Raw genomic sequence first — 113,363 nt, 5'->3', positions numbered from 1 at the left:
GGCCTCCCGAGAAGTTGCGGCCCTCCTGCGCGACGCGAGCGTCGAGCCCCTCGGGCCGCGCCTCGACGAAGTCACGGGCCGCGGCCACCTCGAGCGCTTTCCACAGTTGTTCGTCCGTGGCGTCGGGACGACCGATCCGCAGGTTGTCGGCGATCGTGCCGGTCACCAGCGTTGCACCCTGCCCGACGAACGCGGTCCGCGCACGTACCCACGCCGGCGCCAGGCCGGTCACGTCCGTGCCATCCCACCGGACGACGCCCGAGTCGGGGTCGGCGAAGCGCAACGGCAACGACAGCAATGTCGACTTCCCGCTGCCGGTACCGCCGAGGAGTCCGGTGACCGTGCCGGCGGCGCATGTCAGCGAGATCGCGTCGACCGCGGGCGCGTCGGCGCCGGGAAAGCCGACGGAGACGGCGTCGAAGACCACCGCGGGTGCGGACGACGTCACCCCGGCCTCGGCGTCGCCGGAATCGAGCACCTCGGTGACGAGGACCTCGGCGATGCGGTCCGCGCTGGTGACCGCGCGCGGGATGACGCCGGCGATGACGGTCAGCAATGACACGGCGAGCAGGATCTGGCCGAGGTATCCGACCGCCGCCGCGATCTGGCCGATCTGCATCTGGCCGCGGTCCACGAAGATCGCGCCCAGGGCGGCCACCGCGACCCCGGCGAGATTGGACACCACGGTCACGGTCGGGAGGAGCAGTACCTGAGTCCGTCCCAGCCGCAAGGCGACGTCGGTGAGTTCGTCGTTCTCCACCGCGAACCGCGCGCGCTCGCGGGCCTCCTGCCGGAACGTCCTGATCACGGGTATGCCGCGCAACTGTTCGCGCAGCACGCGATTGATGGTGTCGAGCCGACGCTGCAGGCGCGCGGCCCACGGGACGATGCGCCGCACGAGCACCCCGACCAGCGCGACGAGGACCAGCCCGGCCACGAAGATCACCGGGGCCATCTGCCACGCCTGCGACAGGGAGAGCACCAGCGCACCGAACAGCATGAGCGGCGCGGTCACGACGACCGTGAGGAAGATGAACAGGAAGCCCTGGATCTGTCCCACGTCGCCGGTGGATCTGGTCAGCAGGCTGGACAGGCCCAGCCGGGCGACCTGCTGGTCGGTGAACATGCCGATCCGGCTGTTGACCCGGCCGCGCAGATCGCGGGCGGAGCTCGCCGACAGATGCGAGGCGAGGTAGGTGGCACCGAGCGAGACCGCGAGGTTGACCACGGCCACCGCGACCATCAGCAGCCCCACGACCTTGATGGTCCCCACGTCGCCGCGCAGGATTCCGTCGTCGATGATCGCGGCGTTCAGCGCCGGCTGGGCCAGCGACGTGAACACGCTGGCCAGTTGGAAGACGACGAATCCCGCGACCACCCACGGTGACGCCCTCAGCGCGGTGCCGACGAGGCCGACGAGCGCTCGCACCTGACCTCTGTTCAACGACGGTGGGACGGGCATCGGGCGAGACCACTCCGAACTACGACGGCGGAACAGGAAGAAATCGGCGTCGGATATCGTCGCCGATCCATTGCTGCCTCACATACCGGAAAGGTCGCCAGGCGGTTGTGAAGTCTACATATCGACGTCTCGCCCACCGCCCCAACGCGGCGGAGGAACACCTCACCGTTTCGCCGATGTGCTGATATGTAGCGGTGACGCAAGGCATCCAGGCAGCCCGAAACGGCTCTCGCCCGCTGACGGAGTCCGATCGGGAAAGTGCACTCGACCTGCTCGAGAACGGTCTGCGTGAAACCCCGATGTATCAGTGGCTACTCGGTGACGATGCACCTACCGAGGCCTATCGGTGGTACGGCGAAGTCCTCGTCGCCGAGAATTTCCACGGACTCCGAGGTGTATTCGACGGGACCGGCACCCTGATCGCGCTGATCGCACTCTCTTATCCGACCCGTCCGGCCGGAGGTGTCGACGACGAACTCATGGCACGAATTCGTCATTTCGTCGGAGCACTCGACGGATTCGCCGATCGATTCACCGAATTGCGTCGGACTCAGAAAGACGCCGTGACCGACGGTCGCGCGATCGAGATCCTCTTCGCGCTCGTGCATCCCGGACATCGACGCGGCGGCACGCTGGCCGGCCTCCTCGACGAGGTGATCGAGATGGGACGCCGGGATGATCTACCGGTGGTCGCCGGGACCGCCGACGCCACCATGTCGGAGGTCTACGTCCGCCGATGGGACGCGCCGGTCCGCGGCGAGTTCACGCTCACCGGCGGGCCGACGGTGTGGATTCACCGCATCGACCCGCCCGGAGAACGCCGATAGCCGAGCGACCATCGATCAGACCGAGCAACTCGATTGTTCGTTCCCGGTCATCTCGTTGGTCAGCTGGACGTCCGAGCCGCTGATCGCGAACTCGAGACCCGTGTCGGTGACCTTCAGCTGATCGACCCGGACCTCGTCGAAGAACGGCCCGAGCGCCGAGGTGGTGACCTGGTCGACGATCTGCTGTGCGAAGTCCGGCGGGATGCCGAACACCAGCGCGCTGGCCTTGACGACCTCGAAGTCGACCCGGCCGTCGGTGAGGACGGGCTTGATCGTCGCCGACACCGGAACCGCGAAGAACATCACCGGAAAGGCCGCCTGCACCTCGAAGGTGCCGTCGGCCGCATTGCCGGTGATCTCCTCGACCGAGCCGACCGGGCTCGCGCCGTTGCCGGTGCTCTGGCCGCCGGCACCGGCGGGAGCGCTTTCCTTGCTGAGTTCGACGATCCGCTCGTAGGGGATGAAGCCGTCGCCGTTGAGGGTGCGGATGTCGGTGCTGCTGCTGTTCCCGGAGATGCCGTCGGCCCGCATGTGCAGACGCACACCGTCGGCATCGGCACCGTCCTTGGTGTCGACCTGGACGTACGGAACGTCGCCACTGCCCTGCAGGATGATCGGCTTGCGGCTCAGCGACACCGAGGTGGGCACGCCGGTGAGACCGCTGAACGACTCCTCGAGGCAGTTCGTCACCTTGTTGCGCAGATAGAGCTCGCTGCCGACCGCGCCGATGACCACGAGCAGCAGCACGGCGATGGCGCTCAGCGCCACGATCTTCTTGGTGCTGCGGCTCTTTCGCGGCGAGGTCAGCACCGGACCGCTGCCCGGCGTCGCCAGGGGTGCGCTCGAGTCGTCGTGGTAGGGCGTCTCCCCGGGCGCGAACTGCGCGGTGCCCGGCCGGCCGGGCCCGCCGCTCAGGTCGGAGGTGTCGGCCTCCGAGGGCGGCACGTTCGAATACGCCTGCGCCCCGGGCGCGATCGGAGTCGTGGGGAACTGTTCGGTCTCCCCCGACTCGGGAACGTCTGTACCGGTGGAGGGCTCGACTGGCTCAGCGGACCTGGTGGGGTCGGCGTCCTCCACCGGACGCCAGTCGTCGCCGGTGGATTCGGTGTGATCGGTGGGTCCTGCGGATTCGGTGGGATCGTGCGACTCACCCTGGTCTCGGGGGCCACCACCGGGAATTTTGCTGTCGCTCATGGATTCCGTCCTCGGTCGTCGGACTCTCGAAGCCGTTCGCCGGTGGGTGCGACCTTGCTGGACACCGCACCGCCGGCAGGCAGCTCTCGCTCGTTGGCGAGGACCGCCAGTTGTTTACGAGCCTTCTCGACCAGTGCCAGGTCGAGGTCGTGGACATCGACACCGACCCTCTCCGGGTACGCGGCGACCACGGTACCGAAGGGGTCTGTGATTTGGCTGTGTCCGATCCCGGTCGGGGCCCCCGACCCGGCGACCGCCTCATCCGGGGGAAGTGCCTGCCCCACGGCGACGACGAACGTCGTCGAATCCAGTGCCCTGGCCGTCGCGAGCACCTTCCACTGATGGATCTTGCCAGGCCCGGCACCCCAGGACGTCGGCACGACGACGATCTGCGCGCCACGTCGGGCGAGGTTCGTGAACAGTGCGGGGAACCTGATGTCGTAACAGGTGGCCACCCCCACGGTGACCCCGTCGACCTCGAAGGTCAGCGGTTCCGAACCGGCCGCGACGGTCTTGGACTCCTGAAACCCGAAGGCGTCGTACAGGTGCAGTTTGTCGTATCCCTGACGCGACCCGTCGGGGTGTGCGACGAGCACCGTGTTGAACACGCGGCCGTCGTCCGACGGGGTGAACATCCCGGCCACCACGGTCACGCCGGCCGACGCCGCCACCTCCGACACCGCCCTCGCCCACGGCCCGTCGAGATCCTCCGCCACCGGCTTCAACGGAACGCCGAACCGGCACATGGTCGCCTCCGGGAACACGACCAGGCGCGCCCCGCGCGATGCGGCGTCCTGCGTCGCCGCGCGTAGGGTCACCAGGTTCTCGCTCGGATCGTCGGTCGAACTGATCTGAGCCATCGCCACACGCATAGCCGCCACAGTAGTGCCCGCGGTCTAGGGGGCGACGGCTTCCCACGGGACAGTCAGCACGTTGTCCGACATCCGACGGCGGGTGACGACACAGTCGACGCCGCGTTCGCGCAGCAGGTCCTGGGCGTGACGCCAGCGGACGCGTGGCCCGTACGGCGCCAGCGGGGCGGCGATGTCCCAGCACTGGTCGGCGAGGGTCAGCAGGTCGTGGATCTTCTCGCCCGGCACATTGCGATGGATGAGCGCCTTCGGCAGTCGTTCGGCGAGATCGGATGGGCGCTCGGAGTGTTCGGGAGCCCAGCAGAGCGTCAGGCTGACCGGCCCCGCGACGTCGAGCAGCACCCACGTACAGCGTCGGCCGATCTCGTCGCAGGTGCCCTCGACGATCACCCCGCCCGGCGACAGAGCCGCACGCAGCCGCGACCACGCGGCGTCGACCTCGGTCTCGTCGTACTGCCGCAGGACGTTGAAGGCGCGCACCACCCGGGGACGCAGGCCCGCCATCTCGAAGCCGCCGACCGCGAACCGCACACCGTCGCGCGGGTCGACGACGCGGGCCGGGTCGATCTCGAGTCCCACCATCTCCAGGTCGGGGGCTACGCGGCGGAGCCGGCCGGCCATCTCGACGGTGGTGTCGGGGCGTGCGCCGTAGCCGAGGTCGACGACCAGCGGACGGGCGACATCGAGGGCCGCGATCACGGCCGGTTCATGAGCCATCCACCGATCCACCCGACGGAGACGGTTGATGTTGGTCGTTCCGCGCGTCACCCGGCCGATCGGACTGTTCGACGGCCGTCGCCCGGACTGCTGTCCGGGGGTGCGACTCACAAGTTCTTGTCGATCCAGTCCTTGGCGTACTCGGCCTCGGCCCGGAACAGATCGACCAGGTTGATGAGGATCATCTGCTCGAGCTTGCCGTTGACGAACGGGACGAAGACCTTCGCCTCACTGGTCCGGCGGATCGTGCAGCCGTCGTCGGTGGGGAACAGTTCCTGCCAGCCGTTGAGGCTGCCCGGACCCGCGGGGATCGACGCGTTGTAGGTGCCCTTGGTGTGGTCCGGGTCGAACGGACCGAGGGTCTCCTCACGCGTGATGACCATGTCCTTCATCATCACCGTCTGCGCGAGCGGGGGCAGCTGGTCGCGACCGATCGTCTGCCTGAGGACGACCTTGACCCCGTTCTCGTCGGAGGTGAAGGAGGCGACCTCGCAGTGCGGCGAGATCATCTGGAATCCCGCCATCATGTCGTCCCAGTACTGCTTGATGCTGTGCGCTTGGTAGAGCTTCTCCGCAGGGTGGGTGTAGCGAGCGGAGTAGCTGAGCCGTCGTGCCATGACGACCAGGCTACGTCAGCGGATTTCCCGACTCCCAATCGACGGTGTGCCCACACTCGTGATCGAGCAGGCCGACCAGCTCGCTGACCACGGCCTTCTCGATCTTCCCACCGAACATCGGCAGGTTCACCGACACCTCGGCGGAGCAGTCACTGGTCGCCGGATCGCCGGCGGTGGTGATGGTCCCGTACACGTTCACCGGCACCGGGGCGCCCTCGACCGTGGCGTGGATCTCACCCTCGATCCGGTCTCCGACCAGCCGAAATGTGTTCTTCCGCGGAATCCGGAGGTCGCCGGGCATGATCTTGGTGACCGCCGACGGGAGCTTCTCCGAGGGGATGCCCTGACTCATCTCGACGGACACGGTGTCGCCCGCGATGTTCACCTTCTCGACGTGGCCGTGACCGGAGTTCATCCGCTCCACCAGATCGTGCCAGTACTGCTCAGTGGTGTAGAGCGCCCAGAGCCGTTCGGTGGAGAACGGGTAGGACACCGAGTGCTGCAGCTTGCTCGCCATGAGGAGAACGCTACCGTTCGCCGGTTACCGTTGAACGCGTGACCGACACGCAGACGCCGCTGAGCGCGCCCCTCGCCGAGCTGACCACCCTGCGTCTGGGCGGCCCGGCCCGCGAGATCGTGCGCTGCCCGGACACGCGCAGCATCGTCGAGACCATCCAGGAGCTCGACGAACGGTCCGAACCCGTGCTGGTGATCGGCGGCGGGTCCAACCTCGTCATCGGCGACGCCGGCTTCGACGGCACCGCCGTCGTGCTGGCGAGCAGCCGCATCGAGTTCGGCTCGGGCCGCGAGTCGGGTCGTCCGCATGTCGTCGCCGACGCCGGCGTGGGCTGGGACGACCTGGTCGCCGCGACCGTGGAGGCGGGTTTCGGAGGGTTGGAGTGCCTGTCGGGGATTCCGGGCGCGGCCGGTGCGACGCCGGTGCAGAACGTCGGGGCCTACGGAGTCGAGGTCGCCGACATCCTGCGGTCGGTCCAGGTCCTCGACCGCCGGTCGGGCACCCTGCGGTGGGTCTCCCCCGCCGAGCTCGGACTCGGCTACCGCACCAGCAATCTGAAGCACCGCAACGATTTCGTGGTGGTCGCGGTGTCCTTCTGGCTCAACGACGATCGCGCGAGCCAGCCGATCCGGTACCGCGAGCTGGCCACGACGGTCGGTGTCGAGCCCGGCGACCGCGTCGACGCCGTCACCGCCCGCGAGGCGGTGCTCGGACTGCGTCGCGGCAAGGGCATGGTCCTCGACCCCGACGACTTCGACACCTGGAGTGCCGGTTCGTTCTTCACCAACCCGATCGTCGACGGCGAGGACGCCCCCGCGGTCCTGGAACGCATCGCGGCGAGGGTCGGCGACGACGTGGCGATCCCGTCCTACCCGGCCGGCCCGCAGCCGAACACGGGCGACTCCCCGAACGCCGACGCCCCCACCGCGATCAAACTGTCGGCGGGGTGGCTCATCGAACGGGCCGGCTTCGGACGCGGCTACCCGTCCGCCGACGCCCCGGTCCGCTTGTCCACGAAACACACTCTGGCGCTGACCAATCGGGGTGCGGCTACCACCGAACAGCTGCTGACGCTCGCGCGCGAGGTCCGCGACGGCGTTCTCGACACCTTCGGCGTCACCCTGCGACCCGAGCCGGTCTTCGTCAACTGCGCGCTGTGACGCCGGGTCGGATGTCGCGACTCAGCTGACCCGCTGCTCGGCTCGCGAGACCTCGGCCACCAGGTCGTCGAGCATTTCGTTGAACCGCTCCGCGGCCTCGATGCTCGTCATGTGGCCGACGCCTTGGTAGACGACCAGATCACGCAGCGAACCATTGCGCCGCAACACCTCTGCCATCTGTTCGGCATGAGTGCGCGGGGTCAGCCGGTCCTCGGTGCCGACGACCACGGTCGTGGGCACCGACAGCGCGGCCAGCCCCGGCGTGACGTCGAGTTTGCCCATCGCCGAACCCCAGCCGGCCCGTGCGCGCGGGGGGCAGGCTCCGATCATCTCGTCGACGAAGTCGACGTGCGCCTTGCGCGCGTGGGGTCCCAGTGCGATGTAATGCGAGATGCGAACGCCGTAGGGAGTCTTGGGGATCGGCACCGGCATCGAGGTGAACGCCTTGGCCACCACGGGCGCGAACGGCCGCGCATACGCGGGCAGATCAACCGGGACGAGGGTGTGGTTCTCCAGGACGCCCTTCGCTGCGGTCGAGACGAGCACCACGGCCGAGACCCGCGAGCCGACCTTCTCCGGGTACTGCCCCGCCCACGACATGATGGTCATCCCGCCCATGCTGTGCCCCACCAGGATTGCGCGCCGGCCGGCGGGCACGGCTGCCTCGAGCACAGCGTCGAGATCCTGTCCGAGCATCGCGATGGTCGGACGCCGGAGGCCTCGCTCACTGAGTCCGTGACCACGCTGGTCGTAGACGACCACGCGTCGGCGACCGCCCTCGGAGGAGGCGAGGTGATTGATCTGCGGATACCAATACGCGGTGTTGCAGGTCCAACCGTGAACCATGACGATGACGTCACCGTCGTCGTCCGCTGCGTCGTCGGAGCCGTAGATCTCGACATTGAGGACGGTCCCGTCGGAACTGCGGACCGGCAGCCGGTGCGGCGCCGAGTCGGGCGCGGTGAGCAGGTCGTCGGGACCGTCGTCGACCGCGAGTTCGGCGCGCAGCGCACTTCGGGCGATACCGGCGAGCACGGTGCCCACGCCGACCCCGACCACGCCCGCACCGATCACGGTCGCGATTCCCCCGACGTTCACCAACGACCTCTTGTTCACCGGCACTCCTCCAGCCTCGGACGGGTCGTCCGCAAGGGAGACCCGAGGGGGGCGCCGCGTTCAGCGCCCCGTGTCGGTGTTCAATGTACCAATATCCGTTGTCTCATAGCCGGGGTCAGGCTGGTCACCGGACGAATTCGGCGTCGTGGAGTCAGGTTCGTCATCCCCGGTGGTGGCATCGAAGTAGGTCGCCGCCCGCCCGATCGCCTGGGAGATCTGCTCGTCGAGGGCCCGGCGGAACGTTGTCTCGACGATCTCGTGCGCCATCGGACGAACCGTCTGGATCAGGTCAGCCATCTCGCTCACGCCGGCCTCGCCCAGGTCGGGAAGGTTCTCGTCGAAATACTTGTCGGTGATGATCGACACGAAGCTCGACGCCACGTCCTCGAGATCGTCCTGGACACGAACCCACCGGTCGAGGAGGAACTCCAGGTCGACACCGGCCTTCACCAGGACCTCGGCACCCTCGAGGAGCTCGGGGTTGCGGATCGCATAGTGCGTGCCGTCCTTGGCCAGCAGACCCAGCTTCTGACTGAGCGCGATGGACCTGTCCGACGCGTTGAGCGTCTTCTTCAGCTCGGCGATGGTGATCGTCGCGGCGCGCTTGAAGTTGCGGAATCGACCGCCCTTCGGCGACCCGCGCAGGATCTGTTCGACGCGCATGCCGTGGTGGGCGGCGTGCAGCAACTCGCTGATCGTCGCGAACGTGTACCCGCGTTCGAGCATGCGGGAGATGAGGTTCAGGCGGACCAGGTGCTGGTCGGAATACCAGCCCGCACGGCCGCGGATGGTGGGTGGCGGAAGCAGTCCGCGGTCCTGGTAGACCCGGATGTTGCGAACGCTGACCCCCGACGCCTCGGCGAGGTCGTTGATCCGATACTCCGCCACGATGCCTCAGGCCTTTTTGCTGAACCAGGACTTGCCCTGGATGTCGTCCACACGTTTGCGCACGTCGACCAGGTACACGAGCATCGCGACCACGCCGATGATGCCCAGGAAGCTCACCGCGCCGAAGAACCAGATGAACAGCGACGCGGCGGCCAGGATCGCAACCCAGATCACCTTGCTCTGCCGGTCGACCGCCGGGAAGGCATCGGGCCGCTGAATGGCCGCGTGGATCAACGCGACGACCGCCGCGATCCCCGCGACCACAGTCAGGACCAACATGATCAGACTCTGCCCGTAGGCCAACACGCTGAAGACGTCCACGCCGAACACTCTAGTCCCGTGCGCCCCGATTGCCGCAGCAGCCCACGACGCCACGCGCGGGCGGAACGTGCGCCGAGGGATCAGTCGGCGCGGGGAGTGGCCTTCTTGGCAGCAGTTTTCTTGGCGGGAGCCTTCTTCGCGGCCGTCTTCTTCGCTGCGGTCGTCTTCTTCGCCGCGGTCGCCTTGTTCGCCGCTGCGGCCTTCTTCGCCGCGGGTGTCTTCTTCGCAGCCGCCTTGGTCGGTGTGGCCTTCGTCGCCTTGGCGGGGGTGGTCTTGCGGGCCGGGGCCTTCTTGGCCGCGGCGCGTTCGGCGGCGCCCTTCACCGCGGCGGCCTTCTTCGCCGGCGCCTTCTTCGCGGGAGCCTTCTTGGCCGGGGTCGTCTTGGCGGGGGCCTTCTTCGTTGCCGCCTTCTCGGCCGGTGCCTTCTTCGCGGGTGCCTTGTCCGCGGCAGCCTTCGCGGGAGGGGTCGCCTTGGCGGGGGCCTTCTTCGCCGGAGCCGGCGCCGCAGCGACCGCCCGCACCGGAGCGTCGGCGCTGGCGTCGCGGATCGTGCCGTCGGGTCCGCTGCCGTCGGCCAGCCCGGCCAGGCGCAGCGCCCGCTCACCAACCGCGCGAGTCTGCTCGGAGATCGTCCCCAGCGCCTCCTCGGTGAGACCGACCGCGTCGCTGTAGACCTTCTCGAGCTTCGGCAGGTTCTCCCCGACGACCGGCTGCGACAAGAGCTTCCCGACGGCCTCGTCACGCCGTTCCGACAGGGACGTCAGCAGCCCGGCCGCGACGGCGAGATAGGCCTCGGCGACCTTGCGGAGCTCCTCCGGGGAGAACCGGGCGCGCAATTCCTCGATCTCGCTGGGCAATTCGACCGGAAGCGTCGACAGCTTCGACTTCGCCTCCTCGAAGAGCGCCAACGCGGTCGCGAGCGCCTCGTCGATCCTCGCCTGCGCGTCATCCCGGGAACCCGTGATCTTCGCCTGCGTCGAGCCGACGGTCTCGACCAACTTCGACTGGGTGGTCTCGACAGTCTCGGCGAGCTTGGACTGGGCCTGTTCGCTCGCCGCCTCCCCGCGCTCCCGGACCTCGGCCAGCAAGGCGGCCACCTGTCCCACGGCTGTCGTCAACGGGTTCTCGCTCATTCAGCTCTCCTGCCTCAGTTCTCTCGGAACTCGTCTTTCTCGGAACCAGTCGAGGAGATCGCGTTCTCCTTGCGGAAGGACTCGTAGATCTCCAGCAACATCTGTTTCTGACGCTCGTTGATCGAGTCATCTGCGATAAGAGCATCACGGACCGGGCTCGCGGGGCGTTCTTCGAGAATTCCTGCGCGCACGTACAACACTTCCGCAGACACCCGTAGGCCCTTGGCGATCTGGGCGAGGACGCCCGCGGAGGGTTTCCGGAGGCCTCGCTCAATCTGACTGAGGTACGGATTGCTGACCCCGGCACGTTCGGAGAGCTGCCGGAGCGAGACCTTTGCGGCCACTCGCTGGGACCGGATGAAAGCACCGATGTCCTGCGCCGCGTTCGCCACCGCGTCCTGCGCGGCCGTCGCGACGGCCTCCACGGCCTCGACCGCCATCGCCGTCGTGCCGTCGCCGTCGTCGGACGCATGATCCGCGGAGTCGACGGACTCGGCCTCGCCGTTCACGACGGCGTCGACGGAAGCCTCGTCCTTGTCGCGCTTCATCACGCTCCGTTCCAGGGGTGGATCATCTCTACCGAGTATCGACGTCGCTGCTAGCACGTGCAAGCACACAGCTAATCCGGGCGTCGGATCGTGGGCGGATCACTGGGATTCGACGTCAGTGGAAGATCAGCACCGACGTCGTGTGGATGACCAGGCCGGCGAGCGCACCGACCACGGTGCCGTTGATCCGGATGAACTGCAGATCGCGTCCCACCTGCAGTTCGATCTTGCGGCTGGTGTCGTCGGCGTCCCAACCGCGCACGGTCTCGGTGATGACCGAGATGATCTCCTGCGAGTAGTTCGCGGCGATGTGGTGCGCGACCCGCGCGACCCAGCCGTTCATCTTCTCCTGCAGCGGACGGTCGTCGCGAATCCTGGTGGCGAGCTGGATGATCGAGTCCGACAGGGTGTTCCGCAGCGTGCTGTTGGGGTCGTCGAGCATCTGCTCGATGACGGCCTTGCCGGTCTTCCAGGCGGTCGACGCCGCGCCGGTGACCTCGTCGCGACCCACCAGTTCCATCTTGATCGCCTCGAACTTCTCGATCATCTCGGGATCGTTCTGCAGGTCGTCGGCGAACTTCTCCACGAATTCGTGCATGGCCCGGCGCAATTCGTGGTCGGGGTCGGAGCGCACCTTGTAGGTGAACTCGACGAGCTCCCGGTGGATCTTGTCGCCGACGAGTGTGTTGACGAACTTCGGCGTCCACTGCGGGCCGTCGCGGTCGACGAGGCGGTCGATGAGGTCCTGGCTGCCGATCGCCCATTCGTGCGCGCGATCGCACAGCATCTGGAAGACCGGTTCGAGGCGGTCCTCGGCGATGAGCTGTTCCAGGATGCGGCCCGTCGGGGGTGCCCACTGGGGTTCGGCGACCCACTTCAGTGCGGCCTGGATGAGCTGTTCGACGTCCTCGTCGCGGAGCATCTCCGACGCGAGCTGGATCGCGCGCGCCGCTTCGCCGGAGATCCGCGGCGCGTTGCGCGGATCGGCGACCCACGTCGACAACCGTCGCGGCAGATCGATCTGCTGTGCGCGGTAGACGACGACCTCGGGCGTCATGAAGTTCTCTTCGATGAAGCCGCCCAGCTGGTCGCCGATGTCGTCCTTCTTCTTGCGGATCAGGGCGGTGTGCGGGATCGGGATACCCAGCGGATGCCGGAAGAGAGCCGTCACCGCGAACCAGTCGGCCAGCGCGCCGACCATGCCGGCCTCGGATGCGGCCTGCACATAGCCGACCCACGCGGCGACGTCGGCGCCGTCGCGGTGCTCGAGGTAGCGGGTGAAGAGGTAGACCACCGCCGCGAAGACCAGGAAGCCGGTCGCGACCGCCTTCATCCTGCGGAGATCCCTGCGTCGGCCGGCATCCCCGGCGCTGTCCCCTCCGAATCCAGGGGCGGACGGCGCATCGGGCTTGCCCTCGGGCTGCCCGGCGACTCCTTCGATCACTCTCGATGCCATGGCACCAGTGTCACCCATCAACCGACTACGCTGGCGTCGTGATGGCCAACCGCCCCAATCCCGCAGCTGCTGCGCGTGCAGCGATGGCGGCTGCGGCCAACGTGACGCGCGGCCTCGAACAGGTTCTGACCACGGTCACCGAGACCGGCGCCAAACCGGACGGCCGCAAGCAGCGTTGGGAGAAGCACAAGCTCGCCCGACGCACCGAGCTGACCGACGGCGTCATCACCGCGGTCCGCGAGCTCGGCGCCGACGTCGGGATGGACGAGATCGCCGCCCACATCGGTGTCTCCAAGACCGTTCTCTACCGGTACTTCACCGACAAGAGCGACCTCGGGGTCGCGACCACCGTGCGCTTCTTCGAGAACACGATCTGGCCGCGACTGACGGAGGCGCTCTCCGACGACGTCGACGAGTACACGCTCACCCACACGATCATCGGTGTGTACGTCCACGCGGTCGACGACGAACCCAACCTGTACCGCTTCGCACTCGCCAGCTCGCCGACCTCGTCGCCGGCTCCCGCCGACTCGGTACGCCTGGTGTCGCAGCTGGTCATGAGCAGCATCGTGATGCGCATGACCGAGCGCGGCGCGGACACCACCGGCGCCGAGCTGTGGTCGCACGCTCTCGTCGGCGGTATCCAGCACGTCGTCGACTGGTGGATGACCAGCCGCACGCTCGACGCCGACCAGGTCGTCGACTACCTGACGATGATGGTGTGGAGCGCGGTCGTGGGCGTCGCCGCCGTCGACGGCTCGCGCGAGGCCTTCCTCGCCTCTCCCCCGCCGCTGACCGAACCCGCACGCGAGGCGCCGTCCGACGCGACAGGCGGCTCATGAGCCGGGTCGCGCTGGTGACCGGCGGTAGCCGGGGCGTCGGCCAGGGCGTCGCCCGTTCGCTCGTCGACGACGGCTGGACCACCTACGTCACCTCACGTCACGGCACCGGACCGGAGGGCGCCATCGCCCTTGCGTGCGACCACACCGACGACGCCGCGGTGGCCGCGGTGTTCGACGAGATCGCCTCTTCCAGTGGGCAACTCGACCTCCTCGTCAACAACGCGTGGGCGGCACCGAAGGGATTCGGCGGGTTCTCGGACCCGTTCTGGAAGCGCCCGGTCGACGACTGGGACACCCTGATCGGCGTGGGTCTGCGTGCCCACTACGTGGCCTCGGTGCATGCGGCGCAGCTGATGACCGAGGCCGGTCGGGGTCTGATCACGAACATCTCGTCGTTCGGTTCCCGCGGCCATCTGCATTCGGTGCTGTACGGGATGAGCAAGACGGCGCTGGACAAGATGGCCGCGGACATGGCCGTCGAGCTGAAGGGCACCGGGGTCAGCGCGATCTCGTTGTGGCTGGGCCTGATCCGCACCGAGCTACTGCTGTCGCTCGGCATCGACGAGTTCGCCGGTTTCTCGCTGCAACGAGCCGAGGACCCGGAGTTCGTGGGTCGCGTGATCTCCCGCCTCGCGCAGGACCCCGACCTCGCCGCGCACAGCGGCCACACCCTCGTCACCGCCGAACTGGGCGCCCGCTACGGGATCGTCAACAACGATGGCACACCACCGGATTCGCATCGCGGCGCATTCGGCGGCGGGCCGCTGTTCCCGCCGGCGATCGAGACCGATCAAGCAGTGGAGTCACGAAAGGACGAGTCATGAGGAACGGTTGGTCCATTCCCGCCGCCGGAGCCCTCCGCGCAGGTGCGGTCGGGCCGATCGCCTCCTTCGACCCCGGATCGACGCCCGGGTTCGACGGTGACAAGATCTCCGGCGCAGAGCTTCTCGTGAAACGCGGCGAGGAGCTGGCCGGCCTCCAGGAGTTGCTGTACGCCAACGGCCGTGCCGGCGACCACCGGTCGGTACTGCTGGTCCTGCAGGGCATGGACACCGCGGGCAAGGGCGGCATCGTCCGGCACGTGGGCGGTCTCCTCGACCCACAGGGGTTGTCCATCAAGGGATTCGGGAAGCCGACGCCGGAGGAGTTGCAGCACGACTTCCTGTGGCGCATCAACAAGGCGCTCCCGCCCGCCGGCCGGATCGGGATCTTCGACCGGTCGCACTACGAGGACGTCCTGCCCGTACGGGTACACAACCTCGTCCCGAAGTCGGAGTGGGAGAAGCGCTACGATCTCATCAACCAGTTCGAGTCCGAACTGGTCGCCAACGGCACCACGATCATCAAGTGCTGCCTGGTGGTGTCCAAGGACGAGCAGAAGGCACGTCTCGCCGAACGTCTCGACCGTCCGGACAAGTACTGGAAGTTCAACCCGGGTGACATCGACGAGCGCGCCCACTGGGACGCCTACCTCGAGGCCTACCAGGACGTTTTCGACCTGACCGACAAGGACTCGGCACCCTGGTTCGTGATCCCCGCGAACCGGAAGTGGTTCGCCCGCCTCGCTGTCTGCGAGCTGCTCACCACCGCACTCGCCGGCCTCGATCTCGACTGGCCGAAAGCGGATTTCGACGTCGAGGCCGAGAAGAAGCGGCTCGCCGCCAGCGACTGAACGTCGCGAAAAGAGCCACTCCCGCGTGAGCGCTTCGTCGCCGCGGGAGGAGTTCCTTTGCGCGGGCGCCAGCCGATAAGCGGGAGGGCAGGGGTACGGCGGGAGGGAAACGGACACGCGGCGGGAAGGCGATGAGATCGGTGGGAGCCGAAATGCGTTTCGGTGCGTCAAAGAAGGATGATGGCCTTCCCAATCGATCAGTACGGTCTCGTCAGGAGAGCCGCAGCGCTCGACGCCGCGATCTCCGACAACGAGCTCGCGGCCGCCGTCCGCCGCCGCGAACTCATACGTCTCGTGCCAGGCGTGTTCGTACCGGCATCGACACAGTTCGTCGGACATGAGGGCGCCCAACGGTTACACCGGTTCAAAGCGATCGCGGTTGCGACCAACTGCGACGCCGGTGCGCAGGCAATGCCGCTGAGTCATGCGTCGGCTGCCGCCGTCCACGGACTCCCACTCCTCAAACCGGACATCGAGTCCGTGCACGTCGTGAACGGGAAGAAGTCGGGTGGATTCATCCAGGGGCACCGCCACGTCCACGCAGCACCATTCGGTGACGACGACATCGTCGAGGTCGACGGCATGCTGGTCACGACCCTCGAACGCACCGCGGTCGATGTCGCAACGAGCGGCACTTTCGCCCAGTCGCTGGCCGCATTCGATCAGGCCCTGCGTACCGGCGCGAACGCCGAAAAGCTCGCACATACCCTGGCGGATCGTCGACGCCGAGGTGTCCGCACCGCCCGACGGGCGTTGCGACTCGCCGACCCCCTGTCCGAGAACGTGGCCGAATCCTGGAGTCGCGCGCAGATGATCGAGGCGGGGTTGCCGATACCGAGACTCGAGCACGAGTTCCGCGGCCGTCGCGGCACCTACTATTCGGACTTCGACTGGGACGAGCGGCTCATCGGCGAGTTCGACGGGATGGTCAAGTACGGCCGGCTGCGCAAACCCGGAACCACCGTCGAAGATGCCGTGATGCGGGAGAAGCGTCGTGAGGATGACCTGCGCGCTCTCGGTGCCATCGTCGTCCGATGGACGTGGACGGATCTCGAGAAGGGTGCGGTGGTGGGGATGCTTCGTCCGTGGCTGGAAAGTCTGAAGCTGCTGTCGTCGAGGACCATTCCCGCGTGACTGTTTCCTTGCCGCCGGCCCGATTCCCTCGCGCTTATCGGCTGGCGCCCGCGGGAGGTAGTCCTCCCCGCGGGAAGGAATCCAGCCCGCGCGGGGGAAACACCCGAGCGCACACACGACGACGCCCCCGCCGGACAGCGGGGGCGTCGTAGTGACTTGCGCGAGTGCTTACTTCGCGGTGGTCGCCTTCTTGGCCGGAGCCTTCTTGGCGGGCGACTTCTTGGCCGGGACCTTCTTCACCGGGGGAACCGACTCGTCCTTGGCCTCGGCGACCTTGTTGGCCGGCGATGCCTGGGCGGTGCGGGCCTTGGCCTCGACAGTGCCTGCGGCGCCGTCGATCTCCTTGGCCGCGTCGTCGGCCTGCTCCTTGATGTCGCCGCCGATCTCTTCGATGGCGACGGCGACGTCCTCGACCTCTTCGCTCACGCGACCGGCCAGCTTGGCGGCGCGCTCACCGACGAGGCGGGTCTGCGAGGACACGACGCCGAGGGCGTCTTCGGTGATGTCGACCGCGTCGTTGTAGACCTTCTCCACACGGGACAGGTTCTCCTGGACGACCGGCTTCTTGCGCAGGCGCTCGAGGGTGGCCTCGCCACGCTCGGCGAGCGTGTTGTAGAAGTCGGTGGCCTTCTCGACGTACGGGTCGGCCAGCTTCTTGAGCTCGTCGGCGGTCAGCTTGCCGCGGAGTTCGTCGATCTCGGTGGGAACTTCCTCGGAGAGCGACTCGATGCGGGTCTTGGCCTCATCGAAGCGGCTCTGAGCCGTCTCGGGCAGGTCGGTGATGAGGGCCTTGGTCTCGGTGTAGCGAGCCTCGAGACGCGTCTGGGCGGCCTCGGTGCGCTCACGGAGCTCGGTGAGCTTCTCGGTGACCTGCGTGAAGGCATAGTCACCGGCGCCGACTGCGGCGTAGAGGGGGGCGTAGTTACGGGTGGTGGTCACGAGTGACTCCTTCTGTTGGCACCAATCGCGCTGCAGCACATGCGGTCTCGCTGATCTCGGCATCATTGCCGGGCGCATGTCGGTTTGTCGTCGGTTCGACCCGATGTCCGGTGTCGCAAGCCGCCATGATCTTCCGGCTCGTCACCGCGCGAGATTAGGGAACCGCGGCGCCATCGGTATTGGTGTTTCCGAAGTCCAGTATCCACGCCGTGCTAGCAAATGCAAGCATTCTGCTAGCACCTGTGTCTCAGCTCACCTTTTGCCGGCGAGAACCCGCTCGTACTCATAGAAGCCGTGACCGGCCTTCTTGCCGAGACGGCCCGAGGTGACCATCTGCACCAGCAGCGGGGGCGGCGCGTAGAGCGGCTCGTCGAACTCCTCGTGCATCTTGTCGGCAATGGCCTTGACGGTGTCGAGACCCACCAGGTCGGCGAGCTTCAGCGGCCCCATCGGATGGGCGCAACCGAGCATCATGGCCCTGTCGATGTCCTCGACCGTCGAGAAGCCGCTCTCCACCATGCGGATCGCGGAGAGCAGATAGGGAACGAGCAGGGCGTTGACGACGAAGCCCGAGCGGTCGGCGGAACGGATCACCTGCTTGCCGAGGACGTCGTGCGCAAAGGTTTCGGCCCGCGCGGTCACCTCGGGAGCGGTCACCGGCGTGGTGACGAGCTCGACCAGAGGGAGCACGGGTACGGGATTGAAGAAGTGGAGGCCGATCACGCGGGCGGCGCTCTGAGTCGCCGTGGCCAGCTTCATGATCGCGATGGAGGATGTGTTCGACGCGAGGACCGCGTGCGGATCGTCGACGATCTTGTCGAGGTCGGTGAAGATCGCGGTCTTGACGGCCTCGTCCTCGACGACGGCCTCGCAGACCAGCTGACGGTCGGCGAAGTCGTTCAGATCCGAGGTGAAGGTGAGTCGGTCGGCCGCCTGGTCGCGTTCGCGTTCGGTCAGTTTGCCGCTCGACACTCCCCGATCGAGCGAACTCAGGATGCGGGCGCGCCCCGCGGAGAGGAGATCGCGGGTGGATTCGTAGACCAGTACGTCGGCTTGGGCCCGGGCACACACCTCGGCGATCCCGGCGCCCATCTGTCCGGCTCCGACGATGCCGACTCGGGTGATCTTCTGGCTTGTCATGTCAGATCCTCCGGGAAACGCCTATGTGACAACTGATCTCGTAAGAACACGGGTAACTCCCGGGGTACGACCAAAGCCCTTGATACGCCAGCAGGCGGCCCGCAGCGAAAGCCGCGGACCGCCTGAAGGGGTTCGCCAAAGTTCCGGGCAGGCGGAATAGCTCCTAGTGGAACTGGCCCTCTTCGGTCGAGCCCTTGAGAGCTGCGGTCGAGGTGTTCGGGTCGACGGTGGTGGCGATGCTGTCGAAGTACCCGGCGCCGACCTCACGCTGGTGCTTGACGGCGGTGAAGCCACGCTCGTCGGCTGCCTTGAACTCGCGGTTCTGCAGGTCGACGAAGGCGGTCATCTGCTCGCGGGCGTAACCGTAGGCAAGGTCGAACATGCCGTAGTTGAGCGAGTGGAAGCCGGCCAGGGTGATGAACTGGAAGGTGAAGCCCATGGCGCCCAGCTCGTTCTGGAACTTGGCGATGGTGCTGTCGTCGAGGTGCTTGCTCCAGTTGAACGACGGGCTGCAGTTGTAGGACAGCAGCTGGTCGGGGTACTCGGCCTTGACGGCCTCGGCGAACTTGCGAGCCAGCTCGAGATCCGGGGTACCGGTCTCCATCCAGATCATGTCGGCGTACGGAGCGTAGGACTTCGCACGCTCGATGCACGGCTCGATGCCGTTCTTCACGTGGTAGTAGCCCTCGGCGGTGCGCTCACCGGTGACGAACTGCTTGTCGCGGTCGTCCACATCGGAGGTGATGAGGGTCGCGGCCTCGGCGTCGGTACGCGCGATGACGACGGTGGGGACACCGGCGACGTCGGCGGCCAGGCGGGCCGAGTTCAGGGTGCGGATGTGCTGCTGGGTCGGGATGAGCACCTTGCCACCGAGGTGGCCGCACTTCTTCTCCGAGGCGAGCTGATCCTCCCAGTGGGTACCGGCGGCACCCGCGGCGATCATGGCCTTCTGGAGCTCGTAGACGTTGAGAGCGCCACCGAAGCCGGCCTCACCATCGGCGACGATCGGCACGACCCAGTTGTCGACCGAGTCGTCACCCTCGACGCGGGCGATCTCGTCGGCGCGGAGCAGCGCGTTGTTGATGCGACGAACAACGTTGGGAACCGAGTTCGCCGGGTACAGCGACTGGTCGGGGTAGGTGTGGCCGGACAGGTTGGCGTCACCGGCGACCTGCCAACCCGACAGGTACACGGCCTTCAGGCCGGCGCGGACCTGCTGCACGGCCTGGTTGCCGGTGAGGGCGCCGAGAGCGTTGATGTAGGAACCGTCACCCTTGGTCACGCCGTCCCACAGGATCTCGGCGCCACGGCGGGCGAGGGTGTGCTCCTCGACGACCGAACCCTGGAGCTGAGCGACCTGCTCGGCGGTGTAGTCGCGCTTGATGCCCTTCCAGCGGGGGTTGGTGTCCCAGTCCTGCTGGATCTCCGCGGCGGTGCGGGGCTTTCCGACGTTGCTCATTGGCTACTTCGCTTTCGTTGTCCTGCTCGTCCCGACCGGGTCGGATCGGGGCGACCGGCCCGGCGCGCCGCCGAGGCCTGGAGTGCTGACCGGCATCCGTCGTGAACCCCGAGAGCTTTACACTCGCGCGTCCGGCGGCGGTGTCGGCCGGATTTGCGAACTCTTGGGCTTCCGTCTGTGGTGCCTGCAGCAAGGGTGCCACAGGACAAACCCGCAGGTCCAACCCTCAGCGAGTGCAAATCCGGGTTATTTTTTGACGAGGGTTTGCAAATTCTGCAAATCTTGTCGTGTGAAAACCCCCGCGGTCCGTCGAAAAAAGTACGCGCGTACTGGGATTTCCTACTCAGGAGTACAGCACACTCCCCGGCCGCGATGCGAGGTATCGAGGAGACCGCGCTCGGCGCAGACCGGGCACGGAGTGACGACATTCACACCGCGCAGACGGCCGGATGAGCCCTTCGAGGGGCTCGATCAGGGGACGGTGACGCGGCCGATCGCGTCGCCGAAGAGCTCCGCCATGGCAGCGGAGTCGACCGGTTCGGTCGGGTCCGTGGGCGGATCGGCGGCCGGGGTCGCAGCGCCCGACACCGTCAGCTGGACGGTGACCGGACCCGACGCCGGTCGGTCCAGGGCGGCGTATCCGGCGAAGCCGACCTGGCGTCGGACCCCGCCGTCGGGAAGCGTGGTGGTGACCTCGGACCGCGTCAGCAGCATCTGCTCGCCTGCACCGAGCCCGCCGTCGATCTCGGGTGGCGCGATCTCGGTGTACTCGGTGACGACGCGACTGCCGGCGAGGTTACCGGTGGTGATCTCGGTGGTCGTGCGCGCACAGCGTCCGGTGGTGGCGAGCCGGTCCGCGTCGATGTCGCGCCGCGCCTTCGTGACCAGCTCGACGAGCACCCCGCTGCCACCTCGACCGGCGAGGACCGCCGAGTTGTCCGCGGTCAGCTCTCCGTTGAGGTCCGCGTCGGCGGTCGGGACGCAGTACTCAGGGGTGACGCGGGTGGTGCGCGCGGCGTCGATACCCGCCCGGTTCCCGGCGACCAGGTCGCTGACGGACAGCGCCTCGGCGGCGAATCCCGGCGGCAGGTCGGATGTCGGGAGCAGCAGGTCGGACGGCGTGCGCGGCGCAGGCGCCCCGGCCGACCCGGTCGAGCACCCGACGCTCGCGATCATCCCGGTCACCAGCACGAACGTCGCGGCCGTCACCCGCATCGGGGTGCGGAGTCGGCCGTGGGGTGAGCGCACGCGGCCACCGTACCCTGAAGGGGATCATCGATCTGGCATCCCCTGTTCCGGAGGTGACGAGTGAGCAGGACCTACGTCGGATCTCGGCTGCGCCAGTTGCGCTCCGAGCGCGGACTGTCGCAGGTGGCCCTCGCACAGACGCTGTCGATCTCCGCGTCGTATCTCAACCAGATCGAGCACGACGCCCGACCGCTCACGACCTCGGTGCTGCGCAAGATCACCGAGGCGTTCGGCGTGGACGCCGGGTTCTTCGACTCCCAGGACGACCTCCGACTCGTCGCCGAACTGCGTGAGGTGCTGCTCGACGACGACATCGAGGCCGCGCCGGGCGCGCATGACGCCTCGCAGATCAGCACGATGGTCGCGGCACATCCGGAGATCGCGCAGGCGATGGTCAACCTCCACCGGCGCTACCGGATCGCGACCGATCAGCTCGCCGCGGCCACCGACGAACGCGGCGACCGCAGCATGCGCGGCACGATCAGCGCGCCGCACGAAGAAGTGCGCGACTACTTCTACCAGCGCCGCAACTACATCCATGAGCTCGACATCGCCGCCGAGGAGATGACGAACCGGATGCGTATGCACTCGGCGGACATCCGCCGCGAGATCATGAACCGCATCGAGAACGTGCACGGCATCAGCATCGTGCGTCGCGTCGACCTCGGCGACTACACCCTCCACCGCCTGAACGCCGAGGAGCGCAGGCTCGAGTTCTCCGCCGCGCTCTCCGCCGGACAGCGGACCTTCAAGCTCGCCAGCGAGCTCTGCTACCTCGAGTACCACGATCTTCTCGACGAACTCGTCGACCAGGGCAACTTCACCAGCGAGGACGCCCGATCGCTGGCGCTGCTCGGACTGGCGAACTACTTCGCCGCGGCCGTCGTCCTCCCTTACAGCCAGTTCCACGGCGCCGCAGAGGATTTCCGCTACGACATCGAGCGACTGTCGGCGTTCTACGCGGTCTCCTACGAGACGATCTGCCACCGGCTCTCGACCCTGCAACGCCCCAACCTGCGCGGCATCCCCTGGTCGTTCGTGCGCGTCGACCGTGCCGGGAACATGTCGAAACGTCAGTCCGCCACCGGTTTCCACTTCTCCTCCAGTGGCGGCACCTGCCCGCTGTGGAACGTCTACGAGACATTCGCCTCGCCGGGCAAGATCCTCACCCAGATCGCCGAGATGCCCGACGGCCGCAACTACTTCTGGGTCGCACGGACCGTCGAACGACGGGCGGCGCGTTACGGACAACCCGGCAAGACCTTCGCCATCGGCATGGGATGCGAACTCCGCCATGCCGGCCGGGTGATCTACTCCGACGGCCTCGAGATCGGCCCACAGGCGCACGTGACCCCGATCGGTGCGGGTTGCCGGGTCTGCGAGCGCACCAACTGTGCGCAGCGTGCGTTCCCGGCGCTGGGTGCGACACTGCGCGTGAACGAGCACTCCTCCACGGTGTCGCCGTACATGGCGATCACCGAGAATCGTTGATGCTCAGCGGCACTCATTCGGGGCAGGGATTCCCTGAAGTCGACGGTCGAGCCAAGTGGCCACGTCACCGAACGAGGTGAACGCCGCGGTGATGTGCTCGATCGGGTACCCGCGGTAGATCGCGGTCGCACCGAGCTCGCACTGTTCGGAGAACAGGGCCCGCGCCTGGCTCGCGGGAATCCACCATTCGTAGGTGCCGTGATAGATGAACAGCGGCATCGTCGCCTTCAGCCCCGACATCGAGGTGATGTCGAAGATGCGCTCGGCGACCGGCGTATGGAACGGGTCGGGGTCGGCCGAGAGCAACTGTGTGGGCATGTGGGAGATGCCCAGTTTGCCCATGTCGCCGGTACACAGATCGCGCAAGGGGGACGTCGCGAGCCAGCGCGCGGCGTGGTTCGACATCTCCAGGATCTCGGGACGCTCCCGAGCCACGCCCAGCATCGCGGAGTGGTAGACCCCGGAGGCCAGGTTGGCGTTCATCGCGCCGGCCAGGGCCCGGTAGTCCGCAGGCACACCACCGATGGCCGCGCCGACGAACCGTCCCGCCTGATCGGGCGCGTAGGAGGAGGCGAGTCTCGACGCGGCATTGGTCGCGATCGCGCCACCGGAGTACCCGTTCATGACGATCGGACCCAGCCCGAACTCTTTCGGGTCCAGTTTCGCGGCCGCCCGGACGGAATCGAGGACGACATGGGCGCCCACATACGGTTCGGCGTAGGCCATCCGGGCGCCGGTGTGGTCGGGCACGATCACCGCGTATCCGCGGTCGAGTGCCAGCTGCGTCAACGGCGGGAACAGGTCGGTGCTGTTGGTGTCGTCGTTGTAACCGTGGGAGAACGTGTAGCCCGGCGTGCAGGTGGTTCCCAGTGCGACGATCGGTGTGTTGTTGATGACGACCGGCCGCGGTCCCGGGCCCGTCCACTGCTTGCGCGGGACGAACAGGGTCGCGGTGCCGAACAGCGGTCCGCCGGTGGCATCGGTGGTGCGGAACTTGACCTGCCGAGCCGAACGCAGGGGCACCGTGACGAGGAATCCGGCCACCGGCGTCACGTCCCGGGTCGCGATCAGGTCACCGGGCTTGCGTCCGGCGAGGTCGGCGGGCCAGTGATCGAAGAACCGGTCACCCACCGGCGACGGCATGACGGCCTCACGCAGTTCCTGGAGCTCGCGAGAACCACCCTCGATCCTCGACCTCTGCGGGATGCGCTCGAGCTTCTTGACCGGGGGCGGCGGCACGACCGCATCGATCTCGCCCGGGATGTTCGGCGGGATGGCGGTCAGGTTCGGGGGCTCGGCACTTGCCACGGGGTTCGACCCGATCCCCCCGAGACCGGAGACCAGCACGGCCGCGGCGACGCCGACGACCACCGTCGCGCGCAGCGTCAGGGGTCGCCACCTGCCCATCGAATGCATCGCCAACACTCCTGTCATGCGGGCGATTCCGGGTGAGCTCACCCCCAGTGGTCAGCCCGACTCGCTCCTCCGGTCCGGATTCCGTCATGCTAAACGGCCTCACGGGCATCGGCAGGACACACCCCGATCATCGCCGGAGAATCCATCGTCCGGCCCAATTCGGATCACGGTTCGATCTCGAAGAAACGACCATCGGGGCGCCGGACATCGACACCTGGTCGCTTGTCCTAGTGTCGACCGCAGTGAGGCGACGAGGCACTCACACGCTGCGGAGGCACCCGATGGCGACAACCGCGAACGGTCGACGACACCGGACCGGTCGCCGGACGCTGATCTCGGGGATCGCCACCGGACTCGTGGTTGTCTGGTGCGCGGTGGCGCCGGGGTCCGCTCCCGGTGAACCGCCGAACATGATGCCCGTCCCGCCGCCGGTCGCCGAGGCCGTCGACGCGGCCGTGCCACCGCCGCCGGTCCCGCGACTGCGAGACATCCCGCCGCGGGCACGGGCCGCCGGATTCGACCACCGCACACTGGAGTTGCGGGAGGCGCTACTGCCCTCGCCCACCGGTGATCCGTTGTTCGACCGCTGGCCTGCGGACCTGTCGACGATGCGACCGGGTCGGGTCATCGCGGTCCGCGACGTCAGGGCCACCGCGGGTCCGGTCGTCACCGTCCCCCTCCGGTCGGCCACCCTGATCAAGTTCGCCACCACCGATGCGACCGGCGCCCCGATCTTCGGCACCGCGACACTGCTGATCCCGAACCGTCCCGCCCGCGGACCCCGACCCCTGCTGGTCAACAATCTGCCCATCGATTCGCTCGGCGCCGCCTGCACCCCCGGATACACGCTGGCGCACGGCTTCTCGATCGCGACGAACCCCACCGACCTGATCCCGCCCACCACCCAGATCGCCCTGAACGACGGCCATGCAGTCCTCGTCCCCGACCATCAGGGGCCGCGGATGGCGTACGCCGAACCCGTGCTGGCCGGGCATGTCATCCTCGACGCCATCCGCGTCAGCCTGACCGTACGCCCGGAAACGTTGCGGCACAGTCGCATCGCCCTGGCGGGCTACTCGGGAGGTGCAATCGCGACGCACGGGGCGTCGAAGCTGGTCGGCGACTACGCCCCCGAACTGTCCGACCGGATCGTCGGCGCCGCACTCGGCGGGGTGCCCGCGGACTTCCGCATGCTCGTCGGCAGCATGAACGCGAACCTGGCCACCGGGCTGTTCCACGCGGCGACCTTCGGCATCGCCCGCGAACGCACCGAGATCCTCGCGCTCGCCAATCGCCCCGCGCGATGGCTGGCCACCTCACCGCTGAAGAACGTCTGCGTCATCCCCGAAGCACTGGGCGGCGGGACCTTCATGCCGATGCAGCTGATGTCGAATGACCCCGATCCGTTCCACTCGCCCGTCGCCGAACGCATCTACCGGCTCACCGCGATGGCCGACCGGAAATCGGTGGTGCCCTTGCTGATCTACCACGGCACCCACGAGTGGTGGAGTCCCGCGGCGGGCGCACGCGCGCTCTACCGGCAGCAGTGCGGCTACGGCGCCACCGCCGCCTACCGGGAGATCTTCGGCGAACACCTCACCGGCGCGATCCTGGGTTTCCCGGTCGCGCTGGAATGGCTGAACGAGCGGCTCGCCGGCCGCCCGGCCCCGAACGAATGCACGCGGCGCCCGGCCGGTTGAGGCCGAGCGTCGCGAGACGGTCAGGGGTGGATCAGTAGACGAGGACGCGCAGGTTCTCGGCGACGCATGCGGGCTTGGACTCGCCCTCGATCTCGACCGTGTTGGTCACGACCATGTTGACGCCCTTGGGGGTCTCCTCGATCGAGGTGATCACCGCGTTGGAGCGGATACGCGCACCCACCTTCACCGGGTTCGGGAAGCGCAGCTTGTTCATGCCGTAGTTGAGGAAGAGCTTGGGGCCCTCGATGGTGAAGATCTGGCCGGCGAGCATCGGTAGCAGCGACACGGTGAGGTAGCCATGCGCGATCGTGGTACCGAACGGACCCGACTTCGCGCGTTCGGGATCGGTGTGGATCCACTGGTGGTCACCGGTAGCGTCGGCGAATGCATCGATCCGCTCCTGCGTGATCTCCAGCCACTCGCCCGATCCGAGGTCTTCGCCGATCGCCGCCTTGAGCTCCTCGACACTGGTGAACGTCCGTGTGCTGTTCGTCATAGTGGCCGTAGTCTACCGTGGCCCCATGAGCGCACCGCGAGTCACACCGGGTGGTCTCCGAGATCTCGGACCCTTCAATTTCGCCTTCGCGCGTGGAGCCGCGCGCGTCATCGGCGTCGACGACGCACACATCTTCTCCACGCTCGGCCGGACGAAAGGACTGTTCCGCGGCTGGCTGCACTACAGCGGCCGGTTGATGCCCTTCGGGACATTGCCGCGCAAGGACTCCGAGATGATCATCATCCGGGTGGCCCATCTCCGCGGCTGCGACTACGAACTCGACCATCACCGCCGGTTGGGGCGCCGGGCCGGTATCGATGACGCCGAGTTCGAGCGCATCCTCTCCGGCCCCGACGCCGGGTGGGGCGACCGCGAGCGGGCCATCCTCCGCGCGGTCGACGAACTGGTCGACACCAAGGACGTCTCCGACATCGCCTGGGCCGCTTTGGCGCGGCATCTCGACAATCGCCGCCTGATCGAGTTCACCCTGCTCGTAGGCCAGTACGACAGCCTGGCCACGACGATCCACACGCTCCGCATCCAGCGCGATCATCACACCTGACGGTCACACCTGACGAGGGATGAGCGATGGAGTCGATCAGCCAGCGCCTGATGCGCAACGCCGCGTTCGCCGAGATCTACGAGAACCTCTGGCGGCCGACGTTCACGAGGTTGTTCAGTCTCGGTGGGCGTGCCACCGAGGACTACGACCGCGCACTCCGCGCCTACCTGTCCCGCCCCGGTGACCGACTCGTCCTCGACGTTGCTTGTGGCCCAGGCAATTACACGCGTCTCATCGCCGACGGACTGACCGGCGACGGACGCTGCATCGGGATCGACTTCTCCGCCCCGATGCTGGCCCGTGCGGCTCGCACCAACGTCGTCGAGCGCGCCGCCTTCCTCCGCGCCGACGCCCACGCGATCCCGTTCGACGACAACACCTTCGACGTCGTGACCTGCCTGGCAGCTCTGTACCTCATCCCCGATCCACTCCCCGTCGTCGACGAGCTGGTGCGGGTCACCAGGCCGGGCGGCGAGATCGTCATCTTCACCTCCGTCACGACCGAGGTGACATCACTGCCCGGCGTCCAGGGGGTCGTCGGACTGACCGGCTTTCGTATCTTCGACGAGCACGCCATCACCGACCGCCTGCGCGCCGCGGGCGCGGCCAACGTCGAGCAGACGATCACCGGTCACGGACAGTACGTCCTGGGCGTGAAACCGGGGCCGGTGAGCACTGCCGGGGATTTGCAGTAAAGTCCTCCTCGAAATAGGGAGGTTAGGTATGACTAACGAAACCACGTCCGGGGATCAGCTGCCGTTCGGCCAGCGCAAGACCGAGGACATGCCGGGCCACTGGCTCCTCGCCCGACTCGGCAAACGCGTCCTGCGTCCGGGCGGACTCGAGCTCACCGAGAGCCTGCTCGACGACGCCCGCATCAGCGGCTCCGATGTCCTCGAGATCGCACCGGGCCTGGGCAAGACGGCCACCGCGATCCTCGAGCGATCGCCGAAGAGCTACGTCGGCGTCGACGACGATCCGGACGCCGTCGTCCTCACCAAGGGCGTCATCGGTGAGCGCGGCCGGGTCGTCGCAGGTGACGCGTCGGCCACCGGACTCGATGACTCGAGTACCGACGTCGCCGTCGGCGAGGCGATGCTGACGATGCAGGCCGACCGCAACAAGGCCAAGATCGTCGAGGAGGCATTCCGTGTGCTGCGCCCCGGCGGCCGGTACGCGATCCATGAGCTCGCGATCAATCCCGACACCCTTCCGGACGAGGAGAAGACCGAGATCCGCAAGTCGCTGGCGCGATCGATCAAGGTCAACGCCCGTCCGCTGACCGAAGCCGAGTGGCGCAAGCTACTGACCGACGCCGGCTTCGAGGTCACCACGGTCAAGTTCGCCAAGATGGCACTGCTCGAGCCGCGTCGCGTGATCGCCGACGAGGGACTCGTCGGGGCATTGAAGTTCGTCGGCAACGTGATCCGCGACGGCGATGCACGCAAGCGCGTCCTCGCCATGCGGGCGACGTTCACCAAGTACAAGTCGCACATGGCCGCCATCGAGGTCATCGCCACCAAGCCGGAGACCGCGAAATGAGCGACTCGACCGTGATCACCGGCCTCGCCGACAACACCGGCAAGACAGGCGATCGTCCCGACATCTCCGTTCTCTCCCGCAACGACGGCGGCAACGTCATCCGCCTGTCGTTCCTGGCCGGTCAGACGATGCCCGACCATTGCGCCGGCCGCCCGATACTGGTCATCGGCCAGACCGGCGAGATCGACTTCACCGTCGGGGAATCCACCACCCGCCTCGAGACGGGCGTGGCGATCCACGTGAACGCCAACATCCCCCACGCGCTCGTGGCACGGACCGATGCGGTCGTCACACTGGTGGTGTTGGAGAATCCCACTGGGGAGCAACCCTCCGGGAGCTGAAGCACGCGGGGCGCGTCGAGATCGAGAGGACCAGCCATGGCGACCAAGCAGCGCGACAAGATCATGGCCCTGCTGTCCGAATCGGTCGAACCGATGGTCGCCGGGGAGATCTCGACGCGCCTCGACCTGCACGTGACCACGGCCCGTTTCCACCTCGCCAAGCTGGTCGAGGAGGGGCGGGTCGAGACCACGACCGTTCCGACGCCGGGCGTCGGCCGTCCCCGCGTCGGCTATCAGCTCGTCCGCCGGGCGCCCACCGGCGCACTGCTGGGCCATCTCCTGGGCCAGTTGGGCAGCACGCAGGCCGCTCGTGAACATGCCGGCGCCGAGGCCGGCCGCCTGTGGGCCGAGGAGCATGCGCGCCCGGCGCCGACCGCCGATCTGCCCGACCCGGTGACCGTCGCCTCGGACACTCTCGGCGCGCTGGGATTCCAGGTCTCGAACATCATGAGCGCGTTCGGCTCTCACGAACTACGACTCTGCTCGTGCCCGCTGCAGGACATCGCCCGGACGCACCCCGAGGTCGCCCGAGGAGTCGCCCGCGGCGTCATCGAGCAGGCACTCGCCGCCAGCTCCCCCGCCCTCAGCTCGCAATATGCCGTCACCGTCGCCCCGGACCCGGCAGGCGGCGACTGCGAGATCGTGCTGCGGCTGGCGCCGTTGCGGCGCACCGCAAACCACTTCGAGACCCCACTCAGGTGAGGCTTGCCTTAATTAATTTGAAGGATTAAGTTTCTCCAAAGGCGTTGGCGAACGACCATCGCCGAACAGGAGGGACTCTCGTCATGCATCTCATCCGCAGGATGACCATCACGCTGCTCGCGACGCTCGTGGCCGTCGTCGGGCTCGTCGCGGCCACCGGCGGTGCCTCGGCCGCCAAGACCTTCCCACCGAACTTCAAGGTCACCACCGACCGCCCGACGCTCGCCGACCTCAACGACATCGTCGAGTTCCTGGTCGAGACCCCGGCGTCGGATCAGGCCAAGGCCGCCAACGTGGAGGGCGGGATGAATGCCGTGATCGTCCCCAAGACCGTCTACTCGCTCGGCCTCTTCCGCGCGCCGCGCGGCTGGAACGAGGTGACCGGTCCGCTGGTCCAGAAGGGCAACAGCGCCACCGCCACGCTCAACAGCGGCTCAGCCGGACGTCCCACGATCCGCATGACCATCGAGTTCAAGAAGCTCGACGGCAACTGGAAGCTCGCGGCCGGCTCGCTGTGCCAGGGCGTCAAGACCGTCGGCCTGAACATCTACTGCAACGCCTAGTAGCCGTGCTCGACATCAGCGGCCTGTCCGTCCGAATGGGCGGGCAGGCCGTTCTCGACGACATCACCACCCGCGTCGACGACGGTGAGCTGGTCTATCTGCTCGGACGCAACGGCACCGGCAAGACGACGCTGCTCCGGACCATCTGCGGCGTCATACCTCCTGCGGCGGGCCGAATCCTGTTCGACGGCAAGCGATTCAGCGAACTCGATGCGCCACCCACGGTGATCGGCATGCATCTGGGCACCGACGCCGCCCACCCCGGCCACAGCGCACGGCGCCACCTGACCTGGCTGGCACGGGCCGGTGGGATCCCGACCGGTCGGGTCGCCGAGGTCCTCGACCTCGTCGGGCTCACCGACGTGGCCGGCCGCCGGGTCGTCGACTACTCCCTCGGCATGCGTCAGCGGCTCGGAATCGCCTCCGCCCTCCTGGGCGATGCGCGCACCCTCGTCCTCGACGAGCCGGTCAACGGCCTAGACGTCGACGGCATCCGTTGGCTACGCGGGCTTCTCCGAGATCTCGCCGACGACGGCCGGCGTCTGCTCATCGCCTCACACCACCTCGACGAGGTGGCCCGCACCGCCGACCGCGTCGTCGTACTGAACTCCGGCCGTATCGCCGCCGACGCGCCGCTGGCCGAATTCGTCGGTGATTCCGCCGATCTCGAGGAGGCCTACCTCGCCACAGTCGGTGGTCAGACCCCCGCAGGAGTCACCGCATGACCGCCACCCTCACGGCCGTCGCGGCACAGATCGGACGCGGCGCACGCGCCGAACTCACCCGCGTCGGCGGTGCACGCAGCATCCTGCTCTACGGGTTGATCCCGGGGGCGGTCCTGCTTCCCCTCGTCATCACCCTCGGCGTCGCCACCGTCGCCGAACGGTTCGCGTCGATCTCGGGGAGCATCCAGGTCACCTCGGTCACCACGACCAACTCGGTCTACTGGGTCATCACCTTCACCGTGATGATCTGGGCCATCGTCGCGGCCTACGCCCAGGCGACCGCCGAGCGCGGCGCGCTGGGGGAACTCACCCGCCACCTATACCCGCGCCGCTGGACCGGCCTGGTGTCCCGGTGGATCGCCTACGGCGTCGGTGCCGCGTTGTGCAGCGCCGCCCTGGTCGCGCTGCTGATGGCGAGCCTGCCCACCTTCTTCCCGAAGGTGTACAGCGGCGTCGACATCGGTTCGCCCGACGGTGTCCGCTTCCTGGTCACGGTGCCGGTCTTCGCGGTGTTCGCGGTCGGGATCGGCATCGGACTCGCAGCGATCATCGGACACCCGGCAGGAACCGTTGTGGCCCTCCTCGGTTGGACGTACGTCATCGAGAACGCGATCAGCCTGGTTCCCGACGGTTACACGCTGCAGCAGTACATGCCCTTCCTCAACGGAACCTTCGGCACCGGGCAGGAACTCGCATTCATGCCGCCGTGGGGTCCCACCGGCGGGCTGCTCTACTGCGGCGCGGTCGCGGTGGCCCTCTTCGTCCTCGGATGTGTCTCGCTGACGTTCCGGGTCAGAAGGACCGGTAGTCGCGCACCGTCATCCGCGGTCCGCGCCGTTCTCGCCGGACGCCGTGCAGCTCCACCATCCTGATGATCCGACGCCGTTGCCCGGCATAGGGTTCCAGTAGTTCGAGCATGCCCGCGTCGTCGACCGGTTCACCGATGAGGGTCAGGCCCACCAGCGTCGGGATGTGATAGTCGCCGACCGACACCGCATCGGTGTCACCGACGGCCCGGGCCCGCGTCTCCGCCTCGGTCCACCGCCCCACTCCCCGAAGGAGCCGGAGACGATCGTGGTGATGTTCGACGTCCATCGCGGTCGCCCCGCGGATCGTGCGCATCCGCACCGGTTCGATGCCGCTGCGATGCCATTCCCACGAGGGGATGTCTGCCCACGCGGCACGCGGCGGCGGAACACGCATCGTGCCGGGTACCGGACCCGGTGCAGGCTCGCCGAAGCGCCGCACCAGGTACCGCCACGCACGGAAGGCCTCCGCCCCGACCACCTTCTGCTCGAGGATCGCCGGTACCAGCGCCTCCCACACCCGGTCGGTGCGGCCGATCCGCAGGCCCGCCGAGCGACGGACGAGTCCGGCGACCACGTCGTCGTGCACCGCCATCGCCTCCGGCTCGTCGGAGGCGCCGAGGAAGTCCGGCAACTGCTCGAGCAACCAGTCGCCGCCGGGCCCCCAGGCGCGTCCCAGCACCCGCGAACCGTCGATGCGCAGCGTCACCGTGCCGGGCCCGTCGGGGGTCTGCACCGAACGCCAGACCGACCCGTCGTTGCCGTAGACGAACGTGGGGTCGCCGGCTCCGCGCCGGAGATGGCCGACCGTGCCCCGGACGTCGAGTTGCCACGGCAACTCCCATTCCCGGACCCGCTCGACGGCACTCACCGTTCCGAGCGTAGCCCGCTCGGCAGTGTTCGTTTCTCGTCGAATTCGCCGAGAATGCACTCGCTGACGTGCGTCCTATTCGTCTGTCGTTCAGCGAATGGACGGCTCTCGCGAGATGTGTCGGTCGAAACCGATCAGACCGCGTAACCGCCACGGTTGGAAGCGGTCTTGCCCTCCTTGAGGACCAGAAGGATGTTGTCGTGGTCGGCGAGCGAGTCGATGTCGGCGAGCGGATCACCCTTGACGACGACGACGTCGGCGAGCTTGCCCGCCTCCAGGGTGCCCAGCTTGTCGGCGACGTCGCAGAGCTCGGCGGAGGTCTTGGTGCCGGCGACGATCGCCTGCATCGGGGTCATGCCACCGAACTTCACCAGGCAGCCGAGCTCGCCGAGGGTGGCACCGTGGTCGGGGACCAGACCGGCGTCGGTGCCGACGGCGACCTTGATCCCGGCCTCGACCGACGCCGCGATGGACTCGTGAGCCAGCTTGTGCCACTTCTCGGACTTGGCGACCGCCTGCGGCGTCGCGGTGTCCGGCTTCAGGGTCTCGATCAGAGTGGGGACCAGGAACTGACCGCGCTCGACCATCTCCGTCCGGAGTTCGTCGGTGAGTGCGTACCCGTGCTCGATGGAGTGCGCGCCACCCTGGACGGCGGCCTGGATACCGAGGAAACCGATCGCGTGCGCGGCGACCTTGCGTCCGCCGTAGTTCTCGGCCTCCTCGACCAGCGCGGCGACGATCTCGGTGCGGGCACCCAGCCAGTCCGGATCGTCGCTGGGCGAGGAGACACCGCCGCTGGAGGCGACCTTGATGACGTCGACGCCGCTGCGGAGCAGCTCGCGGACGGCCTTGCGCGCCTCGTCGACGGTGTCGACCAGCTCACCGCCGATCAGGCCGGTTCCGCTGAGGCCCGACGGGATGTGGAAGTCGGCGTGACCACCGGTCTGGCTGAGCATCTTGTCGGCGACCAGCAGACGCGGGCCGGCGACCAGACCGTGGGCGACGGCGTCGCGGACGCCCACGTCGACACCCATGAGGTCGCGGACGGTGGTGACACCGGCCTCGATGGTGGTCTTGAGCCGGTCGATGAGCTCGAAGAAACGGTACGACGCCGGCACCATCGCGGCCATGATCGGCGAGCCCTTGGTGCCCGGCAGCGAGAGATGCACGTGGCAGTCGAAGAACCCGGGGGTCACGGTGTTGCCCCCGACATCCACCTTCACCGGCTTCGCCGATTCGTCGATCTGCGGGGCACCGGAAGCCGCACCGGCGTAGGCGATCTTGCCATCGTCGATCACGACGACCGCGTCGGCGATCGGGTCGGCGCCGGTCCCGTCGATCAGGCGAGCATTGTGAAGGATAGTTGTGGTCATGACTTTTGGTTATACCGTGTATTCATTCTTTTCCCGGCATCCGAGGGAGAACCTCACACCGGGTCCCGCATTCATGCGCAGATTTGTTCCTCGGAATAGGCACGAAATTGCCACTCGCCGGAACCACGCAAACAAAATGAGGGATTCATACCGTTTTTCCGGCACGAATCCCTCACTTTGCGAAGTGGACTTCTACAGGTTGATCATGTGCCCGATCGCGCCGTGGAAAGTTTCTTGCAGCGCCTCCGACATCGTCGGGTGGGTGTGCACGTTGCGGGCCAACTCCTTGGCGGTGAGATCCCACTTGTGGGCCAGCGTCATCTCCGGGAGCAGCTCGGACGCACCGTCACCCACCACGTGGCCGCCGAGCAGCTCGTCGGTGTCGGCGTCGGTGACCAGCTTGGCGAAGCCCGCGGTCTCACCGAGACCCTGCGCCTTACCGTTGGCGGTGAAGGGGAACGTGGTGACCTTCACGTTGTAGCCCTCGTCCTTGGCCTGCGCCTCGGTGAGACCGAACGACGCGACCTGCGGCTGGCAGAAGGTGGCACGCGGCAGGAAGCGGTAATCGCCCAGGGTCATCGTCTCGGCGCCGGCCATGGTCTCGGCAGCCACCACACCCTGCGCTTCGGCAACGTGGGCGAGCTGCAGCTTGGCGGTGACGTCACCGATGGCGTAGATGCCCTCGACATTGGTGCGCATATGGTCGTCGATGGCGATCGCGCCGCGATCGGTGAGTTCGACGCCGGTCTTCTCCAGACCGAAACCCTCGACGCGCGGGGCGAAGCCGACGGACATGAGGACCTTGTCGACGGTGAGCTCGCCTTCGGAGTCCTTCGCGTCCTTGTAGGTGACGGTGACGCTGTCGCCGTTGTCGGTGACCGACTGCACCTTGGTGGAGGTGAGCAGCTTGACGCCGAGCTTCTTGTATTCCTTGGCGACGGCCTTCGACGAGTCGGCGTCCTCGTTCGGCAGGACGCGGTCGAGGAACTCGACGATGGTGACGTCGACGCCGTAGTTGGCCATCACATAGCCGAATTCCATGCCGATCGCGCCCGCGCCGACGATCACGATGGATTCGGGCAGCTCCCGGGTGAGGATCTGGGTCTCGTAGGTGACCACGTTCTCCGACAGTTCGACGCCCGGCAGCAGCTTCACGGTCGAGCCGGTGTCGATGATGACGTTGTCGAAGGTGATCTCGCGATCACCCACTGTGATGGTCTTGGCATCGGTGAACACGCCATAGCCGTCGATCTCGGTGATCTTGTTCTTCTTCATCAGGTAGTGGACGCCTTTGACGATGCCGTCCGAGACCTTGCGGCTGCGGTCGAACGCCGCGCCGAAGTCGAAGGACACGTCGCCACTCATGCCGAAGGTCTTGGCCTGGTGATTGAAGATGTGTGCCAGTTCGGCATTACGGAGCAACGCCTTGGACGGGATACATCCGACGTTGAGACACACACCGCCCCAGTACTTCTCCTCGATGACGGCGGTTTTCATGCCCAGTTGAGCCGACCGGATCGCGGCTACGTACCCACCTGGACCTGCACCCAATACAACTGTTTGAAAGTGTTCAGCCACGCCTGCCACCCTACGTCCCGTCGATGGTCCGTCGCAGTCCGTCCCGCTACTCCCTGGTAACACCACCACGATTTCAATCACTGTTTGAAACGCTGTTTGATCTGTGGTTCCATCCCACTGTGACCCAGACCACCGACGCGACGCCGTCCGGGACCGGCTCGCCCGGTACCCGCGAGACCCTGCTCGTCGTCGCCGAACGGTTGTTCCTGGCCGAGGGCTACGACAAGGTGTCGGTCCGCGCGATCTGCGCCGCCGCCGATGCAAACCCCGCGGCCGTGCACTACCACTTCGGGACCAAGGACGATCTGACCATCGCCCTTCTCGAATCCCGGCTGGCACCGTGCTGGGCAGACGCGCTGGCCTCGATCGATCCCGAGAACGATTCGGTGCGCCACGTCGTCGACGTGCTGCTCGCGCCGTTCGTCGATCTCCAGTGCGATCCGACCGGGCACCTACACCTGCGCCTGCTGTCGCGGTTCGTGCTGACCCACCCGACGGTCGGCTGGACCGCCCGGTGGTTCGGCCTCGATCCGTTCGCCGACCTCCTGCTCGACGCCATCCCCGGACTGCCCTCCCGCGCGGCACGGCGCCGCTGGGCACTCGCCTTCCAGCTGATCCTCCTGCGCTTCGGCAGCTCCGAGCCACTCGACGCCCAGGCCGTCGACGCGCTCGCCGGGTTCGTCACCGCGGGACTGTCGGCGCCACCAGACCCCAGCCCGTCCGAACAAGAAACCGATTGAGAGGAACCGACGTGGACAGCCCCGACGCCGGACCGTTCAGCCCAGCACAGCTCGGCCCGCTCACCCTGCGGAACCGACTGATCAAGTGCGCCACCTTCGAGGGCATGACGCCCGACGCGCTCGTCACCGGCGAACTCGTCGAGTTCCACCGTGAGGTCGCGGCCGGCGGTGTCGCGATGAGCACCGTCGCCTACTGCGCGGTCTCACCGGAGGGCCGCACCGACCGCCACCAGATCTGGATGCGTCCCGAGGCGATGCCCGGACTGCGCAAGCTGACCGACGCCATCCACTCCGAGGGCGCACTCGCCGCCGCACAGCTCGGCCACGCCGGCGCGGTCGCGAACTCGGTGTCGAACCGTGCCAAGGCCTGGGGTCCGGGCCGCATCCCCGCGCCGATGGGGATGTCGTTGACCCACAAGGCGAGCGTCTCCGACATCGCCGAGCTGCGGGTGAAGTTCCGGCAGGCCGCCCGCATCGCCGTCGACTCCGGTTTCGACGGGCTCGAGATCCACTGCGGCCACAACTATCTCATCTCCAGCTTCCTGTCTCCCCTGCTCAACCACCGCCGCGACGGGTACGGCGGCAGCCTGGTCAACCGCGCGCGTATGGCACGCGAGGTCGTCGAGAGCGTGCGTGAGGAGGTCGGGGACGAGGCCGCGATCTGGGTGAAGCTCAACACCTACGACGGCGTCGGCAAGCCCGACATCGAACGGTCGCCGGAGGCACGAGCGAAGGGTCGCGCCAAGCTCAGCGGCTTCAACGTCGACGAGGCCTGCCAGGTGGCGCAGCTGCTGGAGTCCGACGGCCATCTCGACGCCATCGAACCCACCGCGGGCAGCTCGCTGCTCAACCCGATGTACCTGTTCCACGGCGAGGCGCCGCGCAAGGAGTTCGCCGCCGCCTTCTCCGGTCCGATGAAGTACGGGCTCAAGGCTTTCGCGCCGATCTTCCTCAAGCACTATCAGTACCACGACGGCTACCTGCTGCCGCTCGCGCGGGAACTGCGGAAGGCCGTCGACCTGCCGATGATCCTGCTCGGCGGAATCACCGACCGGGCCTCGATGGACACCGCGATGGCCGAGGGGTTCGAATTCATGGCGATGGGCCGGGCGGTCCTGCGTGAGCCGGATCTGCCGCTGCGGATCGCCGCAGACCCGTCGACGACGTCGAAGTGCGTGCACTGCAACCTCTGCATGCCGACGATCTACTCGCACACGCGGTGCCCGATCCGCACCGGCGAGGTGCCCGATCCCCTCGCGGTCTCGTCGTCGGTGAGCGGCCCGGCCAGCTGACGCCGCGGTAGCTGTCGCGTGTCGTGGCGCCGACCGCACCGATACGCGACAAGTGCGCCGTGCTCCCGCCTATGGTGACCCCATGGCTCCTCGCCGCAAGGACACACCGCCGCCGGCGACCGGCGGAACGGAGAAGGAAGTTCTCGTCGGCTTCCTCGACTACCTGCGCTCGTCGGCGGTGTCGAAACTCGACGGTGTCGACGAGGCCGACGCGCGCGCAGCCGCCGTGCCGTCGGGCACCAACCTCCTCGGGCTGGTGCGGCACCTGACCTTCGTCGAACGGTTCTTCTTCCTCGGCGAGGACACCGCCGACTGGAAGGCGACGTTCACCTGCGGGGAGTCGGATACGGTGCCCGGCATCCAGGCCGGCTACCGGCAGGCGGTGGCCGAGGCGAACGCGGTCATCGAGGCCTACGCTGACCTCGGCGAGCCCGCGCCCAGGGCCGCCGGCCGACGATCCTCACCGTCGATGCGGTGGGCGCTGACCCACATGATCGAGGAGACCGCCCGCCACGCAGGCCATCTCGACATCATCCGCGAGGGCGTCGACGGCCGGACGGGCCGCTGAACCGGCCTCAGCTGCGCAGGAAGACCCCGTCGCTCTCTTCGTCGTCGTAGTACTCGATCGTCATCTTCGGGCCGTCGAAGGTCACCTGGGAGATGCTGCCGAGTTCGGCGTTCTCGTCGTGCAGGGTGAAGGTGAAGATGTTCCGATCCCAGTGTGCGAGTTCGTGTTTGCGGACTCCACCGGGACCCATCTCGAGGAACAGCTTGCCGTCCCGTTCGACGACCTCGGCCGGTCCGTAGACTGCGTTGGCATATGTGCCGACGAATGTCGGCAACGGCTGGGCCGGAGCAGGATTCGCCGGTGCCTGCTTTCCGACGAGGTCGCCGCTGGGCACACTCAGCGGCGCATATGCCTTGGCGTACAGCGCACGCCAGTCGCTGCGGATCTCACCGAACTGCACGAGATCCATGAACTCCGCGGCGAGTGCATCGACCGCCCCGATGGGTGCGGCGTTGGACAGCACCACGATCGCCGTGTCCGCGGACGGCAGGATCGAGAACGAGGTTCCAGCACCCGAGGCGAAGGCGCCGGCATGGCTGAACTGGGTGCGCGCATCGGTGGTGACGCCGACGTTGAAGCCGTGCCCGTAGAACCCGGCACGGTCGTCCGGCGACGCCGGCGGGTTGGACACGATCTGCGGAGAGACCGCCGGCAGCAGGGCGTCCGGCGCGACGATCTCGGCGCCGTTGTGCTTGCCCTGCGCCAGAACCATCTTCAGCCAGACGGCCATGTCGTTGACCGTGGAGCTCACCCCGCCGGCCGGCGACTGGGCGTCGGGGTCACGGGGGATGTCGGTCTTGGCCCACTTGCCGTCGATCTTGATGTGCCCGACGGCTCGGTCGGCCCGCTTCTCGAAGTCGGCGTAGCGGGAACTGGTGCTGGTCATGCCCAGCGGCCCGTAGATGAGGTCCTGCGACAGCGTCGGCCAGTCCTTGCCCGCCTTCGCGGCGACTGCCTCACCACCGGTGGTGACACCGAAGTTGGTGTACGCGTAGCTGATCCGGAACGGGTCGAGAGGCATGAACCGAAGCCGCTGGAGGATTTCGGTCTGCGAGTAGCCCATGTCCTCGAGCTTGTCGCCGGCGTGATCGGGCAGACCGGATCGGTGCGAGTACATGTCGCCGACGGTCACGGTCCGGGTGACGTACGGTTCGGCGAGCGCGAACCAGGGCAGCCCCTCGACGATCGGCATGCCCCAGGCAACCGTCTTGTCGGTGACCGCCGCGCCGACCACCGTCGATCCGACCGACTTCGACACAGACGCGAGCTGAAAGACCGTGTTCGGATCGACCTTCTGCCCGGTCGTCAGGTCCTTGACCCCGAACCCCTTCGCATACTTCGTCTCTCCGCCCGACACCACCGCCACCGCGAGTCCGGGCAGACCCGTCGACGACATCAACGACTCGGCGAGCCCGTCGAGCTGCCCGACCGCTTTGTCCACCGCACCGTCGGGTAGCGGCATCGCGTCCACGGCGTTCGGGTTCACCAGCGCCGACGCCCCCGACGGTTCGGTCGGCGGGTTGCCGGTGCCGGACGAGGCCGTGTCGCACGCAGCGACGAGGGCGATCACCGACAGGGCCGAGCAGGCCGCGAGTGACACGCGTCCCCATCCCGGGCCGCGCCATCGTGATTGTCGCCCCGCGGCGGAGTCGGTGTCGGGGCCGGAGCGTCGGACAGGGACCGAATCGGTAGTGGGCATGCGGATCTCCTCATCCTCGCGGAGAAAGATACCGCGAAGACGCCCTGACGTGCACATTCCGTGGTCCACCGGCACGATTTCGGCCTGGATGGGCACAGACGTGACGAGGGCGGGTCCCGCACCGGCGGTGACCTGCACCCGTCCCGCGTAAGTTGGACGCCATGACCGAGCACGCCGACGGCATCTCCACCAGCACCGACACCGACGATCCGTTCCTCTGGCTCGAGGACGTCACCGGCGACGACGCGCTGGCCTGGGTACGCTCCCACAACGACCCGACCGTCGAGAAGCTCTCGTCGTCGGACCGCTTCCGCGACATGGAGGCGTCGGCGCTGGCGATCCTCGACACCGACGACCGGATTCCGTTCGTCCGGCGTCGCGGTGGGTTCCTCTACAACTTCTGGCGCGACGCGACCAATCCCCGCGGGCTCTGGCGGCGGACGACGCTGGAGTCCTACGTGACCGATGCGCCCGAGTGGGAGATCATCCTCGACGTCGACGAACTCGCGCGCACCGAGGACGAGAACTGGGTGTGGTCGGGGGCCACGGTGCTCCGTCCCGAGTACGAACGCGCGCTGGTCTCGCTGTCGCGGGGCGGTGCCGACGCGAGCGTGATCCGCGAGTTCGACATCCCGACGCGGCAGTGGATCACCGACGGCTTCTCCTTGCCGGAGAACAAGTCGAGTGTGCGCTGGATCGACCGCGACACCGTCTATGTCGGAACCGATTTCGGCGATCAACCGGACGGCGTCGGGTCGTTGACCGACTCCGGCTATCCCCGCGTGGTCAAACGCTGGTCGCGGGGCACCCCGCTGGAGGCCGCGACCACCGTCTTCGCCGGCGAGAAGAGCGACGTGTCGGTGCACGCGATCTACGACGACACCCCCGGCTTCGAGCGACATTTCATCTTGCGTTCGACGGACTTCTTCAACTCGCTCATGTTCGAATTACGCGACGGCGAAACGGAACTCATCGACGTCCCGACCGATGCCCACGCCGGTGTGCGGATGAACTGGCTGCTGGTGATGACGCGGTCGGAGTGGACGGTCGACGGTACGACCCATGCGCCGGGCACCCTGCTGGCCTTCGACTACGACGACTACCGGGCCGGTGGCCGCGAGCCGACCGTGCTGTTCACCCCGGATGCCCACACGAGTCTCGTCGACTATGCCTACACGCGTTCGCAACTCATCATCGTGACGCTGCACGACGTGCACACCATGGTCGAGGTGCGCAAGCTCGGCAGCTGGGAGGTCATCGACTTCCCGGGCCTCCCGGGCCTCGCCACCGTGTCCGTGCTCGACACCGATCCGGACGAGAGTGACGAGGTGTTCTGGATGGCCACCTCGTTCACCGATCCGCCGAGCCTCCTGCACAGCAACGGGACCGCGCCGGAGGTCATCAAGCGCAGCCCGACGTACTTCGACTCCGAATCGGTGATCGCCGAGCAGCATTTCGCCACTTCCGACGACGGAACACAGATTCCCTACTTCGTGATCCGTCGACGGGAGGTGACCAGCGGTCCCACCCTGCTCTACGGCTACGGCGGGTTCGAGAACTCGCTCACACCCAGTTACCTCTCGTTATCGGGCAAGAACTGGATCGAGCGCGGCGGCATCTACGTCATCGCGAACATCCGCGGCGGTGGCGAATACGGTCCGTCGTGGCACACGCAGGCGCAGAAGGCCGGACGCCACAAGGTGTACGAGGACTTCGCCGCCGTGGCACGTGCCCTCGTCGACGGGGGCCTCACCACTCCGGAACAGCTGGGCGCACAGGGCGGTTCCAACGGCGGACTCCTCATGGGCGTCATGCTCACCCGATACCCGGAACTCTTCGGCGCGTTGGTGTGTCAGGTCCCGCTGATCGACATGAAGCGCTATCACCTGCTCCTCGCCGGCGCGTCGTGGGTGGCCGAGTACGGCGACCCCGACGATCCCGAACAGTGGGAGTTCATGAAGCCGTTCTCGCCATACCAGAACATCGATCCCGGCGCCTCGTACCCGCCGATCCTGGTCACGACGTCCACCCGCGACGACCGCGTCCATCCCGGCCACGCCCGCAAACTCGTTGCGCGGCTGGAGGAAAGCGGTCACCAGGTTCTCTACTACGAGAACATCGAGGGCGGCCACGGCGGCGCCGCGGACAACAAACAGGCAGCGTTCAAGTCCGCGCTCGCGTTCGAGTTCCTGTGGCGGACGCTCGCTCCTCAGGCGGATTGAGGTCGCAGCTCCACTACCCTGGGCAGCAGATCACCGCGACCGACAACGATGCCGCCCACGACGAGATGAGGAAACCTGATGGGGATCGACTACACCAAGCGCCCGAAAGCCCAACCCCCGCAACCGCCCGCACAGCCTCCGGCTCCGGGTCACGGCCAGCAGCCACCGGCCCAGCCGGTGTCGCTCTCCAAGATCACGCTGACCAAGTCGGCGCCGAGCATCTCGTTGAGCAAGCAGGGCGCGGCCACCGGTCAGGTGCGCGTCAACCTCAGCTGGACCGCGAACTCCTCCGGCGGCGGCTTCTTCCGCAAGGCCAAGGGCATCGACCTCGACCTCGCCTGCCTGTGGGAATTCACCGACGGCAGCAAGGGAATCGTCCAGGCCCTGGGCAATTCGTTCCGGGCTCCCCGCGACGGGGAGCCGATCATCTACCTCGACGGTGATGACCGGAGCGGCGCCGGCGGCGAGAACATGTACATCGACCTCGCCGCCACGAACCGAATCCGTCGAATCCTGATCTTCGCCTACATCTACGAGGGCACGCCGAACTGGGCCAGCGCCAACGGCGTCGTCACGTTGTCGCCGGTCAGCGGACCGCAGATCGAGGTCCGACTCGACGAGGCCGACCAGTCCGCGATCTCCTGCGCCATCGCGCTGCTCGAGAACCGCGGCGGCGAACTGGTGATCAACCGCGAGGTGCGCTACATCCGAGGCGCTCAGGACAAGATCGACGAGGCCTACGGCTGGGGCATGAACTGGCGGGGCGCGCGCAAGTGACCGCCACCGCCCTGCCCGGTTTCCTCACCGGCCTCGCCGACGGATCCCTCCGGGTGATAGACCTGACCACCCCGCTGTCGAGTTCGACCCCAGCCCTGCGGTTGCCGGCCCCGTTCGCGAACCTGATCGACTTCAGCCTCGAAGAGGTCAGCGCCTACAACGAACCCGGACCATACTGGCGGCACAACAACATCCACACCGGCGAGCACATCGGCACCCACCTCGACGCACCGATCCACTGGATCAGCGGTCGCGACGGTGACGACGTCTCCCAGATCCCCGTGCAGCGGCTGATCGGTCCGGCAGCCGTCCTCGACCTGACCGCGAAGGTCGCCGACAACCCCGACTATCTGCTCGAGGTCGCCGACGTCGAAGCATGGGAGGCCGAGCACGGCGAACTGCTGCCGGGTGCCTGGCTCCTGCTGCGCACCGGATGGGAATCACGAGGTGGGTCGGAAGCGGAGTTCCTCAACGCCGACGAGACCGGCTCGCACACCCCGGGCGTCTCGGTCGAATGCGCCGAGTGGCTGGCCGTGCAGCGGCAGATCACCGGACTCGGCGTCGAGACCGTCGGTGTCGACGCAGGTCTCGCAGGTGGTTTCGAGCCGGCCTTCCCCGTCCACTACCACTTCCTCGGAAACGACAAGTACGGCCTCACCTCGCTGCGGAACCTCGGTGCGCTGCCCGCCACCGGTGCCGTGATCGTCGTCAGTCCGCTCCCGATCGTCGGCGGTACCGGCAGCCCGTCGCGGGTGCTGGCCATCGTCGAGAGCTGATCGGCGTGACGGCCTCAGCGACAACGTACGGCCCGACGGTCGCCGACGTCGCGGGCCGTGTTCTCGCCGATCTGGGCGTCGGTCACGCGTTCGGGGTCGTCGGCAGCGGCAACTTCGTCATGACCAACGCGCTGCGCGCCGGCGGGGTCGGATTCACCGCGGCACGCCACGAGGGTGGCGCGGCCTCCATGGCCGACGCCTACTCGCGCATGTCTGGACGGGTGGGTGTGCTGACGGTGCACCAGGGTTGCGGTCTGACCAACGCGGTCACCGGCATCGGCGAGGCGGCGAAGAGTCGTACCCCGATGATCGTGCTGACCGCCGACGCCCCGGCTGCCGCGCTGCAGTCGAACTTCCGGATCGACCAGGACGAACTGGCGACGAGCGTGGGCGCGGTGAGCGACCGCGTCTACGGCCCGAACACCGTGGTCGCCGATGTGACCCGGGCGTACCGGACCGCAGTGACCCAGCGCCGGACCGTCGTGCTCAACATCGCGATCGACGTGGCCGCGGCACCGGTCGAGGTGCCCGGGCCGGTCGCCGCTTCGTTCGGGGCACCGCGGATCCGGCCCGACGCCGCGTCGGCGGAAACCCTCGTCGCGGCGATTCGCGCGGCCCGCCGGCCGGTCTTCGTCGCCGGACGGGGCGGTCGTGAGGCCGGTCCGCAGATCGCGGAGCTCGCGGAGGCAAGTGGTGCGCTGCTCGCCACGTCGGCGGTCGCCAACGGCCTCTTCGCCGGAAATCCGTTCTCGCTGGGCATCTCCGGCGGCTTCTCGTCGCCGACGACCGCGGAGCTCATCGCCGGCGCCGACCTCATCGTCGGGTGGGGATGCGCGCTCAACATGTGGACGATGCGGCACGGCCGGCTCATCGGCGACCAGACCGTGGTGGCCCAGGTCGATGTCGAGGTCGAGGCGATCGGCGCGCACCGCCCGGTCGACGTCGGCGTGGTGGGAGACTGCGCAGCAACCGCAGCCGACGCGCTCGCCGCACTTTCCGGTGATCCGCTGTCGCACAACGGATACCGGACCGATGATGTGGCCGAACGGATCGCCGCGTCGGCGCGGTGGCAGGACGTCCCGGTCACCGCCGAGCCTGTCGACGGCCGAATCGATCCGCGCGCGTTGAGCATTGCTCTCGACGAGATCCTGCCTGCCGACCGCATCCTGTCCATCGACTCGGGCAATTTCATGGGGTACCCGTCGACGCATCTGTCGGTGCCCGACGAGTTCGGCTTCTGCTTCACCCAGGCATTCCAGTCGATCGGCGTCGGACTGGGCACGGCCATCGGCGCGGCGATCGCCCAACCCGCCCGGTTGCCTGTCCTCGGCACCGGTGACGGCGGTTTCCTGATGGCGATCTCCGAATTGGAAACCGCCGTCCGCCTGGCACTTCCGCTCGTCGTGATCGTCTACAACGACTCCGCGTACGGCGCCGAGGTACACCATTTCGGCGACGCCGACATGACGACGGTGACCTTCCCCGAGACCGACATCGCCGCCATCGCCCGCGGCCACGGCGCGACGGGCGTGACGGTCACCGGGTTCGACGACCTCGACGAGGTTCGACGCTGGGTCGCCTCACTCGACTCCCCCGAACCGTCCGGCCCGCTGGTCATCGACGCCAAGATCACGAACGACGGCGGATCCTGGTGGCTCGCCGAGGCCTTCGCCGGGCACTGAGAGGCTCGCTTCGCTCGCGGCTGGAGGGAGCGGGACGGCTCAGCGCCGGCCCGCGAAGACCATCCGGCCGATGAGCCCGACAACGACCATCGCGACGCCCACCCCGCCGACGATCAGCGCGACCTGGGTGAGGTCGGAGTAGGCCCCGTCGATGATCAGCTCGGCCACCTGCCGACCCGATGATTCGGCACCCGCGACCTCCTGCTTGGCGCGGTCGGCGAAGAACAGGCCGATGACCCAGCTCGCGACCCCGGCCGCGGCAGCGCCCAGCCCGAGCCAGGCGAAGACCGTGCTGCGCCGGTGCGCGAGCAGAAGGGCGAGGAGTCCGGCGATGACCGCGACCGCCGCCGCACCCCGGGCTAGCATGGTGATCTGGCTGCCGACCTCGGCGTATCTACCGGCCTCGAGACCCGAAGCCCCGTTGGTCAATTCGACGACGACCGGTCCCGAGATCTCGTTCGGGGTGCCGGTCAGATTGAGCGCCCGGTTGATCATCGCGGTGATGTCGAGCTGCATGACGGACGTGTCCTCACCCGGTGCGGGTTCGGTGAACAGCCAGGCGTGCTGCTGGCCGACCACATCGGCGAAGTCGAGCCGGAACTGCTCGCTGTCGGTGTACGTCGCGGCCAGCGGACGCACCAGCGCACCCGCGATCGGGAGATCGGTGCGGGCGGTGGCCTGGGCGGCGATCTCGTCGGCGAGGTAGTCCTTCACCTTCTGGTTCTCGGCCATCGGCGCGACGGTGGAGACGAATCCGTCCTGGTCGACGATACGCAGGTCCAGCCACAGAGCCGGGACCGCGAGCACGGTCGCCGCCATCGCGACGAGCGTCATCAGAGCACTCAGAAAGCTTCGCACCCCACGAGGCTACCGAGCCCCGACTGCTACTCCCCGACGACGTCCGCGGCACGCCCGACGATCAGCGGATCCGGTCGACCGACGAAGTCGTGGTTCTTGCCGTCGTACTCGAACAGGCTGAGCACGTACCGCATCGCATTGATGCGGGCACGCTTCTTGTCGTTGGACTTCACCACCGTCCACGGCGCGTGGTCGGTGTCGGTGGCGGCGAACATCGCCTCCTTGGCCTCGGTGTAGGCGTCCCATTTGTCGAGCGAGGCGAGGTCCATCGGCGAGAGCTTCCACTGCCGGACGGGATCGATCTGGCGGATGGCGAACCGCGTGCGCTGCTCGAGCGGGGTCACCGAGAACCAGAACTTCACCAGGTTGATGCCGTCGTCGACGAGCATCTTCTCGAAGGCCGGGACCTGCGACATGAACTGTGTGTACTGCTGCGGATTACAGAAACCCATGACGCGTTCGACGCCGGCCCGGTTGTACCAGGACCGGTCGAAGAAGACCATCTCGCCACCGGCCGGCAGGTGCTGGACGTAGCGCTGGAAGTACCACTCGGTCGCCTCGCGCTCGCTCGGCTTCTCCAAGGCGACCACGCGAGCACCACGCGGGTTGAGGTGTTCGTTGAAGCGTTTGATCGTGCCGCCCTTGCCGGCGGCGTCACGACCCTCGAAGACCAGCAGGTGGCGCTGCCCGGTCTGCTTGGACCACTTCTGGAGCTTGAGCAACTCGATCTGCAGGCGACGTTTGGTGACCTCGTACTCGCGCCGGCTCATGCGCTCGGAGTACGGGTAGTCCTGACGCCAGGTGTCGACCACGTTGCGATGCGGCAGCGTCAGCAGGACGGGGTCGTCGTCATCGTCGTCGTTCACGGTGAACTGGGTGACATCGTGCAGGTCGACGAGTTGCTGAAGTGCCTCTCGGCCGTTCAGGACACTGAAGTCCGGGCCGACGTGGGGGTCTGCGTCGTGTAGATCGGTCACGATCCCAACGATAGGACGACCGGGTGGACCACGCCCGACGCGCCGGTGAACGACGCGCCGCGTCGGGCGGGTTTGGTCTCAGATCGGTGGACGAGCCGACCGGTCAGTTGCGCAGATCGATGGAACCCGAATGCAGGCAGGCCTTACCGGTAACCGAATCGAAGGCCGCCGCGAAGCCGCCGCTGCACACCGCGCCGTCGGGTCCGGCGTAGGCCTGGCCACCCCAGCCGCCGACCGCCACCGTGGTGCCGCCGCGCCGCGCCTGCGCGATCGACAGCGCCTTGGGACCGGTGGTCACCGAGTACGCCACGCCGCGCGAGTTGGCACCTGCGAGGGCCGACGAGCCCGGCTGCAGGTTGTACGACGAGGCGTTGCCGCCGTTGTCCGACACGGAGATGGCCGTGCCGTTGCCACTGCGGTCCTCGGCGGTCGCGCGGCTACCCAATCCGGCCTTGGCGCCGCAACCGCTCGCACCTACGACCCGTTCGATCTGTTGCCCGTTCGACGCCGTGCACTGAACAGCCGATGCGACACCCTCACCGGACAACCCGGCGAATGCGACACAACCGGCGCCACCGGCGAGGAAGACCAACGCCCGGACGGCAAATTTGTTCATTTTCAAGGGATTTGGCCTCCATGGTGCAACGGCTGGGCTGATGACGATCCCAGGGTACCCGCGGTCCGCGCGGGCCACCCGGGGGATCGTCGGGTCGACACCGTCCGGATGACGGCGACCCGGTTCGGGCGCGGTTTGCTCAGCCGGCGGCGCGCTTCTCGGCTTCGGCGGTGAGCCCCTTGCGCGAGGTGTCGACGGCCATCTTCTGGGCGCGCTTGACGATCAATCCGGGCAGTTTGATCTTGAGATCGACCTCCAGGTCGAAGTGCACGTGCGAACCGGTGTCGGTCGCGGTGACGGTGTACTTGCCGCGCTGTTCACTGAGCTGATTCGACTTGATCAGGCGCCATTCGCAGGTCGTGTCGGTCCACTCGTACGTACAGGTCTGTTCGTCGGAGATACCCGCCGCGGTGACCACCATGCGCACGGTCCTCGGTGCGCCGTCGTCGTGCTCGTCGATGATCTCGGCCTCTTTGTGGGGGCCCGACCACTCGGGGAGGGACTCGATGTCCATGAGTACTTCCATCACCACCGAGACCGGGGCGGCGATGTGGAATTCGATGTTCGCGGAGACAGCCATGGGGTGAACCTACCGTCCGGCCTCCGCGGGCACACACCGAACCGTGCGCCGTCGGGATTCGTCCTGGTCGGGTGACCAGGTTCACCCAGCTCGCGCCTCGACGGGGATCAGCTCTCCCGGTCGACGAGGTTCACCGGCCACGCCTCGTCGGGGATGTCGCGGAGTGTGCACGCCTGGTCCGCCGCCGTGAACCATCCTCGGAAATGCATGATCTCGCCGATGACCGGATTGCGAACCGTCATGTCACAGCGGAAGCGTTCGCGCTTCTCGTCCCACCCCTCGATGTATTTCATCTGCGCGGTGAAGAGGCCCTTCATGCCCACCTTCGGTCCGCGCCCCAGCCAGCGCATCGGTCCGCTCTCGAGGAGCAGCTCGCCGGCCGGGGTCACCGACGGCTCGATCGGATAGAGGAACTCGGGTCCGTCGCCGAAGTAGTCGACGAGTCCGCTGCGTCCCGCGACGAGGAGGGAGTTGAGCTTGCGCGGGCCGGTCGTGTACCGGAAGGTCCGCAGTACCGCGAGGGACTCGCGCTCGAGTTCATCGACGTAGCAGTAGTAGGCCTGGGTGAACGGGACCATCCGACTGGTCTTGGACGGCAGGGCGTTCCGCTTGGCGTAGTGCCAGAGAGCCGGTGGGGGCAGGACCGAGGACACGTACACCGACTCGTACATGCCGTGGCAGATCTGGGCGACCCCGGAGGTGGAGTCGATGCCGTAACGCCATGCGACGTTGGGGTGGAGGCGGTCGAAGTCCGAGCCCAGCTCATGCCGGAAGACCGGCGTCATCGTGTCCCCTCCCGAACTCGGCCCAGCGTCGTTCACACGGCGTACTGCCACCGAGGTGGCGCCACCGTGAACCTACTACGGAGCCCGCCGCAAGCCAACGACGTACAGATGACCAGGTCTGCGGGTTCGCCAGAACCGGTGGGAATGCCTACCGGTAGACCGCGGCGTCGCAGAGGGCGGCCAGTTCGGCGATGACCCGATCGAGCGGTTCGACGCTGCGCTGCGTCTGACAGAGTGCGACCGCCCCCTCGATGGCGGCCACGATCAGGTTCGCCAGCGAATCGGCGCGCTCGCTGTCCACACCGTCGACGACGAGCCGGGCGGTGATCAGATCGGCCCAGCGGCGGAGGATCTCGGCGGCGGCGTCGGCCACCTCGGGCTCGCCGCGAGGCGCCAGGCCGCCGGCCATGACCGGGCAGCCGAACTGAAAGTCGGTGTTGACCAGCATGCGCCGCCACACGCCGCCGATCTCGCGAACCGTCTCGGCGGGGGTGAGCGTAACCCGGCGCGCGAGCCGCTCGGCGATGAAGTCTCCCGCGTACTGGACCGCCTCGGTCATGAGCTGCGTCTTGCCGCCGGGAAAGTGGTGGTAGATGGACCCGCGAGGCGCGGCGCTCGCGGAGATGACGTCGCCGATCGAGGTCGCGGCGACACCGTCGCGACCGATCAGGTCCGCGGCATGGACGATCATCCGCTCACGCGGACCACGCTCATCCGATCCGGAGATGACGGATTCGGCGGAATGCGGCGCCATGACCTGCTCCTTCATCTCGTCCGGGTGGTCTATGCAACTATACATAGCCCGATCGCCCGGGAGGCGTGTCCGACCGGGTACGCAGACCGTGGTCGCACACGGCATGACCACGCGCATCGTCTTCCGGTGGACCCGGGTCAGGCCTCCACGAGGAAACGTTCGCGGATCTTGTCCTGCTCGCGGGTACCGATACCGAGCGCCTCGCTGAAGTACCCCTCGATGCCGCCGTATCTGGTCCGCACCTCATCGAAGGCCGCGTCGAGGTATCCCGCGTCGACGCCGAGCACGCCGACGAGAAGTTGCGGGTCGCCGCCCGCGGCCGCGAAGCCGTCGAAGATGTGCCTCAGCGCCGGGATGAGGCGCTCGTTGGTCAGCAGGTAGTCGCGGTAGACGTCCTCTTCACCCACCCCGACCAGGGTGAGGAATGCCGCGGCGGCCCAACCGGTGCGGTCCTTGCCGGTCGTGCAGTGGAAGAGGATCGGGCTCGGCGCGTCGCCGAGGAGCCCGCGATAGAACTCCGAGTAGGCGGCCGTGGCACTCGGCAGGGTGATCATCTCGCGGTAGGTACCCGAGATCATCTCCCGCGCCTTACCCCCGGCCAGGACCTTGTCGGCCTGGGCGACCACGGCCGGATCAGCGAGTACGGCACCGATGTTGGCCGGGATCGACATCTGCGCGTCGGCGAGCACGTCGAGCCCGACCTCGGTGACGTCGGGCAGGGACGGGTCCGGGATGGCCTCCCTCTCGTGCACCGAACGGAGGTCGTACACCGTGCGCAGGCCGAGGCTCTCGAGGGCGGCGACATCGGAGTCGGTGAGCGACGAGAAGTCCGTCGACCGGAACAGCAACCCGGAACGCACCACTCGCCCGTCGGCGGTCCGCCAGCCGCCGAGGTCACGCAGATTCGGGAGGCTGCCGATCGGGCTCGGCGCACCGGGTGTCACAGTCACGCGACTCATCGTCGCAGATGAACACGCCTCACCGGCGTCCAGCCGGCAGATCAGCGGGTCAGAGCGCGCTCGAGCATCGGCCACGACTTGGCCAGCTGGTCCTGCCAGTACGGCCACGAATGCGTCCCGGGCTCGTAGTCGATCGTCGCGGGGATGCGTAGCTGCTTGAGCCTCTTGTCGAGGTTCTGCGTGCAGTAGTAGGTCGCCGCCTCGAGAGGGCCGCCTACGCCGACGATCCTGGCGTACTCAACCACGTCACCGTCGATCGCCTCGTTTGCCAGGTGATCGTGCCTTCCGGGCATGCCGGTGCCGCTGCTGACATAAATCGCCTTGCCACGGAGTCTGTGGGCGTTGACCACTGGGTCGTGAGCACGCCAGCCGGGCGCATCGAGGGGTCCCCAGATGTTGGTGATGTCCCCGCCGTTCCCGCCGACCACCGCCTGGACGGCCAACTGGCCGAGCCTGGTGGTGGTCTCGGCACATCCGCTGTAGGACGCGACCCCGCGATACAGCTCCGGCGCCGCCTCGGCCAGGGCGAGCACCGATGTTCCTGCCATCGAGATCCCCGCGATGGCGTTGGCCCCGGTAGCGTTCAGCTTCGCGTCGATGACCGGGGGCAGCTCTTGGGTCAGAAATGTCGTCCACTTGTTACGGCCCAAGACCGGATCGACCTTCACCCAATCCGTGTAATAGCTGTATCCGCCACTCATCGGAACGACGATGTTCACGTTCTTGTCGGCGGCGAATTCGACGATGTCGGTCTGGGCGAACCAGTGTGCATCACCCTCCCCACCACCGGATCCGTTGAGCAGATAAAGCGTGGGCCGGGGCACCGACCTGTCGGCCGCGACGAGAATCCGGATCGGCACATCACGGTTCATCGACGTCGAGTGCACAGTCAGGTCAAGGGCCCGCCCCTCGGCCATCGCTTCCGCGAGCCGGTCGGCCCGCTTGGACTTGGCCCCCGTGTCCGCCGTCGCTGTCACGGAAAAGCCAATCGAGACAACGGCTACGACGGATGCGATGAACGCCTGGACCGTACGGCGATGGAGGTTGCCGCTCGTCACGGACATCATCGTCCCTTCATATGTCGACGCGTGGAACCTGCCCGGACAACAGATTTCCAACGCTCGGGTATCGATCCGAATACATTCGCGACCATACTCACCCGCGACGACAGCATCGGTTTGTTCAGCGATTCCGACACGAATCCTCGAGAACGCAATCGCGAATAGCAATCCACAATCACGAGTTCGTGATCATTAGGACGACCGTCCTCACTCGGCCAAAAACGTTGTGACCGGGCATTCTGCAAATCGCGTCACCGACGTTGGAGATCGGATTCGACGAATGTCTCATCGCCTTCGGCACATGCACGCACAAGAATTCGACCGGTCGGACGACCCGCGGCGTGTCGTCGGCGGGCGTGGCGTTTCCTAGGCGTCCACCGGCCCCGGGAACATCCGCCGCGGATTCTGCAGGAGCGCCGGCGGGATCACCGATGACCGTGCCACCGTGCCGGTCCACCGGACGCGCCGGAGATGTGGAGCGAGAGTCTTGCCACGAGGAACGTCTGCATCCGGAGTGCCATACCCAAACCCGACTGTTCACACACGACGGGTCAGTCGGCGTGCACCTTCTCCAGGACCTGGGTGAAACCTTCTGCCGCGCACCATTCCGGCGGCGACTCGAGAACCAACACACGAAACCGGCCCACTCCTGGAAGGGAGTGGGCCGGCTCGTGAGATGTAGAGCTGGTGAAGCTAGGGGTTCTGAATCAGAAGCCCATGCCGCCCATCTCGTCGGCACCCGGCATGGCCGGAGCAGCGTTCTTCTCCGGCTTGTCGGCGACGACGGCCTCGGTGGTGAGGAACAGAGCCGCGATCGAGGCTGCGTTCTGCAGCGCCGAGCGGGTGACCTTCACCGGGTCGTTGATGCCGGCGGCCAGCAGGTCCTCGTACTCACCGGTGGCGGCGTTGAGGCCGGTGCCGGTGGGCGAGTTCAGGACCTTGTCGGCGACGACGCCCGGCTCGAGACCGGCGTTGATCGCGATCTGCTTGGCCGGAGCCGAGAGAGCGACGCGGACGATGTTGGCGCCGGTGGCCTCGTCACCCTCGAGCGAGAGTGCGTCGATGGCCGGCTCCGACTGCAGCAGGGCCACGCCACCACCGGCGACGATGCCCTCTTCGACGGCAGCCTTGGCGTTGCGCACGGCATCTTCGATGCGGTGCTTGCGCTCCTTGAGCTCGACCTCGGTGGCCGCGCCCGCCTTGATGACCGCAACACCGCCGGCCAGCTTGGCCAGACGCTCCTGCAGCTTCTCACGGTCGTAGTCGGAGTCGCTGTTCTCGATCTCGCCACGGATCTGCGCCACGCGACCGGCGATGGCGTCGGGATCGCCCGCGCCCTCGACGATGGTGGTCTCGTCCTTGGTGACGACGACCTTGCGGGCGGTGCCGAGCAGCTCGACGCCGGCGCCCTCGAGGGACAGGCCGACCTCTTCGCTGATGACCTCGCCACCGGTGAGGATGGCGATGTCGGCCAGCATGGCCTTGCGGCGGTCACCGAAGCCCGGAGCCTTGACGGCGACGGACTTGAAGGTGCCCTTGAGCTTGTTCACGACCAGGGTCGACAGGGCCTCGCCCTCGACGTCCTCGGCGATGATCAGCAGCGGCTTACCGGCCTGGATGACCTTCTCCAGCAGCGGCAGCAGGTCCTTGATGGTCGAGACCTTGCCCGAGACCAGCAGGATGTACGGGTCGTCGAGGACGGCTTCCTGGCGGTCGGCGTCGGTGACGAAGTAGCCCGAGATGTAGCCCTTGTCGAAGCGCATGCCCTCGGTGAGCTCGAGCTGCAGGCCGAAGGTGTTGGACTCCTCGACCGTGATGACGCCTTCCTTGCCGACCTTGTCCATCGCCTCGGCGATGAGCTCGCCGATCGAGGGGTCGCCGGCCGAGATGCCTGCGGTCTGAGCGATCTGCTCCTTGGTCTCGACCTCCCGGGCGCTCTTCAGCAGCGACTCGGTGACGGCCTCGACGGCCTTCTCGATGCCGCGCTTCAGACCCAGCGGGTTCGCGCCGGCAGCGACGTTGCGCAGACCTTCGCGAACGAGGGCCTGGGCCAGAACGGTAGCGGTGGTGGTGCCGTCACCTGCGACGTCGTCGGTCTTCTTGGCGACCTCTTTGACGAGCTCGGCACCGATCTTCTCGTACGGGTCCTCCAGCTCGATCTCCTTGGCGATGGACACACCATCGTTGGTGATCGTGGGGGCGCCCCACTTCTTCTCCAGCACGACGTTGCGACCCTTGGGTCCCAACGTCACTCGGACTGCGTCGGCGAGGCTGTTGAGGCCCCGCTCGAGGCCGCGACGGGCCTCTTCGTCGAACGCGATTTGCTTGGCCATGGGTAAGTGATCCTCCGAAGGGGGTGACACTAGGTTCGTATGGCCGGAACTCGGTGCCCGCGACGGACGACCGGTGTGTCATTCGGTACCGATCTCACCGTCCCGACCTGGCACTCACAGCTCGCGAGTGCCAAGGTCCGTTTTAGCACTCGACCCTGCCGAGTGCAAGGTTGCACCGGACCGGGGCCACCGCATTCGCCCGGCCGGCCGCGGCGACCCTGGTTACGTTGAGGACATGTCTCTCGCGTCCAGGGCGTTCCGGTTCGGGGTCAACATGCTCGCAGTGGACTCCAGCGCGTCGTGGGAAGGCCGCGCGCGACACGTCGAACAGCTCGGCTTCGACGTCCTGCTGGTCCCGGACCACCTGGGCATCCCGAGCCCTTGGCCTGCGCTCGCGACGGCCGCCGCCGCCACCGAACGCCTCCGCGTCGGGCCCTTCGTCCTCAACGCGGCATTCACCAACCCGGTGCTGCTCGCCCGCGACGTGGCGACCGTCGACCAGCTGTCCGACGGCCGTGTCGAGCTCGGCCTGGGCACGGGCTACGTCAAGGAGGAGTTCGAGGCGGCCGGAATCGAATTCCCAACGGCCGGGCGCCGCGTCGACCATCTGGGCGACACCGTGGCCCGGGTGACCTCACTGCTCTCCGCCCCCGAGCACACCCCACGTCCGGTACAGGGGCGCGTGCCTCTGCTTCTCGGCGGCAACGGCGACCGTGTGCTTCGGATGGCCGCCGAGCACGCCGACATCGTGGGGTTCACCGCGGCGCGCACCGGTCGGAAAGGTGACCTCGAGCCGCTATCGGCCACGGACTTCGACGAACGGGTCGCGTTCGCACGCGACGCGGCCGGCGCCAGGTCCGGCGATGTCGAGTGGAACCTGCTGATGCAGATCGTCGTGGTCACCGACGACCCGCGACGCATCGCCGAGGAGAACATCGCGAAGTGGGAGTTGCCGATGAGTCCGGAGGAGTTCCTCGACCTACCGTCGGTCCTCATCGGCTCCGCCGCCGACATCGCCGCACGCCTCGTCGAACTCCGGAAGCGCACCGGGATCAGCTACCTCACTGTCCTCGAACCGGTCCTCGAGCAGTTCGCGCCGGTGATCGGGTTGCTGCGTGACATCGACCGCTGATTCCCACGACCCCGCACGACGAGCCGCCGCGGGGGTGGTTCCCCCGCGGCGGCTCGTCGACCGAAGCGAATCAGACCCTCGAACCGGTCACTGCGGCACGCCGTACTTGTCGATGATCGGAGCCAACAGTTCGGCGGCGCGCGCGCCGGTGATGACCTCGTCGTTGCCGACCTTGGTGACTACTTTGGACTCGGTGTCCTCGTAGACGTGCTCGCCGATCATCTTGCCGTCCTCGTCGTAGGGCCAGAAGAAGGCGAGCGTCCGGCGGACAAGGTAGAACGAGTCGGCGTCGTACTGTGACGACGAGGGTGCGCCCGGATCGTTGTTCACCGAATCGAAGACGTTGTCGCCGAGCAACGCACCCGGCACGAACTGGCTGAACTCGGCCTCTCCGGCGAAGCCCCAGTCGTGCACGGCCATCTTCTGCTTTCCCGTCCACATCACGAGCATGTCCATCGCAGCGAGCTGCTGATAGAAGGCGCGAACCGTGTCCATCCCGTCGAGGATGGTCCCCTGCCCACCTTCGAAGAGCCGGTAGTGCGGATGCGGGACGGTCATGTTGGGTGCGAGCAGTTCCTCGTAGCGACCGGAGACCTCCAACAGTCCATGCCTGCGATAGTTGATGAGGATCTTGCGGTGCTTGGGATTCTCCAGGGTGTCTATGAGGTCGTCGACGTCGTCCATCATGTGGACGAACTCCTCCTCATACGACGTACGGGTGGCAACGGAAACGTGGGCTGTACTCATTGTTGTGCTCTCTCCTTCACAGGTACTTGCTGAGGTCTGGGTAACTACCGATCTCGTAACCGCCGTCGACGACGAGGCTGGAACCGGTGATGTAGCTGGCGTCACCGGAGGCCAGGAACACCGCGGGGGCCGCGAGCTCCGACGGCTTGGCCGGCCGCTTGAGGACTGCGTTGGCGTCGAATTCGGCCATGATTCCCTCGTTTTCGAGGATGAAGCCGGCCATCGGGGTGTCGACGAGACCGGGCAGGACCGAGTTGACGCGGATTCCGTGGCGCCCCAGTTCGAGGGCCGCGTTCTTGGCGAACATGTCTGCACCGGCTTTGCCTGCGGCATAAGCACTTCCGCCGTACAGCGGAATGTGGGCATTGACCGATGACACGACGACGATCGATCCGCCGTTACCGGCACGGATCATGCTCTGCGCCGCGTACTTGGTGCAGAGGAACACACCGCGCAGCACGATGTCGACGGTGAAATCCCATGTTTCCCCGTCCAAGTCGGTGATCGGACCAGGACGGATCGCGCCGGCCACGTTGAACAGACTGTCGAGGCCGCCGAGGTCGGACTCCGCACGGGCGACCGCCGCCTGGATGTCGCCCGCGTCGGTCACACTCCCCGGCTGGGCAATGTAGTTGTCGCCGAGCTGTTTTGCCGCGTCGTCCAGACCACCGGAGTCGAGATCGAAGGCGACCACCGACCCTCCGTCGGCGATGAGGCGCTCGGCGATCGCGTACCCGATTCCGGATGCGGCTCCGGTGACGATCGACCGTTTGGGTGCTGAAGAATTGGACATGATTTCCCGTCGTACGAGGAGTGAGAAAGTCGCCGCGAAAGATGGCGGCGAGTCGGCCGGAATGATCTCCGGCACCGATGCCCGAGCCCGCGATCGGCGGGACTGATCAGACCTTCGGTGTGAGGTCAATCATCGACCTCGGCACAACGTCGCGTCCATGACATATCCACTCGCTACCGTTAGCCTTTTGCCTAACATCGCAGATGAGCGGCTCGTAGACTAGTGGTCTACATCACATCCACTTGATAGAGTCTGTCCCTGTGACCCTCAACCTGCACCTGGTGCGCTACCTGATCGCCCTCGTCGACGAAGGGCATTTCGGACGCGCTGCGGAGCGTCTGTACATCAGCACGCCATCGCTGAGTCAGCAGATCCGGAAGCTGGAACGGTCCCTCGGTGCGGAGCTGGTCGACCGGACGGCACGCCCCGTCCGTCCGACCCCGGCGGGTGAACGGTTCCTCGCGGAGGCCAGAGAGTCGGTCTCGGCAGCGGACCGGGCTGTCGCCGCGGTGGACAGCTACCGCCGAGAGTTGTCCCACACCTTGCGAATCGGCTTCATGACGGCGTCAACGGGAAGCCGCACCCACGAGATCCTCGACGAGCTGCGGCGCCGGGTACCCGACGTGACGGTGCAGATGGTCGAACTCCCGTGGTCGCACCAGACCTCCGCGGTGCGTGAGGGCCAGGTCGACGCCGCACTGGTGCGGCCGCCCTTCGCCGATTCCAGCGGCCTGCGACTCGACGTCATCCGCCACGAAGGTCGAGTCGTAGCTCTGCCGAAAACTCATGCGCTGGCTGACCATTCGGTGGTCCACCTCGCCGACCTCGACGACGAGATCCACGTAACCAACGACGACGCCGACCCCGTTTGGGGGCTCTTCCTGATTGACGGTGCGTAGAACGGGTTCTACCGGGCACAAGATGTAGGTCGGGTTCGGCGGCGGCGAGCCGGGGATGCGGGCGGGTCCTGTGGTGTGAAGATGAAAGCCCCTACACCTCATCACTCACACCGACAGGACCCTCGTTGCAGCGTAGCGCCATTGCCGACACGATTTGCCGCACGATCGAACTCGGGGTGACGATCACCGATGCCGCTCTCGACGGCGAGGATCGCACACACCTGTTCTGCGAGGTCTTGGCCCCGAAGAGTAGCTGCCCGAGGTGCGAGCGGGCGGGTCGGTTGCGTGATCATGTCGATCGTGAGGTGGCAGATCTACCGATCGTGGGCCATCCGACCCGGTTGCATCTGAGGGTGCCGCGCTACGCCTGCGAGAACGGCGCGTGTGGTCAGGGCATCTTTCGCGCCGACATCTCGGCGATCGTCGCGCCGCGCGCGGCGGTGACGCGCCGCACGATCGCGTGGATTCTTCGGCGGATGATTCTGGACAAGATGAGCGTCTCTGCGGTCGCCGCGTCGGTCGGGTTGGGCTGGAACACCGTGAATGCCCTCGCGTTGCAGGCGGCGCGTACGGTGGCTTCGGCGCCTGGCCGACTCGACGGTGTCAGGGTTCTCGGTGTTGATGAGCACAAGTGGAAACATGTTCGCGGCAATGGTGATTCGAGTTTCGTGACCGTGCTGGTCGACCTCACACCGATTGTGGATGGGACCGGGTCGGCGCGCTTGCTGGATATGGTGGGCGGCCGGTCCAAAGCGGCGTTGAAGGACTGGCTCGATGCCCGCGATGACTCCTTTCGGGACCGGATCCGGGTGGTCACCATGGACGGATTCACCGGGTATCGCACCGCGACCGCCGAGGCATTGGATAAGGCGCGGGCGGTGATGGACCCGTTCCACGTGGTCCATCTGGCCGCCGAGAAGCTCACAGTGTGTCGTCAACGCGTGCAACACGATACGTGTGGGCACCGCGGCCGCACGGGTGATCCGCTCTACGGTATCCGCCGACCACTGCTGACCCGGATCGCGTTGCTGACAGACAAGCAGAAGGCCCGGCTACGTAGCGGGTTGGAGGCTCACGAGGAGCACGTGGCCGTCTCGGTCACCTACGCGATCTACCAAGAGCTGATCAACGCCTACGGCCAGGAGAACAAGCGTGACGGCAAGATCGCGATGTACAAGCTGCTCAAACGGATTCATACCGGCGTTCCGTCCGGGCTGGCAGAGTTGGCCCAACTCGGCCGATCATTATGGGCGCGGCGTGCCGAGATCTTGGCCTACTTCGACACCGGCGCCTCCAACGGACCCGTCGAAGCGATCAACGGCCGCCTGGAACACCTCCGCGGGATCGCGTTGGGCTTCCGCAACCTCAACCACTACATCTTGCGGTCACTCATCCACTCCGGCGGCCTCGCACAACACCTCGACGCACTCTGAATCAGGAAGAGCCCGTTTGGGTGCGCTGGTGGGCCTGCGATCCACGGCCGAGTGGCGCAGTCGTGCGATACGGGCCGTCGGTCCGCACCATGGACGAACTGCTGGAGGTGGTGGCGGCCGGCCAGGCCGTTTCCATCACCGGGCAGTTCGTGGCGCAGAGCTACCGGAACCCCGGCGTGGCCTTCGTCCCGGTCGACGACGTGCCCTCGTGCCCGTTGTCCCTCTGCACCCGGAACTCCGACACGTCGTCCGTCATCACCGAGTTGCGCAGAGCTGTCGCGGCATCGACCCGGACCGAGGAGTCACGCACGCCTGCACGGCATTCGTGACTCCTCGCCCGGGAGCTGGTTACTCAGCCCTGGGGACGGTTGTCCACGAGTCGCTTGGCCTTGCCCGTCGAGCGGAACAGGGCACCGGATTCGACGACGTCCACCGCCACTGTGACGCCGATCCGGTCCTTGATCAGCGACTGCAGCTCGACGGCTGCCGTTCCGCGGTGGTCGCCGGAAACGTCATGGCGGCACTCGACTTTCACCGTCAACTGATCCATGCGTCCGGGCCGTTCCAGCACGCACTGGAACTGTGGGGCCAGCATCGGGACATTCAGGATGAGTTCCTCGATCTGGGTGGGGAACAGATTCACCCCGCGCAGGATGATCATGTCGTCGGTCCGGCCGGTGACCTTCTGCATACGGCGCATGGAACGCGCGGTTCCGGGGAGCAACCTGGTCAGATCTCGGGTACGGTACCGGATGATCGGCATCGCCTCCTTGGTGAGAGAGGTGAACACCAGCTCGCCCTCCTCCCCGTCGGGAAGCACCTCACCGGTCATCGGATCGATGATCTCGGGATAGAAGTGATCTTCCCAGATATGCAGTCCGTCTTTGGTTTCCACACATTCCTGCGCAACCCCGGGCCCCATCACCTCCGAGAGACCGTAGATGTCGACCGCGTCCATCCCGAGCTGCTGCTCGAGTTCGCTACGCATCTGTTCGGTCCACGGCTCGGCACCGAAGACTCCGGTGCGCAGCGAGGTCGTGGCCGGGTCGATTCCCCTGGCGAGCATCGCGTCGACGATCGTCAGCATGTACGACGGCGTCACCATGATCGCGTCCGGCCGGAAGTCCTCGATCAATTGGATCTGTCGTTCGGTCATCCCTCCCGACATGGGGATCACCGTGCAACCCAGACGTTCTGCGCCGTAGTGGGCGCCGAGACCGCCGGTGAACAGTCCATACCCGTATGCGACATGCACCTTGTCCCCCGGCCGCACGCCGCCTGCACGCAGGCTGCGGGCCACCAGGTCCGCCCAGGTGTCCAGGTCGCCGGCGGTGTACCCGACCACCGTCGGCCGGCCGGTGGTACCCGATGACGCGTGGATCCGCGATACCTGCTCGTGCGGTACCGCCAGCATTCCGAACGGATAGTTCTCCCGCAGATCGTTTTTCGCAGTCAAGGGAAACAGTCGCAGGTCGGACAGTTCCTGCAGGTCGTCGGGGCGCACACCTCGTGAGTCGAACGCCGCGCGGTAATGCGGGACCTTGTCGTAGGCGTGCTGCAACGACCACTTGAGCCGTGCGAGCTGAGTTGCCGCGATCTCGTCACGAGAGGCGAACTCCAGGTTCGACTCGGGACGCTCCGCGGTGGGTCGAGAAAGGGTGCTGGTCATCGTCGTACTCCAGGATCGTGTCAGGCGTCGAAGTCGACAGTGACGCTGTCGCTGACAGGGAAAGTCTGGCAGGTGAGGACGAATCCGTCTGCCACCTCGGAATTTTCGAGAGCATAGTTGCGCCGCATGTCGACCTCGCCGAGGGTCACCATGGCCCGGCACGTTCCGCAAACTCCACCCTTGCACGCGAACGGCAGGTCCGAGCGCAACTGTTCGCCCGCGTCAAGGATCGATACCTCTCGCGACAGTCGTCCGCTGACCGATCGGCCGTCGAGGACGATGGTGACATCGCTGCTCGGTCCGGTGACACCGGGCTCGCGGTGCGTCTCCTGCGGCGGCGGAACGTCGTCGACGTAGAACAGCTCGAAGTGGACCTGATCTCCCGCGACGCCCCTGACACTCAACGCATCTCGGGCATCGGTCACCATTCCGTAGGGTCCGCACAGCCAGAAGTGGTCGATGTCGGGAATCGGGACCAGGGTGTCCAGGATCGTGCGCAGTCGATCCGCATCGAGCCTGCCGCTGAACAGTTCCACCTCACGCGGTTCGCGGGACAGCACGTGGATAACTTCGAACCGTGCGCCGAACCGGTCCTTCAGGTCGGCGATCTCCTCGGCGAACATGACCGACCTCGTGCGCCGGTTGCCGTAGAGCAGGATCACCTGTGCGTCCGGGTTGTCCAGGACCGACGCGGCGATCGACAGCATCGGCGTGATCCCCGAACCCGCGGCGATGAGCACATGCCGACCGCCTGCCGCAGCATCGGCGACGAACGACCCGGCCGGCGGCGCGACGTCGATGCGGTCGCCGGACCGCACGTCGCGCACCAGCCAGCTGGAGAAGAGTCCGTCGGCGACCTCGCGAACCCCGATCCGGGGCGCGGCACCGGTGGGCGCGCAGATCGAGTACGAGCGGCGATGCTCGACGCCGTCGACGAAGCGCCGCAGCGTGAGCGACTGTCCCGGACGGAAGTCATAGTCCGCGGCGAGGTCGGCGGGGACCTCGAAGCGGACAGCTACGGCATCGTCGCAGAGTTTCTCGACATCGGCCACGGTCAGGCTGTGGAACGACCTGGTGCGCGACGGTGAGACGACCGCCTCGGCGGTGCTGGTCATGTCAGATCTCCTTCACATGATCGAAGGGCTCCAGGCAACCGCGACAGCGGTACTGCGCCTTACACAGCGTCGCGCCGAACTCCGAGACGAGTTGGGTGTGAGGGGAACCACATCGGGGGCACGTCAGGGCCCGGGGGCGTGCGGTGAGGGTGAGCGGAATCGGTCCGCTCGGACGTGAGGTGACCGCGCCGGGAACCGAGTACCCGCTCTCGGCCAGCTTCTGCCGACCCTCCGGCGAGATCCAGTCGGTCGACCACGAGGGCTGCAGCTGTGTGCGCACCGCGACGCGTGAGAAACCCTCTTGCGCAAGGGTGTACTCGATGTCGTCGCGCATGGTCGCGATCGCGGGACAACCCGAGTAGGTCGGGGTGATCGTCACGACCACCGAACCGTCGTCGTCGATCTCCACGTCGCGCAGGACGCCGAGGTCCGCGAGAGTCAGCATCGGCATCTCCGGGTCGGTGACCGATGCGACGATCTCCCGCGCGGTCTCCGCGCCGGTCTCGCTCAGCGCTCCGGTCATGCTCACCACACACCTTCGGGGTGTGCGCGGGCGACGCTCTGCATTTCGGCCAGCACCAGGCCCATCGCCTCGGTGTGCAGGCCGCGCCGCCCTTCGCGGCCCCCCACTGTGCCGACGGAACCGCCCGCGGGACGATCGAGTTCGGCGGCGTGCAGGACCCGATCGACGACCGCGTCGAACTCGTCCCGGACGGTCCGCGGGTCGACGCCCACCCCGGCTGAGGCCAGGGTGATCTCTTCGCCGGTCGGCCGGAAGAGTTCCTCGACGTATGGCCACACCCGCACGAGCGCTTCGCGGACACGACGCCGTGACTCGGCGGTGCCGCACGCGAGTGTGACCGTCCAGCGCGCCGCGTAGTCGCGGTGGTACGTAAGTTCTTTGACGCCCTTCTGCGCCACGGCAGCGAGCACCGGGTCGCGGGACATGCGGAGCCGGTCGAAGATCGCCAACCGCCAGGTGGTGAACACCAGCAGGCGGACGATCGACACCGCGAAGTCCCCGTTGTCCAGTTCGACGAGCCGAACGTTGCGGAAGGCCGTTTCGTCACGGAAGAAGGCGAGCGCGTCCTCGACGGGCGCCGGGGAGGTCTCGGAGATGACCGGGACCACCTTCGGGTCGGCGGCCGCGGCCCGTGCGAGTAGCAACCGGGCCTGGCCGAGGAGGTCGAGACCGATGTTCGCCAGTGCGACCTCTTCCTCGAGTTCAGGTGCGCGAGTGGCCCATTGCGTCAGCCGCTGCGAACTGATCAGTGCGTCGTCACCGAGCATCAGACAGTACTCCGCAAGTGTGCTCGGGTAGATGTCTGCAGGGACCGTGGTGTCCACGCCGGCGAGCGGGTCGTCGAAGCTGGTGCCGAAAGCCCACTGCCCGTGCGAGTCCTCGTCGACGAGGCCGTCGTAGGCGCTCTCGTGATCTGTCATCTGTCCTGCAACCTCACATGTGGGGGACGTTGTCGGGGATCTCGTAGAACGTCGGATGCCGGTAGACCTTGTCACCGCTGGGGTCGAAGAACGGGTCCTTCTCCGACGGACTCGACGCCACCACCGCGGTCGAGGGCACCACCCAGATGCTCACTCCCTCATTGCGGCGTGTGTAGACATCGCGTGCATGCCGCAACGCCATCTCGCCGTCTGCGGCGTGCAGCGAGCCGACGTGCACGTGGTTCAGTCCGCGCTTGCCTCGCAGGAACACCTCGTACAGCGGCCAGTCCGCCCTCACCATGCGGTCCCTCGTCGTGTGGTCCCTCGTCGTGTGGTCTTTCACCGTGTGTCCTCCTGTCCACGTGCGGCGAAGGCCATGGCGGCCTCGCGCACCCATGCGCCGTTCTCGTGTGCGGCTCGGCGATTGGCGAGGCGCTCGGCGTTCGCCGCGCCGTTGCCCTTGATGACCTCGGTGAACTCACTCCAGTCCGGTTCACCGAAGTCGTAGGCTCCGCGGTCGGGATTCCAGATGAGGTCCGGGTCGGGAAAGGTCACGCCGAGCGCCTCGGCCTGCGGCACGCTCATGTCGACGAACCGCTGGCGCAGTTCATCGTTGGTGTGTCGCTTGATCCGCCACTTCATCGACTGCTCGGTGTTCGGCGATCGGTCGTCGGGCGGGCCGAACATCATCAGCGCGGGCCACCACCAGCGATCCACCGACTCCTGGACCATCGCGCGCTGCGCATCGGTCCCGCGCATCATGGTCGAGAGCAGTTCGTAACCCTGCCGCTGATGGAAGGACTCCTCCTTGCACACCCGGATCATGGCGCGCGCGTACGGGCCGAAGGAGCTGCGGCACAACGGAACCTGATTGCAGATGGCGGCTCCGTCGACCAGCCACCCGATGGTGCCGACGTCGGCAAAGGTGAGGGTTGGATAGTTGAAGATCGACGAGTACTTCTGCTTGCCCTCGATCAGCTTCTCGGTGAGGTCGGCCCGCTCGACACCCAGCGTCTCGGCGGCCGAGTACAGGTAGAGGCCGTGACCGGCTTCGTCCTGGACTTTCGCCATGAGGATCGCTTTGCGCCGCAGAGACGGCGCCCGGGTGAGCCAGTTGCCCTCGGGCTGCATGCCGATGATCTCCGAATGCGCGTGCTGGGCGATCTGGCGAACCAGGGTCTTGCGGTAGCCATCGGGCATCCAGTCCCGCGGCTCGATCCTCAGGTCGTCCGCCACCGTCCGGTCGAACTCGTCAAGGCGAGCGGAATCGTCGTAGGTTATGGCTTTTGACGTGGTCATTCACTCTGCTTTCAAAACCGACTGTTCAGTCGGGATTAGTGTGTATGGCAGTGAGCCGGGCACAACCGATCCGGTCTCAGGACCCGATGAAGACCGGCTTATCCTTGGCGACGAACGCCGACACGGCGGCTCGATGATCGGCGCCGGCGCCCAGCCTGACCTGCGCGTCGAGCTCACGATCGAGTGCGGCGTCGAGGCCGTCGGCCGATGCGGCCACGAGCGATTTGATCTCGCGGTAGGCCGCGGTCGGGCCCTCCGACAGGGCACGGGCGATCTCCCGAGCGACGTCGACGACGTCCTCGTCGTCGACGACCCGGTGGACCAGACCCCAGTCCAACGCCTGTTGCGCACCGATCTTCTCGCCGAGGAGCAGCAGAGCGCGGGCGCGGTCGGCACCGAGACGCTGCACCAGCGAGTAACTGAGGCCAGAATCGCTCGCGAGGGCGATGCCGCTGAACGCGGTCGCGAACGAGGTCTTGCCGCCAGCGATACGGATGTCGGTGGCCAGCGCCAGACCCCAGCCCGCGCCCACGCACGCACCGGGAATCGCTGACACCACCGGCACCCGCAGCGCCGCCAGGGCACGCACCAGCGGGTTGTAGTGCTCGGCCACCGTGTTCATCGCGGTCGCCGGGTCTGACTCGAGCGCGATGAGATGTTCAGCGAGATCCTGTCCGACACAGAAGTTCCTCCCCTCCGCGGTGAGGAGGACTGCCCGGACGGACGAGTCGTCAGCCGCCGCGGCCACCGCGTCCAGGAAGGCGACCTTGGTCGCGGCATCCAGTGCGTTGTTCGCCTGCGCGCGAGCCAGGGTCAGGGTCGCGAGCCCGTCGGCGATGTCGATGGTCACGGTCATGATGTCGAGCCTTCCCACTCGTGGAACCCGCGGCCGGACTTACGTCCGAGGTGGCCGCGGGCGACTTTGTCACGCAACAACTGTGGCGGCGAGAATCGACCACCCAAGGTGCCTTCGAGGTGTTCGGCGATGGCCAGACGCACGTCGAGACCGACGAGGTCGGTGGAACGCAACGGGCCCATCGGATGCCGATATCCCAGTTCCATCGCGCGGTCGATCGACTCGGCGTCCGCGATGCCGTCCTCCAGCATCCGAATTGCCTCGAGCCCCAGGCAAACCCCCAGCCGGCTCGTGGCGAAGCCTGGCGAATCATTCACCAGGACCTCTGATTTCCCGAGCATGGCCACCCATCGGCGGACCACCTCCACGGCAGACGTCGAGGTCGTCGGCGACCGTACGATCTCCACCAGGGACGAGGCCGGCACGGGGTTGAAGAAGTGCATACCGACGAATCGGCTTGGATCGGTGAGTGCGGCGCCCAGTTCGGCGATGGAGATGGAACTCGTGTTGGAGGCGATGACAGTCCGCGTCCCCACCGCAACCTCGACGGCCGTCAGGACGGCGACTTTGAGGGCCGGCACCTCGGGGACCGCCTCCACCACGAGGTCGGTGTCCCTGGCCAGGTCGTGAACCGCGGCGGCCGTGGACACCCGGCCCGCCACCTCGTCGACGTCTCGACCGTCGAGCTTGTCACGCTCGTCTGCACGACGCAGCCCGGCCACGACGCGGTCCAGTGCGGCCTGCCGGTCGGCGGTCTCGACGAGGGTCACTGCCGACCCGAGCGTCGCGAACACCTGCGCGATCCCCGCACCCATACGGCCACCGCCCACCACTCCGACGCGTGCGGGAATCTCGGTCATCGTTTCCTCTCCAGGAAGGCGGTCATCCGCTCCTGCTTGTCCTCGGTCTCGAAAAGAACCGCCTGCGCGATGTCGTCGGCCCATGAATGCGTCCCCGCCGCATCGAGAATGGTCTTGGTCAGCCCCAGCGCCAGCGACGACTGCCGAACGATCCGGTCGATGAGCCGGTGCGCGGCGGCAACGTGATCATCGGCGATCTCCGCAACGAGCCCGACCTCCCGCGCGGCCACCGCGTCGAGAGTGAGCCCGCCGAGGAGCACCTGCTTGGCCACCGACATGCCGACCAGGGCCGGCAGCCGGTAGCTCGCCCCCGCGGCCGCGAGGATGCCGAGCCCGGGCTCGGGGTTGCCGAACACCGCGGTCGACGTGGCGATCCGGATGTCACAGGCGTAGGACAGCTCCGCGCCCCCACCGAGGGCGCGGCCGCTCACCGCGGCGACCGTAGGCAGCGGCAGCGATGCGACGCGATCGAACAGCGACCGGTTGATACCGGCCAGGGCGTCCTCGCGGCGACGGTCGCGGAGTTCGGCGATGTCGGCGCCGCCGGCGAAGTCGTCACCGCGGCCCATCAGCACGAGCGGCTTGGGGTCACGCTCGATCCGGGCGCACGCGTCGTGCAGTTCGGCGACCATCGCGGCATTGATGGCGTTGCGTCGAGCGGGCCGGTCAAGCGTCACGACGAATCGGTCATCGCGCTCCTCGACCTCGACGGTGTGCGCATCGGGCATCTGGACTCCTTCCGTGGTGTCGCAACAGTAACCAACCTTTCGGTCGGTAATCAATACCCCGACGCTCGCCCGGCTGACCGATGCATGCGGGACGAGATGACAAGATGATCGACATGGCCAGCACTCGCGCCCCCCGCAAGACCGGTCGGCCGGGCCGACCCGGGTACGACCTCGACTCACTCCTCGCGGTGGCGGTCAAGGTGTTCAACGACAAGGGCTACGACGGCACCAGCATGGACGCCCTTGCGGAGCGCCTCGGCATCAGCAAGTCCTCGATCTACCACCACGTGGCAGGAAAGGAAGAACTCCTGGAGTTGGCGTTGAACCGCGCCCTCAACGCGTTGTTCGCTGTCACCGTCGAGGCCCGCGCGACCGAGGGTCGCTACATCGACCGGCTGGAATACCTGGTCAGACGCAGTGTCGACATTCTGGTGGCCGAGCTCCCGTACGTCACCCTGCTGTTGCGGGTTCGCGGCAACTCCGCGGTCGAACGCCGCGCGATGGCCCGCCGGCGCGAGTTCGACGCATTCGTCTCCGAGCTCGTCTCGGCGGCAGCCGACGAAGGCGACCTCAACCCCGAGATCGACCCCGCACTGGTCGCGCGCCTGCTCTTCGGCACCGTGAACTCACTCATCGAGTGGTACCGCCCCCGGTCCGGCGGCTCGGCCACCGAGCTCGGCGATGCCGTCGTCGCACTGACCTTCGACGGCCTCCGTCGTAGCTGACGCCCACACCCCCTCTTGACAACTCGTCATCCTCCCGGTGAAGGTAATAACCGACCGAACGTACGGTGGATGGAGTTGATGTGACCAGACTGCTCGAGAGCTACGCGCAAGGACGATGGTTCACCGCTGACGACGCGGGAACGGTGGTGACGAGCGCGGTGGACGGCAGCGACGTCGCGCGCATCTCGTCGTCGGGACTGGACGTGGCGGGGATGGTCGCCCACGCCCGGGCGGTCGGCGGCCCCGCATTGCGCAGCCTGACCTTCCACGAGCGTGCCGGGCTGCTCAAACAACTCGGACTCACCCTCATGGCGGGCAAAGAGGAGTTCTACGAGCTGTCCACCTCCACCGGCGCGACGACGCGGGATTCAGCGGTCGACATCGACGGCGGCATCGGCACGGTACTCAGCTACGCGAGCAAGGCCCGTCGCGAACTGCCCAACGACAGCGTCTATCTCGATGGCGACGTGGAACGACTCGGCAAAAACGGCACCTTCCTCGGACGACACATCTACACCCCGCGCCGCGGGGTGTCCGTACAGATCAACGCCTTCAACTTCCCGGTCTGGGGTTTCCTGGAGAAACTCGCACCCGCGTTCATCGCGGGTGTCCCGTCGATCATCAAGCCCGCCAGTCAAACCGCCTACCTGACCGAGCTCGTCGTCCGCCGGATCATCGAGAGCGGCATCATGCCCGAGGGATCGATCCAGCTGATCTGCGGCAGCACACATGATCTGCTCGATCATCTCGACGGACAGGACACGGTCGCGTTCACCGGTTCGGCCGCGACGGCCGCATTGTTGCGCTCACACCCGGGCATCGTCGCCGCCGGAACCCGCTTCACCGCCGAGGCCGACTCACTCAACGCATCGATTCTGGGACCCGATGTTGCCGTTGATGATCCCGAATTCGACCTGTTCGTAGAGCAACTCGTGACCGAGATGACCGTGAAGGCCGGCCAGAAGTGTACCGCGATCCGGCGCGCCCTCGTCCCGGCAAACCGCGTGGATGCCGTCATCGACGCCACCAGCGCGCTTCTGGCGAGGGTCGTGGTCGGCGACCCCCGTGCCGACGGGGTCACGATGGGCCCCCTCGCGAGTCTCGCGCAACGCGAAGAGGTCCGCACCTCCGTTCGGGGTCTCACCAAGTCCGCCGAGATCGTCTTCGGCGACCCCGAACACGTCGATGCCGTCGGCACCGGCACCGAGTCCGGCGCCTTCATCTCCCCTATCCTGCTGCGCGCCAACGGAAACAATGCGGACGAGCCCCACGACATCGAAGCGTTCGGTCCGGTCTCGACCGTCATCGGCTACGCCGACACCGCCGACGCCATCGCACTCGCGGCCCGCGGACAGGGCAGCCTCGTGGCCTCGCTGGTCACCAAAGACTCCGGTGTGGCACAGGAGATCGTTCTGGGCCTCGCGCCCTACCACGGACGCATACTGGTGCTGAACAGCGAGGACGCCCGGGAGTCGACCGGACACGGGTCTCCTCTGCCGGTCCTGGTGCACGGCGGACCCGGTCGCGCCGGTGGCGGTGAGGAACTCGGCGGCATCCGCGGCGTGCTGCATCATATGCAGCGCACCGCCGTCCAGGGCACACCCGATGTACTCGCCGCGGTCGGCAACAGCTGGGTCACCGGGTCGCAGCGCCACCTCGGTGATGTCCATCCGTTCCGGAAAAATCTGGCGGAGTTGCGAATCGGGGATACCGTCGTCGGTGGTCCACGACAGGTGACGCTCGCCGACATCAGCCACTTCGCCGAGTTCACCGGCGACACGTTCTATGCGCACACAGACGCCCGGGCGGCCGCGGCCAATCCCCTTTTCGGCGGCATCGTCGCCCACGGCTATCTTGTGGTGTCCCTGGCCGCGGGGTTGTTCGTCGAATCGAATCCCGGTCCGGTGCTGGCCAACTTCGGCGTCGACACTCTCCGATTCCTCACCCCGGTCAAGGCAGGCGACAGCCTCACCGTCACTCTCACCGCCAAGGAGCTGACCCCACGTCCGAGCGCCGACTACGGCGAGGTGCGCTGGGATGCGTTGGTGACCAACCAGAACGACGACATCGTCGCCACCTACGACGTCCTGACCCTTGTTGCCAAGGGGGCACGGCAATGAGCGTGCGCATCGCCGTCTGTTACGGACAGCCCCCCGACACCGAGGAGGCTGTCGCACAGATCGGACGGCCCTGACGGACACCTCCGCACCAACCGATGTCATCCACAGCCCCTCGTCATCCGTATCACCGACGAGTGACCTCAGGAGACCCATCGGTCGACTAGGGTCGGCGGAGTGGAGTTCCTGCTGATCATCGTCGTGGCACTGCTCGCGATCATCGCGGTGGTCGTCATCTTCAACTACCTGGGCAACCGCAAGGCCCGGCAGGCCGAGGCGGACGCCCTGCGCAACCGCACGTACCGGCCCGGAGATCCGTTCTCCTCGGCCGACGACGACTCCGTCTACGGCGACCCGCGCCAACTGAAACCGGGCGACCTCGTGGAGTTACGAGGCGAGACCTATGCGGTACGCGGCACGGTGCGGCTGACCCAGGACGGATACGTCTGGACCGAGAACTTCCTCGACACCGGACTCGGCACCAAGGCCTGGATTTCGGTCGAGGACGATCCCGACCTCGAGGTCGTGCTGTGGCATGAACTGTCCGGCGTCGTCGTCGAGCCCGGACCCGACACGGTCGAGGTCGACGGCCGCCGCTACCACTCCGAGGAGGCCGGCAGCGCCCGGTTCACCTCGGCGGGCACCACCGGCGTCGCGGCGTCGGGCCGGATGGCGTACCACGACTACCAGGCCGGCGACGAACGCTTGTCCTTCGAGGACTACGGCAGCGGCTGGGAATGCGCGCGCGGCGAACTTCTCACCCGTGCCGACTACCGCATCTTCCCCAGCAACCCCTCTGATCAGAACATCTGAGCGACGAAGGACTGCGAGACACATGTCAGAACAGCCCGACGAACCCGGTGCGTCCGTCGCCCGACTCTCCGTCGCATACGCCGACACGAGCGCTGGCCAGCTCGGCTTCTCACTCGACGCCCCGCTCCAGGAGCCGCTCGCCCAGGAGGACGGTGAGATCGACGGCATCACGGTGTCGGTCCGTCTGCTGGGGGCGAGCCATCAGGTCGTCGTCGACGACGGCGCCCAGCGCATCTGCGAGACCGTCGCGTGCCTGCCCGACGTGACCTCGGCGCTGCCCGAGACATTCCAGGAGAGCGGCTATCTCTTCAGCTCCCGCGTCGAGCGGGCCACCGACGACCAGTTGGCCGCGCTGATCGAACAACTCGGCGTCCGCGTCACCGAACAGATGACGTCGGGGAAACCGAGCGTGATGGGAGTGTTCCCCGGCGATCCCCACGCGGTGACCGCGATCATCTCCGACTCGTCGTCCGAGGAGATCTCGTGGCACACCTGGCACACGTACCCGCAGGCCGGTGAGGTCGTCATCACGACCAGCGTGATCCACCGCGGAGCGACGCGCACATGACCGATCCGCCCCCTCCCGGCGACTACCCACCCCCGTCCCCCGGCCAGTCGCAGCCCGACCCGCGCCGCCGGCTCGACCGCATCCGCAACATCATCATCGGCGTCATCGTGGTGATCACGATCTTCGCGCTGCTCGGTGCATGCGGTGCGCGTGCCCTGCGTGGCGGCGGGCTGGGCGGCTCGGCGCGCGACTACATCTCGCAGAACTACGAACGCGATATCGCCCTCGACGAGGGCGATGTGGACGCCTACGTGGCGCAGGGAACGCCCACCGAGGTGGCCGAGGAGATCCGCGACGCCGAGCGCCCGACCGATCAGCGCGCCGGCGCGTCGGGAACGGGCAATGTCGCGGACACCCAGTTCCTCCAGTACCCCGACTACCTGGTCGCCCTGTTCCCGTACGCCGCCAACCAGACCCGCGTGATGCTGAGCCGTGACTACCGGTCGGGCTACAACCGGTACCACAACTACGTCGGCGCCTTCTGGGTTCCGACGCCGGGTTATTCCGGCAGCGGGAGCAGCAACCGCGGCGGCGGCAGCGGAGGTGGCGGCAAATGACTGCCCTCCAGAGTTCTCGCGATCGATCCCCCCAGACCGAAACCACGGCCCGAACCCACGGAGATGACCATGCTCGCTGACATGACCGAGAACGCCTACGCCGCAGGTGCCTACGCGGGTGTCGGAGTGATCCTGATGATCCTGTCGTTCGCCATCGTCGATCTGCTGACCCCCGGCAAGCTGCGTCACCAGCTCTGGGCCGAACGCAACCGCAACGCCGGAATCCTGGTCGGCTCCAACCTCTTCGCGGTGGCGATCATCGTGACCGCCGCCATCGTCGCCAGTGAGGGCCGGCTGCTCGAGGGCCTCACCTACACGGTGGTCTACTCGGCGATCGGCCTGATCGTGATGAGCGTGACGTTCCTGGTCATCGACGCGCTCACCCCCGGCAAGCTCGGCGAGATCCTCGTGAACCCGGAAAGCCATCCGGCGGTGTGGGTGCAGGGCGTCGCCCACATCGGGGTCGCCGTCATCATCGCCGCCTCCATCCTGTGACCACTTTCCACCTGTGACACTCACGGACACCTCCACCGAACCGCTCTCCGCGCGGCCACGTTTCGCGCGGTCCGCTCTGCTGGCCGTGGTGTTCGTCTGCGCCGCATGCGGTCTGGTGTACGAGCTGGCGCTGGTGTCCCTGGGGTCCTTCCTGATCGGCAACACCGCGACGCAGGCGTCGATCGTCCTCGCGGTGATGGTGTTCGCCATGGGGGTCGGCTCCCTCGCCGCGAAACCGCTCCAACCCCACTCGGTTGCCGCGTTCGCGGTCATCGAGCTACTGCTCGCACTCCTCGGCGGCCTGTCGGTGATGGCTCTCTACGCCGCCTTCGCCTACCTGGAGCTCTACACGCCGGCGCTCATCGTGGTGGCCTTCGTCCTCGGCGTCCTCATCGGGGCCGAAATCCCGTTGCTGATGGTGCTGCTGCAACGGATTCGACGCCAGGAGCCGGGTGCGGCGGTCGCGGACATGTTCGCCGTCGACTACATCGGCGCGTTGCTCGGCGGTCTCTGCTTCCCGTTCCTGTTGTTGCCGCTGTTCGGTCAGCTGCGCGGGGCACTCGTGGTCGGACTCGTCAACGCCGCGGCGGGCTGCTTCCTCGTATTCGTCATCTTCCGGAAGTCGTTGAGCCGCGGCCAACTCGCCCTGCTGTCCGCCGGAGCGCTGGCGGTGGTCGCGGCGCTCGTGGCCGGATTGATGCTGTCCGCCCGTTTCGAGGTGACCGCCCGGCAGGCGCTCTACCGCGACCCGATCGTGGCCGCCGCCCGGAGCGCCTACCAGGACATCGTGATCACCGAGCGATCCACCGGCGCAGGCCCCGACACCCGGCTGTACCTGAACGGCGACCTGCAGTTCTCGTCGATCGACGAGCACCGCTATCACGAGGCACTCGTCCATCCCGCGATGTCGGGTGAGCGCTCGTCGGTGCTCGTGCTCGGCGGCGGCGACGGCCTCGCGCTGCGTGAGGTCCTCCGATACCCCGACGCGCACGACGTCACCCTCGTCGAACTCGACCCGGAGATGATCCGGCTGGCACGCACCGACTCCCGCCTGACCTCGCTCAACCGGGGGTCGATGACCGATCGGCGTGCCGAGGTGGTGACCGCCGACGCCTTCAGCTGGTTGCGTCAGACGGACCGACGTTTCGACGTGATCATCGTCGACATGCCCGATCCCGACGACTCCGCCACCGCCAAGCTGTACTCCACCGAGTTCTACGCACTCGTCCGCGCCCACCTCGCCGAGCACGGTCGCGTCGTCGTGCAGGCGGGTTCGCCGTACTTCGCGCCGAAGTCGTTCTGGTGCATCGCCTCCACCATGAGGGAGGCCGGACTGCCGGCCACGCCGTACCACGTCGACGTCCCGGCATTCGGCGACTGGGGTTTTCACCTCGCAGGTGCCGACGGGCCGATCAGCCCGACGGTCGACGCTCCCGGGCCGTTGCGATTCCTGAGTCCGGAGCAGCTGACCGCGGCGACCGTCTTCTCGCTCGATCGGCAACCGCTCGACCTGCCACCGTCGACCCTGATGGACCCGCGCATCCTGCGATACGCACAGGGCGAGTGGGCGATCTACTGAACGGTTCACGTCGTAGATGTCGCGTATCGTCGCGCGCGGCAACACGATTCGCGACATCTCACGCACCCGGTTCCAGCGGCGGCGTCAACCGAAGACACCGCTTGTGACCGATGGTGTCAACTAGGGTGACACCATGTCGAGCGACGTGGCCATCATCGGGTCGATCCTGCTGCTGGTCATGGTGCTCGGCCTCGTCGCGTTGGTCCGGACGCGGCGTCAGGTCACCACCCCCACCGAACGCACGGTGCACATGGCGCTGCACACCGCGTCATTGGCGGCGCGATCGCTGCGCACCGGACTCACCGAGGAGTCGGCGGCCGAAGCCCTCCCCCATCTGCGCACGCTGACCTCCGCCGAGGCCGTCGCCCTGTTCGACGACGAGCCGCGGCGGCTCGCCCACGACCCGGACGACGACGAGATCTGGGACCCCGACATGCTGCGCGAGGCCGCCAGGGCAGCGGCTTCGGCGACCGGCGACCAGCGTCGGGTCCTGGTCTCCGACCCGTGCGGCGCGGAGTCGCCGGTGCGGGCCCTCATCGCCCAGCCTCTCGTCGCCGGCGACGCCAGTGTCGGCGTCCTCGTCGTCGCCACGACCCGCCGGCCTGGCCCGGGCATGCTCGGTGCCGTCGCCGAGGTGGCCCGCTACGTCTCGAGCCAGATCGAACTGGCCGAACTCGACGCCTCCCGCGCCCGCCTCGACCGGGCGGAGGTGCTCGCGCTCCGCGCGCAGATCAGCCCGCACTTCATCTACAACGCCCTCAACACGATCGCCTCGTTCGTCCGCACCGACCCCGACCGAGCCCGCGAACTCGTGCTCGACTTCGCCGATTTCACGCGCTACTCGTTCCGCGCGAGCGGCGAGTACACCGTGCTGGCCGACGAACTGCGCAACATTGACCGCTACCTCACCCTCGAACGCGCCCGCTTCGGCAACTCACTCGACGTGAGGCTGCACGTCGCGCCGGAGGTCCTGAACGTCGTCGTACCGTTCCTCGCGCTTCAGCCGCTCGTGGAGAACGCGGTCCGTCACGGACTCGCGTCGAAGGGTGGCGGCACCATCACCATCACCGCGGCCGACGAGGGCACCGACTGCGTCATCACCGTCGAGGACGACGGCGTCGGCATGGATCCCGAACTCCTGCGCAGCGGCGCGCTCGACGCGTTGGACCACAGCGAGGGCGCGCACGTCGGGCTCACCAACGTCGACCATCGCCTCCGCGCCGCGTTCGGCAACGACTACGGACTGGTGGTCGAGACGGCCGTGGGTGCCGGCACCAAGGTGGGCATGCGGGTACCGAAGTTCCGGGCGGGCATCCGACCCTGAGAGCTAGAAGACCATCTTCGCGAGCAGGAACGTGGCGGCGGCGAAAGCGGCGGCCGCAGGGAAGGTGGTCACCCAGGCGGCGGCCATGTTGCCCGCGGTGCCCCACCGCACGGCGCTGGTGCGCTTGGTCGACCCCACGCCCATGATCGCCGAGGAGATCACGTGGGTGGTCGAGATGGGTGCACCCAGGCCGGCCGAGGCGACGTAGAGCACCGAGGCGGCGGTGGCCTCGGCGGCGAAGCCCTGCGGCGGGTCGAGTTCGATGATCTTGCGGCCGAGGGTGCGCATGATCCGCATGCCGCCGGTGGCGGTACCGATGGCCAGGACCACGGCGGTGAGCAGGAAACACCACAGCGGAATCGAGTAGTCGTCCTGGTATCCGGCGACGACGAGTGCGAGAACCACGATGCCCATCGTCTTGGCCGCGTCCTGCATGCCGTGGCCGAACGCCATCATCGCGGCCGACACGGTCTGTGCGTGCCGGAATCGCCGGCCGGTGATCGCCGGCGAGGCGTTGCGGAAAAGCCACATGATCGCGAGCATCGCCGCGGCGCCCAGCGCGAAGCCGGCAAGCGGCGACAGCACCATCGGCAGCAGGATCTTCTCCACGACGCCGGCCCAGAGCACGGTGACCCCCGCGACCATGGCCGCGCCCACCATGCCGCCGATCAGCGCGTGCGAGGACGACGACGGCAGGCCGAACCACCAGGTGATGAGGTTCCAGGTGATGGCACCGATGAGGGCGCAGCCGACGAGCATCAGCGCGTCGGGTCCCGCTTTGAGGTCGATGATCCCCGAGCCGACGGTGCTGGCCACCTTGGCACCGAAGAAGGAGCCGATCAGGTTGCCGACGGCGGCCATCGCCAGCGCCGCGCGCAGCGTCAGGGCGCGGGTCGACACCGAGGTCGCGATCGCGTTGGCAGAGTCGTGGAAACCGTTGGTGAACGTGAAGGCCATGGCAAGACCGATCACCACGAGAAGTGCGAACACGGGTGTGTCACGACTCCTTGAGGACGATGGTCTCGACGATGTTGGCGACCTTCTCGAAGGAATCGGCGGCGTCCTCGAGCTCGTCGGCCACGTCCTTGAGCTTCATCACGGTCAGCGCGTCGAGGTGTCCGTCGAACAGGTAGGCCAGGAAGGTCCGGTAGGTGTGGTCGGCGCGGTTCTCGAGCGCGTTGATCTCGATCCAGTACCGCTCGAGGTCCTTCATTCCGGCGAGTCGCGGCATCGCGTCGGCGGTCACGCTCGCCGAGGTGTCGAGGATCTCGATCATCTCGCGCAGGTGTTGCGGGAGCTCGGTGACTCCGTAGAGGGCCATGAGGTGGGTCGCGGCCTCGATGTGGTCCATGACGTCGTCCAGGCTCGAACCGAGGACGTAGATGTCGGAGCGGTCGAACGGCGTGATGAAGCTCGAGTTGACCGTGCGGAACATCTCGTGGGTGATGCGGTCGCAGTCGTGTTCGAGGTCGACCATCCGGCGCGCGATCCCCTCGAAGTCCGGTTCGGGCTCCAGCAGGCCGGTGAGGGTCTTGGTCCCATCCGCCAGGCACTGGGCCGAGGACGTGAACAACCCGTAGAAGAGATCGTTCTTGGGTTTGAACCGGGAGAACACAGTGACTTTCTTCCTATCTTGCGTCCAACGCATCGAGGCGACGCTGTGCAGCGACTTCCTCGGTGAGTCCGTCTGACGTCGGGATGGCCGTGGACAGGGTATCGAGGCAGCCGACGGGCACACCCACCTGACCGGACTTTTTCCGGAATCAGAGAATCAGCAGGCGGACGGGGCGGCCGGATCTGCTGTGTGACGCGGCCCACGCGGTACGATCCTCGTGTCCGCCGTCGCGCATCAGCGCAGCAGTCGGGAGGAGATGGATGTCCGGGCTGGTGGTGCTCGCCGTCGACGACGAACCCCCTGCTCTCGACGAACTCCGCTACCTCCTGGACCGGCAGGACGAGGTCGCCGAGGTACATGACGCGACGGATGCGACCGGCGCACTCCGTGAACTCAACTCCCGCCGGGTCGACGCGATCTTCCTCGACATCAACATGCCGGGCCTGTCCGGACTCGAGTTGGCCGGCGTCCTCGCCAGGTACGCACAGCCTCCCGCGATCGTGTTCGTCACCGCGCACGAGGACAAGGCGGTCGACGCCTTCGAGGTCGGCGCCGTGGACTATCTGCTCAAGCCACTCCGCGAGGTGCGCCTCGCCCAGGCGCTCGGACGGGTCCGCGCCAGCCTCGACGCCCGCGCCAAACCCGCCGCGAGCACTCCTCCCCCGGCGCCATCGGGTGCGCCACGAGCCGCCTCCGACGACGTGATCCCGGTCGAGATGAGCGGTGTGACCTCGTTGGTCCGGCGTGACTCGATCTCGTGGGTCGAGGCCGTGGGCGACTACGCCCGACTCCACGCCGAGTCCGGCGCGCACCTCGTCCGCATCCCACTGTCGACCCTCGAATCACGTTGGCAGGACAAGGGTTTCGCCCGAGTTCACCGTTCCTACCTGGTGGCCCTGCCCATGGTGACCGGCCTGCGGACCACCGGGAGCGGGACCGTTGTCAGTGTGCGCGCGAACGGGGCGTCGGAAGCGGTGGAGCTGCCGGTCAGCCGGCGTCAGGTCCGCGACCTGAAGGACCGGCTCATCCGGGACCCGTTGCGCCAGTATCGTTCCCCCGCCGGTCGCGGCGATGTCTGAGAATCCGCCGCAGCGCGAACGGGTCGTCCTCGCCTCACGGCGTGGCGCCCGGATGGTGCGCACGCGCGTAGAGGTCCAGGAACAGACCGAGGTCGGTGACGCGCTGGTGCGCGGTCTGATGCGGGCTCAGCTCGGGTTGGCGTTGCGCCTCGGCGGGAGCCTGCTCGTCGTCGTGGTGGCGATACCTCTGCTCGCCGTGCTGGTCCCGAGCGTGGCCGAGACGACCCTCTTCGGCATCCGGATCACCTGGCTCGTCCTCGGACTCCTCGCCTATCCGGTGCTGTATCTGACGGGACTGCTGTACGTGCGGCTGGCCGAGCACGCCGAGCGCGACTTCATGAGTCTCGTCGACGACGATCCCGGCGATCCGGGCCGGACGTGAGCGGCGTCGACATGCTGACCGCCGTGGCGTTGTTCGCCGCCGCGGTCGCCACGATCGCGGTCGGGGCCTGGGGCGGCCGATTCTCCCGAACGACGTCGGATTTCCTGGTGGCCTCGCGTGCCGTCGGGTCGCGGTGGAATGCCGCCGCCGTGTCGGGTGAATACCTGTCCGCGGCGTCGTTTCTCGGTGTCGCCGGGCTTGTCGCGAAGTACGGCGCCGACGCCCTCTGGTACCCGGTCGGTTTCACGGCCGGCTACCTCGGTCTGCTGTTGTTCGTCGCTGCACCGCTGCGTCGTTCGGGCGCCTACACCGTGCCCGACTTCGCCGAGTTCCGGCTCTCCTCGACCGCCGTGCGCAAGACCGCGATGGTGGTCGTGGTCGTCGTCTGCGTGCTGTACCTCATCCCCCAGTTCCAGGGTGCGGGACTCACTCTCAACATCCTGCTCGGCGCACCCGTCTGGACCGGGGCGGTCGGCGTCGGCCTCATCGTGATCGTGAACGTCGTCGGCGGCGGGATGCGGTCGATCACGTTCGTGCAGGCATTCCAGTACTGGCTCAAGCTGACCGCCATCGCGATCCCCACCCTCGTGCTGATCGGGGTGTTCGCGAACGACCCGGCGAACGTCGGCGAGCCCGCACCGCCGCGGGTCACGACCGCCACCACCGTCGACGTCACCACCGACGTCTCGGTCACCGTCGCCGAGACCAAGGGGGTGCGCGTCACCGGCACGCTCGACGGCTCGCCGGTGGTCGATGCTCCGATCCCATCCCCCGGCGGTCATGTCATCTCAGCCGATTCCGTCATCTTCCTCGACGCCGGCGCGGCCACCCCGGTCGTGGCGGGAGCCCCGGTCGACGGGTCGGACTGGGTGGCGCCCGGCGGCGGTCTCGGCGGTCGCCACCCGCTGTTCCAGGTGCTCTCCCTGATCCTCGCCACGTTCCTCGGCGTGATGGGCCTGCCGCACGTCCTCGTGCGCTTCTACACCAACCCGGACGGCCGCACGGCCCGTCGAACGGCGCTCGCCGCGATCGCGCTGCTGTCGCTGTTCTATCTGTTCCCCGTCCTGCTCGGGGTGTTCGCTCGTCTCTACGTGCCCGAACTGCTGATCACCGGGACGTCCGACGCAGCTGTCCTCCTCCTCCCGAGCGCCGCCATCGGTGGCCTGGCCGGGCAGATCCTCGCCGCGCTGGTCGCGGCCGGTGCGATCGCGGCCTTCCTCGCCACGTCGTCGGGCCTGCTTGTGTCGGTGGCCGGCGCGCTGGCGACGGACGTCTTCCGCGGGCGCGTCCGCGACTTCCGCATCGCCGCGATCATCGGCGGCGCCATCCCGATCGCGCTCTCGCTCGCGGCGGGCTCACTGGAACTGTCGCGCACCGTCGGGCTGGTGTTCGCCGTCGCCGCGTCGACGCTGTGTCCGCTGCTCGTCCTCGGCATCTGGTGGCGTGGCCTGACGTCGACCGGTGCGATCGCCGGGCTGATCGTCGGCGGGGTGTCGTCGGGTTCAGCCACCTCGCTCGCGATCGCCGGGGTGATCGACGACGACGCCCTGGGCGGCTGGCCGGCCGCGCTGGTCGGCTATCCGGGCGCGGTCACCGTGCCACTCGCCTTCGGCACGATGGTGCTGGTCAGCCTCGCGACCCGACGACGCTTGCCCGGCGATCTCGCCCGCACTTTCGCGCGGATGCACGTCCCCGAACGCGTCGGGATGGGCGTCGACCGGCTTCCCGGCGGCTGACCGTTCACCGTTCGTCGGATCTGATCGACCGTCCGTCGCACAGTGCACAACCTTCGGCGTGTGACCCACGACACCAGTTGCGGTGTGATCTGCGCCTCAATCAGGCTGTTCTCCGAAGTGCCATCACAGCGGCCTCCACCGCCGTGGCCCCATCGACTTGGAGGACAGCGTGTCGAACATCGACCAACCAGCAGCGGCACCACCGCATACGCCGGCGGGTGAGCAGTTCATCGAGATGCAGAACAGCCCTCAGTTCCAGGAACTGAAGGCGCGCCTGCGCAAGTTCATCTTCCCGATGACCGCGTTCTTCCTGATCTGGTACGCGATCTACGTGCTGCTCGGCGCCTTCGCGCATGACTTCATGGCGATCCAGGTGTGGGGCAACATCAACCTCGGTCTGATCCTCGGACTGCTGCAGTTCGTGACCACATTCGTCATCACCGGCCTGTACGTACGCTTCGCGAACCGCGAACTCGACCCGCGTGCCGAGGCCCTCCGCAACGAGATGGAAGGCGGCCCGTCACTGTGAACACCTCCGTCCACACCACCACGCTCGCCGCCACCGTCGGCAGCCCGGTCGCCAACATCGCGATCTTCGCCGCGTTCGTGGCGGTCACGATGTACATCGTCATCCGGGCCAGCAAGAACAACAACTCGGCCGCGGACTTCTTCACCGGCGGCCGCGGCTTCTCCGGCCCGCAGAACGGCATCGCCATCGCCGGTGACTACCTGTCGGCGGCCAGCTTCCTCGGCATCGCCGGCGCCATCGCGGTCTACGGCTATGACGGCTTCCTCTACTCCATCGGCTTCCTCGTCGCCTGGCTCGTCGCGCTGCTGCTCGTCGCCGAATTGCTGCGCAACACCGGCAAGTTCACGATGGCCGACGTCCTCAGCTTCCGCCTGAAGCAGCGACCGGTCCGTCTCGCGGCGGCCATCTCGACCCTCGCGGTCTCGCTGTTCTACCTCCTGGCCCAGATGGCCGGTGCCGGTGGCCTCGTCGCCCTGCTCCTCGACATCGAGGGTCGTGTCGGCCAGTCGATCGTGATCGCCGTCGTCGGCGCGCTGATGATCGTCTACGTGCTCATCGGCGGCATGAAGGGCACCACCTGGGTGCAGATCATCAAGGCGGTGCTGCTCATCAGCGGCGCGGCGATCATGACCTTCATCGTGCTCGCCAAGTTCGGCATGAACCTGTCGTCGATCCTCGGTGCCGCCCAGGACGCCATCAGCAGCTCGGGCAGCGAAAAGGTTGCCTCGCGTGACGTTCTCGCACCCGGCGCCCAGTACGGCGGTTCGCTCGAGTCCAAGATCAACTTCCTCTCGCTGGCCATCGCCCTGGTCCTCGGCACCGCGGGCCTGCCGCACGTGCTGATGCGCTTCTACACCGTGCCGACCGCGAAAGAGGCTCGTAAGTCGGTGGTCTGGGCGATTGCGCTCATCGGCGCCTTCTACCTGTTCACCCTGATCCTGGGTTACGGCGCGGCCGCGCTGGTCGGACCGGACAAGATCCTCGCCGCAGCAGGCGGACAGAATGCGGCGGCACCGCTGCTGGCGTTCGAGATCGGCGGTGTGGTGCTGCTCGGCATCATCTCGGCGGTGGCCTTCGCCACGATCCTCGCCGTCGTCGCCGGCCTGGCGATCACCGCGTCGGCATCGTTCGCCCACGACATCTACGCGTCGGTCATCAAGCGCAACAAGGTGAGTGAGGACGACCAGGTCCGCGTTTCGCGCTACACCGTCGTCGTGCTCGGCGTGCTCGGCATCGTGCTCGGCATCCTGGCCAACGGTCAGAACATCGCCTTCCTGGTGGCCCTGGCCTTCGCCATCGCCGCGGCGGCGAACCTGCCGACGATCGTGTACTCGCTCTACTGGAAGCGCTTCAACACCCGCGGCGCCCTGTGGAGCATGTACGGCGGCCTGATCTCCACGATCCTGCTGATCGTCTTCTCGCCGGCCGTGTCCGGCTCGTCGACCGCGATGATCCCCGGCGCCGACTTCGCCTGGTTCCCGCTGGCCAATCCGGGCATCGTGTCGATCCCGCTGGCCTTCGTCCTCGGCATCGTCGGCACCCTGACCTCGCCGAGCGACGTCGGGACCCCGGAACGCAACGCGGAGATGGAGGTTCGCTCCCTCACCGGAATCGGCGCGGAGAAGGCCGTGCAGCACTAGCCTTTTCGCACACCCACCCCTTTTCGGCAAACCCGTCACCCTGCGAGGTGGCGGGTTTGCCGATCAGTGGTGGGTTTGTCAGCGCGGGAATCGCCGGTCAGGCGTCCTGAATCCGCGCGAACGGCCGGGCGGCTTCGAGTTCGAACGCGAGCTCCAGCAGGGTGCGCTCGTCGCCGAGGTCGGCGGAGAACTGGATGCCGACGGGCAGCCCCGACTTCGACTGTCCCAGCGGCAGACTGATCGCCGGGGTACCCGACGTGTTGTTCGCGGGCGTGAACGCGACATAGCGCGTCAGACGGTCCATAGCCTCACCGAAATCGATACCCGGGTCGAGGTAGCCGATCTCCGGCGGGAGGTGCGCGAGGGTCGGCGACAAGATCACGTCGAATTGCTCGTGCAGCGATCGGAACGCTGCGGTGGAGCGTCGGAGACCGCGGATCGACGACGGCATGCGATAGAAGTGTCGCAAGGCGTTGCGCGACAGCCCACGGGTGAACGAGTCCAACTGCTTGCGATCGAAACCCTTGTCGTGCAGTCGCTTACCGGTGCGGTCCAGCGCGAAGGCCAGCAACGACCAGTAGTCGATGAACTGCCGGATGTAGACGCGGTCGACCGGCAGCGGCACCATCTCTGTTCGGTGGCCGAGCGACTCGACGAGCTCGGCGACATCGGTGACGCACCGTTGGGTGTCGCTGTCGAGCAGCTGCCCGGTGATCGGTTCGGTGATCAGCGCGATCCGCAGCCGCTTCTCCCCCGGCCCCTCCACCAGACCGACCGGCGGCAGGCCGGGGCCGGGCCGGAAACCCTGCGAGTCGTCGAGGAACCGTGCCGTGTCCCGCACCGATCGGCTCACGATCCCGTTGCACACCAGGTCGATCGGCGCATCCTCGGTCTGCTTCGCCGGCGCGGTACGGCCCCGGCTCGGCTTCAGCCCCACCAGACCACATGCGGCAGCGGGGATTCGGATCGATCCGCCACCGTCGTTGGCATGGGCGATCGGCAGTGCACCCGCCGCCACGAGCGCGGCGGAACCACCCGAGGAGCCGCCGGCGGAGAAGTCGGTGTCCCACGGATTGCGGGTCGGCTCCCGGTCGACGTATTCGGTCGTCGCGGTCAGCCCGAAGGCCGGCATGTTCGACGCCCCGACGAGGTTGACCCCGGTCGCCAGGAACTGGTTGGTGAACGCCTCGTTCGCCGACGCCGGGTTCGGCGCGACCGCAGCGGACCCGTGGCACGTGGGCAGCCCTGCGAAATCGGTGTTGTTCTTGATGATCGACGGCACCCCGACGAACGACCCGGCCGGAAAGTCGCTGTCGACGGCGCGCTTGCGAGCTCGCTCGCGGTCGTCGAAGGCGATCGCGTTCAGCTGCGGATTGACCGCGTCGATCCGGGCGAGAGCCGCTTCGACCGCCTCGGCGGCCGAGATCTCCCGGGCGGCGATGGCGTCGGCGATGCCGACGGCGTCGAGATCACCGAGTGCGTCGTCTGTGAACGCGTGAACCTTCTTCATGCCCGGACCCTATCGCCCTCCGGCGGACCCCGGGGCCGCTCCGAGCATCGCGACAACATCGTCGACCAGCTCGGCGACGTAGGCGTCGTCGACGGCGAGACCGAAGACCGCATGGTGGTAGAGCGGTGCGATCACGTGGTCGAGGAGCTGGCGCACCGACGGCGTCGCCTCGCCGCGCTCGGAGGCCCGCGCGATCATCTCCTCCGCCTGCTCGCGGCGGACCTCCCAGCACGGACACGCCTCGACGACGTCGTCGCGCGCTGCGACCATCGCACGCAGGTACGCCCGACGCTTCGGCCGGCCGACGTCGGCGGCGATCACGCTCGCCCACTCCGCGATGTCGTCGCGGAGCACACCCGTATCGGGCAACGGTTCGCCCTGCGTCAGTGCGGCGACCGCCACCTCCCCCAGGAGCGCGTCGATCGAGCCCCACCTGCGGTAGATGCTGGTCGGATTGACGCCGGCGAGGTCGGCGACCTCCGGGATGGTCATCGTGTCGCGCTGGCCCGCGCCGACCAGCTGCCCGACCGCGGCATAGACCGCCGACTGCACGCGCGCGCTCCTACCGCCTGGCCGCGTCGCGCGAGGTGCCATCGCTGCGTCCGCCCGCGACGCTGCATTTCCCATAGCCATGCGGCCATTATTGCAAATCCAATTGCTTTTGGAAGGCATCCGCGCCTATCGTCGTTTTAAATGCAAACGCATTTGCGTTAAGGAGACGACATGGCGCCACTACATCCCCACCGTGCGTTCTGGCTGATCGCGGCCACGTACGTGATGGTGCTCTTCGCCTCCGCCGCCCCGTCGCCGCTGTATCCGATCTACCAGGAGCTCTGGGGTTTCTCGTCGCTCACCCTGACCCTGGTCTTCGCCGTCTACGTGGTCACGATGTTGGTGAGCCTGCTGACGGTGGGGTCGCTGTCCGACCACATCGGCCGACGTCCCGTGCTCGCGGTCGCGCTCGTCCTGCTGATCGCCAGCATGGTGCTCTTCGTCGTGGCCCAGGACGTGGGTACGTTGCTCGCCGCCCGCGCGCTGCAGGGCCTCGCCACCGGCGCCGCCATGGGCACCCTCACCGCGACCACCGTCGACCTCCAGCCCACCGCACGACTCGGCTCGACGATCATCGGCGCCGCCCCGGCCTTCGGCCTCGCCACCGGCGTCGGCGTCGCCGGATTGCTCGTCGAGTACGCACCCGCGCCCCGAATCCTGGTCTACGAGGTCATCCTCGGCCTGTTCGCGGCGCTGCTCATCGCACTCCTCGTGGTCCCCGAGACCCGCGAGCGCGTGGCCTTCACCTCACGCCGGCACCTGGCCACGACCCTCGCACCCCAGGTTCGGGTGCCCCGCGAGGTCCGCCCCGTGTTCTTCGCGTCGGCCCCCACCCTGGTGGCCACCTGGTCCCTCGGCGGGCTGTACCTGTCGCTCGGTTCCTCCGTCGTCGCACGCGTCTTCGGGGTCACCAATCACGGCGAGGCCGGGCTCATCCTCTTCACCTTCTTCGCCAGCGCGACGGTCACCTCCTTGTTCATCACGGGACGGCCGGCGACGGTGAAACAGGCCTACGGCTACCCGACCCTCGCGATCGGCGTGCTGATCTCGCTGTCCGGCGTCATGACCGAGGTCCTGCCGCTCTACATCCTCGGCTCGCTCGTGGCCGGCTCCGGATGGGCGGCGACCTTCCTCAGCGCCATGGACAACATCACCGCCGCGACGCCTCCCGCCCAACGCGGACAGGTCTTCTCCTCGGTGTTCGTCGCCAGCTACCTCGCGTTCAGCGTGCCGGCGGTGATAGCCGGAATAGTCGTGTCCCACATCGGACTTCGCGCGACGGTCATCGGGTACGTCGGCTACGTCCTCGCCGTCGCACTGTTCGGCGCGGCACTCGCGGTCGTCATGCGGCGTACCGCGACCAGGGCCGAGGTGGCCGCCACTGCAACGGAAGACGCGCCGGAACCGATTGCGGTCGGCGAATCCTGAACGGACGCCGGGGTCAGCCCCGGTCCCGCAGCCCCACCATCCGGGTGGCCAGCTCCGCGTAGAACTTCCCCATCTCCTCGGGCGGGAGAGAGTTCTCGGCGCGGTACCAGCGCGCGACGTCGATGCCCATCGACAGCATCGCGTTGGTGGTGGCCTGGGAATCGGCGACGTCGAAGTCGCCGTTCTCGATTCCCGCATCGACGATCGCCCGCACCCGGCGGGTGATCTCCCGCCGCAACTCCATGACCGTCTCGAGGTGATCGGGCGCCAGCGACCCCAACTCGTAGTTCACGACGCGGGCGCGTACGTGCTCGCGCGCGTGGTGCTCGGTGAACGCGCCGACGACCGTTGCCAGGCGTTCGGCGGGCGCCACCGCCGGGTCGTCGACCTCGTCGATCATGCCCAGGATGATCCGGTGCCCCGCCTCGGAGAGCTCGAAGAGGAGCTCCTCCTTGGACCGGAAGTGCACGTAGACCGCCGCCGAACTCATCTGCGCGCCGTTGGCGATGTCCCGGGTCGTCGTGGCGTTGAAGCCCTTCGCCGCGAACGCCTCGGCAGCGGCCAGCAGCAACCGCTCCCGGGCCGCGACCGGTTGTATCCGGGTCGTCGGTTCGGTCGACGAGACCACGTTCACCCCCTCGTTCGCTCGGCGACCTCGCGCCTTCTCCAGCCGATTGACACCGCCCTTGATGCGCGGCATAGTGCAACTTATCACTAAGCAAGCGCTTAGTCAGCGGTCGGTCTTCCAGGTCTTCCCAGGCAGACGGTCCGTGATTGGTGTCGCCGAACACCCGGCAACCCCCGACAGGAGTAGAGAAGAACCCATGCACCTGAAGTTCAGTCCGGAGGAAGAGGCGTTCCGCGAGGAACTGCGCGGCATCTTCGCGAAGGTCCCCGAGGACCTCCGCAAGCGGAACGAAGAGGGCAGCCTCAACTACCCCGACGACATCGTCACGGCATCCCGCGTCCTCAACGAGCACGGCATCCTGACGCCGAGCTGGCCGATCGAGTGGGGCGGCAAGGACTGGACGCCGATCCAGCACCACATCTACCGCGAGGAGATGAGCCTGGCGTTCGTCCCCGACCCGCTGCCGTTCAACGTCAGCATGATCGGTCCGGTCATCGCCCAGTTCGGGTCGCAGGAGATGAAGGAGAAGTTCCTGCCCAAGACCGCCAACCTCGACATCTGGTGGTGCCAGGGCTTCTCCGAGCCCGAGGCCGGCTCCGACCTCGCCTCGCTCAAGACCCGCGCGGTCCTCGACGGTGACCACTACGTCATCAACGGCCAGAAGACCTGGACCACGCTGGGCCAGTACGCCGACTGGATCTTCCTGCTCGCCCGCACCAACCCGGACGTCAAGAAGCAGGCCGGCATCAGCATGTTCCTGATCCCGATGGACACCCCGGGCATCGAGCTGCGCCCGATCCAGCTCATCGACGGCAGCTACGAGGTCAACGAGGTCTTCTTCAACGACGTCCGCGTGCCCGTCGAGAACATGGTCGGCGAGGAGAACAGCGGCTGGACGCAGGCCAAGTTCCTGCTCGGCAACGAGCGCAACGGCATCGCCCGCGTCGGCTACACCAAGTCGAAGCTGGCGCGCGCCAAGGAGCTCGCCAAGGAGACCCGGACCGCCAACGGCACCCTGCTCGACGATCCGCTGTTCGCCACCCGCCTGGCCGAACTGGAGAACGAGCTGCTCGCCCTGGAGATCACCCAGCTGCGCGTCGCCGCGTCGTCGGCCGACGGCAAGCCCAACCCGGCGTCGTCGTTGCTGAAGCTCAAGGGAAGCCAGCTGCAGCAGGCCGCGATGGAACTCATCGCCGACATCGCCGGACCGGACTCGCTCCCGGTCGCCGAGGTCGACGTCGACGCCGCGAACGGCAGCGCAGCGGTCACCGCTCCCGAGTGGGCCCAGCTCGCCGCCCCGACCTACCTGAACTACCGCAAGGTCTCGATCTACGGCGGTTCCTCCGAGGTCCAGCGCCAGATCATCGACAAGGCGGTCCTCGGTCTCTGACCGCCGACCCCTCTGACCTCACTTCGACTTCACAGACCAAGGACAACAATGGATTTCGAGCTTTCCGAAGAACAGGGGATGTTGCGCGACACCGTGCGCGAGGTCCTCACCAAGACCTACGACGTGGAGACCCTCCGCAAGGTGACCGACACCGATCTCGGTTGGAGCGAGAAGGTGTGGAAGTCGCTCGCGGAGATCGGCATCCTCGGCCTGACCTTCCCCGAGTCCGAGGGCGGCATGGACGCCGGACCGGTCGAGTTCACCAGCGTGATGACCGAACTCGGTCGCGCCCTGGCCCCCGAGCCGTACCTGGACTCGGTGCTCGTCCCCGGCTCGCTGCTCGACGCCGCCGACGACGCGACCCGCGCCGAGCTGCGCGGCGGCCTCGCCTCCGGTGAGCTGCTGATGGCCTTCGCCCACAACGAGCCCGGCGACCGCTGGCCGGTGGCCGCGGTGTCCACCACCGCCACTGCCGAGGGCGTGCTCAACGGCACCAAGACCCTTGTCGGACACGGCGATTCCGCACACAAGCTGATCGTCTCGGCACGTGTCGGCGACGAGGTGGGCCTGTTCCTCATCGACGCCGACGCCGAGGGCGTCACCCGCACCGCGTACCGCACGCACGATCGTCGACGCGGCGCCGAGTTCACGTTCAACGACGCCCAGGCCACCCGCCTCGGCAGCGGTGACGCGTCGGAGCTCATCGCCAACGCGGAGATCGGCATCCAGACCGCACTGTGCGCCGAAGCCCTCGGCGCCATGGAGCGCAGCCTCGAGCTGACCGTCGAATACCTCAAGTCGCGCAAGCAGTTCGGTGTTCCGCTGGCCACCTTCCAGGCGCTCACCCACCGCGCCGCGGACATGTACGTCCAGCTCGAGCTCGCCCGGAGCCTGGTGCTGTACGCGACGACCGCCCTCGCCGACGGTATCGCCGACGCGGCCATCGCGTCGCGGGTGAAGCTGCAGACCGTTCGCTCGGCACGCCTCATCGGCCAGGAGGCCATCCAGATGCACGGCGGCATCGGCATGACCGCCGAGTACCCGATCGCGCACTACGTGAGTCGCCTGACCGCGATCAGCCACACCCTCGGCGACGCGGACGCCCACGTCACCAAGCTGTCGAAGGACCTGGCGTCCTACGACATGCTCAGCGTCGGCTGACACTTCTTCTCCCTCCCTGAGGTGCGCTTCGGCTCGCACCTCAGGGAGCAAAGAGGTACCGCCACGGATCCCGGCACCTCCCACCCCGCACGCCGGCCCACCGATACTGTTTCCTCAGCACAGCTCGGTGAGGAGAGAGGGACTCGGATGGATTTGCTGCGTGACAATCTGGCCGCTGGGGCGTCGTTCAGCCTCGTCGGGATCACCCTGCTCGTCGTCGGGTTCGTGGCGCTCGACGTGGTGACCCCCGGCCGGCTTCGGCAGCTGGTGTGGGTCGACCACAACCGCAACGCCGTCATCCTCGCCACCTCGATGGTCATCGGACTGTCGATCGTGCTGGTCTGCTCGGTCATCGACACCGAACTCCTCGAACTGTGGCGCGCGCTGCTCTACACCGTCGCCTACGTGGTCCTGACGATCGCGGTGATGATGTGGTCGTTCGTGCTCATCGACTGGCTGACCCCGGGCAAGCTGGGGACGCTGCTGCTGGAGAACGACGAGCACCCCGCCGGCTGGATCACCGCCGCGGTCTTCGTCGGCATCGGTGCCGTCATCGGCATGACCCTGCTGGTCTGAGCGGTTTCCGGCGCGACCACCAGGCTTATTGACGGTCCGCCAGCAACCTATTGACGGTGCGCCAACAAGCCCATACTGTTGGCGACCATGACCGCATCACTCATCGAAGAGTCCATCGACATCGACGCATCTGCCGAGCAGGTGTGGTCGGTGATCTCCGATCTCCAGCGCATGGGCGAGTGGAGCCCGCAGTGCAAGAAGATGATCATCCGCGGCGGCACCGTCGGGTTGGGGACCAAGACCATCAACATCAACCGCCGCGGCCCGTTGGTGTGGCCGACCACCTCCAAGGTCGTGCGTTTCACACCCAACCAGGAGATCGCCTTCCGCGTGGCCGAGAACCACACCGTGTGGAGCTACGCCATCACCCCGAACGGTTCGGGCGTGACCGTGACCGAGCGCCGCGAGGTGAACGGCTCCACCACCAAGGTGTCGTCGTTGCTCGTCGACAAGCTGTTCGGCGGCGCCGATTCCTTCGAGGCCGAACTCCAGCTGGGCATGGCCGAGACCCTCGGCAAGATCAAGCGCGCGGCCGAGAGCCAGCTCGACCGCGTCTGAAACCCCGTGATACCCGTCAGGTTCCGCTGATCTTGTCGATCAGTTCGGGGAGGTCGGCCACCGAGTCGATGACGTGGTCCGGGAAGGGCCCGAACTCGTCACGCGCGAGGGCATCGAGCGCCTCCTCGCGGAACTTGCCGGTGCGCACCAGCACACCGATCAGCGCCGACGCCTGTGCACCCAGGACGTCGTTGTGCATGTCGTCGCCGACCATCACCACCTGGTTGGGCTCGAGCCCCAACATGTCGGTGGCGGCGCGGAATCCGAGCGGCGAGGGTTTGCCGATCGCCTTGATCTTCTTGCCCGACGCCTTCTCGAGGCCCTCGAGATAGACGCCCGTGTCGATCGACAGCCCGTCGGCCGTCGACCACGTCATCGACCGGTGCATGGCGATCACCGGCACTCCGTCGAGCAGCATCTCGAGGACCTTCGACAGCGCGTCGTGGGTGAACACGGGACCTGCCCCACCCAGAACCACGACCTCGGCATCCGCCGGGTCGTCGGTCAGTTCGACCCCGGTCATGTCCTCGGCGATCGGGCCCTGGTTGAGAACCCAGACCCGTTTGCCCGGGAAGGTCGACCCCACGTATTCGGCGGTCAGCTTCGCGGCCGTCAGGATCTCGTCGGCATCGACGAAGAAGCCGCAGTCGTTCAACAGCTCCGCGATCTCGTTGCGCGAGCGCGAGGTGGTGTTGGTGAGGAACATCCGCGGGATCTTGCGGTCGGCGAGGCGGGAGACGGCCTCCACCGCGCCGGGCAGAGCCTTCCACGAGGTGACCATCACCCCGTCGATGTCGAGAAGCAGACCCAATGCCATGGGCACGAATGTAGTCCGCGGTCCCCGGCGACGCAGTGCAGGCATCCCTCGAACCGGGTACCCCGACGAGACGCGTCCGCTCACCTGGCATCCTGAGGCGCATGCGTACCGTCGCAGAGCATCAGGCCGTCGTCTCCGCATTGTTCGGCCCACCCGTTCCCGTCCGGCTGTCCCTGCCGGAGGCGTTGGGCAGGGCCACGTTCGCCGACGTCGACGCGCCGCTCTCGTTGCCCGGCTTCGACAACTCGGCGATGGACGGATTCGCCGTCCTCGCCGACGATCTCGCGGACGCCTCCCCCGACTCCCCCGTCACGCTGCCCGTCGCCGCGGACATCCCGGCGGGACGCACCGACGCTCTCGCACTGACCCCCGGCACCGCGCATCGCATCATGACCGGTGCCCCGCTGCCGGCCGGCGCCGACGCCGTCGTCCCGGTGGAGCTGACCGACGCGGCGGTCGGCCCGGTCGCGGCCGCGGAGACGGTCACGTTCACGGCACCGGTCGAGTCCGGAAAACACATCCGGCGTGCGGGTTCCGACATCGGGCAGGGCGTCCGTGCCCTGCCCGCCGGGACCGTCATCGGGGCGCCGCAGATCGGTCTGCTGGCCGCGCTCGGGATCGCCGAGGTCACCGTCGCCCGGCCGTTGCGCGTCGTGGTCCTGTCCACCGGCTCCGAGCTCGTCGAACCCGGAAAACCGTTGCAGCACGGCCAGATCTACGAGTCGAACGGAGCGATGCTCACCGCCGCCGCCATCGAGGCCGGCGCGATCGGCCGGCATGTGCACTTCGTCCCGGACGACACCGGCGACTTCCTCGACCGGCTCGACCAGGTCGCCGGCGAGGCCGACCTGATCATCACGTCCGGGGGTGTCAGCGCGGGCGCCTTCGAGGTCGTGAAGGACGCGCTGTCGGCCACCGGGTCCGTCGAGTTCGTGAAGGTCGCGATGCAACCCGGTATGCCGCAGGGCTGCGGTCACCACACCGCGTCCGACCGGCCCGACGGAACGCCCGGGCCCACCGTGCCGATCATCACACTCCCGGGCAACCCGGTCAGTGCCCTGGTGTCCTTCGAAGTCTTCATCCGGCCCGCACTCCGCGCCGCGATGGGGTTGCCACCGCAACGACGTCGGGTGACCGCCCGGCTGGGCGCCGACATCCGCTCACCGCAGGGCAAGCGGCAGTTCCTCCGCGGAGTCCTCCGGACCGACGAGGACGGATCGGGCGTCGTCGTCGACCCGATCGGCCCGCCCGGCTCCCATCACCTCCGCTTTCTCGCCGAGGCGGACGCACTGATCGACGTGCCCACCGAGACCGACGGTCTGGCCGTGGGAACTCCGGTCGACGTGCTCGTTCTGCGCTGAGCTCTAAGCTGGACCGAAGTCGTACCCGACCCGTGGTGCGCAAGGTTTCATCGAACGGCCCGCATCGGGCACAACAGGAGGTAGATCGTGGCCAGACGTCCGCGTCCGGACGAGGGCAACACCGGCCGTGTCGCCCATTTCCTAGACCTGGCCCGTGAGACCATCCCGCCGATCCATCCGGCCGGTATCCCGTTCGTCGCCGCCCCCGCGGCGGTCGCGTTCCTCGGACGCCGCCACCGCTGGATCGCGCGGCCCGCAGCACTGACCGCCGGCGCCTGTGCCGCGTTCTTCCGGCACCCGAGCCGTGTCCCACCGACCGAGCCGGGCGTGGTCGTCGCACCCGCCGACGGCACGATCGCACTCGTCGACGAGGCCGTCCCACCGGCGGAGGCGGGTCTGGGCAGCGATCCGCTGCCCCGTGTCTCGACCTTCCTGTCGATCTTCGACGTGCACGTCCAGCGTGTGCCCATCGCCGGTACGGTCACCGCGGTGACGCACACCCCGGGCGCGTTCTTGTCCGCGGACCTCCCCGAGGCCAGCCGTGACAACGAACGCACCACCATGACCATCCGTACGACGAGAAGAAGCGGAGGGGCGACCGGCGGCGGCGCCGGACCCGACCTCGCGGTCGTGCAGATCGCCGGGCTCATCGCGCGCCGGATCGTCTGCGACCCGAAGGTCGGCGACACCCTGCGGCTCGGCGACACCTACGGACTGATCCGCTTCGGTTCCCGGGTCGACGTCTACTTCCCCAAGGGCACCACACCCCGCGTCTCGGTGGGTCAGCGCGCCGTCGGCGGCGAGACCCCCTTCGCCTACCTCGACCTCTGATCCGGCCCGTGAACCCCCAGGCTGCGAATTCATCCGACGGTCCCGCCGGACGCCGGGCCGGTGACCCCGGTCTCCGCCGGCCGTCCCGCTCCTCCAAGACCCGCGTCCCCACCGCGCGGTCAGCACGACGCCAGGCGCAGGCCCATGGCCCCGCACCGTCCAAGCCACGTGAACCCGAACGTCGCCGGCTCAGCAAGCAGGCGCAGGCGGGACGCATCATCATCCCGTCGTCGCTCACGATCCTCGCGATCTGCGCGGGACTGACGGCGATGCGCGCGGCCACCACCGGCGACATCGACGTCGCCATGGGTCTCCTCGTCGCCGCCGCGTTCCTCGACGGCATCGACGGACGGGTGGCCCGGCTGATGGGCGCGACGAGCCGTATCGGCGCCGAGATCGACTCCCTGGCCGACGCGATCAACTTCGGCGTGGTGCCGGCGATGATCGTCTACTTCTTCCTGCTCGACGGCCAGGATCTCGGCTGGGCGCTGGCGCTGATCTACTGCTGCGCGATCGTGTTGCGCCTCGCCCGGTTCAACACCCTGCTCGACGACGACGAGGCACCCGGGTACACGAGGGACTTCTTCGTCGGCGTCCCGGCACCGGCGGCCGCCATCTGCGCGCTGCTGCCGATCGGTCTGGCCCAGCAGTTCGGCGAGGGCTGGTGGACATCGGTGCCCGCCGTGGGCGGATGGCTGGTCCTGGTCGCGTTCCTGGCCGTCAGCCGCGTTCCCACGGCGTCCCTGAAGACCGCGTCGATCCCGCCGCGCGCGGTCGCCGGTCTGCTCGTCCTCGTCGCGGTCGGTGCCGCTCTCCTGCTGACCTACCCCTACCTGCTGATGATGATCGGCATCGCCGCCTACGCGATCCACATCCCGTTCGCGTGGCGTTCGCGTCGGTGGGTCGCCTCGCGGCCGGAGCACTGGGACGACAAGCCCGCCGAGCGCCGTGCGCAGCGGAAGGCGTCGAAGACCGCGCCGGGTGGCCGTCGACGACGCCCCGTCCTGAAGTCGCAGCGCAGGCTGGGCCTCAACCGTCCCACCGGTGCGCCGGTCGCCGTGCAGAGCTCCGAACCGGTTGCCGATCAGAACGGAAGCGAGACCGAATGAGCTCACGGGTGTCCCTGACCCTGACCGCCCGACTCAACACCTCCGCGGCCGAGGCACGCCGCGGCATCATCCGGGTGCACCCCGAGGTGCTGACCGCGTTGTCGCTGCGGGAGTGGGATGCCGTGTCGATCACCGGCGCCCGCGTGACCGCCGCGGTGGTCGCGGCGACCGATGCGTCGGCGCCGACCGGGACCGTCCTGCTCGACGAGATCCTCTTCTCCAACGCCGGGGTCAAGGAGAACGCCCCGGTCGTGCTGGCCCCGGTGGTCGTGCACGGCGCGAGCCGGGTCGTCGTGAACGGCTCGGTGCTGGCCACCCAGTCGATCACCGAGTCCACGCTCCGGCGCGCGCTGCTCGGCAAGGTGCTCTCGGTCGGTGACGCGGTGTCGCTGCTGCCCCGCGACCTCGGGCCCGAACTCGCCGCGACCGAGGCGACGCGCGCCCTGGCCCGGTCCGTCGGCATCACCTGGACCACCGAACTGCTCACCGTCACGGGTACCGATCCGGGCTCCCCCGTCAGCGTGCAGACCAACACCGCGGTGCTGTGGTCGACGACCGCAGGCGAGGTGCCCCCGCTCGGCGACCGCGCCGGTCTCGGTTCGCCGCGGATTCCGGGTGCGCTCGGCATCGTGCCCGACACCCCGGTCAACGCACCGCCGACGATCCCGGCTCCCGTCGGCAGCGTCCCGGTCGAGGAGCCCGACGTCCCGGTCCGGCCGGTGTCCGAGCTGGTCGGCGTCGACTCGCAGATCACCAAGCTCACCGAATGGCTGGCGATCACGCTCGACGAGCCCGACGTCCTGCGCACCCTGGGCGCCGCGCCTCGTCTCGGCGTCCTGGTGACCGGGCCGGCCGGTGGCGGCAAGGCGACGCTGGTCCGATCGGTCTGCGCGAAGCGCACCCTCGTCACCGTCGACGGCCCGACGACCGGCGCCACCGAACCCAACACCCGCCTGCGCACGGTCACCGACGCGGTGGCCCGCGCCCGCGCCACCGGCGGGGTCCTGCTCATCACCGACATCGACGCCCTCCTGCCATCCGAGCCGGAGCCGGTCGCCACCCTTGTCCTCGACGAGCTGCGCTCGGGCATCTCCGATGGCCGTATCGCGCTCGTCGCGACCACCGCCGAACCCGTTCGCCTCGACTCGCGCCTACGCGACCCGTCGCTGTGCGACCGCGAACTGATCATCGGACTGCCCGACGCCGCCACCCGCGGACGGCTGTTGGCGGCGATCCTGTCGACGGTTCCCACCGAGGGCGACCTCGACCTCGAGTCGGTGGCCGCACGCACCCCGGGTTTCGTCGCCGGCGACCTCGCCGCGCTCACCCGCGAGGCCGCGCTGCGCGCCGCGACCCGCGCCAGCAGCAGCAAATCCGAACCCGCACTCCGCACCGAGGATCTCGTGGGCGCGCTCGACGTGATCCGGCCGGTGTCCCGGTCGGATTCCCCCGAGGTGGCACTCGGTTCGATCACGCTCGCCGATGTCGGCGACATGGTCGAGACCAAACAGGCGCTGACCGAGGCGGTCCTGTGGCCGCTGCAGCATCCCGACACCTTCGCCCGGCTCGGCGTCGACCCGCCCCGCGGTGTGCTGCTCTTCGGCCCGCCAGGATGCGGCAAGACCTTCGTCGTCCGCGCGCTCGCCGCATCCGGCCAGTTGTCGGTGCACACCGTCAAAGGTGCTGAGCTGATGGACAAATGGGTCGGCTCGTCGGAGAAGGCGGTCCGTGACCTGTTCGCCCGCGCCCGCGAGTCGGCGCCGTCGCTGATCTTCCTCGACGAGGTCGACGCGCTCGCACCTCGTCGAGGGCAATCCACCGATTCCGGGGTCGCCGACCGTGTGGTCGCGTCGCTTCTCACCGAACTCGACGGCGTCGAACCGCTGCAGGACGTGGTCGTACTCGGCGCGACCAACCGCCCCGACCTCATCGACCCGGCGCTGCTGCGACCCGGCCGCCTAGAACGCCTGGTCTTCGTGCCGCCGCCGGATGCCGCAGCCCGCGGGGACATCTTGCGCACCAGCGGCCGCGACGTCCCGCTCGACGACATCGACCTCGACGAACTCGCCGCCGACCTCGAGGGCTACTCCGCCGCCGACTGCTCGGCGCTGCTCCGCGAGGCCGCACTGTCGGCGATGCGACGCGACATCAACGCCGCGGTGGTCACCGCCGACGACGTGACCGAGGCCAGGAGCCGGGTCCGTCCGTCGCTCGACCCCGACCAGGTGGAGAACCTGCGGGCGTATGCCGAGCGCCGGTTGGAGTGAGGGTTCGCACGGCCGTTCTCGTCCTGTCCGCGAAGGCGAGACAACCAAAGGGGTGACTGATGCCACGGCCGTCCAAACCGTTGATCAACCGTGACGCGGCAGTGCAGGCATCGCTCGAGATCATCGACACCGAAGGACTCGATGCGTTCAGCCTTCCGCGACTGGCAGAGCAGCTGGGAGTCCGCGCCCCGTCGCTCTATCACCACTTCAGGGACAAGCACGAGCTGCTCGCCGAAGTCGCTCTCCGCGTCGCCGGACCGAGTCGGAGACCTCGGGTGAAGCCGGGACCGGACTGGCCTGACTACCTGATCGGGATCTCCCTGAACTTCCGGCAGTCGGTCCTCCGACATCGGAACGCGGCACCGCTCCTGGTTACGCATCTTCCGCGCGTGCGGTTCGTCTCCGTTCAGGAGGACTGTGCGTCGTTTCTCTCCGCGTCAGGTGTCCCCACCGAGCTCCAGGTCCGAATCCTGGAAGGCGTGCAGAGCCTCGTCGTCGGCGCCGTGTTGATGGAGGCGTCGCAGCCTCCGCACAGCCGGTCGTCCGCCGCGGGGCATGTCTCGCCCGACACACAGCCGCACCTGTCCCGAGCGCTGTCGGCCAACCACCTCACCCCGCGCCGGCTCTTCGAGACGCGGCTGCGGGATTTCCTGTACGGCGCTGTCCGGGACCACGCAGGTGCCGCGGACGAACCTACTCGACGTTGACCAGGTAGAACACCGACGATCCGCCACCGGCGGCCTGCGGGGAGGCGCCGACCTGAACCCAGTAGGTCGACCCACCCTTGGCCGCGGACAGCACGGCAACGGACTGTCCGCCTTCGGTGGAACGATGCGACTCGACGTAACCGGCGTCGGTCAGCTTCTTCGTCGCCGCCTCGAGCTGGTTGCCGCCGTTCGCCGGACCCTGGACGGTGACCTCCCAGCCGTCGGCGCGCGTACCGCTCGCCGACAGCACGTGCCCGTCGATCAGCGGCACCTGCGTGACGGGAAAATCAGACGGCAGCGGAACCCCATCGGGGCCCGCCTGCTCCTCCTCGCTGCACCCGGCCAGCGCGCCACCGACCACCGCGATCGAAGCCAGTACCACAACGAGACGCCAGAGCCAGTCGAACCGGAACATACGGGCAACGGTAAAGTAGTTCCCGCGGGTGTTCGCCCGTGACACCCCGCCGGGAGAAAGACGGAGTGCCCTTTTGATTTCTGTGTTGGCTGCGTTGGCAGTGTGCGCACTGATCGCGCCCGCAGTCATCCACTGGATCGGCACCCGGGGTTTCTACATCCTCGCGCTCGCGCCGCTCGGCGCCCTGATCTGGGTGATCACCCACTGGCCCGCCCCCGAGGCCGACCGCGCCGTCGTGGAGACGGTGAGCTGGGTTCCGTCGTTGCAGATGGACATCGTCACCCGCTTCGACACCCTCACGGCGATCCTGTCGGTCCTGATCCTGGGCGTCGGCGCCCTCGTGCTCTGCTACTGCGCCCACTACTTCGACGACGCCCGCCCGCGCGTCGCGCTGTTCGGTGGCGAGATGGTGGCCTTCGCGGCGGCCATGTTCGGTCTGGTCATCTCTGACAACATGCTCGTGCTCTACGTGTTCTGGGAGCTCACGACCGTCCTGTCGTTCATGCTCGTCGGCTTCTACGGCGTCCGTGCGACGGCCCGGCGATCGGCCACCCAGGCTCTCCTGGTCACCACCTTCGGTGGCCTGGCCATGCTCGTCGGCATCATCATGCTGGGCGAACGCTCCGGGACCTACCTGCTCTCGGAGATCATCGCGGCACCGCCGACCGGCGTCTACGTCGACATCGCGATCGTCCTGCTGCTCATCGGCGCGCTCAGCAAGTCGGCCATCGTCCCGTTCCACTTCTGGCTCCCGGGCGCGATGGCCGCCCCCACGCCGGTCAGCGCCTACCTGCATGCTGCCGCGATGGTGAAAGCCGGCATCTACCTGATCGCGCGTCTGGCCCCGGGCTTCTCGGCCACCGCCAGCTGGCAGATCGCCGTCGTCGGCCTCGGTGCGCTGACGATGGTCCTCGGGGGCTGGCGTTCACTCCGTGAACTCGACCTGAAACTCATCCTCGCCTTCGGCACCGTGTCCCAGCTGGGATTCATGGCCGTCCTCGTCGGCATCGGCGATGCGAACGTGGCCATGGCAGGCCTCGCCATGCTCGTCGCGCACGCCATGTTCAAGGCGTCGCTGTTCATGGTCGTCGGCATCATCGACCACGCGACCGGTACCCGCGACATCCGCAAGCTCGCACGTCTCGGGCACCGCCTGCCGGTGCTCGCCGTCACCGCGGCGCTCGCCGGTGCGAGCATGGCCGGCATCCCGTTCACCTTCGGGTTCATCGGCAAGGAGACCGCCTTCGCGTCGGTCTGGGACACCGGGGCCCTCAGTTCCTGGCAGGCCCACACCGTCGACATCGTCCTGCTGGTCGGATCGATCATCACCTGCGCGTACACGCTGCGCTTCCTGTGGGGCGCGTTCGGACGCAAGGTCCGCAACACACCCAGCCCGGCCGTGGCGAAGATGCACGCCCCCGCCTGGGCCTTCTACATCTCCCCGGTCGTCCTCGCCGTCGCCGGTGTGGTCGCCGGCTTCGTCAGCGGGCCGATCGGCGCCCTCTTCGAGCCCTACGCCGAGACCCTGAACAGCTACGGACACGAGCTCGAACACCTCGCGCTGTGGCACGGTTTCGGACTCCCGGTGATCTTCTCGATCATCGTGATCGTCGGCGGTGTCATCGCCTTCCTCGGCATCCGCAAGATCCGCGACCGTGTCTTCGGTTTCCGGCCGATGCTCAACGCCGACCGGATCTACGACGCCGCGCTGCGTTCGGCCGACACCGTCTCACTGCTGCTCACACGCAACACCCAGCGCGGATCGCTGCCCGTCACCCAGGGCGTCATCCTCTGCACGGCGATCCTGTTGCCGACGATCGTGCTGTTCCTCGGCGCCCGTGACCAGCTGCAGATCGACTACGACGCCACCGCTCCCCAGTTCGTCATCGGCGGCATCATGATCGCTGCTTCGATCGCAGCGGTCGTCCTGCGCAATCGTCTCGCCGCGACGCTGCTCGTCGGCGTAACCGGTTACGGCTGCGGCATGTTGTTCGCCCTCTACGGCGCCCCCGACCTCGCGCTCACCCAGTTCCTGGTGGAGACGCTGACGCTGGTCATCTTCGTGCTCGTCCTGCGTAAGCTGCCGGCCGAGCCGGAGAAGCGGCACGCCACCGGCTTCAAGCCCCTGCGCGCGCTGATCGGCCTCGCCTTCGGCGCCATGCTCGTGGTGATCGGCCTGTACGCGGCCTCCGCACGCTCGACCGAGCCACTGCACGTCGACCTTCCCGAGGCCGCCTACAAGTTCGGTCAGGGCGCGAACGCGGTGAACGTCATCCTCGTCGACATCCGCGCGTGGGACACACTCGGCGAGGTGTCCGTGCTGATCGCCGCGGCGACGGGTGTCGCCTCGATGGTGTTCCGCAACCGGCGCTTCGGCGCGGTACCACGCGTCGCCGACGCCGCTCGCCTGCAGGCCGGGATCAGCGACAACGACACCGATGACGACGACGATCCGATCCCACCGGACCGCACGACCTGGCTGCTCGGGTCTGGTCTGCGCGACCCCCGGCATCGATCGATGGTCCTCGAGGCCACCACCCGACTGCTGTTCCCGACGATGGTCGTGCTGTCGGTCTACTTCTTCTACGCCGGACACAACTCGCCGGGCGGCGGATTCGCCGGTGGCCTCACCATGGGTCTCGCGCTGGTCCTGCGGTACCTGGCGGGTGGCCGCTACGAGCTCGGGGAGGCCCTGCCGATCGAACCGGGCCGCATCCTGGGCGCAGGTCTGGCGATCTCCGCCGCCACCGCGATCACGTCGTTGTTCCTCGGGGCGCCCGCGCTCTCGTCCGCCGTCTTCGAGATCACCGTCCCGGTCCTCGGCGACATCAAGCTGGTCACCGCGCTGTTCTTCGACCTCGGGATCTACCTCATCGTGATCGGACTGGTACTCGACGTGCTGCGCAGCCTCGGGGCCCGCCTCGACGTCGAGACGACGATGGCGCGCACTCCCGTCCGCACCCAGACCGATCCGGCGGCGATCCCGGCCGAATCCGACGAGCCGACGGCCGAGAACGTCCCCGCGGGAGAGGGACAGGTGGTCCGATGAGCACCAATCTCCCACTCCTCCTCGTCGTCGGGGTCATGGCCGCGTGCGGCGTGTACCTGCTGATGGAACGCAGCCTGGTCCGGATGTTGTTCGGCCTGCTCCTCGCCGGCAACTCGCTCAACCTGATGATCATCGTGGTGTCCGGCGGGATGGGTAATCCGCCGATCCTGGGCCGGTCGTCGGAGAACCGAGCCACGGATGCCGACCCGCTCGCCCAGGGAATGATCCTGACCGCGATCGTCATCACCATGGGCGTCGCGGCGTTCGTGCTCGCGCTCGTCTACCGGCTGTTCGTGATCAACCGCGACGACGACGATCTCGAGGACGACGTCGAGGACGTCAAGATCAAGACGGGCACACTCGACACGGCCCCCGATCGCGACCGCAGCGACGACCCGGTCACGCTGTCCGATACCGCCAGCGGCGACTACTTCGACGACTCGGGTAACCCCCTCTCCCCCGAGGAGGTCGCCGAACGTCACGCGGCGCTGCACGAGACCGACATCATGCCGACCGACTCCGACGTCATCGACGAGATCGGGTCCGACAGTTCCGAGGACGACCCGGACCTCGTGGGAGACAAGATCCCCGAGGACGACTCCGACCACCCGAAGGTCATCGGGAGCTCCGGGGAGAAGGTCGCCACCGACGACGCCGAACACGATTCCGAAGGGGGTGACCGATGACTCCGCAGCCGTCCTGGATTCCCGTCCTGATCACGCTGCCGACGCTGGTCCCCCTCGGCGCCGCCGCGCTGTCGCTGCTACTCGGCCGCAGCCCGCGGTTCCAGCGCGTGGTCGCCATCGCGGCGATCTCGGTGGCGTTCATCGCGTCGTGTCTGCTGCTCTACCTGACCGACCGGCACGGTACCTTCGCGGTCGCGATCGGCGGCTGGGGTGACAAGGGCTTCCCCAACGGCCCACTCGGGATCACGCTGGTCGTCGACCAGCTCGCGGCGCTGATGCTGGTCGTCTCGACGATCGTGCTGCTGTGCGTCGTCGTGTACGCGATCGGTCAGGGTATCCGTGACGGCACGGCCCAGCAGCCGACGTCGATCTTCCTGCCGACCTACCTGATCCTGACCGCGGGTGTCTGCAACGCCTTCCTGGCCGGCGACCTGTTCAACCTCTACGTCTCCTTCGAGGTGCTGCTCACCGCGAGCTTCGTGCTGCTCACGCTCGGCGCCAGCGAGGAACGCGTCCGCGCCGGCGCGTCGTACGTGATGGTGTCGATGTTGTCGTCGCTGATCTTCCTGGCCGGCATCGCCTTCGCCTACGCCACCACGGGGACGCTCAACCTCGCGGAGATGGCGGTCCGCCTCGACGACGTGCCCGACGGCACCCGCAACGCCCTCTATGCGGTACTGCTCGTGGCGTTCGGCATCAAGGCCGCGGTCTTCCCCCTGTCGACGTGGCTGCCCGACTCCTACCCGACCGCGCCCGCCCCGGTCACCGCGGTGTTCGCGGGCCTCCTCACCAAGGTCGGTGTGTACGCGATCGTCCGCGCCCACACCCTGTTGTTCCCCGGCGGGTCGATGGACACGGTGCTCATGGTCGCGGGTCTGCTGACGATGATCGTGGGCATCTTCGGTGCGATCGCCCAGTCCGACATCAAACGTCTGCTGTCGTTCACCCTCGTCAGCCACATCGGCTACATGGTCTTCGGCGTCGCGCTGTCGTCGGAACTCGGGATGTCGGCGGCAATCTACTACGTCGCCCACCACATCCTCGTCCAGACCACGTTGTTCCTGGTGGTGGGCCTGATCGAGCGTCAGGCGGGATCGGCCTCACTGCGTCGGCTCGGCGGCCTGATCGCCAGCCCCGTCCTCGCCGTCCTCTTCCTCGTCCCGGCCCTCAACCTGGGGGGTATCCCGCCGTTCTCCGGGTTCATCGGCAAGGTCGCACTCCTCGAGGCCGGCGTCCAGAACGGATCGGTGCTGGCCTGGATTCTGGTGGCCGGCTCGGTCGTCACCAGCCTCCTCACGCTGTACGTGGTGGCCCGAATCTGGACCAAGGGCTTCTGGCGGCCCCGCGCCGACGCCCCCGAGGGCGAACTCGCCGACCAAGGACCGTCCGCACTCATCGACGAACGCGACGACGGCGCCTTCTCCGAACGTGAGGACGTCGGCCGCATGCCGGCGATGATGGTCCTCCCCACGTTCGCGATGGTCGTCGCCGGTCTGGTGCTCACACTGTGGGCCGGCCCGATCTTCGACTTCACCGACAGCGCCGCAACCGACGTCGTCCACCGCGGCGTGTACGTCGAGGCCGTACTGGGCGGAGGTGAATCACGATGACGACCGGAGAACAGCCCAGCGGGAAGCAGCCCGACGGTGGCGAACGGACCATGAAGCGACGCGCCCCGGTGGTGTCCACCAAGGGCCCCGTACTCTCGCTGGTGATCAACACCTGGCGGGTGTCACTGCTGTTCATCTTCTGGCACTTCGTCAGTGCTCTGGTGTGGCTGCGCAATCACACGCGCCTGCCCAAGTGGCTCGGCAGCGACAGCCGCGAGGTCGGGGTCCGGCTGTGGACCATCGCCTGGCTGACCTTCGTCTGGGTGTTGTTGTGGGGCACCGTTTCGTGGGCCAACATCATCGGCGGCGTGGTCCTCGCGGTTGCGGTGCTCACCGTGCTGCCCCTACCGCGCGTACCCGTCGAGGGCCGAATCCACCCGCTGTCGCTGGCCCGGCTCGTCGTCCGGCTCGTCGTCGACTTCTTCGTCTCGAGCCTGCAGATCGGCTGGATGGCCATCCGACCCGGCCGACCGCCACTCGGTGCCGTCGTGCGCGTCCGGGTTGCGATCAAGTCCGACATGGTCCTCACCCTTGCCGTCGACTACCTGAACCTCGTGCCCGGCACGATGGTGCTCGAGATCGACCACCGTCGTCGCATGCTGTACGTCCACGTCTTCGACGTCCGGTCGGAGAAGAAGGTGCGCGCGTTCTACGACCAGGTCGCCTACGTCGAGCGCATGTTCATCAAGGCCTTCGAGCGGGACAGCGAATGGCATCCCAGCCCGTACCACGGCATCGACGAGGACTTCCATCACGTGCGGCCCATCCAACCGGTCGCCGGTGCGCAGTCGGCGGACATCCCGACCGCGGCGGCGGAGACCTCCCGCTCGGATCGAGGTGAGTCATGAGCGTCGTGTGGACGATCGCGGCGACGATGCTCCTGATCGCCGCGATCCTGACGATGATCGCCATCCTGCGCGGACCGTCGACGCTGGACCGTCTGGTCTCGCTCGACGTCCTCATCGCGCTGTGCATGTGCGGTCTCGGTGTGTGGGCGGCCTACAGCCTCGACTCGACGGTCGTGCCGGCCATCGTCGCGCTGTCGCTGCTGAGCTTCGTCGGATCGGTGGCGATCGCACGATTCCGAGTCCGGGATGACCAGACATGATCGTGGATATCGTCAGCGGAACGCTGATCCTCATCGGCTGCCTCATGGCGGTCACCGCGGCCATCGGTCTGGTGCGGTTCCCGGACACGCTGAGCCGGATGCACGCCGCCACCAAACCGCAGACCTTCGGGCTGCTGCTGATCCTGCTCGGCGCGGTGGTCCGCCTCGGCGACAACGTCGACAGCGGGATGCTCATCCTGGCCGGGCTCTTCGCGCTGATCACGGCACCGGTGGTCGCCCACCGGATCGGACGCCTCGCCTATCAGGAACAGCGCGCCCGCGACGGCCTCATGGAGGAGCGCGACATGGAGTCACCCGACCGGGATTAGCGGAGAGTTCGGGGCCGCAGTGGTCAAGTTGCATCCCGTACGAAAAGGCTCGTTTGAGATCTATTGGACAACTTGCCGACATCTCCGCGTATCGGTCGGTGTCGAGATCATAAGCCATCGATAAGTCGTCGGACGGGATCAACGACTGTTTCTGCCTGTTCTTCGTTCTGCCACTAAAGCCACGAACACCTCCGTCCTAGTTCGCGACGTTACGCTCTGTCGCTGCTGAAATCCTTCATGAGATGCTGCGTCTGTGACGGAATCGCTCGACTTGGAGAACTGGCTACGAGCCCAGTGTTCGGAATACACCTTCGGCCTCGGAGGCGCATATCGTATAGAAGGCGACCACGCGTGGCCGCTGACCGCGAAGGATGAAGTCGATCTACTGAAGCAGCTAGCAGCTGGTGGGCACATCCTCCCCTTACCGAAGGAGCCGGCCGCGCTCGCGAACGTTCTTGAGGTCGGCATCGTCGGGTTCCTTATCGACCGCATATCGAGCCTAACCAGCGCCTTCGCGGAGCGAGGGACCGAGCGCGGTTACCCAGACCTCGAAATCAGCGGCGACGCTTTCGGGGGCGGGTATCACGCCATCGACATCAAAGTCGCTCGACGCGCTGTCCGCAAGAGCGGCACTCCAGCGAACAAGACCCAGAGCGCGATAACCCTCTACACAGGTAACACTTACTTTAAGCACCCTGACCTGCAGTTTCCTGGTACGTTTCGTCCCTTCGCCGACTACACTTCGCACCTCGACGTTCTCGGTATTTACACTCTCGATGACAAAGCTTCCGGGAGGGTTCGGGACCTGGAACTGATCGTTCAGCAACCATGGAAGATCGCCAGCGAGCAACGTTCCTCCACTACACGCGAGTACATCGGAGCAGTTAAGGACATCGATGCGCTTCGGGACGGCAGAGGTGCGTTCGCGACACCCGAAGAGTTCTACACCTACTGGCGCAAGTACAAGTTCAAGACAGCACCTGTAGTTGTTCAGCTGCTAGACAAGATGCGTCGCCAGTAGATCGCATCCTGTGGGTGAGTCCCATACGTGGGTGTCGGACAGCCGTGAGAAGCTTTCTAGCATGGCGACCACCCGCGGCGTAGCAATCTCACTGTTCTCAGGGGCCGGAGGCCTCGACCTGGGTGCCGAACTCGCGGGATTTGACGTCCGGGCTGCTGTTGAACGCCACGCAGATGCTGCGATGACAATGGAGAAGAACTTCCCCAAGCTGGGCGCTCCGGTGATCCACAAGGACATCCTAGAAACTTCCACGACTGAGATCCTTAAGGCAGCTGGTCTTCGCAAAGGGCAGAGACCAGACCTGCTCGTGGGAGGGCCCCCATGCACACCGTTCTCGAAGAGCGGGTTCTGGCTCGAATGGAAGCGTTCAGGACTCGACCCTGACGCCTCCCTTCTGCAGGAGTACACCCGCGTTCTCCGAGAGTCTCGGCCGCGAGCGTTTGTGCTCGAGAATGTATATGCACTGACCTACAACAACCAAGCCAGCAGACCTGCGCTTACGCGTCTACTTCGGGAGATCGACGAAGCGGGTTATGACTGCAATATGGCGGTTCTCAATGCTGCGGACTACGGTGTGCCACAGGCCCGCCCACGACTATTCATTGTCGGAACCCCTAAAGGCACGCCAACACCAACGCTGCCGAAGGCTACGCACGGCGGCAAGTGGGAGCGGAGGGCGACAGGAACCGCCGACAGACCGCACGTCACGGCAGGCGAGGCTCTGGCAGGCCTGGTCACAGAGCCAGAGCGGGAAGAGACCCTCGGCGGACAATACGGCAAGTTACTGAAGGACATTCCGCCAGGCGGCAACTACCTCCATTACACCGAGGAAAGGGGCCATCCCCAGCCGCTCTTCAAGTGGCGGAGCCGCTACTGGTCATTCTTGTTGAAGCTTGACCCCGGCAAGCCATCGCCTACGATCCAGGCGCAACCAGGCCCCAATGTCGGACCATTCCACTGGGACAACCGAAGACTGCGCGTTCCCGAGGTAAAGCGCCTGTTTACGTTTCCCGACGAATTCGAGTTCGTAGGAGGGCGTGCGAGCGTTCAGTATCAGTTGGGTAACTCCGTGCCACCTCTCCTGGCGCAGCGCGTGCTGGAACAGGTTCAGTCCGCAATTCGGAGGTGAAGTGCGCCGTGACCGGCAGCTCTCCAACGCGCCTCCACAAACAGACTGGAGTTGTGGTTCCTGCTGTGCGATTTGGCTCCGGCGGGGACCTACCCTAAGCTGATGTAACGTGTTCGGCTTGCGCTGCAACCATGGGGCGAGTCGCACCGAGCCCCCTTCGTCTAGCGGCCTAGGACGCCGCCCTTTCAAGGCGGTAGCGCGGGTTCGAATCCCGTAGGGGGTACAGTCTTCGGACTGACGTAGTACAGCAAGGCCCTGTGGCGCAGTTGGTTAGCGCGCCGCCCTGTCACGGCGGAGGTCGCGGGTTCGAGTCCCGTCAGGGTCGCAGTTGACGCCGGAGAATCCGGCGATTTGCGCAAGGCATCCGAAACGGGTGCCCGCGGCCAGGTAGCTCAGTTGGTACGAGCGTTCGCCTGAAAAGCGAAAGGTCGCCGGTTCGATCCCGGCCCTGGCCACCTAGTCGCGCTAGTATCGCGCCCTGTCGTCATAGGGAACAAGGACGAGAGTCGAGAGTTCGCCGGTTCACGGCTTAGGACCGTCGCACACCGTGCCTACCTTGAGCCGAGTTCAACCAAGCCGCCACTTGCCGCTGCTTCTCGCCGCGAATCCGCCGATGGAGCCCCGGTCCACGGTCCTCAGGCGGTGCGGAGGGGCGTACCGAGGGGTCAATCCAGCTCGGCCACAACCGATGCGACGACATCGCGCATCGAGTGGGTGTCGCGGTACACCGCGCGTTGCCGCTGATAGCTGGCACCCTGCGTGATGATGCGCTCCACGCCGGCGAGTTCGTCGACGCAGCCGAGGTCGCGTGCGATCGGCTGGAGGCGTTCGAGCAGCCGATGCAGATCGTCGGTGACGAGTTCCTCCCGGCACTGCCCGTCGAGGATGACGATGGCGTCGAGGCCGTATCGCGCTGCGCGCCACTTGTTCTCCTGGACCAGCCAGGGTGCCATCGTCGGCAGGGTCTCCCCCGCCGAGAACCGGCGGTCGAGGTCGACGACGAGACAGTGGATCAGTGCGACGATCGCGGAGAGCTCGTCGAGGTTGGTCATGCCGTCGCAGACGCGGACCTCGATGGTGCCGAGATGCGGTGACGGGCGGATGTCCCAGCGGATCTCGTTGAGGTGGTCGATGATGCCGGTCGTCTTCTGGTCGGCGACGAAGGCCTCGAACTGGTCCCACGTCTCGAACTGGAACGGCAGTCCCGCGGTGGGGAGCTGTTGGAACATCATCGCGCGGTTGCTGGCGTAACCGGTGTCCTGACCGGCCCACATCGGCGACGACGAGGACAGCGCCAGCAGGTGCGGATAGAAGTTCAGCAGGGAGTCGAGGATCGGGAGCACCTTGTCGCGGTGGCTGATCCCGACGTGGACGTGGACGCCCCAGATGAGCATCTGCCGACCCCACCACTGGGTGCGTTCGATGAGCTCGGCGTAGCGGTGACCTTCGGTCAGCAACTGCGTCGAGTACTCGGCGAAGGGATGCGTGCCGGCGCCGTAGAGGTCGACGCCGAGTTCCTCGGTCAGGACCCGTACGACGCCGAGGGTGTCGGTCAGATCCGCGATCGCCTCACCGGTGGTGCGGCAGATTCCCGTCACGAGTTCGACGGTGTTGCGGAGCAGTTCCTTGTGGATCTTCCCCTCACGGTCGGGGTGATGCTCACCGACCGCGGCGAAGAGCGCCGCCGCCGAGTTCGACAGATCGCCGGTGACCTTGTCGGTCAGAGCGAATTCCCACTCGACCCCCAGCGTGGGGGTCGGCGACCCGTCGAACTCGATCGGTGACATGGGCGGCCGCGCCCGGTGCCGGATCGCGGGTGCCTAGCTGCGCTCTTCGATGACGCCGCACGCGATGCGCGAGCCGGCGTCACCGGTCTTCAGGGTTTCTTCCTTCGGTCCACCCGGGTACTTGTCGGCCGGGATGTTGCCGAAGTTGTCGGGCTTCTCGTGGATCATGATGGCCTTGCCGAAGACCTGATCCAGCTTCACCGCGTCGGTGGTCGTCACGGTACGACCGGTGTGGTCTTCGAGGATGTTGATCGAGACCAGGTCACCGCTTGCGGGGTGGCTGGTGCTGCCGTCGACCTGCAGGTGCCCACCGGCCGAGGTGAAGGCCTGTGCCCCACCGGAACCGGCGTCGCAGGTGCCGTTCTCGTGGATGTGCATGCCGTGGAAGCCTGCGGGTAGGTCACCGTCGGTGACACGCACGCTGACCGTGACCGGGCCGTCGCCCTGGGACTCGGCCGAGAAGGTGGCCTCGCCGACGACCTTGCCGGAGGTGTCCTTGATCTCGGCGGTCGCGACCTGACCGCTGGGCTCGTCGTCGACGTTGTCCGCGGCACCCGGGGGCAGCGGCTTGTCGGAGATCACCGGCGGTGTCGTGCCGGGGACATCCGTGGGGTTCTGGTCGGGGCTGCACCCGGCCAGGGCGACCCCGATCAGTCCCGCGGAAGCCAGCGCGGCGAGGGCGCGCGACGCGGTGAGTTTCGAACGTCCGGACATGTCACTCCTTGATCACTGTCACCGGGGCTTCGCCCGGCTGTGGGCGGTTCACTGGGCGTCGGCCCAACGGTGCGCGACGACTGCACTGCGCGCTGTTGAAGTTGTGCGAATGATTCGACGATAGTCCGGCCGCGTGCGTCACGATCCACTGACCGCGGTCACCACGATCACCGGGACCCCGCCCTTGCATCGGGTGAACGAGCTGGGACGCTCCTCGACCGAGACCGTGCCGCCCAGTGCCTTCGCAAGCTCGTCGGCCTGGGCCTTGTCGGAGTCCGAGTCGTAGAAGATCGTGTTCTCGCTGAAACCGCCGGCGGTGTAGTTGCCGGGCTGGGCCATCGTGTAGCCCTTCTCCTTCAGCAGGTCACTCACATCCGAGGCGAGTCCGGACACCTGACCGGCGTTGATCACGCACACCCGCTTCGTCGTCGACGACGCGGAGGTCGACGACGTGGTGGAGGCGGGTGTCGGGGTGGCGGTCGCGGTGGTCTCGGTGGCCTGGGGTTCGCTTCCCGAGGTCGCCGCGGAATGCCAGCCGAGCCCGATGAAGACGACGGCCACTGCGAAGAGCATCATCGCCCCCGCGCGCAGCGGCAGGCGATTGGGCTCACGGTCTGCATTCATCACCGACGACCTTAACGCACCTCGGGTGGCTGACCGGGGTCAGCGTCTCAGGTGATCTCGAAGCCCAGACGGCGCGCGGCGCGGGCCTTCTGGCGCGACGCACGGAGGCGGCGGAGTCGCTTGACGAGCATGGGATCCGCGGCCAGTGCCTCCGGCCGGTCGACCAGCGCGTTGAGCACCTGGTAGTACCGGGTCGCCGACAGGCCGAACAGTTCCTTGATGGCTTCTTCCTTGGCGCCGGCGTACTTCCACCACTGACGTTCGAAGGCCAGGATGTCGTGTTCTCGGCGCGACAGACCGTCCGCACCGACCTCGTGCGGGTCGGGCTGGGCTCCGTTGTCGGGGGTGGGTTGCTCGCCGTCGTTCTGGCTACGCGCGGTTGCGCCGTCCATCTCACTCCCTCACCGATAAACCTGATGACCCTCACACCGTCGCTGACGTGCACGGAACCGGCGGGCCGATCCAGACGGAACGAATCGGACATCGGCGGCACGGCGACGAATCACAACAGTGTGGTTCGCAGACAATCTAACCACGGTCAGGGCGTCCGATCGTGCTGTGACTCGCCACGACGCACGGCCGGTCCGCGACGCCGTACCCGGCGTCGTTGCGGCGCTCTGAGCAGCGTTAGGGTGATCGACATGGCGATTCTCCCGATCTGCATCGTGGGCGAGCCGGTGCTGCACCAGCCCACCTCCCCGGTCCCACTCGACGCGGACGGCCGTCCGTCGCCGGAGGTCATCACCCTCCTCGACGACATGTTCGAGACCATGGATGCCGCCCACGGCGTCGGACTGGCCGCCAACCAGGTCGGGGTCGGGTCACGCATGTTCGTCTACGACTGCCCCGACGGCGACCGCATGGCGACCCGACGCCGCGGCGAGGTGATCAACCCGGTCCTGGAGACCTCCGAGATCCCCGAGACCATGCCCGATCCCGACGACAACGACGAGGGTTGCTTGTCGGTGCCGGGCGAGCAGTTCCCCACCGGCCGCGCCGACTGGGCACGCGTCACCGGCGTCGACCGGACCGGCGCCGAGATCGTCATCGAGGGCAACGGCTTCTTCGCCCGGATGCTGCAGCACGAGGTCGGCCACCTCGACGGCTTCCTCTATGTCGACGTGCTCGTCGGCCGCAATGCGCGCGCCGCGAAGAAGGCCATCAAGCGCAACAAGTGGGGTGTCCCCGGACTGACCTGGCTGCCGGGCGCCGTCGCCGACCCGTTCGGGCACGACGACGATGACGACGACGACTGACCGCCACTGATCAGGCCACACCGGGCGACAGTGTCCCAGCTGCACACGACGAAGTCGGGCGCCGTGATCGGCGACCGGGTCGTCGTGCGCTATCTGCTGGGTGACTCGACGCCCGCAGACTGGCGCGGCAATCCCGATGCGGCGCAATCGGATGTCACCGGCGTCCTGCTCGACGACACCGATCCGCTTCGCCTCGAACGCGACGGCGAGGTGGTGTCGATCCCCGCTGCCACCGTCACCTCGGTGCGGCTCCTCTCGGCGACGCCGGTGCGTAACAAGGAGATCCGCGCCCTGGAGGGTGTCGCGGCACGATCCTGGCCGGGAGTGGAGACCGCGTGGATCGCCGGGTGGTTCGTCCGCGCCGGACACGGGTTCAGCCGCCGCGCGAACTCCGCGATCCCACTGGACATGTCGGCCCACCCGGACGCGACGACGCTCGCCCGGATCGCGCGGTGGTACGCCGAACGGGACCTGCCGCCCCTTCTCGCACTTCCCGAGCGCCTGGTGAAGGCCGCCACCGTCGGCGGCGTCCAGGACATCGAGGTGCAGATGCTCACCTGCGACGCGGCGCCGCTGACGGCACGGCTGGCCGGGTCCCGTTCCGACGCAGTTCGTCTATCCGACGAGCCGCATGCCGAATGGCTCGCCGCCTACACCGGGCACCGTGCCGGCGAAGACACCGACGTCGAGGACGCCACCGACGCCGTACGGCAGGTGGTGACCGCCGGCGACGGGCCGCCGGTCTTCGCCGCGATCCGCGACGAGTCATCGGCGGTCATCGCGATCGGCCGCGGCGTGGTCACCGAATCCCCGGACGGCCGACGGTGGTTGGGACTGTCGGCACTGTGGACCGACCCGGAACGACGCCGGAGGGGGTTGTCCTCGCAGATCCTCGCCGAGCTGGTGGCATGGGGCGCTCAGCAGGGCGCCGCTCGTGCGTACCTGCAGGTCGAGACGACAAACCGCCTCGCCGGCGCCTGGTACCGCCGACTCGGCTTCGGCCTGCACCACAGCTACCGGTACGTCACCCCCGACCCCGCACCCCAGGAACTCTGATGCCAAGCCGTTCACGCTCGACGCCGGCCGTTGCCCAACGCCGCCGGCAGGCGGTGATCACCGCGGCCGCCTTCGTCGTCATCGCGCTGGTGTTCGCGATCACCTGGTTCATCAACAGCGGCAGCGATTCCGGCGCCGACGAGTCGGTCACCGCGGGTTCGGCCTCGTCGAAGAGTTCGACCGTCCGGACGTCGGCCGGCAAGACCACTGCTGCCACGTCGACCACAGCCGAGTCGACGGCCCGCAACACAACTTCCGAGACCACGGCCCCGAAGTCGAGCAGGACGAGGACCTCCACGGCGAAGACGCCGGCACCCGCGGCGGCCCCCGCGCACGTCACGCGCACCCTCGCGCTCATCGACGCCGGCGAGTGGCCGGAGGCCGCCCGCGCACCGGGGACGAAGGGCGGGATCACCTTCCGTAACAACGAGCGTCGTCTGCCGGCCACGGATGCCGACGGCCGCCGTGTCGCATACCGGGAATGGGACGTCAACCCGAAGGAGCCCGGCCGCAGCCGGGACGCCGAGCGGATCGTCACCGGGAGCGACGGAACCGCCTGGTACACAGCCGATCACTACCGCTCGTTCATCCTGATTCGAGGACCGTCATGACCTCGCACGACGATTTCGGCAGTCGCCTCCGCCGTTTCCTCGACGGCGCGGGGAACGACGGCCCGGCGGTCGGACTCACGCTCTCCCCGGAGTTGCCCGACCTCGGTCCAGGCGTCCGCCTGCGCACCATCAGCGGCACCGCGGCGACCACCACCGGGGCCATGTACACCGCCTTCGCGCGCGTGTGGGACTTCCCCGATCACTTCGGCCGCAACCGAGATGCCTTCGACGACTGCATGCGCGATCTCGACGCCCCCGATGCCGACGGCCGCACTCCGGCTTCCATCGTCACCCACGTCACCCAGGCTCACCGCCTGCTCGACGAGGACGACGCGACCTTCACCTGGTTCGCCGACTCGATCGGCTTCTACCGCGATCACTATCGCGACCTGGGGCGGACTTTCGCACTGGTCCTGTCGACCTCCTCGTCACGCGCCTCGGCCGTACGCACGCGCTGGGACGGCGCCGGTGTGCCGGTCGCCGACCTCGACAGCATCGGGGAGTGCTGAATGCGGTTCGCCACGTGGAACGTCAACTCCATCCGCGCACGATCGGAATCGGTGGTCGAGTGGATGGAATCGGCCGATATCGACGTCCTCGCGATGCAGGAGACCAAGTGTCACGACGACGCTTTCCCGCTGATGAGCTTCCTTGCGTCCGGGTACGACGTCGCCCACGTCGGGCAGGGCGCCTACAACGGTGTGGCGATCGCATCGCGAATCGGACTCGACGCCGTCGAGATCGCCTTCGACGGGGTACCCACGTATCCGGTCGACAACCAGCCGATCCGTGAGGCCCGCGCGATCTCGGCGGTGTGCGCGGGAATCCGGGTG

116 protein-coding genes and 3 tRNA genes (2 of these 119 only partly in view) are annotated in these 113,363 nt (G+C 67.4%); 66 read left to right on the top strand and 53 right to left on the bottom strand.

What is annotated here, in order from left to right:
* On the bottom strand, positions 1–1,462 hold the 5' portion of the coding sequence (locus PWF70_RS03430) for an ABC transporter ATP-binding protein (RefSeq protein ID WP_035752024.1). 302 nt of this gene lie to the left of the window's left edge; only the first 1,462 of its 1,764 coding nucleotides appear in the window; it begins with the start codon at positions 1,460–1,462; its stop codon lies beyond the left edge, outside the window.
* 194 nt (positions 1,463–1,656) lie between these two features.
* Between PWF70_RS03430 and PWF70_RS03425 the strand changes: the two genes are divergently transcribed.
* A complete protein-coding gene (locus PWF70_RS03425) occupies positions 1,657–2,289 on the top strand; it encodes a hypothetical protein (RefSeq protein WP_075862800.1) in 633 nt (210 codons plus the stop codon).
* 15 nt (positions 2,290–2,304) lie between these two features.
* Here PWF70_RS03425 and PWF70_RS03420 read toward each other — a convergent pair whose 3' ends face one another.
* The 5 genes from PWF70_RS03420 to PWF70_RS03400 all read right to left on the bottom strand — a co-directional run bounded on the left by PWF70_RS03420 (position 2,305) and on the right by PWF70_RS03400 (position 6,206).
* Complete coding sequence (locus tag PWF70_RS03420; RefSeq protein WP_035752027.1) at positions 2,305–3,483, bottom strand: hypothetical protein; 1,179 nt, start codon at positions 3,481–3,483, stop codon at positions 2,305–2,307.
* On the bottom strand, positions 3,480–4,355 hold the full coding sequence (locus tag PWF70_RS03415; RefSeq protein WP_035752029.1) for a carbon-nitrogen hydrolase family protein: 876 nt from the start codon (positions 4,353–4,355) through the stop codon (positions 3,480–3,482). Before PWF70_RS03415 ends, PWF70_RS03420 begins: the two co-directional genes overlap by 4 nt.
* Before the next feature lie 24 nt (positions 4,356–4,379).
* Positions 4,380–5,072 carry a class I SAM-dependent methyltransferase gene (locus tag PWF70_RS03410; protein WP_230461890.1) on the bottom strand — a complete coding sequence of 231 codons (693 nt, stop codon included), beginning with the start codon at positions 5,070–5,072 and terminating at the stop codon, positions 4,380–4,382.
* Between the two features lie 107 nt (positions 5,073–5,179).
* Positions 5,180–5,689 (bottom strand): DUF2505 domain-containing protein, encoded by a 510-nt coding sequence (locus PWF70_RS03405; RefSeq protein WP_006358344.1) that lies wholly within the window; start codon positions 5,687–5,689, stop codon positions 5,180–5,182.
* 10 nt (positions 5,690–5,699) lie between these two features.
* Positions 5,700–6,206: a DUF2505 domain-containing protein gene (locus PWF70_RS03400; RefSeq protein ID WP_006358343.1), complete on the bottom strand. Its 507-nt coding sequence runs from the start codon at positions 6,204–6,206 to the stop codon at positions 5,700–5,702.
* A 38-nt stretch (positions 6,207–6,244) separates the two neighbouring features.
* Between PWF70_RS03400 and PWF70_RS03395 the strand changes: the two genes are divergently transcribed.
* Entirely contained in the window at positions 6,245–7,366 is a 1,122-nt protein-coding gene (locus PWF70_RS03395) for a UDP-N-acetylmuramate dehydrogenase (protein ID WP_006358342.1), read from the top strand.
* A 21-nt stretch (positions 7,367–7,387) separates the two neighbouring features.
* On the opposite strand, the gene PWF70_RS03390 is transcribed toward PWF70_RS03395, so the two are convergent.
* From PWF70_RS03390 to PWF70_RS03365, 6 genes are all read right to left on the bottom strand, one after another.
* Positions 7,388–8,482 carry an alpha/beta fold hydrolase gene (locus tag PWF70_RS03390; RefSeq protein WP_035752122.1) on the bottom strand — a complete coding sequence of 365 codons (1,095 nt, stop codon included), beginning with the start codon at positions 8,480–8,482 and terminating at the stop codon, positions 7,388–7,390.
* A gap of 60 nt (positions 8,483–8,542) precedes the next feature.
* A complete protein-coding gene (locus PWF70_RS03385; protein ID WP_006358340.1) occupies positions 8,543–9,370 on the bottom strand; it encodes a MerR family transcriptional regulator in 828 nt (275 codons plus the stop codon).
* Positions 9,371–9,376: 6 nt separating this feature from the next.
* Positions 9,377–9,700 carry a DUF2516 family protein gene (locus PWF70_RS03380; protein ID WP_005200278.1) on the bottom strand — a complete coding sequence of 108 codons (324 nt, stop codon included), beginning with the start codon at positions 9,698–9,700 and terminating at the stop codon, positions 9,377–9,379.
* Between the two features lie 71 nt (positions 9,701–9,771).
* A complete protein-coding gene (locus PWF70_RS03375; RefSeq protein WP_241549161.1) occupies positions 9,772–10,824 on the bottom strand; it encodes an apolipoprotein A1/A4/E family protein in 1,053 nt (350 codons plus the stop codon).
* 14 nt (positions 10,825–10,838) lie between these two features.
* Positions 10,839–11,372: a helix-turn-helix domain-containing protein gene (locus PWF70_RS03370; RefSeq protein ID WP_277629331.1), complete on the bottom strand. Its 534-nt coding sequence runs from the start codon at positions 11,370–11,372 to the stop codon at positions 10,839–10,841.
* 115 nt (positions 11,373–11,487) lie between these two features.
* A complete protein-coding gene (locus PWF70_RS03365) occupies positions 11,488–12,828 on the bottom strand; it encodes a DUF445 domain-containing protein (RefSeq protein ID WP_006358337.1) in 1,341 nt (446 codons plus the stop codon).
* A 41-nt stretch (positions 12,829–12,869) separates the two neighbouring features.
* Here PWF70_RS03365 and PWF70_RS03360 point away from each other — a divergent pair, with 41 nt between their 5' ends.
* The 4 genes from PWF70_RS03360 to PWF70_RS03345 all read left to right on the top strand — a co-directional run bounded on the left by PWF70_RS03360 (position 12,870) and on the right by PWF70_RS03345 (position 16,476).
* Positions 12,870–13,670: a TetR/AcrR family transcriptional regulator gene (locus PWF70_RS03360; protein ID WP_187346472.1), complete on the top strand. Its 801-nt coding sequence runs from the start codon at positions 12,870–12,872 to the stop codon at positions 13,668–13,670.
* On the top strand, positions 13,667–14,494 hold the full coding sequence (locus PWF70_RS03355; protein WP_241549162.1) for an SDR family NAD(P)-dependent oxidoreductase: 828 nt from the start codon (positions 13,667–13,669) through the stop codon (positions 14,492–14,494). Before PWF70_RS03360 ends, PWF70_RS03355 begins: the two co-directional genes overlap by 4 nt.
* Positions 14,491–15,342, top strand: a complete 852-nt coding sequence (locus tag PWF70_RS03350) for a polyphosphate kinase 2 family protein (RefSeq protein WP_006358334.1) — start codon at positions 14,491–14,493, stop codon at positions 15,340–15,342. Before PWF70_RS03355 ends, PWF70_RS03350 begins: the two co-directional genes overlap by 4 nt.
* Before the next feature lie 180 nt (positions 15,343–15,522).
* Positions 15,523–16,476, top strand: a complete 954-nt coding sequence (locus PWF70_RS03345; RefSeq protein WP_241549269.1) for a type IV toxin-antitoxin system AbiEi family antitoxin — start codon at positions 15,523–15,525, stop codon at positions 16,474–16,476.
* Between the two features lie 168 nt (positions 16,477–16,644).
* Here PWF70_RS03345 and PWF70_RS03340 read toward each other — a convergent pair whose 3' ends face one another.
* The 4 genes from PWF70_RS03340 to PWF70_RS03325 form a co-directional block, all read right to left on the bottom strand.
* The gene (locus PWF70_RS03340) at positions 16,645–17,415 is read right to left on the bottom strand and encodes a heparin-binding hemagglutinin (protein ID WP_241549163.1); all 771 of its coding nucleotides are present in this window, start codon (positions 17,413–17,415) and stop codon (positions 16,645–16,647) included.
* Between the two features lie 252 nt (positions 17,416–17,667).
* Entirely contained in the window at positions 17,668–18,555 is an 888-nt protein-coding gene (locus tag PWF70_RS03335; RefSeq protein ID WP_241549164.1) for a 3-hydroxybutyryl-CoA dehydrogenase, read from the bottom strand.
* A 163-nt stretch (positions 18,556–18,718) separates the two neighbouring features.
* Complete coding sequence (gene aceA, locus PWF70_RS03330; protein ID WP_005200301.1) at positions 18,719–20,014, bottom strand: isocitrate lyase; 1,296 nt, start codon at positions 20,012–20,014, stop codon at positions 18,719–18,721.
* Positions 20,015–20,485: 471 nt separating this feature from the next.
* Entirely contained in the window at positions 20,486–21,229 is a 744-nt protein-coding gene (locus tag PWF70_RS03325; protein ID WP_006358330.1) for a hypothetical protein, read from the bottom strand.
* A 93-nt stretch (positions 21,230–21,322) separates the two neighbouring features.
* Between PWF70_RS03325 and ramB the strand changes: the two genes are divergently transcribed.
* Positions 21,323–22,753, top strand: a complete 1,431-nt coding sequence (gene ramB / locus PWF70_RS03320; RefSeq protein WP_127961712.1) for an acetate metabolism transcriptional regulator RamB — start codon at positions 21,323–21,325, stop codon at positions 22,751–22,753.
* Positions 22,754–22,756: 3 nt separating this feature from the next.
* Here ramB and PWF70_RS03315 read toward each other — a convergent pair whose 3' ends face one another.
* Positions 22,757–24,169: a lipase family protein gene (locus PWF70_RS03315; RefSeq protein ID WP_241549270.1), complete on the bottom strand. Its 1,413-nt coding sequence runs from the start codon at positions 24,167–24,169 to the stop codon at positions 22,757–22,759.
* Positions 24,170–24,579: 410 nt separating this feature from the next.
* Between PWF70_RS03315 and PWF70_RS03310 the strand changes: the two genes are divergently transcribed.
* Entirely contained in the window at positions 24,580–25,869 is a 1,290-nt protein-coding gene (locus PWF70_RS03310; protein WP_502876447.1) for a lipase family protein, read from the top strand.
* A 31-nt stretch (positions 25,870–25,900) separates the two neighbouring features.
* Here PWF70_RS03310 and PWF70_RS03305 read toward each other — a convergent pair whose 3' ends face one another.
* Positions 25,901–26,365, bottom strand: a complete 465-nt coding sequence (locus PWF70_RS03305; protein WP_005200306.1) for a MaoC family dehydratase — start codon at positions 26,363–26,365, stop codon at positions 25,901–25,903.
* 25 nt (positions 26,366–26,390) lie between these two features.
* On the opposite strand from PWF70_RS03305, the gene PWF70_RS03300 reads away from it, so the two are divergent.
* The 8 genes from PWF70_RS03300 (at position 26,391) to PWF70_RS03265 (ending at position 31,672) form a co-directional block, all read left to right on the top strand.
* Complete coding sequence (locus PWF70_RS03300; protein ID WP_241549166.1) at positions 26,391–26,927, top strand: carboxymuconolactone decarboxylase family protein; 537 nt, start codon at positions 26,391–26,393, stop codon at positions 26,925–26,927.
* A gap of 26 nt (positions 26,928–26,953) precedes the next feature.
* A complete protein-coding gene (locus tag PWF70_RS03295; protein WP_241549167.1) occupies positions 26,954–27,622 on the top strand; it encodes a class I SAM-dependent methyltransferase in 669 nt (222 codons plus the stop codon).
* A gap of 28 nt (positions 27,623–27,650) precedes the next feature.
* The gene (locus PWF70_RS03290) at positions 27,651–28,469 is read left to right on the top strand and encodes a class I SAM-dependent methyltransferase (protein ID WP_241549168.1); all 819 of its coding nucleotides are present in this window, start codon (positions 27,651–27,653) and stop codon (positions 28,467–28,469) included.
* Positions 28,466–28,810 (top strand): cupin domain-containing protein, encoded by a 345-nt coding sequence (locus tag PWF70_RS03285; protein ID WP_005200315.1) that lies wholly within the window; start codon positions 28,466–28,468, stop codon positions 28,808–28,810. Before PWF70_RS03290 ends, PWF70_RS03285 begins: the two co-directional genes overlap by 4 nt.
* 36 nt (positions 28,811–28,846) lie before the next feature.
* The gene (locus tag PWF70_RS03280) at positions 28,847–29,512 is read left to right on the top strand and encodes a helix-turn-helix transcriptional regulator (protein ID WP_119031194.1); all 666 of its coding nucleotides are present in this window, start codon (positions 28,847–28,849) and stop codon (positions 29,510–29,512) included.
* 83 nt (positions 29,513–29,595) lie between these two features.
* The gene (locus PWF70_RS03275; protein ID WP_241549169.1) at positions 29,596–30,075 is read left to right on the top strand and encodes an MTB12 C-terminal domain-containing protein; all 480 of its coding nucleotides are present in this window, start codon (positions 29,596–29,598) and stop codon (positions 30,073–30,075) included.
* A gap of 5 nt (positions 30,076–30,080) precedes the next feature.
* Positions 30,081–30,800 (top strand): ABC transporter ATP-binding protein, encoded by a 720-nt coding sequence (locus PWF70_RS03270; RefSeq protein WP_127961718.1) that lies wholly within the window; start codon positions 30,081–30,083, stop codon positions 30,798–30,800.
* Positions 30,797–31,672, top strand: a complete 876-nt coding sequence (locus PWF70_RS03265; RefSeq protein WP_241549170.1) for an ABC transporter permease — start codon at positions 30,797–30,799, stop codon at positions 31,670–31,672. The genes PWF70_RS03270 and PWF70_RS03265 overlap by 4 nt, the downstream gene beginning before the upstream one ends.
* On the opposite strand, the gene PWF70_RS03260 is transcribed toward PWF70_RS03265, so the two are convergent.
* The 3 genes from PWF70_RS03260 to lpdA all read right to left on the bottom strand — a co-directional run bounded on the left by PWF70_RS03260 (position 31,593) and on the right by lpdA (position 35,428).
* Entirely contained in the window at positions 31,593–32,477 is an 885-nt protein-coding gene (locus PWF70_RS03260) for a DNA-3-methyladenine glycosylase family protein (RefSeq protein WP_241549171.1), read from the bottom strand. The genes PWF70_RS03265 and PWF70_RS03260 overlap by 80 nt on opposite strands.
* 134 nt (positions 32,478–32,611) lie before the next feature.
* Positions 32,612–33,850, bottom strand: coding sequence for a metal-dependent hydrolase family protein (locus PWF70_RS03255; protein WP_006358315.1), 1,239 nt, complete (start codon positions 33,848–33,850; stop codon positions 32,612–32,614).
* A 192-nt stretch (positions 33,851–34,042) separates the two neighbouring features.
* Complete coding sequence (lpdA, locus tag PWF70_RS03250) at positions 34,043–35,428, bottom strand: dihydrolipoyl dehydrogenase (RefSeq protein ID WP_241549172.1); 1,386 nt, start codon at positions 35,426–35,428, stop codon at positions 34,043–34,045.
* Between the two features lie 119 nt (positions 35,429–35,547).
* Between lpdA and PWF70_RS03245 the strand changes: the two genes are divergently transcribed.
* The 3 genes from PWF70_RS03245 to PWF70_RS03235 all read left to right on the top strand — a co-directional run bounded on the left by PWF70_RS03245 (position 35,548) and on the right by PWF70_RS03235 (position 38,028).
* The gene (locus PWF70_RS03245; protein WP_035752045.1) at positions 35,548–36,168 is read left to right on the top strand and encodes a TetR/AcrR family transcriptional regulator; all 621 of its coding nucleotides are present in this window, start codon (positions 35,548–35,550) and stop codon (positions 36,166–36,168) included.
* A gap of 11 nt (positions 36,169–36,179) precedes the next feature.
* Positions 36,180–37,460 (top strand): NADH:flavin oxidoreductase, encoded by a 1,281-nt coding sequence (locus PWF70_RS03240; RefSeq protein WP_241549173.1) that lies wholly within the window; start codon positions 36,180–36,182, stop codon positions 37,458–37,460.
* A gap of 82 nt (positions 37,461–37,542) precedes the next feature.
* Complete coding sequence (locus PWF70_RS03235; protein WP_035752049.1) at positions 37,543–38,028, top strand: DinB family protein; 486 nt, start codon at positions 37,543–37,545, stop codon at positions 38,026–38,028.
* A gap of 7 nt (positions 38,029–38,035) precedes the next feature.
* Here PWF70_RS03235 and PWF70_RS03230 read toward each other — a convergent pair whose 3' ends face one another.
* Positions 38,036–39,628: a serine hydrolase gene (locus PWF70_RS03230; RefSeq protein ID WP_035752130.1), complete on the bottom strand. Its 1,593-nt coding sequence runs from the start codon at positions 39,626–39,628 to the stop codon at positions 38,036–38,038.
* A gap of 260 nt (positions 39,629–39,888) precedes the next feature.
* Here PWF70_RS03230 and PWF70_RS03225 point away from each other — a divergent pair, with 260 nt between their 5' ends.
* From PWF70_RS03225 to PWF70_RS03210, 4 genes are all read left to right on the top strand, one after another.
* A complete protein-coding gene (locus PWF70_RS03225; RefSeq protein ID WP_006358309.1) occupies positions 39,889–41,949 on the top strand; it encodes a prolyl oligopeptidase family serine peptidase in 2,061 nt (686 codons plus the stop codon).
* A 78-nt stretch (positions 41,950–42,027) separates the two neighbouring features.
* The gene (locus tag PWF70_RS03220) at positions 42,028–42,726 is read left to right on the top strand and encodes a TerD family protein (RefSeq protein WP_006358308.1); all 699 of its coding nucleotides are present in this window, start codon (positions 42,028–42,030) and stop codon (positions 42,724–42,726) included.
* A complete protein-coding gene (locus PWF70_RS03215) occupies positions 42,723–43,502 on the top strand; it encodes a cyclase family protein (protein ID WP_006358307.1) in 780 nt (259 codons plus the stop codon). The genes PWF70_RS03220 and PWF70_RS03215 overlap by 4 nt, the downstream gene beginning before the upstream one ends.
* A gap of 5 nt (positions 43,503–43,507) precedes the next feature.
* A complete protein-coding gene (locus PWF70_RS03210) occupies positions 43,508–45,184 on the top strand; it encodes a thiamine pyrophosphate-binding protein (protein WP_006358306.1) in 1,677 nt (558 codons plus the stop codon).
* A 39-nt stretch (positions 45,185–45,223) separates the two neighbouring features.
* Here the strand turns inward: PWF70_RS03210 and PWF70_RS03205 are convergent, their stop codons facing one another.
* The 9 genes from PWF70_RS03205 to groL all read right to left on the bottom strand — a co-directional run bounded on the left by PWF70_RS03205 (position 45,224) and on the right by groL (position 54,107).
* Entirely contained in the window at positions 45,224–46,018 is a 795-nt protein-coding gene (locus tag PWF70_RS03205) for a hypothetical protein (protein WP_006358305.1), read from the bottom strand.
* A gap of 50 nt (positions 46,019–46,068) precedes the next feature.
* Positions 46,069–47,019, bottom strand: coding sequence for a polyphosphate kinase 2 (ppk2, locus tag PWF70_RS03200; protein WP_006358304.1), 951 nt, complete (start codon positions 47,017–47,019; stop codon positions 46,069–46,071).
* A gap of 103 nt (positions 47,020–47,122) precedes the next feature.
* Complete coding sequence (locus tag PWF70_RS03195; protein WP_035752055.1) at positions 47,123–47,641, bottom strand: DUF6764 family protein; 519 nt, start codon at positions 47,639–47,641, stop codon at positions 47,123–47,125.
* 133 nt (positions 47,642–47,774) lie between these two features.
* Positions 47,775–48,215 carry an SRPBCC family protein gene (locus PWF70_RS03190; protein ID WP_006358302.1) on the bottom strand — a complete coding sequence of 147 codons (441 nt, stop codon included), beginning with the start codon at positions 48,213–48,215 and terminating at the stop codon, positions 47,775–47,777.
* Between the two features lie 107 nt (positions 48,216–48,322).
* Positions 48,323–49,000 (bottom strand): DUF4166 domain-containing protein, encoded by a 678-nt coding sequence (locus PWF70_RS03185; protein ID WP_006358301.1) that lies wholly within the window; start codon positions 48,998–49,000, stop codon positions 48,323–48,325.
* 148 nt (positions 49,001–49,148) lie between these two features.
* On the bottom strand, positions 49,149–49,754 hold the full coding sequence (locus PWF70_RS03180) for a TetR/AcrR family transcriptional regulator (RefSeq protein WP_042376950.1): 606 nt from the start codon (positions 49,752–49,754) through the stop codon (positions 49,149–49,151).
* A 137-nt stretch (positions 49,755–49,891) separates the two neighbouring features.
* The gene (locus PWF70_RS03175; protein ID WP_006358299.1) at positions 49,892–50,704 is read right to left on the bottom strand and encodes a tyrosine-protein phosphatase; all 813 of its coding nucleotides are present in this window, start codon (positions 50,702–50,704) and stop codon (positions 49,892–49,894) included.
* A gap of 50 nt (positions 50,705–50,754) precedes the next feature.
* Positions 50,755–51,780: an alpha/beta hydrolase gene (locus tag PWF70_RS03170; protein ID WP_372512879.1), complete on the bottom strand. Its 1,026-nt coding sequence runs from the start codon at positions 51,778–51,780 to the stop codon at positions 50,755–50,757.
* A 701-nt stretch (positions 51,781–52,481) separates the two neighbouring features.
* On the bottom strand, positions 52,482–54,107 hold the full coding sequence (gene groL, locus PWF70_RS03165) for a chaperonin GroEL (protein WP_006358297.1): 1,626 nt from the start codon (positions 54,105–54,107) through the stop codon (positions 52,482–52,484).
* A 235-nt stretch (positions 54,108–54,342) separates the two neighbouring features.
* On the opposite strand from groL, the gene PWF70_RS03160 reads away from it, so the two are divergent.
* Positions 54,343–55,239 (top strand): TIGR03621 family F420-dependent LLM class oxidoreductase, encoded by an 897-nt coding sequence (locus tag PWF70_RS03160; protein WP_035752059.1) that lies wholly within the window; start codon positions 54,343–54,345, stop codon positions 55,237–55,239.
* An 87-nt stretch (positions 55,240–55,326) separates the two neighbouring features.
* On the opposite strand, the gene PWF70_RS03155 is transcribed toward PWF70_RS03160, so the two are convergent.
* Together PWF70_RS03155 and PWF70_RS03150 are read right to left on the bottom strand one after the other, a co-directional pair.
* Entirely contained in the window at positions 55,327–55,986 is a 660-nt protein-coding gene (locus PWF70_RS03155; RefSeq protein ID WP_006358295.1) for a hypothetical protein, read from the bottom strand.
* 16 nt (positions 55,987–56,002) lie between these two features.
* Complete coding sequence (locus PWF70_RS03150; protein ID WP_035752063.1) at positions 56,003–56,779, bottom strand: SDR family NAD(P)-dependent oxidoreductase; 777 nt, start codon at positions 56,777–56,779, stop codon at positions 56,003–56,005.
* A gap of 260 nt (positions 56,780–57,039) precedes the next feature.
* Between PWF70_RS03150 and PWF70_RS03145 the strand changes: the two genes are divergently transcribed.
* From PWF70_RS03145 to PWF70_RS03135, 3 genes are all read left to right on the top strand, one after another.
* Complete coding sequence (locus PWF70_RS03145) at positions 57,040–57,678, top strand: LysR family transcriptional regulator (protein ID WP_042376933.1); 639 nt, start codon at positions 57,040–57,042, stop codon at positions 57,676–57,678.
* A 125-nt stretch (positions 57,679–57,803) separates the two neighbouring features.
* Positions 57,804–59,111 carry an ISL3 family transposase gene (locus tag PWF70_RS03140; protein ID WP_006358292.1) on the top strand — a complete coding sequence of 436 codons (1,308 nt, stop codon included), beginning with the start codon at positions 57,804–57,806 and terminating at the stop codon, positions 59,109–59,111.
* 89 nt (positions 59,112–59,200) lie between these two features.
* On the top strand, positions 59,201–59,440 hold the full coding sequence (locus tag PWF70_RS03135; RefSeq protein ID WP_196813055.1) for a type 2 periplasmic-binding domain-containing protein: 240 nt from the start codon (positions 59,201–59,203) through the stop codon (positions 59,438–59,440).
* A gap of 23 nt (positions 59,441–59,463) precedes the next feature.
* On the opposite strand, the gene paaK is transcribed toward PWF70_RS03135, so the two are convergent.
* The 9 genes from paaK to PWF70_RS03090 all read right to left on the bottom strand — a co-directional run bounded on the left by paaK (position 59,464) and on the right by PWF70_RS03090 (position 67,081).
* A complete protein-coding gene (gene paaK, locus PWF70_RS03130) occupies positions 59,464–60,780 on the bottom strand; it encodes a phenylacetate--CoA ligase PaaK (RefSeq protein ID WP_006358059.1) in 1,317 nt (438 codons plus the stop codon).
* A 20-nt stretch (positions 60,781–60,800) separates the two neighbouring features.
* Positions 60,801–61,895 carry a 1,2-phenylacetyl-CoA epoxidase subunit PaaE gene (gene paaE / locus PWF70_RS03125; protein WP_006358060.1) on the bottom strand — a complete coding sequence of 365 codons (1,095 nt, stop codon included), beginning with the start codon at positions 61,893–61,895 and terminating at the stop codon, positions 60,801–60,803.
* Position 61,896: 1 nt separating this feature from the next.
* A complete protein-coding gene (gene paaD / locus PWF70_RS03120; protein ID WP_006358061.1) occupies positions 61,897–62,418 on the bottom strand; it encodes a 1,2-phenylacetyl-CoA epoxidase subunit PaaD in 522 nt (173 codons plus the stop codon).
* 2 nt (positions 62,419–62,420) lie between these two features.
* Positions 62,421–63,338, bottom strand: coding sequence for a 1,2-phenylacetyl-CoA epoxidase subunit PaaC (paaC, locus tag PWF70_RS03115; RefSeq protein ID WP_006358062.1), 918 nt, complete (start codon positions 63,336–63,338; stop codon positions 62,421–62,423).
* A gap of 13 nt (positions 63,339–63,351) precedes the next feature.
* A complete protein-coding gene (gene paaB / locus PWF70_RS03110; protein WP_035754913.1) occupies positions 63,352–63,639 on the bottom strand; it encodes a 1,2-phenylacetyl-CoA epoxidase subunit PaaB in 288 nt (95 codons plus the stop codon).
* 38 nt (positions 63,640–63,677) lie between these two features.
* Positions 63,678–64,637, bottom strand: a complete 960-nt coding sequence (gene paaA, locus PWF70_RS03105) for a 1,2-phenylacetyl-CoA epoxidase subunit PaaA (RefSeq protein WP_006358064.1) — start codon at positions 64,635–64,637, stop codon at positions 63,678–63,680.
* Between the two features lie 76 nt (positions 64,638–64,713).
* Positions 64,714–65,493, bottom strand: a complete 780-nt coding sequence (locus tag PWF70_RS03100) for an enoyl-CoA hydratase-related protein (protein ID WP_006358065.1) — start codon at positions 65,491–65,493, stop codon at positions 64,714–64,716.
* On the bottom strand, positions 65,490–66,353 hold the full coding sequence (locus tag PWF70_RS03095) for a 3-hydroxyacyl-CoA dehydrogenase family protein (protein ID WP_035754914.1): 864 nt from the start codon (positions 66,351–66,353) through the stop codon (positions 65,490–65,492). The genes PWF70_RS03100 and PWF70_RS03095 overlap by 4 nt, the downstream gene beginning before the upstream one ends.
* Positions 66,350–67,081, bottom strand: a complete 732-nt coding sequence (locus PWF70_RS03090) for an enoyl-CoA hydratase/isomerase family protein (protein ID WP_286352828.1) — start codon at positions 67,079–67,081, stop codon at positions 66,350–66,352. Before PWF70_RS03090 ends, PWF70_RS03095 begins: the two co-directional genes overlap by 4 nt.
* Before the next feature lie 113 nt (positions 67,082–67,194).
* On the opposite strand from PWF70_RS03090, the gene PWF70_RS03085 reads away from it, so the two are divergent.
* The 8 genes from PWF70_RS03085 to PWF70_RS03050 all read left to right on the top strand — a co-directional run bounded on the left by PWF70_RS03085 (position 67,195) and on the right by PWF70_RS03050 (position 75,259).
* On the top strand, positions 67,195–67,806 hold the full coding sequence (locus PWF70_RS03085) for a TetR/AcrR family transcriptional regulator (RefSeq protein WP_035754951.1): 612 nt from the start codon (positions 67,195–67,197) through the stop codon (positions 67,804–67,806).
* An 80-nt stretch (positions 67,807–67,886) separates the two neighbouring features.
* Positions 67,887–69,926: a phenylacetic acid degradation bifunctional protein PaaZ gene (gene paaZ / locus PWF70_RS03080; RefSeq protein ID WP_035754915.1), complete on the top strand. Its 2,040-nt coding sequence runs from the start codon at positions 67,887–67,889 to the stop codon at positions 69,924–69,926.
* A 174-nt stretch (positions 69,927–70,100) separates the two neighbouring features.
* Entirely contained in the window at positions 70,101–70,736 is a 636-nt protein-coding gene (locus PWF70_RS03075) for a DUF4178 domain-containing protein (RefSeq protein ID WP_035754916.1), read from the top strand.
* Positions 70,737–70,758: 22 nt separating this feature from the next.
* Positions 70,759–71,304, top strand: a complete 546-nt coding sequence (locus tag PWF70_RS03070; protein ID WP_006358071.1) for a DUF2617 family protein — start codon at positions 70,759–70,761, stop codon at positions 71,302–71,304.
* On the top strand, positions 71,301–71,861 hold the full coding sequence (locus PWF70_RS03065; protein WP_006358072.1) for a DUF4247 domain-containing protein: 561 nt from the start codon (positions 71,301–71,303) through the stop codon (positions 71,859–71,861). The genes PWF70_RS03070 and PWF70_RS03065 overlap by 4 nt, the downstream gene beginning before the upstream one ends.
* Positions 71,862–71,930: 69 nt before the next feature.
* Entirely contained in the window at positions 71,931–72,356 is a 426-nt protein-coding gene (locus tag PWF70_RS03060; protein WP_006358073.1) for a DUF350 domain-containing protein, read from the top strand.
* A gap of 13 nt (positions 72,357–72,369) precedes the next feature.
* Positions 72,370–73,935: a polyamine aminopropyltransferase gene (locus PWF70_RS03055; RefSeq protein ID WP_006358074.1), complete on the top strand. Its 1,566-nt coding sequence runs from the start codon at positions 72,370–72,372 to the stop codon at positions 73,933–73,935.
* A 133-nt stretch (positions 73,936–74,068) separates the two neighbouring features.
* Entirely contained in the window at positions 74,069–75,259 is a 1,191-nt protein-coding gene (locus PWF70_RS03050) for a sensor histidine kinase (RefSeq protein WP_006358075.1), read from the top strand.
* A gap of 3 nt (positions 75,260–75,262) precedes the next feature.
* Here the strand turns inward: PWF70_RS03050 and PWF70_RS03045 are convergent, their stop codons facing one another.
* Together PWF70_RS03045 and PWF70_RS03040 are read right to left on the bottom strand one after the other, a co-directional pair.
* On the bottom strand, positions 75,263–76,249 hold the full coding sequence (locus PWF70_RS03045) for an inorganic phosphate transporter (RefSeq protein ID WP_006358076.1): 987 nt from the start codon (positions 76,247–76,249) through the stop codon (positions 75,263–75,265).
* A gap of 7 nt (positions 76,250–76,256) precedes the next feature.
* On the bottom strand, positions 76,257–76,874 hold the full coding sequence (locus PWF70_RS03040; RefSeq protein ID WP_006358077.1) for a DUF47 domain-containing protein: 618 nt from the start codon (positions 76,872–76,874) through the stop codon (positions 76,257–76,259).
* A 260-nt stretch (positions 76,875–77,134) separates the two neighbouring features.
* Between PWF70_RS03040 and PWF70_RS03035 the strand changes: the two genes are divergently transcribed.
* From PWF70_RS03035 to PWF70_RS03015, 5 genes are all read left to right on the top strand, one after another.
* Positions 77,135–77,953, top strand: coding sequence for a LytR/AlgR family response regulator transcription factor (locus PWF70_RS03035; protein ID WP_006358078.1), 819 nt, complete (start codon positions 77,135–77,137; stop codon positions 77,951–77,953).
* Entirely contained in the window at positions 77,946–78,335 is a 390-nt protein-coding gene (locus PWF70_RS03030; protein ID WP_006358079.1) for a hypothetical protein, read from the top strand. Before PWF70_RS03035 ends, PWF70_RS03030 begins: the two co-directional genes overlap by 8 nt.
* A complete protein-coding gene (locus tag PWF70_RS03025) occupies positions 78,332–80,071 on the top strand; it encodes a sodium/solute symporter (RefSeq protein ID WP_006358080.1) in 1,740 nt (579 codons plus the stop codon). Before PWF70_RS03030 ends, PWF70_RS03025 begins: the two co-directional genes overlap by 4 nt.
* Positions 80,072–80,240: 169 nt before the next feature.
* Positions 80,241–80,600, top strand: a complete 360-nt coding sequence (locus tag PWF70_RS03020; protein WP_035754919.1) for a DUF485 domain-containing protein — start codon at positions 80,241–80,243, stop codon at positions 80,598–80,600.
* The gene (locus PWF70_RS03015; RefSeq protein WP_006358082.1) at positions 80,597–82,240 is read left to right on the top strand and encodes a monocarboxylic acid transporter; all 1,644 of its coding nucleotides are present in this window, start codon (positions 80,597–80,599) and stop codon (positions 82,238–82,240) included. The genes PWF70_RS03020 and PWF70_RS03015 overlap by 4 nt, the downstream gene beginning before the upstream one ends.
* A 97-nt stretch (positions 82,241–82,337) precedes the next feature.
* Here the strand turns inward: PWF70_RS03015 and PWF70_RS03010 are convergent, their stop codons facing one another.
* Both PWF70_RS03010 and PWF70_RS03005 read right to left on the bottom strand, forming a co-directional pair.
* On the bottom strand, positions 82,338–83,750 hold the full coding sequence (locus PWF70_RS03010) for an amidase (protein ID WP_035754921.1): 1,413 nt from the start codon (positions 83,748–83,750) through the stop codon (positions 82,338–82,340).
* A gap of 9 nt (positions 83,751–83,759) precedes the next feature.
* Positions 83,760–84,383 carry a TetR/AcrR family transcriptional regulator gene (locus PWF70_RS03005; protein WP_035754924.1) on the bottom strand — a complete coding sequence of 208 codons (624 nt, stop codon included), beginning with the start codon at positions 84,381–84,383 and terminating at the stop codon, positions 83,760–83,762.
* A gap of 90 nt (positions 84,384–84,473) precedes the next feature.
* On the opposite strand from PWF70_RS03005, the gene PWF70_RS03000 reads away from it, so the two are divergent.
* Complete coding sequence (locus PWF70_RS03000) at positions 84,474–85,730, top strand: MFS transporter (RefSeq protein WP_006358085.1); 1,257 nt, start codon at positions 84,474–84,476, stop codon at positions 85,728–85,730.
* 13 nt (positions 85,731–85,743) lie between these two features.
* On the opposite strand, the gene PWF70_RS02995 is transcribed toward PWF70_RS03000, so the two are convergent.
* Positions 85,744–86,430, bottom strand: coding sequence for a TetR/AcrR family transcriptional regulator (locus PWF70_RS02995; RefSeq protein ID WP_006358086.1), 687 nt, complete (start codon positions 86,428–86,430; stop codon positions 85,744–85,746).
* Positions 86,431–86,554: 124 nt separating this feature from the next.
* On the opposite strand from PWF70_RS02995, the gene PWF70_RS02990 reads away from it, so the two are divergent.
* The 4 genes from PWF70_RS02990 to PWF70_RS02975 all read left to right on the top strand — a co-directional run bounded on the left by PWF70_RS02990 (position 86,555) and on the right by PWF70_RS02975 (position 90,043).
* On the top strand, positions 86,555–87,748 hold the full coding sequence (locus tag PWF70_RS02990) for an acyl-CoA dehydrogenase family protein (protein WP_006358087.1): 1,194 nt from the start codon (positions 86,555–86,557) through the stop codon (positions 87,746–87,748).
* Between the two features lie 48 nt (positions 87,749–87,796).
* A complete protein-coding gene (locus PWF70_RS02985) occupies positions 87,797–88,909 on the top strand; it encodes an acyl-CoA dehydrogenase family protein (RefSeq protein ID WP_006358088.1) in 1,113 nt (370 codons plus the stop codon).
* Between the two features lie 147 nt (positions 88,910–89,056).
* The gene (locus tag PWF70_RS02980) at positions 89,057–89,485 is read left to right on the top strand and encodes a DUF350 domain-containing protein (RefSeq protein ID WP_006358089.1); all 429 of its coding nucleotides are present in this window, start codon (positions 89,057–89,059) and stop codon (positions 89,483–89,485) included.
* Between the two features lie 87 nt (positions 89,486–89,572).
* On the top strand, positions 89,573–90,043 hold the full coding sequence (locus PWF70_RS02975; RefSeq protein ID WP_005199097.1) for an SRPBCC family protein: 471 nt from the start codon (positions 89,573–89,575) through the stop codon (positions 90,041–90,043).
* 16 nt (positions 90,044–90,059) lie between these two features.
* Here PWF70_RS02975 and PWF70_RS02970 read toward each other — a convergent pair whose 3' ends face one another.
* On the bottom strand, positions 90,060–90,860 hold the full coding sequence (locus PWF70_RS02970) for an HAD-IIA family hydrolase (RefSeq protein ID WP_005199098.1): 801 nt from the start codon (positions 90,858–90,860) through the stop codon (positions 90,060–90,062).
* A gap of 101 nt (positions 90,861–90,961) precedes the next feature.
* On the opposite strand from PWF70_RS02970, the gene moeA reads away from it, so the two are divergent.
* The 5 genes from moeA (at position 90,962) to PWF70_RS02945 (ending at position 97,135) form a co-directional block, all read left to right on the top strand.
* Positions 90,962–92,221 (top strand): molybdopterin molybdotransferase MoeA, encoded by a 1,260-nt coding sequence (gene moeA / locus PWF70_RS02965; RefSeq protein ID WP_006358090.1) that lies wholly within the window; start codon positions 90,962–90,964, stop codon positions 92,219–92,221.
* Positions 92,222–92,308: 87 nt separating this feature from the next.
* Positions 92,309–93,052, top strand: coding sequence for a phosphatidylserine decarboxylase (locus PWF70_RS02960; protein ID WP_006358091.1), 744 nt, complete (start codon positions 92,309–92,311; stop codon positions 93,050–93,052).
* 8 nt (positions 93,053–93,060) lie between these two features.
* Complete coding sequence (locus tag PWF70_RS02955; RefSeq protein WP_006358092.1) at positions 93,061–94,161, top strand: CDP-alcohol phosphatidyltransferase family protein; 1,101 nt, start codon at positions 93,061–93,063, stop codon at positions 94,159–94,161.
* Complete coding sequence (locus PWF70_RS02950) at positions 94,158–96,428, top strand: AAA family ATPase (RefSeq protein WP_035754930.1); 2,271 nt, start codon at positions 94,158–94,160, stop codon at positions 96,426–96,428. The genes PWF70_RS02955 and PWF70_RS02950 overlap by 4 nt, the downstream gene beginning before the upstream one ends.
* 59 nt (positions 96,429–96,487) lie before the next feature.
* Positions 96,488–97,135 carry a TetR family transcriptional regulator gene (locus PWF70_RS02945; protein WP_035754935.1) on the top strand — a complete coding sequence of 216 codons (648 nt, stop codon included), beginning with the start codon at positions 96,488–96,490 and terminating at the stop codon, positions 97,133–97,135.
* Here PWF70_RS02945 and PWF70_RS02940 read toward each other — a convergent pair.
* Positions 97,122–97,550 (bottom strand): hypothetical protein, encoded by a 429-nt coding sequence (locus PWF70_RS02940; protein WP_035754937.1) that lies wholly within the window; start codon positions 97,548–97,550, stop codon positions 97,122–97,124. The two genes, PWF70_RS02945 and PWF70_RS02940, sit on opposite strands and share 14 nt — an antisense overlap.
* Positions 97,551–97,623: 73 nt before the next feature.
* On the opposite strand from PWF70_RS02940, the gene PWF70_RS02935 reads away from it, so the two are divergent.
* The 11 genes from PWF70_RS02935 (at position 97,624) to PWF70_RS02885 (ending at position 106,937) form a co-directional block, all read left to right on the top strand.
* Entirely contained in the window at positions 97,624–100,599 is a 2,976-nt protein-coding gene (locus PWF70_RS02935; protein ID WP_035754938.1) for a Na+/H+ antiporter subunit A, read from the top strand.
* Positions 100,596–101,285, top strand: a complete 690-nt coding sequence (locus tag PWF70_RS02930; protein WP_006358097.1) for a Na(+)/H(+) antiporter subunit C — start codon at positions 100,596–100,598, stop codon at positions 101,283–101,285. The genes PWF70_RS02935 and PWF70_RS02930 overlap by 4 nt, the downstream gene beginning before the upstream one ends.
* On the top strand, positions 101,282–102,895 hold the full coding sequence (locus PWF70_RS02925; protein ID WP_006358098.1) for a Na+/H+ antiporter subunit D: 1,614 nt from the start codon (positions 101,282–101,284) through the stop codon (positions 102,893–102,895). Before PWF70_RS02930 ends, PWF70_RS02925 begins: the two co-directional genes overlap by 4 nt.
* Positions 102,892–103,743 carry a Na+/H+ antiporter subunit E gene (locus PWF70_RS02920; protein WP_006358099.1) on the top strand — a complete coding sequence of 284 codons (852 nt, stop codon included), beginning with the start codon at positions 102,892–102,894 and terminating at the stop codon, positions 103,741–103,743. The genes PWF70_RS02925 and PWF70_RS02920 overlap by 4 nt, the downstream gene beginning before the upstream one ends.
* A complete protein-coding gene (locus tag PWF70_RS02915; RefSeq protein ID WP_006358100.1) occupies positions 103,740–104,003 on the top strand; it encodes a monovalent cation/H+ antiporter complex subunit F in 264 nt (87 codons plus the stop codon). Before PWF70_RS02920 ends, PWF70_RS02915 begins: the two co-directional genes overlap by 4 nt.
* On the top strand, positions 104,000–104,332 hold the full coding sequence (gene mnhG, locus PWF70_RS02910; protein WP_006358101.1) for a monovalent cation/H(+) antiporter subunit G: 333 nt from the start codon (positions 104,000–104,002) through the stop codon (positions 104,330–104,332). Before PWF70_RS02915 ends, mnhG begins: the two co-directional genes overlap by 4 nt.
* 253 nt (positions 104,333–104,585) lie before the next feature.
* Positions 104,586–105,353: a type II restriction endonuclease gene (locus PWF70_RS02905; RefSeq protein WP_006358102.1), complete on the top strand. Its 768-nt coding sequence runs from the start codon at positions 104,586–104,588 to the stop codon at positions 105,351–105,353.
* Between the two features lie 61 nt (positions 105,354–105,414).
* Positions 105,415–106,482, top strand: coding sequence for a DNA cytosine methyltransferase (locus PWF70_RS02900; RefSeq protein WP_075863630.1), 1,068 nt, complete (start codon positions 105,415–105,417; stop codon positions 106,480–106,482).
* Between the two features lie 150 nt (positions 106,483–106,632).
* Positions 106,633–106,705, top strand: a tRNA-Glu gene (locus PWF70_RS02895).
* A gap of 28 nt (positions 106,706–106,733) precedes the next feature.
* Positions 106,734–106,807: transfer RNA gene (locus PWF70_RS02890), tRNA-Asp, on the top strand.
* A 56-nt stretch (positions 106,808–106,863) separates the two neighbouring features.
* Positions 106,864–106,937, top strand: a tRNA-Phe gene (locus tag PWF70_RS02885).
* Positions 106,938–107,147: 210 nt separating this feature from the next.
* Here the strand turns inward: PWF70_RS02885 and PWF70_RS02880 are convergent.
* From PWF70_RS02880 to napA, 4 genes are all read right to left on the bottom strand, one after another.
* Complete coding sequence (locus PWF70_RS02880; protein WP_006358104.1) at positions 107,148–108,269, bottom strand: glutamate--cysteine ligase; 1,122 nt, start codon at positions 108,267–108,269, stop codon at positions 107,148–107,150.
* Positions 108,270–108,302: 33 nt separating this feature from the next.
* On the bottom strand, positions 108,303–108,983 hold the full coding sequence (locus PWF70_RS02875; protein ID WP_006358105.1) for a superoxide dismutase family protein: 681 nt from the start codon (positions 108,981–108,983) through the stop codon (positions 108,303–108,305).
* A gap of 138 nt (positions 108,984–109,121) precedes the next feature.
* Entirely contained in the window at positions 109,122–109,607 is a 486-nt protein-coding gene (locus PWF70_RS02870; protein ID WP_006358106.1) for a LytR C-terminal domain-containing protein, read from the bottom strand.
* A gap of 47 nt (positions 109,608–109,654) precedes the next feature.
* Complete coding sequence (gene napA / locus PWF70_RS02865) at positions 109,655–109,999, bottom strand: nucleoid-associated protein NapA (protein WP_006358107.1); 345 nt, start codon at positions 109,997–109,999, stop codon at positions 109,655–109,657.
* A 249-nt stretch (positions 110,000–110,248) separates the two neighbouring features.
* On the opposite strand from napA, the gene PWF70_RS02860 reads away from it, so the two are divergent.
* The 5 genes in view from PWF70_RS02860 to PWF70_RS02840 are tightly spaced (at most 30 nt apart) and all read left to right on the top strand, a layout consistent with a single transcriptional unit that may run on beyond the window.
* Positions 110,249–110,863 (top strand): peptide deformylase, encoded by a 615-nt coding sequence (locus PWF70_RS02860; RefSeq protein ID WP_006358108.1) that lies wholly within the window; start codon positions 110,249–110,251, stop codon positions 110,861–110,863.
* A 30-nt stretch (positions 110,864–110,893) separates the two neighbouring features.
* Entirely contained in the window at positions 110,894–111,919 is a 1,026-nt protein-coding gene (locus PWF70_RS02855) for an N-acetylglutamate synthase, CG3035 family (protein WP_006358109.1), read from the top strand.
* The gene (locus PWF70_RS02850; RefSeq protein ID WP_035755228.1) at positions 111,919–112,530 is read left to right on the top strand and encodes a guanyl-specific ribonuclease; all 612 of its coding nucleotides are present in this window, start codon (positions 111,919–111,921) and stop codon (positions 112,528–112,530) included. Before PWF70_RS02855 ends, PWF70_RS02850 begins: the two co-directional genes overlap by 1 nt.
* Entirely contained in the window at positions 112,527–113,039 is a 513-nt protein-coding gene (locus PWF70_RS02845) for a barstar family protein (protein ID WP_006358111.1), read from the top strand. The genes PWF70_RS02850 and PWF70_RS02845 overlap by 4 nt, the downstream gene beginning before the upstream one ends.
* On the top strand, positions 113,040–113,363 hold the start of the coding sequence (locus tag PWF70_RS02840; RefSeq protein ID WP_006358112.1) for an exodeoxyribonuclease III. Its footprint extends 462 nt past the window's final position; the window shows 324 of its 786 coding nt (coding positions 1–324); the start codon lies at positions 113,040–113,042; its stop codon lies off the right edge, out of view.

This window comes from Gordonia sp. Swx-4, from assembly GCF_030316175.1.
Taxonomy (GTDB): Bacteria; Actinomycetota; Actinomycetes; order Mycobacteriales; family Mycobacteriaceae; genus Gordonia; species Gordonia alkanivorans.
The sequence above is the reverse complement of the archived record's forward strand: the minus strand, read 5'-3'. Positions and strand labels throughout refer to the sequence as shown.

Coding starts and splice junctions, on each gene's coding strand:
- PWF70_RS03420 (WP_035752027.1), bottom strand. CDS start 3,483: ATGAGCGACAGCAAAATTCCCGGTGGTGGCCCCCGAGACCAGGGTGAG.
- PWF70_RS03415 (WP_035752029.1), bottom strand. CDS start 4,355: ATGCGTGTGGCGATGGCTCAGATCAGTTCGACCGACGATCCGAGCGAG.
- PWF70_RS03410 (WP_230461890.1), bottom strand. CDS start 5,072: ATGGCTCATGAACCGGCCGTGATCGCGGCCCTCGATGTCGCCCGTCCG.
- PWF70_RS03405 (WP_006358344.1), bottom strand. CDS start 5,689: ATGGCACGACGGCTCAGCTACTCCGCTCGCTACACCCACCCTGCGGAG.
- PWF70_RS03400 (WP_006358343.1), bottom strand. CDS start 6,206: ATGGCGAGCAAGCTGCAGCACTCGGTGTCCTACCCGTTCTCCACCGAA.
- PWF70_RS03375 (WP_241549161.1), bottom strand. CDS start 10,824: ATGAGCGAGAACCCGTTGACGACAGCCGTGGGACAGGTGGCCGCCTTG.
- PWF70_RS03370 (WP_277629331.1), bottom strand. CDS start 11,372: ATGAAGCGCGACAAGGACGAGGCTTCCGTCGACGCCGTCGTGAACGGC.
- PWF70_RS03365 (WP_006358337.1), bottom strand. CDS start 12,828: ATGGCATCGAGAGTGATCGAAGGAGTCGCCGGGCAGCCCGAGGGCAAG.
- PWF70_RS03360 (WP_187346472.1), top strand. CDS start 12,870: ATGGCCAACCGCCCCAATCCCGCAGCTGCTGCGCGTGCAGCGATGGCG.
- PWF70_RS03355 (WP_241549162.1), top strand. CDS start 13,667: ATGAGCCGGGTCGCGCTGGTGACCGGCGGTAGCCGGGGCGTCGGCCAG.
- PWF70_RS03350 (WP_006358334.1), top strand. CDS start 14,491: ATGAGGAACGGTTGGTCCATTCCCGCCGCCGGAGCCCTCCGCGCAGGT.
- PWF70_RS03345 (WP_241549269.1), top strand. CDS start 15,523: ATGGCCTTCCCAATCGATCAGTACGGTCTCGTCAGGAGAGCCGCAGCG.
- PWF70_RS03335 (WP_241549164.1), bottom strand. CDS start 18,555: ATGACAAGCCAGAAGATCACCCGAGTCGGCATCGTCGGAGCCGGACAG.
- aceA (WP_005200301.1), bottom strand. CDS start 20,014: ATGAGCAACGTCGGAAAGCCCCGCACCGCCGCGGAGATCCAGCAGGAC.
- PWF70_RS03325 (WP_006358330.1), bottom strand. CDS start 21,229: ATGCGGGTGACGGCCGCGACGTTCGTGCTGGTGACCGGGATGATCGCG.
- PWF70_RS03315 (WP_241549270.1), bottom strand. CDS start 24,169: ATGCATTCGATGGGCAGGTGGCGACCCCTGACGCTGCGCGCGACGGTG.
- PWF70_RS03310 (WP_502876447.1), top strand. CDS start 24,580: ATGATGCCCGTCCCGCCGCCGGTCGCCGAGGCCGTCGACGCGGCCGTG.
- PWF70_RS03305 (WP_005200306.1), bottom strand. CDS start 26,365: ATGACGAACAGCACACGGACGTTCACCAGTGTCGAGGAGCTCAAGGCG.
- PWF70_RS03300 (WP_241549166.1), top strand. CDS start 26,391: ATGAGCGCACCGCGAGTCACACCGGGTGGTCTCCGAGATCTCGGACCC.
- PWF70_RS03295 (WP_241549167.1), top strand. CDS start 26,954: ATGGAGTCGATCAGCCAGCGCCTGATGCGCAACGCCGCGTTCGCCGAG.
- PWF70_RS03290 (WP_241549168.1), top strand. CDS start 27,651: ATGACTAACGAAACCACGTCCGGGGATCAGCTGCCGTTCGGCCAGCGC.
- PWF70_RS03285 (WP_005200315.1), top strand. CDS start 28,466: ATGAGCGACTCGACCGTGATCACCGGCCTCGCCGACAACACCGGCAAG.
- PWF70_RS03280 (WP_119031194.1), top strand. CDS start 28,847: ATGGCGACCAAGCAGCGCGACAAGATCATGGCCCTGCTGTCCGAATCG.
- PWF70_RS03275 (WP_241549169.1), top strand. CDS start 29,596: ATGCATCTCATCCGCAGGATGACCATCACGCTGCTCGCGACGCTCGTG.
- PWF70_RS03265 (WP_241549170.1), top strand. CDS start 30,797: ATGACCGCCACCCTCACGGCCGTCGCGGCACAGATCGGACGCGGCGCA.
- PWF70_RS03255 (WP_006358315.1), bottom strand. CDS start 33,850: ATGACCACAACTATCCTTCACAATGCTCGCCTGATCGACGGGACCGGC.
- PWF70_RS03235 (WP_035752049.1), top strand. CDS start 37,543: ATGGCTCCTCGCCGCAAGGACACACCGCCGCCGGCGACCGGCGGAACG.
- PWF70_RS03225 (WP_006358309.1), top strand. CDS start 39,889: ATGACCGAGCACGCCGACGGCATCTCCACCAGCACCGACACCGACGAT.
- PWF70_RS03220 (WP_006358308.1), top strand. CDS start 42,028: ATGGGGATCGACTACACCAAGCGCCCGAAAGCCCAACCCCCGCAACCG.
- PWF70_RS03205 (WP_006358305.1), bottom strand. CDS start 46,018: ATGACGCTCGTCGCGATGGCGGCGACCGTGCTCGCGGTCCCGGCTCTG.
- PWF70_RS03190 (WP_006358302.1), bottom strand. CDS start 48,215: ATGGCTGTCTCCGCGAACATCGAATTCCACATCGCCGCCCCGGTCTCG.
- PWF70_RS03185 (WP_006358301.1), bottom strand. CDS start 49,000: ATGACGCCGGTCTTCCGGCATGAGCTGGGCTCGGACTTCGACCGCCTC.
- PWF70_RS03180 (WP_042376950.1), bottom strand. CDS start 49,754: ATGGCGCCGCATTCCGCCGAATCCGTCATCTCCGGATCGGATGAGCGT.
- PWF70_RS03170 (WP_372512879.1), bottom strand. CDS start 51,780: ATGATGTCCGTGACGAGCGGCAACCTCCATCGCCGTACGGTCCAGGCG.
- groL (WP_006358297.1), bottom strand. CDS start 54,107: ATGGCCAAGCAAATCGCGTTCGACGAAGAGGCCCGTCGCGGCCTCGAG.
- PWF70_RS03160 (WP_035752059.1), top strand. CDS start 54,343: ATGTCTCTCGCGTCCAGGGCGTTCCGGTTCGGGGTCAACATGCTCGCA.
- PWF70_RS03155 (WP_006358295.1), bottom strand. CDS start 55,986: ATGAGTACAGCCCACGTTTCCGTTGCCACCCGTACGTCGTATGAGGAG.
- PWF70_RS03150 (WP_035752063.1), bottom strand. CDS start 56,779: ATGTCCAATTCTTCAGCACCCAAACGGTCGATCGTCACCGGAGCCGCA.
- PWF70_RS03135 (WP_196813055.1), top strand. CDS start 59,201: ATGGACGAACTGCTGGAGGTGGTGGCGGCCGGCCAGGCCGTTTCCATC.
- paaK (WP_006358059.1), bottom strand. CDS start 60,780: ATGACCAGCACCCTTTCTCGACCCACCGCGGAGCGTCCCGAGTCGAAC.
- paaE (WP_006358060.1), bottom strand. CDS start 61,895: ATGACCAGCACCGCCGAGGCGGTCGTCTCACCGTCGCGCACCAGGTCG.
- paaD (WP_006358061.1), bottom strand. CDS start 62,418: ATGACCGGAGCGCTGAGCGAGACCGGCGCGGAGACCGCGCGGGAGATC.
- paaC (WP_006358062.1), bottom strand. CDS start 63,338: ATGACAGATCACGAGAGCGCCTACGACGGCCTCGTCGACGAGGACTCG.
- paaB (WP_035754913.1), bottom strand. CDS start 63,639: ATGGTGAGGGCGGACTGGCCGCTGTACGAGGTGTTCCTGCGAGGCAAG.
- paaA (WP_006358064.1), bottom strand. CDS start 64,637: ATGACCACGTCAAAAGCCATAACCTACGACGATTCCGCTCGCCTTGAC.
- PWF70_RS03100 (WP_006358065.1), bottom strand. CDS start 65,493: ATGACCGTGACCATCGACATCGCCGACGGGCTCGCGACCCTGACCCTG.
- PWF70_RS03095 (WP_035754914.1), bottom strand. CDS start 66,353: ATGACCGAGATTCCCGCACGCGTCGGAGTGGTGGGCGGTGGCCGTATG.
- PWF70_RS03090 (WP_286352828.1), bottom strand. CDS start 67,081: ATGCCCGATGCGCACACCGTCGAGGTCGAGGAGCGCGATGACCGATTC.
- PWF70_RS03085 (WP_035754951.1), top strand. CDS start 67,195: ATGGCCAGCACTCGCGCCCCCCGCAAGACCGGTCGGCCGGGCCGACCC.
- PWF70_RS03070 (WP_006358071.1), top strand. CDS start 70,759: ATGTCAGAACAGCCCGACGAACCCGGTGCGTCCGTCGCCCGACTCTCC.
- PWF70_RS03065 (WP_006358072.1), top strand. CDS start 71,301: ATGACCGATCCGCCCCCTCCCGGCGACTACCCACCCCCGTCCCCCGGC.
- PWF70_RS03060 (WP_006358073.1), top strand. CDS start 71,931: ATGCTCGCTGACATGACCGAGAACGCCTACGCCGCAGGTGCCTACGCG.
- PWF70_RS03050 (WP_006358075.1), top strand. CDS start 74,069: ATGTCGAGCGACGTGGCCATCATCGGGTCGATCCTGCTGCTGGTCATG.
- PWF70_RS03035 (WP_006358078.1), top strand. CDS start 77,135: ATGTCCGGGCTGGTGGTGCTCGCCGTCGACGACGAACCCCCTGCTCTC.
- PWF70_RS03030 (WP_006358079.1), top strand. CDS start 77,946: ATGTCTGAGAATCCGCCGCAGCGCGAACGGGTCGTCCTCGCCTCACGG.
- PWF70_RS03010 (WP_035754921.1), bottom strand. CDS start 83,750: ATGAAGAAGGTTCACGCGTTCACAGACGACGCACTCGGTGATCTCGAC.
- PWF70_RS03005 (WP_035754924.1), bottom strand. CDS start 84,383: ATGGCTATGGGAAATGCAGCGTCGCGGGCGGACGCAGCGATGGCACCT.
- PWF70_RS03000 (WP_006358085.1), top strand. CDS start 84,474: ATGGCGCCACTACATCCCCACCGTGCGTTCTGGCTGATCGCGGCCACG.
- PWF70_RS02995 (WP_006358086.1), bottom strand. CDS start 86,430: ATGCCGCGCATCAAGGGCGGTGTCAATCGGCTGGAGAAGGCGCGAGGT.
- PWF70_RS02990 (WP_006358087.1), top strand. CDS start 86,555: ATGCACCTGAAGTTCAGTCCGGAGGAAGAGGCGTTCCGCGAGGAACTG.
- PWF70_RS02985 (WP_006358088.1), top strand. CDS start 87,797: ATGGATTTCGAGCTTTCCGAAGAACAGGGGATGTTGCGCGACACCGTG.
- PWF70_RS02980 (WP_006358089.1), top strand. CDS start 89,057: ATGGATTTGCTGCGTGACAATCTGGCCGCTGGGGCGTCGTTCAGCCTC.
- PWF70_RS02975 (WP_005199097.1), top strand. CDS start 89,573: ATGACCGCATCACTCATCGAAGAGTCCATCGACATCGACGCATCTGCC.
- PWF70_RS02970 (WP_005199098.1), bottom strand. CDS start 90,860: ATGGCATTGGGTCTGCTTCTCGACATCGACGGGGTGATGGTCACCTCG.
- moeA (WP_006358090.1), top strand. CDS start 90,962: ATGCGTACCGTCGCAGAGCATCAGGCCGTCGTCTCCGCATTGTTCGGC.
- PWF70_RS02950 (WP_035754930.1), top strand. CDS start 94,158: ATGAGCTCACGGGTGTCCCTGACCCTGACCGCCCGACTCAACACCTCC.
- PWF70_RS02945 (WP_035754935.1), top strand. CDS start 96,488: ATGCCACGGCCGTCCAAACCGTTGATCAACCGTGACGCGGCAGTGCAG.
- PWF70_RS02940 (WP_035754937.1), bottom strand. CDS start 97,550: ATGTTCCGGTTCGACTGGCTCTGGCGTCTCGTTGTGGTACTGGCTTCG.
- PWF70_RS02930 (WP_006358097.1), top strand. CDS start 100,596: ATGAGCACCAATCTCCCACTCCTCCTCGTCGTCGGGGTCATGGCCGCG.
- PWF70_RS02925 (WP_006358098.1), top strand. CDS start 101,282: ATGACTCCGCAGCCGTCCTGGATTCCCGTCCTGATCACGCTGCCGACG.
- PWF70_RS02920 (WP_006358099.1), top strand. CDS start 102,892: ATGACGACCGGAGAACAGCCCAGCGGGAAGCAGCCCGACGGTGGCGAA.
- PWF70_RS02915 (WP_006358100.1), top strand. CDS start 103,740: ATGAGCGTCGTGTGGACGATCGCGGCGACGATGCTCCTGATCGCCGCG.
- mnhG (WP_006358101.1), top strand. CDS start 104,000: ATGATCGTGGATATCGTCAGCGGAACGCTGATCCTCATCGGCTGCCTC.
- PWF70_RS02900 (WP_075863630.1), top strand. CDS start 105,415: ATGGCGACCACCCGCGGCGTAGCAATCTCACTGTTCTCAGGGGCCGGA.
- PWF70_RS02880 (WP_006358104.1), bottom strand. CDS start 108,269: ATGTCACCGATCGAGTTCGACGGGTCGCCGACCCCCACGCTGGGGGTC.
- PWF70_RS02875 (WP_006358105.1), bottom strand. CDS start 108,983: ATGTCCGGACGTTCGAAACTCACCGCGTCGCGCGCCCTCGCCGCGCTG.
- PWF70_RS02870 (WP_006358106.1), bottom strand. CDS start 109,607: ATGAATGCAGACCGTGAGCCCAATCGCCTGCCGCTGCGCGCGGGGGCG.
- napA (WP_006358107.1), bottom strand. CDS start 109,999: ATGGACGGCGCAACCGCGCGTAGCCAGAACGACGGCGAGCAACCCACC.
- PWF70_RS02860 (WP_006358108.1), top strand. CDS start 110,249: ATGGCGATTCTCCCGATCTGCATCGTGGGCGAGCCGGTGCTGCACCAG.
- PWF70_RS02850 (WP_035755228.1), top strand. CDS start 111,919: ATGCCAAGCCGTTCACGCTCGACGCCGGCCGTTGCCCAACGCCGCCGG.
- PWF70_RS02845 (WP_006358111.1), top strand. CDS start 112,527: ATGACCTCGCACGACGATTTCGGCAGTCGCCTCCGCCGTTTCCTCGAC.